The sequence below is a fragment of the Streptomyces sp. NPDC051578 genome, from assembly GCF_044454045.1.
Classification (GTDB): domain Bacteria; phylum Actinomycetota; class Actinomycetes; order Streptomycetales; family Streptomycetaceae; genus Streptomyces.
In genome coordinates this window covers 1-94,267 of sequence record NZ_JBITDH010000015.1, presented here as the reverse complement: position 1 = coordinate 94,267, position 94,267 = coordinate 1, and the positions used below count along the sequence as shown (strand labels likewise).

88 protein-coding genes and 1 pseudogene are annotated in these 94,267 nt (G+C 70.2%); 57 read left to right on the top strand and 32 right to left on the bottom strand.

The window, feature by feature from the left end; genetic code table 11:
* Positions 1 to 314 precede the first annotated feature (314 nt).
* The gene (locus ACIA6C_RS32270; protein WP_399281242.1) at positions 315 to 620 is read left to right on the top strand and encodes a hypothetical protein; all 306 of its coding nucleotides are present in this window, start codon (positions 315 to 317) and stop codon (positions 618 to 620) included.
* A gap of 868 nt (positions 621 to 1,488) precedes the next feature.
* Here the strand turns inward: ACIA6C_RS32270 and ACIA6C_RS32265 are convergent.
* From ACIA6C_RS32265 to ACIA6C_RS32255, 3 genes are read right to left on the bottom strand one after another with little or no spacing between them, the layout of a single operon-like run.
* The gene (locus ACIA6C_RS32265) at positions 1,489 to 1,743 is read right to left on the bottom strand and encodes a hypothetical protein (protein ID WP_399281241.1); all 255 of its coding nucleotides are present in this window, start codon (positions 1,741 to 1,743) and stop codon (positions 1,489 to 1,491) included.
* The gene (locus ACIA6C_RS32260; RefSeq protein WP_399281240.1) at positions 1,740 to 2,099 is read right to left on the bottom strand and encodes a hypothetical protein; all 360 of its coding nucleotides are present in this window, start codon (positions 2,097 to 2,099) and stop codon (positions 1,740 to 1,742) included. The genes ACIA6C_RS32265 and ACIA6C_RS32260 overlap by 4 nt, the downstream gene beginning before the upstream one ends.
* Positions 2,100 to 2,134: 35 nt before the next feature.
* Positions 2,135 to 2,323, bottom strand: a complete 189-nt coding sequence (locus ACIA6C_RS32255; protein ID WP_399281239.1) for a type II toxin-antitoxin system Phd/YefM family antitoxin — start codon at positions 2,321 to 2,323, stop codon at positions 2,135 to 2,137.
* A gap of 1,659 nt (positions 2,324 to 3,982) precedes the next feature.
* Between ACIA6C_RS32255 and ACIA6C_RS32250 the strand changes: the two genes are divergently transcribed.
* Positions 3,983 to 4,381 carry a hypothetical protein gene (locus ACIA6C_RS32250; protein ID WP_399281238.1) on the top strand — a complete coding sequence of 133 codons (399 nt, stop codon included), beginning with the start codon at positions 3,983 to 3,985 and terminating at the stop codon, positions 4,379 to 4,381.
* A 15-nt stretch (positions 4,382 to 4,396) separates the two neighbouring features.
* Here ACIA6C_RS32250 and istB read toward each other — a convergent pair whose 3' ends face one another.
* From istB to ACIA6C_RS32230, 4 genes and pseudogenes are all read right to left on the bottom strand, one after another.
* A complete protein-coding gene (gene istB, locus ACIA6C_RS32245) occupies positions 4,397 to 5,167 on the bottom strand; it encodes an IS21-like element helper ATPase IstB (protein WP_399281237.1) in 771 nt (256 codons plus the stop codon).
* A pseudogene (istA, locus tag ACIA6C_RS32240) lies at positions 5,164 to 6,581 on the bottom strand (IS21 family transposase). The gene istB and the pseudogene istA overlap by 4 nt, the downstream one beginning before the upstream one ends.
* A gap of 279 nt (positions 6,582 to 6,860) precedes the next feature.
* Positions 6,861 to 7,034, bottom strand: coding sequence for a hypothetical protein (locus tag ACIA6C_RS32235; RefSeq protein ID WP_399281236.1), 174 nt, complete (start codon positions 7,032 to 7,034; stop codon positions 6,861 to 6,863).
* Positions 7,035 to 7,681: 647 nt separating this feature from the next.
* Entirely contained in the window at positions 7,682 to 8,974 is a 1,293-nt protein-coding gene (locus ACIA6C_RS32230) for a penicillin-binding transpeptidase domain-containing protein (RefSeq protein ID WP_399281235.1), read from the bottom strand.
* A 628-nt stretch (positions 8,975 to 9,602) separates the two neighbouring features.
* Between ACIA6C_RS32230 and ACIA6C_RS32225 the strand changes: the two genes are divergently transcribed.
* Entirely contained in the window at positions 9,603 to 10,202 is a 600-nt protein-coding gene (locus ACIA6C_RS32225; protein ID WP_399281234.1) for a LuxR C-terminal-related transcriptional regulator, read from the top strand.
* Positions 10,203 to 10,250: 48 nt separating this feature from the next.
* On the top strand, positions 10,251 to 10,430 hold the full coding sequence (locus ACIA6C_RS32220) for a hypothetical protein (protein ID WP_399281233.1): 180 nt from the start codon (positions 10,251 to 10,253) through the stop codon (positions 10,428 to 10,430).
* Between the two features lie 76 nt (positions 10,431 to 10,506).
* Here ACIA6C_RS32220 and ACIA6C_RS32215 read toward each other — a convergent pair whose 3' ends face one another.
* The 12 genes from ACIA6C_RS32215 to ACIA6C_RS32160 form a co-directional block, all read right to left on the bottom strand.
* Positions 10,507 to 11,292, bottom strand: a complete 786-nt coding sequence (locus ACIA6C_RS32215) for an ABC transporter permease (RefSeq protein WP_399281232.1) — start codon at positions 11,290 to 11,292, stop codon at positions 10,507 to 10,509.
* Positions 11,289 to 12,059 (bottom strand): ABC transporter ATP-binding protein, encoded by a 771-nt coding sequence (locus ACIA6C_RS32210; protein WP_399281231.1) that lies wholly within the window; start codon positions 12,057 to 12,059, stop codon positions 11,289 to 11,291. Before ACIA6C_RS32210 ends, ACIA6C_RS32215 begins: the two co-directional genes overlap by 4 nt.
* Before the next feature lie 8 nt (positions 12,060 to 12,067).
* Entirely contained in the window at positions 12,068 to 14,230 is a 2,163-nt protein-coding gene (locus ACIA6C_RS32205; protein WP_399281230.1) for a peptidase domain-containing ABC transporter, read from the bottom strand.
* Positions 14,230 to 17,052, bottom strand: coding sequence for a type 2 lanthipeptide synthetase LanM (gene lanM, locus ACIA6C_RS32200; protein ID WP_399281229.1), 2,823 nt, complete (start codon positions 17,050 to 17,052; stop codon positions 14,230 to 14,232). Before lanM (ACIA6C_RS32200) ends, ACIA6C_RS32205 begins: the two co-directional genes overlap by 1 nt.
* 99 nt (positions 17,053 to 17,151) lie before the next feature.
* On the bottom strand, positions 17,152 to 17,337 hold the full coding sequence (locus ACIA6C_RS32195) for a class II lanthipeptide, LchA2/BrtA2 family (RefSeq protein ID WP_190186649.1): 186 nt from the start codon (positions 17,335 to 17,337) through the stop codon (positions 17,152 to 17,154).
* Between the two features lie 147 nt (positions 17,338 to 17,484).
* Positions 17,485 to 20,496 carry a type 2 lanthipeptide synthetase LanM gene (gene lanM, locus ACIA6C_RS32190; RefSeq protein ID WP_399281228.1) on the bottom strand — a complete coding sequence of 1,004 codons (3,012 nt, stop codon included), beginning with the start codon at positions 20,494 to 20,496 and terminating at the stop codon, positions 17,485 to 17,487.
* Between the two features lie 64 nt (positions 20,497 to 20,560).
* A complete protein-coding gene (locus ACIA6C_RS32185; protein ID WP_190186651.1) occupies positions 20,561 to 20,746 on the bottom strand; it encodes a plantaricin C family lantibiotic in 186 nt (61 codons plus the stop codon).
* A 1,264-nt stretch (positions 20,747 to 22,010) separates the two neighbouring features.
* Positions 22,011 to 22,724, bottom strand: a complete 714-nt coding sequence (locus ACIA6C_RS32180) for an alpha/beta fold hydrolase (protein ID WP_399281227.1) — start codon at positions 22,722 to 22,724, stop codon at positions 22,011 to 22,013.
* A 304-nt stretch (positions 22,725 to 23,028) separates the two neighbouring features.
* Positions 23,029 to 23,553 carry a peptidylprolyl isomerase gene (locus tag ACIA6C_RS32175; RefSeq protein ID WP_399281226.1) on the bottom strand — a complete coding sequence of 175 codons (525 nt, stop codon included), beginning with the start codon at positions 23,551 to 23,553 and terminating at the stop codon, positions 23,029 to 23,031.
* Positions 23,554 to 23,920: 367 nt separating this feature from the next.
* A complete protein-coding gene (locus ACIA6C_RS32170) occupies positions 23,921 to 24,508 on the bottom strand; it encodes a hypothetical protein (RefSeq protein ID WP_399281225.1) in 588 nt (195 codons plus the stop codon).
* Positions 24,505 to 25,767 (bottom strand): hypothetical protein, encoded by a 1,263-nt coding sequence (locus tag ACIA6C_RS32165; protein ID WP_399281224.1) that lies wholly within the window; start codon positions 25,765 to 25,767, stop codon positions 24,505 to 24,507. Before ACIA6C_RS32165 ends, ACIA6C_RS32170 begins: the two co-directional genes overlap by 4 nt.
* 3 nt (positions 25,768 to 25,770) lie before the next feature.
* Positions 25,771 to 26,514, bottom strand: a complete 744-nt coding sequence (locus tag ACIA6C_RS32160) for an ATP-binding cassette domain-containing protein (RefSeq protein ID WP_399281223.1) — start codon at positions 26,512 to 26,514, stop codon at positions 25,771 to 25,773.
* Positions 26,515 to 26,825: 311 nt separating this feature from the next.
* On the opposite strand from ACIA6C_RS32160, the gene ACIA6C_RS32155 reads away from it, so the two are divergent.
* Positions 26,826 to 27,206: a MarR family winged helix-turn-helix transcriptional regulator gene (locus ACIA6C_RS32155; protein WP_399281245.1), complete on the top strand. Its 381-nt coding sequence runs from the start codon at positions 26,826 to 26,828 to the stop codon at positions 27,204 to 27,206.
* Positions 27,207 to 27,877: 671 nt separating this feature from the next.
* Here ACIA6C_RS32155 and ACIA6C_RS32150 read toward each other — a convergent pair.
* Both ACIA6C_RS32150 and ACIA6C_RS32145 read right to left on the bottom strand, forming a co-directional pair.
* Complete coding sequence (locus ACIA6C_RS32150; RefSeq protein ID WP_399281222.1) at positions 27,878 to 28,288, bottom strand: DUF6188 family protein; 411 nt, start codon at positions 28,286 to 28,288, stop codon at positions 27,878 to 27,880.
* Positions 28,285 to 30,093: a polymorphic toxin-type HINT domain-containing protein gene (locus tag ACIA6C_RS32145; protein ID WP_399281221.1), complete on the bottom strand. Its 1,809-nt coding sequence runs from the start codon at positions 30,091 to 30,093 to the stop codon at positions 28,285 to 28,287. Before ACIA6C_RS32145 ends, ACIA6C_RS32150 begins: the two co-directional genes overlap by 4 nt.
* Positions 30,094 to 30,425: 332 nt before the next feature.
* Here ACIA6C_RS32145 and ACIA6C_RS32140 point away from each other — a divergent pair, with 332 nt between their 5' ends.
* On the top strand, positions 30,426 to 30,998 hold the full coding sequence (locus tag ACIA6C_RS32140) for an FG-GAP repeat domain-containing protein (protein WP_399281220.1): 573 nt from the start codon (positions 30,426 to 30,428) through the stop codon (positions 30,996 to 30,998).
* A gap of 63 nt (positions 30,999 to 31,061) precedes the next feature.
* Here ACIA6C_RS32140 and ACIA6C_RS32135 read toward each other — a convergent pair whose 3' ends face one another.
* Together ACIA6C_RS32135 and ACIA6C_RS32130 are read right to left on the bottom strand one after the other, a co-directional pair.
* Positions 31,062 to 31,883 carry a DUF4190 domain-containing protein gene (locus tag ACIA6C_RS32135; protein WP_399281219.1) on the bottom strand — a complete coding sequence of 274 codons (822 nt, stop codon included), beginning with the start codon at positions 31,881 to 31,883 and terminating at the stop codon, positions 31,062 to 31,064.
* A gap of 210 nt (positions 31,884 to 32,093) precedes the next feature.
* The gene (locus tag ACIA6C_RS32130; protein WP_399281218.1) at positions 32,094 to 32,762 is read right to left on the bottom strand and encodes a DUF4097 family beta strand repeat-containing protein; all 669 of its coding nucleotides are present in this window, start codon (positions 32,760 to 32,762) and stop codon (positions 32,094 to 32,096) included.
* 1,218 nt (positions 32,763 to 33,980) lie between these two features.
* Here ACIA6C_RS32130 and ACIA6C_RS32125 point away from each other — a divergent pair.
* The 3 genes from ACIA6C_RS32125 to ACIA6C_RS32115 all read left to right on the top strand — a co-directional run bounded on the left by ACIA6C_RS32125 (position 33,981) and on the right by ACIA6C_RS32115 (position 37,129).
* Positions 33,981 to 34,994 (top strand): bifunctional DNA primase/polymerase, encoded by a 1,014-nt coding sequence (locus tag ACIA6C_RS32125; protein WP_399281244.1) that lies wholly within the window; start codon positions 33,981 to 33,983, stop codon positions 34,992 to 34,994.
* A complete protein-coding gene (locus ACIA6C_RS32120) occupies positions 34,991 to 36,535 on the top strand; it encodes a phage/plasmid primase, P4 family (RefSeq protein WP_399281217.1) in 1,545 nt (514 codons plus the stop codon). The genes ACIA6C_RS32125 and ACIA6C_RS32120 overlap by 4 nt, the downstream gene beginning before the upstream one ends.
* A gap of 216 nt (positions 36,536 to 36,751) precedes the next feature.
* Complete coding sequence (locus ACIA6C_RS32115) at positions 36,752 to 37,129, top strand: DUF6009 family protein (RefSeq protein WP_190187537.1); 378 nt, start codon at positions 36,752 to 36,754, stop codon at positions 37,127 to 37,129.
* 151 nt (positions 37,130 to 37,280) lie between these two features.
* Here ACIA6C_RS32115 and tpg read toward each other — a convergent pair whose 3' ends face one another.
* From tpg to ACIA6C_RS32095, 4 genes are all read right to left on the bottom strand, one after another.
* Positions 37,281 to 37,841, bottom strand: a complete 561-nt coding sequence (tpg, locus tag ACIA6C_RS32110) for a telomere-protecting terminal protein Tpg (RefSeq protein ID WP_399281215.1) — start codon at positions 37,839 to 37,841, stop codon at positions 37,281 to 37,283.
* Between the two features lie 16 nt (positions 37,842 to 37,857).
* Entirely contained in the window at positions 37,858 to 40,056 is a 2,199-nt protein-coding gene (gene tap / locus ACIA6C_RS32105; RefSeq protein ID WP_399281213.1) for a telomere-associated protein Tap, read from the bottom strand.
* A gap of 140 nt (positions 40,057 to 40,196) precedes the next feature.
* Positions 40,197 to 41,201, bottom strand: coding sequence for a ParB/RepB/Spo0J family partition protein (locus tag ACIA6C_RS32100; RefSeq protein ID WP_399281211.1), 1,005 nt, complete (start codon positions 41,199 to 41,201; stop codon positions 40,197 to 40,199).
* Positions 41,198 to 42,472 carry a ParA family protein gene (locus ACIA6C_RS32095; protein ID WP_399281209.1) on the bottom strand — a complete coding sequence of 425 codons (1,275 nt, stop codon included), beginning with the start codon at positions 42,470 to 42,472 and terminating at the stop codon, positions 41,198 to 41,200. Before ACIA6C_RS32095 ends, ACIA6C_RS32100 begins: the two co-directional genes overlap by 4 nt.
* 1,214 nt (positions 42,473 to 43,686) lie before the next feature.
* Between ACIA6C_RS32095 and argG the strand changes: the two genes are divergently transcribed.
* The 3 genes from argG to ACIA6C_RS32080 all read left to right on the top strand — a co-directional run bounded on the left by argG (position 43,687) and on the right by ACIA6C_RS32080 (position 47,313).
* A complete protein-coding gene (gene argG / locus ACIA6C_RS32090) occupies positions 43,687 to 45,132 on the top strand; it encodes an argininosuccinate synthase (RefSeq protein WP_399281207.1) in 1,446 nt (481 codons plus the stop codon).
* A 142-nt stretch (positions 45,133 to 45,274) separates the two neighbouring features.
* Positions 45,275 to 46,003, top strand: a complete 729-nt coding sequence (locus tag ACIA6C_RS32085) for a TetR/AcrR family transcriptional regulator (RefSeq protein ID WP_399281205.1) — start codon at positions 45,275 to 45,277, stop codon at positions 46,001 to 46,003.
* Between the two features lie 92 nt (positions 46,004 to 46,095).
* On the top strand, positions 46,096 to 47,313 hold the full coding sequence (locus ACIA6C_RS32080) for a cation:proton antiporter (RefSeq protein WP_399281203.1): 1,218 nt from the start codon (positions 46,096 to 46,098) through the stop codon (positions 47,311 to 47,313).
* Positions 47,314 to 47,493: 180 nt separating this feature from the next.
* On the opposite strand, the gene ACIA6C_RS32075 is transcribed toward ACIA6C_RS32080, so the two are convergent.
* A complete protein-coding gene (locus ACIA6C_RS32075) occupies positions 47,494 to 48,264 on the bottom strand; it encodes a glucose 1-dehydrogenase (RefSeq protein WP_361138457.1) in 771 nt (256 codons plus the stop codon).
* A 285-nt stretch (positions 48,265 to 48,549) separates the two neighbouring features.
* Between ACIA6C_RS32075 and ACIA6C_RS32070 the strand changes: the two genes are divergently transcribed.
* From ACIA6C_RS32070 to ACIA6C_RS32055, 4 genes are all read left to right on the top strand, one after another.
* A complete protein-coding gene (locus ACIA6C_RS32070) occupies positions 48,550 to 49,158 on the top strand; it encodes a ScbR family autoregulator-binding transcription factor (RefSeq protein ID WP_399281200.1) in 609 nt (202 codons plus the stop codon).
* A 200-nt stretch (positions 49,159 to 49,358) separates the two neighbouring features.
* Positions 49,359 to 50,213 (top strand): AfsR/SARP family transcriptional regulator, encoded by an 855-nt coding sequence (locus tag ACIA6C_RS32065; RefSeq protein ID WP_361138451.1) that lies wholly within the window; start codon positions 49,359 to 49,361, stop codon positions 50,211 to 50,213.
* A 115-nt stretch (positions 50,214 to 50,328) separates the two neighbouring features.
* Positions 50,329 to 51,093: a ScbR family autoregulator-binding transcription factor gene (locus ACIA6C_RS32060; protein ID WP_399281198.1), complete on the top strand. Its 765-nt coding sequence runs from the start codon at positions 50,329 to 50,331 to the stop codon at positions 51,091 to 51,093.
* Between the two features lie 158 nt (positions 51,094 to 51,251).
* Positions 51,252 to 51,758 (top strand): DinB family protein, encoded by a 507-nt coding sequence (locus ACIA6C_RS32055; RefSeq protein WP_399281196.1) that lies wholly within the window; start codon positions 51,252 to 51,254, stop codon positions 51,756 to 51,758.
* A 15-nt stretch (positions 51,759 to 51,773) separates the two neighbouring features.
* On the opposite strand, the gene ACIA6C_RS32050 is transcribed toward ACIA6C_RS32055, so the two are convergent.
* On the bottom strand, positions 51,774 to 52,313 hold the full coding sequence (locus ACIA6C_RS32050) for a flavoprotein (protein WP_399281194.1): 540 nt from the start codon (positions 52,311 to 52,313) through the stop codon (positions 51,774 to 51,776).
* A gap of 59 nt (positions 52,314 to 52,372) precedes the next feature.
* Here ACIA6C_RS32050 and ACIA6C_RS32045 point away from each other — a divergent pair, with 59 nt between their 5' ends.
* From ACIA6C_RS32045 to ACIA6C_RS32030, 4 genes are all read left to right on the top strand, one after another.
* The gene (locus tag ACIA6C_RS32045; RefSeq protein ID WP_399281192.1) at positions 52,373 to 52,780 is read left to right on the top strand and encodes an SgcJ/EcaC family oxidoreductase; all 408 of its coding nucleotides are present in this window, start codon (positions 52,373 to 52,375) and stop codon (positions 52,778 to 52,780) included.
* Between the two features lie 181 nt (positions 52,781 to 52,961).
* Entirely contained in the window at positions 52,962 to 53,624 is a 663-nt protein-coding gene (locus ACIA6C_RS32040) for a DUF998 domain-containing protein (protein ID WP_399281243.1), read from the top strand.
* Positions 53,625 to 53,682: 58 nt separating this feature from the next.
* Entirely contained in the window at positions 53,683 to 54,276 is a 594-nt protein-coding gene (locus tag ACIA6C_RS32035; RefSeq protein ID WP_399281190.1) for a dihydrofolate reductase family protein, read from the top strand.
* A complete protein-coding gene (locus ACIA6C_RS32030; protein WP_399281188.1) occupies positions 54,273 to 54,497 on the top strand; it encodes a DUF4287 domain-containing protein in 225 nt (74 codons plus the stop codon). Before ACIA6C_RS32035 ends, ACIA6C_RS32030 begins: the two co-directional genes overlap by 4 nt.
* 64 nt (positions 54,498 to 54,561) lie before the next feature.
* On the opposite strand, the gene ACIA6C_RS32025 is transcribed toward ACIA6C_RS32030, so the two are convergent.
* Complete coding sequence (locus tag ACIA6C_RS32025) at positions 54,562 to 55,044, bottom strand: GNAT family N-acetyltransferase (RefSeq protein WP_399281186.1); 483 nt, start codon at positions 55,042 to 55,044, stop codon at positions 54,562 to 54,564.
* Positions 55,045 to 55,184: 140 nt separating this feature from the next.
* On the opposite strand from ACIA6C_RS32025, the gene ACIA6C_RS32020 reads away from it, so the two are divergent.
* A complete protein-coding gene (locus tag ACIA6C_RS32020; RefSeq protein WP_399281184.1) occupies positions 55,185 to 56,189 on the top strand; it encodes an NAD-dependent epimerase/dehydratase family protein in 1,005 nt (334 codons plus the stop codon).
* Here the strand turns inward: ACIA6C_RS32020 and ACIA6C_RS32015 are convergent.
* A complete protein-coding gene (locus ACIA6C_RS32015; protein WP_399281182.1) occupies positions 56,102 to 57,199 on the bottom strand; it encodes a ScbA/BarX family gamma-butyrolactone biosynthesis protein in 1,098 nt (365 codons plus the stop codon). The genes ACIA6C_RS32020 and ACIA6C_RS32015 overlap by 88 nt on opposite strands.
* Before the next feature lie 607 nt (positions 57,200 to 57,806).
* Between ACIA6C_RS32015 and ACIA6C_RS32010 the strand changes: the two genes are divergently transcribed.
* The 6 genes from ACIA6C_RS32010 to ACIA6C_RS31985 all read left to right on the top strand — a co-directional run bounded on the left by ACIA6C_RS32010 (position 57,807) and on the right by ACIA6C_RS31985 (position 63,068).
* Positions 57,807 to 58,508 (top strand): ScbR family autoregulator-binding transcription factor, encoded by a 702-nt coding sequence (locus ACIA6C_RS32010; protein WP_399281180.1) that lies wholly within the window; start codon positions 57,807 to 57,809, stop codon positions 58,506 to 58,508.
* A gap of 101 nt (positions 58,509 to 58,609) precedes the next feature.
* Entirely contained in the window at positions 58,610 to 59,272 is a 663-nt protein-coding gene (locus tag ACIA6C_RS32005; protein ID WP_399281178.1) for a ScbR family autoregulator-binding transcription factor, read from the top strand.
* A gap of 418 nt (positions 59,273 to 59,690) precedes the next feature.
* The gene (locus tag ACIA6C_RS32000; protein WP_399281176.1) at positions 59,691 to 60,527 is read left to right on the top strand and encodes a BTAD domain-containing putative transcriptional regulator; all 837 of its coding nucleotides are present in this window, start codon (positions 59,691 to 59,693) and stop codon (positions 60,525 to 60,527) included.
* A gap of 181 nt (positions 60,528 to 60,708) precedes the next feature.
* Positions 60,709 to 61,530 (top strand): AfsR/SARP family transcriptional regulator, encoded by an 822-nt coding sequence (locus tag ACIA6C_RS31995; RefSeq protein WP_361138412.1) that lies wholly within the window; start codon positions 60,709 to 60,711, stop codon positions 61,528 to 61,530.
* A gap of 201 nt (positions 61,531 to 61,731) precedes the next feature.
* Complete coding sequence (locus ACIA6C_RS31990; protein ID WP_361138409.1) at positions 61,732 to 61,995, top strand: actinorhodin polyketide synthase; 264 nt, start codon at positions 61,732 to 61,734, stop codon at positions 61,993 to 61,995.
* A gap of 74 nt (positions 61,996 to 62,069) precedes the next feature.
* On the top strand, positions 62,070 to 63,068 hold the full coding sequence (locus ACIA6C_RS31985; protein ID WP_399281174.1) for a cyclase: 999 nt from the start codon (positions 62,070 to 62,072) through the stop codon (positions 63,066 to 63,068).
* Positions 63,069 to 63,110: 42 nt separating this feature from the next.
* Here ACIA6C_RS31985 and ACIA6C_RS31980 read toward each other — a convergent pair whose 3' ends face one another.
* A complete protein-coding gene (locus ACIA6C_RS31980; protein WP_399281172.1) occupies positions 63,111 to 63,710 on the bottom strand; it encodes a ScbR family autoregulator-binding transcription factor in 600 nt (199 codons plus the stop codon).
* Positions 63,711 to 63,960: 250 nt separating this feature from the next.
* Between ACIA6C_RS31980 and ACIA6C_RS31975 the strand changes: the two genes are divergently transcribed.
* The 30 genes from ACIA6C_RS31975 to ACIA6C_RS31830 all read left to right on the top strand — a co-directional run.
* Positions 63,961 to 64,731 (top strand): response regulator transcription factor, encoded by a 771-nt coding sequence (locus tag ACIA6C_RS31975; RefSeq protein ID WP_366081306.1) that lies wholly within the window; start codon positions 63,961 to 63,963, stop codon positions 64,729 to 64,731.
* A gap of 53 nt (positions 64,732 to 64,784) precedes the next feature.
* Positions 64,785 to 65,627 (top strand): hypothetical protein, encoded by an 843-nt coding sequence (locus ACIA6C_RS31970; RefSeq protein WP_399281170.1) that lies wholly within the window; start codon positions 64,785 to 64,787, stop codon positions 65,625 to 65,627.
* A gap of 222 nt (positions 65,628 to 65,849) precedes the next feature.
* Positions 65,850 to 67,319, top strand: coding sequence for an FAD-dependent monooxygenase (locus ACIA6C_RS31965; RefSeq protein WP_399281168.1), 1,470 nt, complete (start codon positions 65,850 to 65,852; stop codon positions 67,317 to 67,319).
* 71 nt (positions 67,320 to 67,390) lie between these two features.
* Positions 67,391 to 68,056, top strand: a complete 666-nt coding sequence (locus ACIA6C_RS31960) for a TetR/AcrR family transcriptional regulator C-terminal domain-containing protein (RefSeq protein ID WP_399281166.1) — start codon at positions 67,391 to 67,393, stop codon at positions 68,054 to 68,056.
* A 32-nt stretch (positions 68,057 to 68,088) separates the two neighbouring features.
* Positions 68,089 to 68,421: a TcmI family type II polyketide cyclase gene (locus ACIA6C_RS31955; protein WP_361138391.1), complete on the top strand. Its 333-nt coding sequence runs from the start codon at positions 68,089 to 68,091 to the stop codon at positions 68,419 to 68,421.
* A gap of 37 nt (positions 68,422 to 68,458) precedes the next feature.
* The gene (locus tag ACIA6C_RS31950) at positions 68,459 to 69,727 is read left to right on the top strand and encodes a beta-ketoacyl-[acyl-carrier-protein] synthase family protein (RefSeq protein WP_399281164.1); all 1,269 of its coding nucleotides are present in this window, start codon (positions 68,459 to 68,461) and stop codon (positions 69,725 to 69,727) included.
* The gene (locus ACIA6C_RS31945; protein WP_361138385.1) at positions 69,724 to 70,941 is read left to right on the top strand and encodes a ketosynthase chain-length factor; all 1,218 of its coding nucleotides are present in this window, start codon (positions 69,724 to 69,726) and stop codon (positions 70,939 to 70,941) included. The genes ACIA6C_RS31950 and ACIA6C_RS31945 overlap by 4 nt, the downstream gene beginning before the upstream one ends.
* Before the next feature lie 119 nt (positions 70,942 to 71,060).
* On the top strand, positions 71,061 to 71,336 hold the full coding sequence (locus ACIA6C_RS31940) for an acyl carrier protein (protein ID WP_329203030.1): 276 nt from the start codon (positions 71,061 to 71,063) through the stop codon (positions 71,334 to 71,336).
* A 105-nt stretch (positions 71,337 to 71,441) separates the two neighbouring features.
* Positions 71,442 to 72,230: a 3-oxoacyl-ACP reductase FabG gene (gene fabG / locus ACIA6C_RS31935; RefSeq protein ID WP_361138382.1), complete on the top strand. Its 789-nt coding sequence runs from the start codon at positions 71,442 to 71,444 to the stop codon at positions 72,228 to 72,230.
* Between the two features lie 44 nt (positions 72,231 to 72,274).
* Complete coding sequence (locus ACIA6C_RS31930) at positions 72,275 to 73,222, top strand: aromatase/cyclase (protein WP_399281162.1); 948 nt, start codon at positions 72,275 to 72,277, stop codon at positions 73,220 to 73,222.
* Between the two features lie 2 nt (positions 73,223 to 73,224).
* Positions 73,225 to 75,582 carry an SDR family oxidoreductase gene (locus ACIA6C_RS31925; protein WP_399281160.1) on the top strand — a complete coding sequence of 786 codons (2,358 nt, stop codon included), beginning with the start codon at positions 73,225 to 73,227 and terminating at the stop codon, positions 75,580 to 75,582.
* Between the two features lie 136 nt (positions 75,583 to 75,718).
* Positions 75,719 to 77,161, top strand: coding sequence for an MFS transporter (locus ACIA6C_RS31920; RefSeq protein ID WP_399281158.1), 1,443 nt, complete (start codon positions 75,719 to 75,721; stop codon positions 77,159 to 77,161).
* Positions 77,162 to 77,172: 11 nt separating this feature from the next.
* Positions 77,173 to 77,535, top strand: a complete 363-nt coding sequence (locus ACIA6C_RS31915; RefSeq protein ID WP_399281156.1) for an acyl carrier protein — start codon at positions 77,173 to 77,175, stop codon at positions 77,533 to 77,535.
* Positions 77,532 to 78,359 carry a 4'-phosphopantetheinyl transferase family protein gene (locus tag ACIA6C_RS31910; protein WP_399281154.1) on the top strand — a complete coding sequence of 276 codons (828 nt, stop codon included), beginning with the start codon at positions 77,532 to 77,534 and terminating at the stop codon, positions 78,357 to 78,359. Before ACIA6C_RS31915 ends, ACIA6C_RS31910 begins: the two co-directional genes overlap by 4 nt.
* 23 nt (positions 78,360 to 78,382) lie before the next feature.
* Complete coding sequence (locus tag ACIA6C_RS31905) at positions 78,383 to 79,336, top strand: ACP S-malonyltransferase (RefSeq protein ID WP_399281152.1); 954 nt, start codon at positions 78,383 to 78,385, stop codon at positions 79,334 to 79,336.
* A gap of 200 nt (positions 79,337 to 79,536) precedes the next feature.
* Positions 79,537 to 79,770: an acyl-CoA carboxylase subunit epsilon gene (locus ACIA6C_RS31900; protein ID WP_361138366.1), complete on the top strand. Its 234-nt coding sequence runs from the start codon at positions 79,537 to 79,539 to the stop codon at positions 79,768 to 79,770.
* Between the two features lie 62 nt (positions 79,771 to 79,832).
* Entirely contained in the window at positions 79,833 to 81,137 is a 1,305-nt protein-coding gene (rfbH, locus tag ACIA6C_RS31895; protein WP_361138365.1) for a lipopolysaccharide biosynthesis protein RfbH, read from the top strand.
* Positions 81,138 to 81,172: 35 nt separating this feature from the next.
* A complete protein-coding gene (locus ACIA6C_RS31890) occupies positions 81,173 to 81,700 on the top strand; it encodes a nuclear transport factor 2 family protein (protein WP_399281149.1) in 528 nt (175 codons plus the stop codon).
* Positions 81,697 to 81,915 carry a hypothetical protein gene (locus ACIA6C_RS31885; protein ID WP_399281148.1) on the top strand — a complete coding sequence of 73 codons (219 nt, stop codon included), beginning with the start codon at positions 81,697 to 81,699 and terminating at the stop codon, positions 81,913 to 81,915. Before ACIA6C_RS31890 ends, ACIA6C_RS31885 begins: the two co-directional genes overlap by 4 nt.
* 256 nt (positions 81,916 to 82,171) lie before the next feature.
* Complete coding sequence (locus tag ACIA6C_RS31880) at positions 82,172 to 82,867, top strand: phosphoribosylanthranilate isomerase (RefSeq protein ID WP_399281146.1); 696 nt, start codon at positions 82,172 to 82,174, stop codon at positions 82,865 to 82,867.
* A gap of 104 nt (positions 82,868 to 82,971) precedes the next feature.
* Complete coding sequence (upp, locus tag ACIA6C_RS31875) at positions 82,972 to 83,640, top strand: uracil phosphoribosyltransferase (RefSeq protein ID WP_366081318.1); 669 nt, start codon at positions 82,972 to 82,974, stop codon at positions 83,638 to 83,640.
* Complete coding sequence (locus ACIA6C_RS31870) at positions 83,637 to 84,545, top strand: EamA family transporter (protein ID WP_361138357.1); 909 nt, start codon at positions 83,637 to 83,639, stop codon at positions 84,543 to 84,545. Before upp ends, ACIA6C_RS31870 begins: the two co-directional genes overlap by 4 nt.
* A gap of 138 nt (positions 84,546 to 84,683) precedes the next feature.
* Positions 84,684 to 84,917, top strand: a complete 234-nt coding sequence (locus tag ACIA6C_RS31865; protein WP_361138356.1) for a tautomerase family protein — start codon at positions 84,684 to 84,686, stop codon at positions 84,915 to 84,917.
* A gap of 10 nt (positions 84,918 to 84,927) precedes the next feature.
* Positions 84,928 to 85,872, top strand: coding sequence for a pseudouridine-5'-phosphate glycosidase (locus ACIA6C_RS31860; protein WP_361138355.1), 945 nt, complete (start codon positions 84,928 to 84,930; stop codon positions 85,870 to 85,872).
* An 83-nt stretch (positions 85,873 to 85,955) separates the two neighbouring features.
* A complete protein-coding gene (locus ACIA6C_RS31855; protein WP_399281143.1) occupies positions 85,956 to 87,053 on the top strand; it encodes an alkene reductase in 1,098 nt (365 codons plus the stop codon).
* 14 nt (positions 87,054 to 87,067) lie between these two features.
* A complete protein-coding gene (locus ACIA6C_RS31850) occupies positions 87,068 to 88,009 on the top strand; it encodes a ribose-phosphate diphosphokinase (protein ID WP_366081319.1) in 942 nt (313 codons plus the stop codon).
* Between the two features lie 292 nt (positions 88,010 to 88,301).
* Positions 88,302 to 92,153, top strand: a complete 3,852-nt coding sequence (locus tag ACIA6C_RS31845) for an amino acid adenylation domain-containing protein (protein WP_399281141.1) — start codon at positions 88,302 to 88,304, stop codon at positions 92,151 to 92,153.
* 114 nt (positions 92,154 to 92,267) lie between these two features.
* On the top strand, positions 92,268 to 93,101 hold the full coding sequence (locus ACIA6C_RS31840) for a BTAD domain-containing putative transcriptional regulator (protein ID WP_399281139.1): 834 nt from the start codon (positions 92,268 to 92,270) through the stop codon (positions 93,099 to 93,101).
* Complete coding sequence (locus ACIA6C_RS31835) at positions 93,101 to 93,841, top strand: SDR family NAD(P)-dependent oxidoreductase (RefSeq protein WP_399281137.1); 741 nt, start codon at positions 93,101 to 93,103, stop codon at positions 93,839 to 93,841. The genes ACIA6C_RS31840 and ACIA6C_RS31835 overlap by 1 nt, the downstream gene beginning before the upstream one ends.
* Before the next feature lie 106 nt (positions 93,842 to 93,947).
* Positions 93,948 to 94,267 (top strand): S-adenosylmethionine synthetase N-terminal domain-containing protein (locus ACIA6C_RS31830; protein WP_399281135.1); only part of this gene is annotated, 320 nt, incomplete at its 3' end.

Genomic DNA, 94,267 nt, shown 5'->3' with positions numbered 1-94,267 from the left:
CGCGGTCCTAGAGCCGGCCCTTCAGGCCGGAGCCCTGCGCTTCGCTCCGGACAGTTCGGAGATTCCGCTTCGCTCCACTCCGAACGGCCTGCTCCACAGGCCTGAGTGACCCCGTTTCACGGGGTCCGGGCCTACGGCCCGTTAAGCGGGTCCGCTCCGCTCCCCCACTCGGGCCCTTCCGGCTTCGCCTCCAGGGCAAGCCCGCTCCGCGGGCGGCTGGCAGCACCCGGCCCCCAGTCCTGCCAGCTGCCGCACTGAAGAAGAGTCCGCGATAATCGGCGGCGGCAATCGCCCCTGGCTGGCAACCTGGACTGATGCCTCCCTGGACTCCGCCGGCCTTGCTGTTCAACAACCTGCGTTACCTGCTCAACGAGTGGGATCCACTCGGCGTCGCCTACCTCTCACAAGACGAGTACGACTGCATGCTCGCCCCCCTATTCCAACGCCTCCACCATGGCACCACGCGGGCGGAGATCAGTGAGTTCCTCTGGTACGACCTCGAGGACCACTTCGGATTGGATCCAGTCGACCACCAAACCGATGCAACGGCCGACCGGCTGATCGCCTGGTGGTCCGCGGTCAGCCCAACCCCAAACACCAGCGGAACACCAACAACCTGACAGTCGCCAAGACTGCCCGGTACGCCAGACACCGGAGACCATACAAGATCCGGGAAGCGGCTGACTGCTTCATTCTCCTCGCCGGATTGAAAATGGGCTAGAGGACTCCCTGCACAGCGCCCGACCCGCCACGCTCCGGTGCCAACGATCGGTGAAACTGCGCACTGCTCAACAACCTGCCCAACCCCACGCCACAGGCATGACGACTACTCAGCCCCACTGTGCGACACCGCGTGTCCCTATCCGCTCAACTCATCCCGGTGACACCACCTACACCGCACCAGACTGTCCCTACAAACCGCGCACGACCGGTCTGACCAGCAGAAGCCAAGCAACGCCTCATCAGGACAGCCCCTGGGGCCCCATGGACAACCAAGCGCGGCGTGGCACCGCGGGGAACGTGGACGCACATCATGCCTTGCGCGACGCCGCCGCCCACTAGGATCGTGGTGCGGGGGCCGCCGTGGCGGAGCGGAGATCGGTACTCGTGACGGCCTGGACCTGCAGTTCGGTGGGCGCCACCTCCATCGGGATCCGCTCCGCCCGGGCCCGCGCCTGCGGACGGTGTCCGGTTCCGGAATGAGCGCCCCTGTCTCTGCGGCGGTGTCGATCGGATGCCGTATGCCTGGTGCGCTCGCAGGCCCTGCGCGAGGAATAGGACGCCGCGGAGCTGCCGCCCGCGTGGCTGGACGGCAATGCAGGTCCGACAGCAGGGAACGGGGGCGGCTGCCGTTCCCCGGCTTCGCTATCGAAATGTTGACTTCGGCGGCCGGTGCCCATTCGCGCTTTCTGAGGCGGCTCAGGCCCAGAAGGCTTCGGTGACGGTGATCTGCGGGTCGGCTTGGCGGCGGATGAAGGTGAAGATGATTCAGCCCCGGCCGCCAGCGAGGTCGGCGATGTGAGGCCCGGACGGGCTCGTCGAAGCCAGCGGGCGGACCGTGATCCAGTGCGGCAAGGACGCGTCCGCGTCGATCCCCCGGAAGTAGGGATCATCAACGGTGATCAATTCCGCTCGGGCCGCCATCACCAGTTGCCGCCCCTCAGGCGGCATGCTCTGGAAGTCCTCCCAGGCCTTTTTCGTCCAGTCCATCTGCCAGGGCGGACCGAGCCGGTCATCGATCACTGACCGGGCTCCAGGGCAGCCGCCTCATGCCGCAGCCGGCTGTACTCCTCAAAAAGACGCCCCGACTCACCAGGATCCTCACATTTCCCGGCGCGGGCCTCAAGATCGCGCAGGTGCTCTTCGAGTGCCGGGTCACGGGCGATCGCGTACTGGGTCCACCACAAACGCATGAACGCCGGAACAGGGGTGACACTGAACGCGTCGGCGATCACGCGCCGCCAGTGCGCCTCAAAATCAGGCAGGAGATGGGGAGCGTGTTCCTGAATAGCCAGGCGCAGCGCCTGGGGAGTGCGCTCGGGCATCGGTGGGATGCGGCCGGGCACTTGGTCGTGGAAGTGGACGGGCTCTGCGGTCATGACGAGCTGCTCTCCTGAAGTCCTGGCCCCACGGGTCAGGCGGCGTCCGGCCGGTGGGCCTGGATGTGCGCGGTCATCTGCTCGAACCACTCCGCCGGAACCAGGTAAGCGACGGTCCTGCCCTTGCGGGTGATGGCCGCGGCCTCGCCAGCGATCCGGGTGCGGTCGAGGATCTCCCCCATGCCCTTGCGGAGATCGATTGTCGTGTAGGTCCTGGTCTCCATACCCCCAACCTATAACAACTCTCATAGTTGCCATACACGACCCAGCCACCGCCAGACAGAACACCCGCCCTCGCCCGCCCTGCCGTGCCCCTTTTCCCCACCGAGACAAAGCGGGATCGGGACCGTCACCGGGCCGGAAAAAGCATCGCTACAAGGCGGAAGATCAAGGATCTCCGAAGCAGCCGTTGTCACCGTCGCCCCTATCCTGGCCGCGACCACCACCGTCGCAGCAGTCGCGCTCCTGGCCGTGCAGGCCGCACTGAGGCCGACCCGACGGGTGAGCGTCGCGGTGTCGATCACCGACATGCTGTCCGCAAGGGGTTCGTGGCATACACGCCCGTGCGGTCCGGGTCTGCCACCACCCAGACGCCGGCATTCTCGTTTTTGATCACGCCGAGGACACCACCGCCCGCAGGCACCGTCCCCGGGCCTGCTGGCCGGCAGTGGCACCACCACCGCGGCATCCGCAAGGCCATGACCACCAACGCGCGGCTGGACGCGGCAGACATCGGCTACGTCAACGACCACGGCAGCATCCACGTATCGTGCTCCTTCGTTCCCCCTTCACGCGCCTAGTTCGACGGATGATTCGAGCGCAGCAACATGCCGTGCGGGATGTCTATGCTTCGGGCTCCGGCTCGGCCCTCAGGTAGCGACGCCAGATCTGGGCCTTGCAATAGCGGCCATCCCCGCCGCTGTCGTACTGCGGCGCGTCAAAGGTGACCCAGTACAGCAACTCGCCAATGGGTGCCTGGCATGCTCGTTGGGTTCGGGTGCCCCCATGGCATCGATCGTTCCAGCAAACTCAACCTGCCAAGGACCGTCCCAGTCCTGAGCACGAACGACCCTGACCCGGGGGCCAGGTGCCAGTGCACCCGTCGGCCATGTCTGGCTCAAAGGACGACCAAGGATGCGCTCTACCGCCTGGCGGTCGTCTACGTCCGCAGGAACAGGGCCGGAACTGTCCGTCATGCCGCCTACTCTCCCCGCGCCACTCCAGGAGCGCCAGATGATAGAGAACAAGCAAGCTCAGCTAGTTCTTTGTCTTGGGCGGTCTGTGGCTCGGTCGGGCGGCCCCATGAAGGTGTCGAGCTCTTCGATGATCTTGCGGAGCTCGCGGGCCCCGCGCGGCGACATTGCTCGGATCACGCCGTCGAGTAGGGCACGACCTTCGAGAGGGTTGCCGCAGCAGTACCAGTGCATGTTGCCGAACTCGTCGTCGTGCCAGAGCTCGCGCGCGGGCCTGTGGACGTAGTCCTTCCACAGACGCAATGCCGCACTGATGTCCCCCGGTTGGAGGTAGTTCCGCGTGCGTTCAAGGCGAACGATCTCGGACAGCGCTCGCGAAGAAAGGCGGTCGATGGCCGGCCTTGAGTGCTGTGACTGCTGCGGGTCCGGGGTTCCCGCCCGGTTGCGTCCTGGCCGTCTACTCGGCATGGACCTTTCGGTTGGTCGTCATACCGCACATGGTGCCACAAGGCCGAACGGTGCCTCGAACGGGTTCGCTCGCCTGAGGATTCGCCGGACATGGAGGCGGCCTTCATCTGATCACGTGCTCCGCTGTCGGCGTACTCACCTATGTGCAGAGGTGGGTACGGATGAACGTGCAGAGCAAATAATTATCGATTCGCCGTAACTGCGGTGCGAGATGATGGGTCGGTGGATCTTCGTTACTTCAATCAGACCGGTTGGACCGCCATCTTCAATGGCACTGAGTCTGAGATCGGCCGCATGGTGCGGGTGGAGGCGTGGGACCGGGCCACCGGAACGGCCCTGGTCGTCGACCCCAAGCGAGGCGCCATGCGCCCCGTCACGGACTACGAGGACTTCTCCCACCTTGAGAAGGCCGACCAGGTCGTAGCAGCAGTGCCTGGAGGTGGGTGGCGGGCGCATTGGAAGGACGAGGGCCCCGGGAAGACCCCGCTGACTGAACAGGTACTCGCGTGGCTGATCACCTCGCAGGGCCGGGCAACAGCCATCACGATGGATGCTCACGGGCATGTTGACGATGCAGACAGCGCCGATGCCTTCATCCCGCCGGGCGAGGAACTGGGGTAGGCCTGAAACTTTGGATCAGGCGACTTCCGTCTCGCGCTCGATGGCCTTGAGGCGGTTCTTCAGCCGGTAGCTGGGGCCGTTGATCGCGACGACTTCGCAGTGGTGCAGGAGGCGGTCGAGGATCGCCGTGGCGAGGACCTCGTCGCCGAAGACCTGGCCCCACTCGCTGAAGGTCTTGTTCGAGGTGAGGATGATCGAGCCCTTCTCGTAACGCTTTGAGATCACCTGGAAGACCAGGTTCGCCTCAGCGCGTTCGAGGGGCTGGTAGCCGACCTCATCGACTACGAGGACGCTGGGCCGGAGGTAGGTGCCGAGTTTGCTGGTCAGCCGGCCAGCGGTCTCGGCTGTCTTGAGGTTGCGGACCATGTCGTCGAGGCTGGTGAAGTAGATCGAGTAGCCAGCCCGGCAGGCCGCGACCGCGAGGGCGACCGCGATGTGGGTCTTGCCGACTCCTGGCGGCCCGAGGAGGGCCGCGTTGGCCTTGGCTTCCACGAACGACAGGGTCGCGAGGTCCTTGATCTTGCGCGGGTCGAGTTCCGGCTGGAAGGAGAAGTCGTACTCGTCGAGTGTCTTGTAGTGCGGAAGCCGGGAGAGCCGCAGGCCCTGGCGGAAGCGGCGGTCGTCGCGGACAGCCAGTTCCTCGGAAAGGACCAGGTCCAGGAAGTCGAGGTAACCCATCTTCGCCTCGTCGGCCCGCCGTGAGTACTCGTTGACGGCGTCGGCCAGGTGGGGCAGGCCGAGCTTGGCGGCCGTGGTGCGGATACGGTTGCCGGTCAGCTCGCTCAAGACGATTCCTTGCTCTGGGAACGGGTGGTGAAGGGGCGGGTGCCGGTCAGTTCGTCATAGACCGACAGCGGTCGGCGGCCAACTTCAACGCGGGTGGCCGCGGCCCGGTTCAGCAGGGCCTGCAGCGATCCGGCTTCCCCGCTGCCTGGACGCTCGCGGCGGGGCTGGGCGGGGACGTCTCCGGTGGTGGTCCGGCGTCCCTTGCCGGTGGGCAGGCCGTCCCAGTGCTTCTCGTCAACGGCACGGACTCCGCGGCCAACGGCCCGCTGGTGGATGGCCAGCAGCGTCTCCCCGCCGCTTCCGGGGCTGTTGAGTGCAGCATGACCTGTGACTTCGTGGCCCGGATCTCCACCAGTTGCCGGGGACGGACCTTGTGGGCTGGCACTGAGTAGAGGTTGCCGGCGAAGGCGACCAGGCAGTCCTTGCCGACCGGCCGCAGATGCCGTTCGGCCACCAGATACGGGGTGGGCGGCAACGGGCGGAGGGCCGCGTGATCGCGGGCGGCCCTCTCACCGATGACATCCCGGTGCGTCTTGTGGATCTGGGCCCGCCGGTGCGGCACCCAGGCGGTGAACGCCGCGTCCATCTCCTCGAGGGAGGAGAAGGACCGGCCAGACAGGACGTGGTCGCGGACGATGAGGACCTGGCGTTCGACGCGGCCTTTGCCAGTGGGCCGGTAGGCGGCCAGCACATCGATGTCGAAGTCGTAGTGGCCAGCGAACCCGACTGCCTCCGGATGCAGCGGAACGGCCTCACCAGGGGCAACATGGCGGCGGACGACAGTCTTGGCGCGGTCGTAGACGATCGTCATCGGCGCCCCGCCGAAGTGCGCGAACGCCCGCCGATGGCAGTCGAAAAAGGTCTCCAGGTCCTGGCTGGTGGTGAAGCAGCAGAACGGGTCGCGGGAGTACGACAGGACCATGTGGAAGGAGTAGACCTTTTCAATGCCCATGTGAGCGAGGATCTTTCCCTCGTCGCCCCAGTCGACTTGAGCCTGGGCGCCTGGGATCACCTCGAACCGGCGGTGCAAGCCCGCCAGCTCCCGCGGCGTGATGCCCAGTTCCCCGGCGATCCTCGGGCGGGCTTCCTGGACATAGAGCTTGACCCGCTGGTAGTTGCCGGTGAATCCGTATTCCCTGGCCAGCCGCTCGTGGATCACCGCGGCCTTCATCAAGACCTCGGCCCTCAGCATCGCATCAATCAGGGGCGCCACCTCGTCGACCACCCGCTTGTGTGTCTGGCCATTCACCGATCGCCGCGGCGGCCCCGCCGGCCCCTCGGCCGACAGATATTTACTGACCGTCCGCCAGTTCAGCCCGGTCTCCCTGGCAACCTCCGACACGCTCATCGCGCCGGACTCCACCAGACCGCGAAAACGTCGGAGCTCCAGCCACCGCTGCGGGTCCAGAACCACAGCCGCCCCTATCTACCGCCTCGGACACAACAGGCACCAGCGTGCCGGTCACCGACACCGGACACAGCAAGAACTCTGTACGTTCAGCCGTACGGGACTCTGCACGTTCACTTGTAAGCCGACATCCGCCAAGACGAGGAGTGATCGCGCGGACTGCATGGGTGGGTAGGGGGACTTGGCCCCAGCAGGTGCGGGGTCAGGAGCGGCCCGCTGGTTCCGGCCGTCGCCACGCTTGACCAGCGGGTGAAGGGCTGGCTGAGCCGTGTTGGTGGATGGTTGTCAGGAGGCGAGGAATTGGCGCAGGGCAGGGTCGGGCGGCGTGTAGCGGCGGGGGCGCGGATGGGGAGTCCGGAACCGGTGCGGCCCGCGCAGAAACCGGGGGAGGCGGCTCAGGTAGGGCTGGCAGTAGGTGCTGTAGACGGGCACGACGTCGGTCTCCTCCATCATCGCCACGACATAGAAGTTGATGAAGCCGCTGACGTCCTAATACCGAGCACGCGGTTCGGCACGCCTGCGGGGGGCGTCCGGACGGTCCCGGGCAGGTCCGATCCGGTGCCGAGGTGCCTGTCGGTGCGTTGTTGCGGTAGGACGCGGGCTTCGACCCGGCCTCACCGACGGTCCGGCCCCATACCTTGCCCCACTCGGCGACCTTGCGACGCGACACCCACAGGGCCTGCGCGAAAGCGACGACGTGCCGGCGGGTGGGGACAGCGTCGCCGCGCAGGACCGCGCCGAGGCTGCTCTTGGGCAGCCGGTATCTGCCGTCGGGGGCCTGGCCGGCTCGCCGTTGCAGTTCGGCGAGGGAGGGCTGGCCATCACGCGCCCGCAAGTGGACCATCGCTCGGCGCAGCTCTCCCACGGTCTCGATGACCTCGGGATGGGAGTAGACCTGGACGACCTTGTCGGCCACGTCCTCAAACTCCCCTGCCTGTCGGCGCGGGTATGTTCGGCGGCGCGGGCGGCCTTCCACAGGCGTCGTCCCTCAGCCGGGTCGTCCTGGCAAACGCGGGCGAAGGCATCGAACACCGGTCGCGCATCACTACCAGTCATGCCTGGATCCTTGCCGAAGATATGGAAGCCTGCGTACGGCGTCTTGACGGCTAATGCTTGGCCGCCTTAACGATCCTCTCGGCAATCTGAGCGGCTTCCGCAGTAGCGTCGGCGCCACTCGAGAGAAATACGGCCACGGCCAGGTGGCTGCCGCCCCGAGCCTGGGTGTGTGCCATGGCCCAGGTGCCCGACGCTGAGGGCACCCACGCGTTCACCGAGCTGCCGACCGCGAGCCGCAATTGCTCCGCGGTGTGCTCGGAGACCGCACGCCGACTGGGCGCGGGTGTCTTGGGATCGGTCACCATGCGGGGAGAGACCCAGTTCCCGCCGTTGCCGATCGCGCCCATCACTATCGCCATCTGCAGGGGGGTGGCCGTCGTGTCGAAGAGGCCGTTCGCCGTCAGCGCGAGCTGCGCGGCGTTGCCCGGTTGCCGGGGCCACCTACTTTCGAAGGCCCTCGCTGGCGTGTCCATCTGCTCCGTGTTGAAGCCGAAGCTCTCTGCCGTGGCCGCCAACGTCTCCGCGCCCAGGTTGGTGGCCAGGCGGGCGAAGACGTTCTGGCAGGCATGCCGCAGGGCCGCGCGTAGACTCGCGTCGGTGCAGTGGGCGGGGTCGCCGGAGAACTGCACCGAGCTGTCCGGGACGGTGTGGACGGCCGGGGTGCGCGTGGGCGCGTCCACCGACGCGAGCAGCCCTTTCTCCAGGGCAGCGGCCGCCACGATGATGTGGGCGGCGGAGCCTGGGTTGTGGAGGTCGCGCAGAGACCGGTTGTAGAGGGGCTTGCCCGCGTCCGCGTTGAGCTGCTTCCATGCCTTGGCGTCGGAGGTGGCGTAGCCGCTGAAGGAGTTGGGGTCGTAGCTGGGAGTGCTGACCAGGGCAACGATTTCGCCCGTCCGCGCGTCGAGGGCGACGGCGGCACCGGTACGGCCGCGCAGCGCGTCGAATGCGGCCCGCTGCACCAGCGGATCGATGGTGGTCGCCACGTCCTTACCGGCATCGAGGTCCTCCCGCCGAATGCTCTCAAGCTGGGTGTTTCCGAACGCCAAGGAGCGGTAGCCAGTGACGGGCGCATACAACTCACCGTCCGTGTAGGTCCGCCGGAACGGGAACTTGGCGTGCCCGGAGGGAACCGTACCGGTCACAGGACGGCCGCCCACCAGGATGTCACCGGGCGCCGCCGCGGGCTTTGGCGCGGGCGGTTTCGCCTCCGCCGTCCCCGCCGCGCCGGACGGATTCACCCTGTGCACGTCGGGGTGCTCCGAGGAGCACCCCGACAGATCGGCTGACACCAGGGTGAGCAGCGTGACGAGAACAGCGACGCGGGGCCGTGACGGTACGGGCATGAGGCCATCCTAGAAACAAGATCACCCATGTCCGACTGGCTGCGTCACCGCGCTTGCCTCCACTGCTCGGAAGCCGGACACCTCTTCCATGCTGCTCCGATCTGCTCCGGGGTCCATTGCTCCTCGGCAGCTCGCCGGAGGATCGTGTCGTGGTAGGCGGCAGTCGCCTTCCGTCCGTGCCAGGTGGCGTCGCCCTCGTAGACGTCGGGGCGAGGGAGGATCATTTCGCCCGCCGGCCCGTAGGTGAACTGGTAGATGACGAGCAGGCCGGTCTCGGACTCCAGGGATACCGCGGTGGCGCCTTCAGCGTTTGCTGGTAGCTGCAGTGGTTCCTCGCCACCCAGCCTCCGTCTTTTTTCCGCCAACCTTGCCGAGGGCATGCCGATGTGACCAGGGCAGCAGTACGGGGCCGTCCCCTGGAAGATCGCGGGCAGTCATATGGCATCGCCTGGACGGCCTCGGTCCGTCGAATGGCTGGATAGTCGCCCCCGCTGCCCTTAAGGGCACAGCTGACCCCTGCCTTTTCCCTGCAAACGATAGGATCATCAGGGCGCCTGACCATCGCCTGCCGCGCAGGATCCCCGACGGGGTGACCGTGCGGGCGAACACACGGGGGAAGTGGGACTGGATGGCAAACGACTGCATAGTGGTCGGCCTCATGGTGGCCAGATTGTCATTGCGGCGGAGGATAAGGAGACTCGTCAGCAAGCGAGGGTGGGACTCCTTCGACGTGGAAGACAGGAGCATCCTCCCGCCATCCGATCTGCTGATCGTCGATGGTGACCGCCTGGACGAGATACGTGAATCCGTCCCGGTTGTGGTGCTGACGTATGGGGGCGGTATGCGTTATCACAGCCCATCGCAGGTGGATGTACGCGCCATAGTCGACCGTGATGATCTGGATGAAGCCTTTCTGGAGGCCGTCCACGAGGTCGCGACGGGACACGGGTGGATTTCGCCCACTCTCGTACGTCCTCTGCTGCGCAGGGCGCCGTCTATGGAGACGACGCCTCATCGGCCTGTCCGGACGTCAGGGCTTGCTCCGCACCTGACTGCGCGGGAGCACGAGGTCTTGTCCCTGGTGTCTCAGGGAATGAACAACAGCGAAATCTCCGGCGCTCTGTACATCGCCGAAAGCACGGTGAAATTTCACGTGTCGAACATTCTACATAAGACCGGATGCCGGGACCGCAGTCAGTTGGCAGCCCGGAGATCCGTCGCCGGATGATCTCCGGACGAGAGCCGTGAAGCCGCAGTAGGAAATGAAGGAGACCGTATGAAGAAGCAAGAAACGATCCGGTGGGCGGCGGTGGGATTTCTGCTTGTCCTTGCTTTGACCGCCCCGTTCTTTGGGGACAGTACGACTGCCGTCGTGATTCCCCTCCTCCTTGCTGTGGTGCTCGGGGGTGTCAATGTCACACTCAAAAAAAGGGGAACTCCAGGAAATGTGGAGTAGACCGGCCAGAAATTAAGGACACAGCAACCCCAGGGCGACCGACATGCGATGCGTGGCGGTCGCCCTCCTGCTGTGGTCAGGAGACCTGATAGCGGGCGAAACGAACGGCGCCCAGGGCGCAGATAGCCAGCGCGTAGAAGGTTAGAACCAGAAAGCCGAGAGTTTGTGTCCCGCCGGTCGCTTGGGTAGCGGCCGACATGATCGTTCCTCCGCCTGCGAGGTCCCCGGCGCTCCCAGGAAGGAGGTGGGCCACGGCCGAGTGGCCCAGTGAGGATGAGAGGACTCGCAGGGCAGGTTCCAAGAATTGCGTGACCACGAGGATGCCGACGATCGCGACCGCCTGGTTGCGTACGAGCGCCCCCACGCCTACCCCGATGGCTCCCCAGAGTGTCAGCACCACGACGCTGCCGGCCAAGGCGCTAAGGACGCTGGTGTGCGTGAGGAACGAGGACTGTCCATGTCCAGTCAGTAGCGCGGCTGTCACGAGTGCCCCGGAGGCGACCGAAACGACTCCGTACAACAATGCCGTGCAGAGTCCCACCGCGATCTTGGCGCCGTATACGCGTACTCTGCGAGGCTCGGCCAGCAGTGTGGCCGTTATGGTGCGGGAGTGGTGTTCCTGAGTGACGAGGACTACTCCGATGGCCAGTGGAAAGATGTAGGTCAGTGCCAGCGCGATGTTGTAAGCGGGAACGACGCCTTCCGCCGTGTTGAAGTCCAGTGGACTGCGGGGTGCGTTCAGGCCGGCGAATACGACGAGTGCGGTGATGCCCGCGCTGCCGATGGCCATGGCGAGCAGCAGGATCCACCACAGTCGGGTGGAAGTGAGTTTCCGTATTTCGGACCGCAATTGCGTGCTCATGTCTGTGTTCCCTCTCCGGCGTGCGTCAGGCGCATGAAGGCTGACTCCAGGCGCTCGCCCTGTGTCAGGAGATGGTCGAGGGGGACGCTGCTTAGTAGTTTCCCGTGATGCATGAGCAGGACATCGTCTACGGTCTGCTCCATTTCGCTGAGCAGGTGGCTGGAGAGGAGGACCGTCCTGCCTGAGGCGGCGAACCTCCGTAGAAATGTCCGGAGCCACAACATTCCCTCCGGGTCCAGGCCGTTGCTCGGCTCGTCCAAGATCAGCAGTTCCGGATCGCCCAGGAGTGCGGCTGCCAGGGAGAGGCGCTGCTTCATACCGGTTGAGTAGCCGGACACGGGACGGTCTGCCGCTTCGGCGAGCCCTGTTTCGGCGAGAAGTCGGTCCAACCGTTCGGGGCTGCATCCTGCGGCCGGCGCGTAGCAGCGCAGGTGACCGCGGCCGGTCCGGCCGCCGACGAACGCTCCGCCGTCCAGGCTGACGCCGATCCTTTGAGTAGGAGTTTGCAGCTCGCGGTAGGGGCGTCCCCATAGGAGTGCCGTTCCTTCCGTGGGCCGGATCAGTCCCAGCAGCATCTGGAGGGTTGTGGTCTTCCCCGCTCCATTGGGGCCGAGGAAACCGGTGACTCTACCTGCTGGCACATCGAAGGAAATCCCGTCGACGGCGGTCCGTCCTCGGAATTTCTTGCGCAGTCCGCGGACCTCGATTACATGGCTATTGTCTTTCACTGGCGTTGTTCGTTCCATGTATTCTTGTTGTTCTGTCATGTCTCTCCTCAGGCCGTGGTCAGGTTGACCTGGGAGCGGACCAGATCCCGGTACGGGCCGGCTTCGGATATCAGTTCCTCGTGCCGTCCGGTCTGGACGATCCTGCCGTGTTCGAGAACCACCACTAGGTCGGCGCCTACGATGGTCGACAGACGGTGAGCGATGATGATTCGGGTGCACTCCAACCGGTCTAAGGCGGCAGCGATCTTGGACTCTGTGATGGTGTCTAATGCGCTTGTGGCCTCGTCGAGGACGAGGACCCGGGGTTTCCGGGCCAGAGCTCGCGCCAAGGCGATCCGCTGGCGCTGGCCGCCGGAGAGGCTGCTGCCCATTTCACGTACAGGTGTGTGATAGCCCAGCGGCATCGCCCGAATGTCTTCGTGAATGTGTGCCTGCCGCGCGGCCTCGATCACTGCTTCCATGGTGGCGTCGGGCACGCCGAACCGGATATTGTCCGCAATGCTTCGATTGCTCAGCACGGTATCTTGGGGTACATACGCGGCTTTTTGGTAGAAGCTCTCAGCGCTGATTTCCCGAAGTGAGACTCCGTCGTAATCGATGTCGCCGGCCCGGACGGGATACAGACCCATCAGGAGCTTTCCAAGCGTGCTCTTGCCCGATCCTGAACTGCCCACCACGGCGATGCGCTGACCGGGTTTGATGTCGATCGATATGTCGGTGAGGGCAGGCTGTCTGGTGCCCGGGTAGGAGAAGGCCACCCCTTCCAGACGGACCGCACCCTGCATGGAGACCGGGCGGTCGCCAAAAGCACCTGGGGAATGTGGCTGGTGAAGGATGTCCCCGACTCGGGCCACTTGCGCGTTCGCGGTAATGAGCTGGGTGAAGGCACCGGATAGCGACATCACCATTCCGAGACTCGTCGCGGCGAGTGTCTGCGCCGCCACGGCAGAGCCGAGGTCCAGCGAACCTTGAAGGACGAGCCAGAGACCCACTGCGAGCACGAGCAAGGGGCCGAATACCTGGAATACCGAATAGCCGCTGGTCGCGATACCCTGCAGGACGATCCGGCGTCGGGTCTGTTCCATGCCGGCCTCGTATACCTTCTCCCAGTCCCTGAAGAAGGTCTTTGTCATCCCCGAGACCTTCAGGGTTTCGATCGACGACAGCGCCTCCATCTGGAGGGAAGACGACTTCGTGGTCTCAGTGATCTCTCTCTCGGTGATTCGGCGGATGGGGCGGTACGTGGTCACGGCGACAGCGAGCATGGTCAGGAAGACCACGAAAGCTGTTGCCCCCAGGGTGAACGAGCGATAGAACATGTAGCCGAAGATGGCAATTAGACTGCCCAGATCCAGCAGTACAGCCGACAACTGGCTCGAGAGCATGTCCCGTACGGACGTGATGCTGGACAGCCGGTAGAAGAGTTCGCCCTGCGAGCGGTTGGCGAAGTACTTGTAAGGAAGTTCGAGCAGCCGTTTGAAAGTTCTTCCCATCATCGCCTTGCCAAGGCTCTTGATTACTGCGGCCAGACACAGCGCACGAAGCAGCGAAATGAGGAAAAAGACTGTCATGGGGATGAGGAAGGCCGCCACGACCAGGGCAATGGGGGTCTTCTCGAGGTATCCCGCGTAGTCGTTGACCGCGTGTTGGGTGGCGATCGGCATGAAAACGGTGAAGGCGTACAGCAGAAGGGACATGACGAACGCCTGGAGCAGCGGGCGCCGGGCGCCTGTCAGCGCTTGGAGGAACTCTCGCCAGACGCTGGGTTCGCGATGCTGTTCGGGTTGATGATCTGCCGTTGGTTCGGCCTCGAGTGCCAGGCCTGAGTAGTGGAGTTCGAACTCCTCGACCGAGTACTTCCGGCGTCCGCTGCCCGGGTCGACAACGGTGACGTGGTGATCGTTGATTTCCTCGACGACCACGACGTGGCTGTCGTCCCAGTACGCGATGATGGGGAGTTTGAGTTCCCCGAGGCGCTGTGCGCCGGCCCTGAAGGCCCGAACGGTGAACCCCCGCCCGCGTAGGATTGACGCGATTTCCTTGATGGTGAGCCCGTCGCGGCCTACCTCGTGCTGTCGTCGCAGGGCAGCCACCGAATCGCGGGAGCCGTGCGCCGACAACACCATGGCGATGCAGCACAGCCCGCACTCGGACTGGGCGAACTGCTGGACCTCACGAACCCGTCGGGTCCTGCGGATGCTGCCTGCCATTAGTGGCCTCCCTGGAAGATGGGAAGACTGCGCCCGGGGTGGTTGAGCATCGACTGGGCCGCGAACCAGCCGGAAAGTCCGAGGAAGAAGGAGGGTAGGTGGGGCTCGGTACCAATACCGCAGGTCCAGCCACCCTCTGCGTACCGGTGTAGGAAGCTGGTGTGCAGCGTCGCCGCCTCGGAGCGCAACTCGGGCCAGTCGAGCCGGTCAGCCAGGTCGCACAGGACCGCGATGCGGCCGGCGACTCCGTGGCAGAGGCTGATGTCGGGGCCGATATCCGAGCCGGGGTCATGCGCGATGAGGCGTTCAATCTCGGGGGCGATGGCCTCCCGGATGCGTCCGTTCGATTCGCCGGTGGATGCCAGGAGTCCGGCCGCTGCGTACGCGACACCCGCGTAGCCCTTGCACCAACCGCTGCCCTTGGTTCGGTCACGAAGGGTCGCGTCCTGCCAGCGGTGGCGCCCGTAGGCGTGGGCGAACCGCTCCAGATGATCGCGTGCGCCGCTGCCGTCGTCCAAGCCCTTCGCGACCAGGGCGCTCACCGCGGCGATCCGGCCGAACCTGCCGTGTGCGAGGCCGAGCTCGTCGCCGGGATGTGTTGTGGGGTCGCCGTCGACGGTGACGAGGCGTTGCAGCAGCCGCTCGGGCGGGATGCCCATCAGCTCGGGCGCGCCGTGGCTCTGGTATGAGGCGAGGTAGACGAGGTAGCCGCTGTAGCCGTTCAGGTAGTCGAAATCTGCGGCGGTGAGACTTTCGATGTCAGGAAGCGCTGCTCCGTGCTGGAGGGTGAGGGTTGTAGGGAACCGCGCGGAGGGAGAGCGGAGCCGGCGGATCTCCCAGTCGGTCACGAGGTTGGAGAGAACCCCGGTGTATGGGGACATGGACAGCGGTGACCCGTCTATCACCAATTCTGCGGGCATTGCAGAGTCGCAGACTCGCGCGATGTCCACGCCGAGGGTCGAGATGCTCGTGCGAGCATCGGTGTCCGCCAGGTGTATGAGGAGTCCGCCGCCGCCGAAGAGGGTCGTGTCGACTGGTCCCAGGCTCAGCCCGTCGCCCTGTAGCTGGGGCGTGAGCCAGGTGGGTGTGGTATTCGTTCCGACCACCAGGTCGCGGAGCGTGGCATGCCAGGCCCTGGGATCGGTCAGGTCGGGAAACACTGTGCGGCGGGACCCTCTGTCGGCGTCCCGGGTCCTGCTTGGCTCCCAGGCGTCATCGGCCGAACAGGCCAGTGCGTATCGGATGTAGGTGGGGTCCCGGTCGGCGGGGCGGGCGAAGAAGGAGCGGACGGCGGCGAGCGCGGACTGGCGTGGTGTTCTGCCGGCGGCTGTGCGAATCTCACGGTCGAGGTTGCCCTGTATCAGTGTGGAGTCACAGTCCACAGTGAAGAAGGGGATGTCGAGGTCGAGGAGCGCGGCCACCTCATCCTGGTGCAGTGTCTGCGCCGATTCCGGCGCGGCGCCCTGGTAGTGGTGAGGCAGTTTGCCCAGGAGCTCTGCGCGGACTTTTTTGTTTCCCAGGTAAGCGGGGTGGGTGGATGCTTCCAGGAAGCGTGCGTACACGTAGGTCGGACGGACGACCTGGCGCACCGCCCAGTCGTCGGAGTTGGCTATAGCTGCCTCCACACGCTCCTGGTGGGCCTGGAGGAGTTCGCGGGCCTCGCGGTACCCGGCGACGATGTCGTCGGTCCAGTCCCGGGGGTCCAACGGTTCGCCGGCCACGGTGGCCATGTTGGAGCCGTGTTCGATGAGGACCTGGGTGCGTTGGAATCGGATGTCGTCCGTGCCCGCGCCCACGACCTGGTATGAGTACAGGTTTTCGGACGTCCCGGGACGTATGCAGCCGATCGCCGAGATGTCGACGTCCAGCTTTGCTCCGGTGTATCGGGTGGGAAGGAGGACGGTCTTGAGGACCGACTGTTCTATGTCGAGGTTAAGCGTGGAGATCGCCGAGGGGGACGCTCCGGGAGCAGCCCCAGGAAGTGAGACGAGGGTCTCGGTGTCTATGACGAGAGGGCCGTCGGGGCTGGCGATGACGTTCTCGTGATGCAGGTCTGTGGCGCCGATCATGCTGAGCAGGGCGGCGGCTCGGCCGAAGCGCCGGAAGTAGCGCGAGCTCTGCATCTCTGTTCCGTCGAGGTCGGTGTGCTCGACGAATTCCTGCCACACGTGGGTTGGTTGAACGAGCGAGCGCGGGCACAGCGGGCCGAAGAACGTGGCGTCCGGGTCGAGCAGGGCGCGGAGGGTGTCCAGGAGCTTTTGGCAGTTGTCTTGCTGAGGCTTGTACACGGCCCGGGTGCCGTCTTCGCGTACTGCCAGGCACACGGTCCGGCCGCCTCGGTGGGCATCGCCGAGCCCAGGGGTGAGCGCGGTGATTTTCGCCTGCCCGCCGAGCAGGGAGTCCAGCGGCCGGCCTGCAGCGACGACGGCGTGCAGAACGTCTTCAACGGTGCGTGTTGCACGGTCGACGCTGAGGTTCAGAAGCCGGTCGAGTTCGGGGAAGCGGCCGAGTATGGCGTTGCGGCCGGGCGCGTCGGCGACGTGGGCGTGGAACACCTCGTAGCTCATGTCCGCCGAGTGGAGGGAGGCGATGAGGGTCCGGATTCCGGTCGTCACGCAGGCACTCATCAAAGAACGCAGGGTGGACTCTGCCACGCCAGCGAGGTCTGCGACCTCGGCAAGGGAGGGCGTTGCACGCGCAAGCCCGGCAATGCGCCGAGCACAGTCGGACAGGTATGGCGCATAGAACGCGCCGAAGACATCTGTCCTCTCCTCGGTGATGCGCTTCACCAGTCTGTCGAGGAACACATCGCTCAATTGCACGCTTGCACTCTCTTGCCTTCGTCTTTGATGGGAGGGTGTGGAGCGGGTGCCCCGGAACTTCTCCTTCCGGGGCACCTGTCCCTCACTGGTGTGGCTGGTTCAGCAGCGCTTGGTGCAGGCACTGGTGGGGCAGCCACCCTGCATCGCGGCGCTTGCCCCTACGACGACGGTGGTGATGATGGTCGGCGTCCAGCCCGCGGCCAGGGAGTCGGGTGCCTCGGAAAGCTCGATGAGTTCCTCGGCACTGACATACCCGGTGGCGTCGTTCATGGCGATGTCGCCCATGATGGTTCCTCTCTTTAGGTGGGTTGTTCCAGAGTCCGCACTCGGGGCGGACCCAGCTTGTGATGGGCCATTGCTCGGCTCCGCAAACGGGTAGTGGTCCGGCATGCGGACGTTGCGGGTTCGCGATGGCCGGTTGCGTACGCGCTTTCAGGCGAAGCGCAGCAGGGAGGGGTGGGCTTCGGGGTCCAAGTGATGCAGGACGGACCACGCAAGACCGGACTCGCCGACCATGAGGCTGTTGCTGTAGGCGTACTTGGTGTCGGACCGCCGTCCGTACTGCTCGATGACCTCGTCGAAGAGCCTGGGATACAGGTCCGTGATGCCGTCACCGAACAGCCCGGGAACCAGCCGCTCGCCGAAGCGGGCGATCTCGACACTGGCGAGGTCGCCATGGCAGTAGGTCGGGTTGTTGCCGAAGCCGCGGGCGAGGGTGAGTGAGGACAGCTGGTCCAGGGTCTGGCGTGGAACGGCTTCAGAAGCGTGTTCCCTGCTCATCAGCGCGCCGAGGAGGAGGCCGGGCGCTCCGTGGCACCACCCGTACGAACGCTCTTCCTCTCCCCAAACTCGCGGCCAGTCACCGTCGGTTTTGTCCTGCTCGGCGAGTACGGCTTTGAGGATCCGCAGTCCGAGATGGTGGGCCTCTGGATCGGCGAATTGTGCTCCGTAGCGGAGTAGTACGGGAGCGATGCCCATCGCCCCGTGCGCGTACCCGGTGTACTGGGTGACGCGCGCATCTTGGAGAGCGACACCGCCAAGGGCGCGGACTTCCTGGGCGGCGATGGAACGGACGGCCTCAGCGACGACAGCGCGTTCGGATGGGTCCGTCGTACGGTCGTGCAGAGCCATTGCCACAGCCAAGGCGCCGGCCATTCCGCTCAGGAAGTCCGTTCCAACCTCGGTCCCGCAGGATCGGGCCAGTTCCCGGGCCAGGTCGCCATGGCGCCCTTCTTCTGGTTCGTCGAGTAGCTGTCGAGCAACGGCGAGGGCATAAGCGGTGCCTGCCAGTCCCGTCATGCCTCCGACGGACACTCCGTGTTCAGCCAGAAGGCCGCTGCGTAGCTGCTCCTCGACCGGGTCCAGGACACGCCGGGCGGCATCGGCGAAGTCCTTCCGGCCGGTCTCGCGGGCCAGGGCACTGAGGACGAGCGCGGGGCCGGGACTGCCGCCGTACAGGTCGTAGCCGAGGCTTCCCGGACTCCACTGGCTCTGCGAGTCGGTGGTGACCTGCGGGGCAATCCAAGTTGCCGGGTGGTGCGGGTCGTTGCTTGGTATGAGGGTCGCCAGGAGCCTGTCACCGATTCGCTCGGCTTCTTTGATGAACCGGTCCCGGTCTATGCGGCCCGCGGCCCGATCTCGGCTCGGCGTCGGTACGAAGCCGGTCTTCTCCCGATCGGTCGGCAGCTTGTTGACGAAGGAAAAGTCGATCAATCGGCTTTCCCGCTCGATCACTGCCTCGTCGATCCCCTGGATCCGGGCGCGTAGGGTTTCCAGAGGAGACTCAGCCAGGGCGTCGGTGTGTACGGTGCCGTCAGCGGACTGGAGCGCGCGGCTCCGTGCCGTGTACGAGAAGTACGGGACGTCCCCGCGTGACATCTGACGGACCTCGTCGTCAGCAATCTCGGGAGAGCCGGTCCGTAGGAAGACGCGGTTCAAGACGGCTGCGCGCACTAGAGAACTCGCCATTGCGTCCGGATGGGTGGCCATGCGCAGCAGCTGCGCGTAGAAGACCGTCGCCTGGTTGACGTGGCGGAACTGGACATCGCCAAGGAAAAACTCGATGGCGGCCAAGACGTCGCTCGGGTGGGCCGCCGCGTGGTCGAGAACCCGGCGGAACTCGTTCTTGATCGTGTCTCGCTGCTCTGGGACGGACAGCTGGAGGGCGCGCTGGACCGCCAAGTTGGCGTTGGAGACGGTCGTCGTCATGGTGACCATGGAGACGGACATGTCGTCGCGGCCGGGGTTCTTGATGCCGAACGACTTATACGGGGCGCGTTGGCCGGTGTCGTACCCGATCGCCCCGATGTCCATACCGTGGTCGTCGTTCCCGGCTCGTACGACGAGCGGGAGGAGCCCCGACCCGATGATCGATTCCTGGAGAGTTGATGCGGCGATGCCGGAAGCCGCGCCGGTGTCGTACGACTCGGGAACCCGTATACGGGGTGACAGCAGCGTCTCGGTGTCTATCACCACAGGGCCGGCAGCGCAGGACACCACGTTCTCGAAGTGGATGTCGGTGGCCCGGAGCAGGAAGAGGATCCCTGCGAGGGTTCCGATTTGGGCGAAGTATTCCTTCTGTTCGCCGGCGTAGACCTGGGTAGGGACGAACTCTACGAATCCGCCGCGCTTGGTCTGCAGTACGGCCACGGTCGGCAGGTCCGTGCCGAGCCGGTCATTGATCCACGCGACGAACGAGTTGTAGCCGGATTCGGCTCCAAGCGGATGCGGCTTGTAGACGACACGGCCGCCATCGGTGAACAGGATCTGCGCGACGGATCTCCCGCCGTTGTGGGTGTCGCCTTCACCGATGACCAAGCGTTTGACTCGAAGGGTCCCTCCTAGGGGCAGCAAGGCGACAAGGTCGTCGCCGGCCAGCTCGATCTCCCCGAGAAGCTCAAGTACGTACCGTGTGGATGCCTCGACCTGACGGTTCACCAGCCGAAACAGGTAGGGGTAGCGCGACAGCAGTTCAGCGTGCCCGGCATCGCTGTTCGTCCACTGCCGGAATGCGGCGTACCGATCCTGGGGGGTGTCGCCGATGAGGAGGCCGTCGGAGCGCCGCCGGTGCAGTGCCTCAAGCAGGGTGCGAAGCATCAGGCGGGAGAGGAGTGCCGTCTGATGTTCGAGGAAGTCGGCAACGATGATGTCTGGGGCGGCTATGAAGGCGCAGGACTCGGCAGCGGCACGTACAAGCTTTTCCCAGGGACGGATTAAGTGCGCAAAGTAGTCGTGGAAGAGCCCGCCTACGTCCAGCGACGGATCGTAGGTGTCGGGCAAAGCGGCGCTCAGCGTCGTGTCCTCGACCGCGATAACGCCGTCGTCTTCCTCGGCCGCCTCTCGTAGCCGCTCCTCGACGCGCGCGATCAGCTCAGGGGAAGTCAGCTCTGGCAGATACGTCCGCAGCGCCTCTGCCGGGCTGGCGGGATCGTTGTGACTCTTCATGGAACACCGGGTCCAGTGCGGGGAGGGAGGTGACGCCGGGAGCTGGGACCCCGGCGTCATGCGGTCACTTGCAGTTGGACTGGCACTCAGCAGTGGCCGTGCAGAAGTTCCCGTTGTTCCCCAGTACGTAGCTGGCGCCGAGACAGGCCAGCGAGGTCAGGGTCGTGCCCCATTTGCTGCCCGCGGCGCTGACGGAGCCGAGGTTCTGGTCGTCGATTTCTTCCAGGATGCCGACGTTCGGGTTAGTCATCGGATTGATCCCCTTCGTGGGTTGGATCGCCCGCCCAAACGGCCGGACGATCCGTTAATGATCTTTACGGCCTGAACGCTACGGACTCATGCCGCATGACGCCCCCGCCCCGCGACGGGCTCTAGGCCCCCCTCCGGGCGGGGACGAATCAGGTCCGGAGTTGCTTGGCGAGGCCTCGCTGCGGTCCGGGCCACCGACAACCCACTGATGACGGGACGGGTTGCGCTGGTCGCGGCAGGCAGATCCGGCCCAGTCGTGCCGCGTGCACACACCGATTCCACGTAAGTGGCCCTGTGTCGGACCACCCCCACAGAGCGCTCCTGTGAACGTTCTCGTTGTTTACCCACCAGATCGCCACGGACGGGAGTACCTAGGACCACCGCCAGCGGCCGACCTCGGCCAATCCCCGCCTCTTGGTCAGCCAGAAGACCGCGGTTGACCCGGACCACCCGGCAGTCCACGTCGGGCTTCTCCGTGGAGTCCTCCCCCGCGGGCTGACGCTCAACGGACTGAGCCAAGACCGCATGTAGACCAGGTCCCACGGCCCATAGCGTTCGGGCACGTCCCGCTAGGGAGCACCGGTCCGGGGGGCCGCTGTCCGCCACCGCATGCCGTCTATCAGCTGCCGCCTCGTCCGCACCTGCGGGCAGCCCGGCTTGGTACCCTGCGGCAGCAGCGGCTCAACCGTCCCACTTCCGGCGTGGTGTGGCCGGGGTGTGTGCCGGGCTGGCAGTCCATGTGCAGTGCGACTGATGTCTTGTGGGCGGTCCAGACCCGCTGGTGGGCCTGGAGCGCGCGAAACCGGGTGATGCGTCCTCCCGAACGCGGACACGGCCGCAGGGTGCTTGCCCGGTCGGCGTGTGCTGGCCATGGGCACCATGCTCGGGGTACCCGGCCGCGGTAGGGCTGGCTACACACGCCGAGGACGGTGATCTCGCGGACGGAGTCCGGCCCGAGGGGGTCTTGGTTCTTCGAGAGAAGAGCGGTCTTGATGAGGTCGGCCTGAATGAACCAGGCCCCTGATTGGGGTAGCACCCAGGTATCGCTGGTACGCGATCAAGGTTGGTCCGCCTCCGTCCCGCGCCTGCGGGTGCGAAGGACGGTCCAGAAAGTCCAGAAACCCAGCCCGGGGCGGGCGCCACGCGATACGACACGCTGGCGGTCCGCTATGAGGCGACCGTCCTCATTTGCGGCCATCGGCGAATGGCTGTGACCAGTGCACATCGAGCGCGTCCGAAATCAGCCCGCAGGCATGGAGGTGCTCTCACTCCACGGCAGCATCGAGGAGAATCTGCGCCAGCTCGCGCGGCTGGGAGAACATCGGCCAATGGCCGGTGTCCATTTTGACCAGCCGCCAGCGCTCGCTGTTCAGTAGCTCAGCCACATCGTCGTCGGGCTCGGCGTCGTCGGGCTCGGCCCCTGGCATCACGCACAGGATGTATGTCGCCGGAAGTTCACCGAGCGGCCCCGCCAGCACAGCGGGCTCGGTCAGCGTGGCACCTGGGTGAGGCGTCGAGCCACCCACGAGGCGTGCGATCTGTTCATCGGTGAGACCCTCGCCGTCGTAATGAGCAGCTGGCACCAGCGGCCAAAACCCTCCGCTCTCGGCGATCGATGCCTCCACTGCCGCCCCGCCGTCCGGCCAGGCGGAGACAAACGACTCGCCGTCAGTGGGAACGCTCGAGTCGACGAACACCACGCGGGCCAGTCGGTCACCGATCCGCTCCGCGGCCTGACCTACCGGTATGCCCGAGTAGCTGTGCCCCACCAGGACTACGTCACGCAGACCCTGGCGTTCCACCTCGGCAACGATGTCCTGGACATGAGTCGCTTGCCCCGCCGGTACACCCTGCTTGTCAGCAAGACCGGACAGCGTCAACGGATAGACGCCGTGGCCGGCGGTGCGCAGATACGGCACCACCTCGCCCCACGCCCACGCCCCGAGCCGTGCACCTGCAACCAGCACGAAATTCACCATGCCCGCACCGTAGCCGGGCAGCCTGAGGATCTCCTGGAAAATATTTTCGATGCATGCCCTGCCGCGTCCATGGATGCCCGATACGGACCATGCACACAGGCCGGCAGTTACCGGTTCTATGGCCCGGTATCTGGCTCCGCGCGGCCGCGGAGTCCGGTCCCGGCGTGGAGCCGGGACCGGACGATGGGTGCGATGTCCGTGGGCGGCACCGTACGAAGTCCGCTGGCAGGGCCTTGAGCTCTTCGCGGAGTGCGGGCACAGGCGCGAGGCACGCCCGTCGAGGACGTGGCCACGCCGCGGTGTGTCAGGGCCAATAGCACGGCCGGACGCGGAGCAGCTCGGTCCGCAGCGCGGGGGTGCCGTCGACCGGTGCCGGGTCCTGGGCGGTCGGCTCGATGCCTCCGGCGGCGACCTTGTCGAGTGTCGTCAGGCCGTCGGAGCCGACCGTGCCGAACACCGTGTAGTTCGGTCGCAGTGCGGAGTCGCCGTACACGACGAAGAACTGGGAACCGTTCGTGTCCGGGCCGGCGTTGGCCATGGCCAGCAGGCCGCGCCCATAGAGGCGGCGCGCGCCGGTCGGGTCGGTCGGTGCCGGCGGCAGGTCCACCGGCAGCTCGTCCTTGTACTTGTACCCGGGGCCGCCCTCACCGGTACCGGTCGGGTCGCCGCACTGCAGGACCTTCAGCGTCGGATACGCCGTCAGACGGTGGCACACCGTACGGTCGTAGAACCCGTGCCGTGCCAGGTGCAGGAAACTCTGGACCGTGCACGGTGCCTTGGCCCGGTCCAAGTGCAGCGGGAGCGGGCCCTGGCTGGTCGGAACAGCCACGTCAACCGTGCCACGACCGGGGGTACGACGCGGGTCGGGCGGCAGGGGAACAGAGCGCGCCGGCGGCTCATCCGGGGTCTGCGTGTACTGGCAAGGGCCGTGCGTGGTGCGTGGCGGAACGCCGTCCGAAGCGGTGGCGGCACTCCCTCCAGCCACAACTAACACCACAGCCGCGAATCCGCTGGTCAATGCCCGTTTCATCTCGCACACCCTCCCGTTGATCTCCAGGTCTCAGAGCGGTCGCAGTCTAGGACGCGGGTTCGGTCCGCGGGAATGGTCAAGTGCAGGAAGCAGAGGTGGCGGGTAGTCCCGTCTGTCCGACCCGGCTCGTCCTCCGTGCTGCAGCGGGATGGGCCGGGCGCGCCGGTCATCTCGTGCCGAGGGGCCGAATGAAGTTGAGGAGGGCTCCGGCGAGCAGCAGGGTCAGGGAGGCCACGAATGCCGGTACGGAGTTGCCGGGGTGCAGGATCAGCGCCCATGGCTCGGCGCCCACGCTGCCCGAGCGCCGGCCGGCGGCTGCGCAGAGCAGGGGGACGGCCGCGGTGAGGAGGGCGGCACTCCTGTGTCCGGTCAGTGGCTCGAGGGCGAGGGCGATGCCCATGAAGGCGACCGTGTTGCGGCCGACGGCCAGGGAGATGCCGTCGGCGCCCAGTGAGTGGCCCGCCAGCGTGACCGCTACTACGGCGGCGGCCAGGCTCACCGCGAGTGCGGTGTCCCGGCGCTTCACGGGCCGTACGGAGGTGGCTTCGGTGTGGGGTCCGACGCGGCCCGTACTCGTCAGCCACAGGATGGCGGGCACAACGGTGATCAGACCTGCCACGAGGAACGTGCCCGAGGCGCCGTTGAGGGAGGGCAGGGGAAGCGCGGTGCTGCCGAAGGCCAGACCGGCCAGGGTCGTCAGGAGCGACCAGCTGCACAGGGACAGCGCGCCTCTGGACTTGAGCCACCAGTTCATCCGGCGGCTCCGGGAAGTTCGAGCCGGGGTGGCTGGTCGCAGGTGGTCAGTGCCTTGCGGTTGCTTTCGTACCAGGCCAGCTGTCTCTCGCGGGGTTCGTGAAGGACCCGTTGTACGAGGGTGGCCTCGTTCGGCGAAAGGTGCTCGGGGCCGGGCGGCGTCTGCAGGGCGACCGAGGTGATCCAGGCCATCACGGGCGCACGTGCGGGGTAGCTCGGGAACGTGCCGGTACGGCGTGCGCACTCGGGTATGCCGGGCATGACTGCGGACGCGAGGTTCAGCGCGATCTCTGCGGCTTGCGGACGGCTCGGGACCGCGAACCGGGCTTCGCCCGGCCCCGGGTCACGGTTCTCGGTGAGGACGGCGGGAACCCGTAGGCCCGCCTGCTCAAGGCGGGCCGCATAGACGCGCGTCTGCGATACCACTCGGGAGTCGGTCGCGAGCTCGGGCCAAAGACAAACCTGTGGCCGATCCCGGGTGTCGCAGACGAGCTCCGAGGCATCGCGGGCGGTGAGCGGACTGTAGCCGAGGCCCAGAGCCGGCGGGAGGGCGGCCGCGGTGCCGGCGGCCACCAGGAGGAGGGCGACGGCGCGGCTGCGGAGCGTGGAGCGGTGGATGAGCAGGAGCGCGGCGGCGATCACGCCTGTGGCGAAGGCCACCGGTGCCCAGATGGCCCGTGGATCGATGACGGAGCCGACCGAACAGCATTCGGAGAAGGCGCCGGCGACCAAGTGGCGGGGCCATGAGGAGTTCATCGAGACGGGAAAGGCCGTGAGGCAGAATCCCGCCGTCAGCGCGATGGGGGCGGCCGCGATGCCGGGCAGGAGGCATCCGGCGAGATACCCGGTAAGGGTGGCGGCGGCCAGGAGCAGTGCCTGGGCGCCCACCATGCCCAGGTGGGACGGGGCCGGAGGAGCTCCGACTGCACTCGCCGAGATCAGCAGGGCTGCCGCGAGTCCCGTCATGCCCATGCCCCACACCGGTGCCAGGACCGGAAGCGCGATGGCCAGCGGGCCGCGGGCGGGTGCCCGTCCGAACACTTGGCCGCGCTTGAGGCGCGCCCCCTCCCAGGCCGCGCTGCCGGCACAGGCCGCGGCGGCGAAGGCCAGTACGTACGAGGCCTGCCCGACGGTGGAGGGCCCGTACCCCGCGGTTGCGTTCAGGGCCAGGGTGTCATTGAGGAGGAAGACCACGAAACCGGCCAGGAGCGGCAGCATGAGCGTGGCCGACGAGGAACGCAGGAGCGTGCGCAACCGCATGGGTCAGATCTCCTGCCCGACGAGCCGCCCGTAGGCGGCCTCCGCCCGTTCGCGTTCTCCGGTGGCCGCGGCCGGGGCGAGCGCGTGAAAGTCTGCGGGGGTGCCCCGAAACCGTACGGCGGCGCGGTCGAGCACGAGGATCTGCTGGTACAGCTCGGAGAGGTCCTCGGTCTGGTGGGTGGAGACCACGACCTGTACGGACGCGGACAGCTCCGCCAGCAGATCGCGGAAGACCTGCCGCTGCTGGGGATCGAGCCCTGCGGTGGGCTCGTCCATGAGGATCAACTCACTGTGGTGGGTGAGGGCTCCGGCTATGCCCATGCGGCGGAGCTGACCGCCGCTTACCTGGTGGCTCTTGCGACCGGCGAGAGGAGCGAGCTTCACCCGCTCGACAGCGGCCGCGGACGACTTCCAGGCGGCGGCCCGGGACATGCCCTTGAGCCATCCCGCGTAAGCGATCTGCTCGCGGACGGTGAGACCGGGCACGGGTGTGATGTGCTGCGGGATCCAGGCCACCTTCTTGCGATAGCCGGCTGATCCGCGCCGGTCGGGTCGGCTGCGGCCGAAGGCCACCGTGCCGGTGGCCGGGCGCAGGTGGGACGCCGCCAATGCCATCAGCGTGGACTTGCCCGCACCGTTGGGTCCGAGCAGCACCGTGGCCGGAGCGTCGACGGTCAGGTCGAACCCGCTGAACACCGGAGCCTGGCGGCCGTACCGGAAGCTCACATCATCGAAAACCAGAGCCATGGGGCAACGCGCAATCCGCCACTCCTCGGGGAGGAGCGACTTGTGTGGGAGACATCTGTGCGTGCGATCCGCGAATCGAACGCTAAGGCTGGAGTGGACGGCTCCGGCCGTGGAGAGGGCGAAGTGGCTGGAAGGTGGTGTCAAAGTGCGCCGTGGTGCGCCTGGGATGGCCGAGAAGTGGGAGTCACCGCGAAAATCCCCCGCCCCACGCCGCTCCGGCGGCGAAAAGTTGCCGAACGGGACGGCGACCGGCTGGGCCTCGTAGGGGATGGGTTGGCGGCCGGGGGGAGGAGGCGGGTGAGGAAGTGACGGTGGTCGGGGAGGGAGCCGTTGGCGAAGAGGAACGGGAGGCGAAGAGGGCGGTGAGGGTGTCCTTCGCCCGCATCTCTGCAGGCGGCGCCACCACGGCCGACCTGGCCGAGCACCTGGGGGTGACCAAGCAGACCGCCGCCCAGCTGGTCGAGGAGCTGGTCCGAAAGGGGTACGTAGAGCGGCACCCACACCCGCACGATGCCCGCGCCCGCCTCCTGGGACTGACTGAGACCGGCTGGGCCGCCACGCGCGCCGCCGACCAGGCAGCCCGGACTGCCGTCGCACCGTGGCGAGAAGTACTGGGCCAGGCGCGCTTCAGCGAACTCGTCGCCGACCTGACACTCCTTGCCCAGCCGGGACCGATCCGGCCTGCCTGGTGAGCCGATGGCCCACCGCCCTGAAGACCGCCGGCCGTGAACGAACCGTCCGCCAGGGCAACCGGCCAAGGGGAAAACGACACGCGAGTTGCCGTGCCGAGCCCTCCGCGGACCGGTGGACCTCCCCGGTCAGAGCACCAGCGCGTCCAGTGCGTCAGGCAGGGGCCCAATCTGCCGGACGCCGACCTGGCCACCTCAACGAAGCGCCACCGTGATCCCGCCCGATGCCGCTGCCTTCTGGAGGCCCCACCCGCCCCGGCCACAACCGACCGCCCCAGTGTCGCGTCCTCTTGGCCGAGGCATCTCCGACCGACCGGTGCGGAGCAGCGCCGAACCTAAAGAGCGTCATCACCACTTAACCCTGAACGACCCGGTCCGACCGCGCCGGCCCGTCGGACGACCGCTATCGGCAGGATGCTGCTGGGCGGTGTGTCGGGCGTCCTGCTGACCGTCACCGTCCTGACGGTCCTGTGATGGCCCCGGACCGAGATGACATACCGAAGTACAGCCCCCACAACCATCGCCTACTCCGACGAGTCGGCCCACTTCTGACCCTGGTGCATCAGCACAGCCTGTCCGGGCGTGAGTCCTACAGGATGGTGATCGGCTGCAGAAGCGACCGTGCTGGTCGCGGCCATCAACGAGTGGCTGCGACCAGCACTTCACAACAGGCCCTAGGCTTCCCGGCCCTCCCAGCCCTCCGTCCCGGGGGTCAGCATGACGCCGGCCCCCGCACGGCAGGACCAGCGGAACGCGCCGGGCCGGTGCAGGGACGCCCGCGTTCCCGGCTCCGCGCCCCGGACGTTCAGGTGGTAGCCCGTACTGAACACCAGCCGCAGCGCCCCCGTCCTGAAGGCCACCGCCGACAGGACGGTGGCGCCGACGAGCCGGTCCCAGCAGTCATCGGCGACCGTCACGGCCCCTGGGGCAGTCGCCGGCCCCTCGGTCAGGAGCACGGGGCCGGACACCGTGAGGGCCGTCCCGTCGGCGAACGTCACCGACAGCGCCTGCTCGGTACGACTGACGGCCAGCACCGGGGTGCCCCGCAGCCCGATGCGCCAGCGGTCGCCGAGGTCCTCGATCACGGCAGGTCCGGCAGGTGGTCGAAGATGTTGCCGATGCTGTCGCCCGGCGAGCCGTCCGGCATCTGGGGGTGCACCTCTCCGGTCTTGGGGTCGACGAGCATGTCCGGGTTCTTGTTGCCGCCGATCCCGCGCCACGCGCCCTGGGCCTTCACCTTGTGGATCGCGTCCTTGATCTGCTTCACCGAGTAGCCGGTCGCCTTCGCGATGGCGGCCGGCCTGCTGCACAGTCCACCCGCATTGTGGACCAAAACCGGGGTCGAACCCGCGAGGACGTAGTAGGTGTGCAGGTCGTTGACCGTCAGGTTGTACGCGCCCTGGAGTTCCTTCCAGTGCGTGACCCGGTCGACCGCGACGGTCGTGCCGTCTGGGGTGCGCAGGGTGTCGCCGGAGTTGAGCTCGGCGGCGTCCGTCCACTGCCCGCGGTCCTCGACCCAGAACGGGTGGTGGTCGGTGGCCGTGAGAGCGGCCGCCCCTTGGCCGACGGTGATGCCGGTGAAGTCGACGTCGTCCGGGGTGCGGATCGTGGCGTCGACCCGGCGGGGGCCGTCGGCACCCGTCTCGGGGTCGGTGGCGAAGACGGTGTCGCCGACGCCGATCCGCTCGATGGGACGGGTCGTCTTCCCATCACCCATCAGCACCTGCGTACCGGCCGGGAAGCTGTTGAAGCATCCGGCGACCTTCTCGGTCTTCCGGGCGGCGCGGATGGCCTCGGCGGTGAGCGTGCCGCCGGTCTTGAGCCAGCGCAGGACGACGAGCCCGCCTACGACCCGGTCGGTGGTGCTCAGTTCCTCACCGGTGGCCAGGTTGTGCCCGGTGAGGGCCTCGACGACGCCCTTGCCGTCGCCGATGCCGGGGAGCAGGTCGAGCAGCATGCCCATCTTGCGGTCCTGCTCGGCGAGCACCTCGCGCGGCACGGTGTTCGCACCGACCCGGTCGGCGACGTGGGAGAAGTCGAACGCGAAGTCCGGGACGGGGAGGATCTTCTCTGCTGCCTTCTTGAACCCGGCGACGGCCGTGTTCATCTGGCCCACGCCCGTGTTCATCTGACCGACGCCCTCGTTGAGCTGGGCCATCCCCCGGTTGGCCTGGTTCACGCCCTCGTTCATGCCGTCGATGCTCGTGTTGACATCGACCATGACGCCGTTCATCTCGTCCAAGGCCTCGTTCATCTGGTCGAGGCCGTTGTTGATCTGGGTCAGGGCGCCGAGCACGTCGTCGATCCACCGGCGGAACGACCCGTCGTCCACCGATGGCGGCAGGTTCTCACCCGGCGGGAAGAACTGGGCGGCGGTCAGAAAGGCGAGCATCTCGACCGAGTCGTTCGCCGTCCCACTGGCGCGCGCCGCCAGCTCCAGCTTGCCGCGCAGCGACTCCATCGCCGGCTTGGCCGCCTTGAGCGTCTTGGCGAACTGCTGCAACACCTCCAGCCGCTTCTTCGGGTCCGTGTCCGGCTTCGGGTGCAGAAGGATCTCCGGCTGGAGCTTGACGAGCGCCTCCACCTCCTTCGAGATCTCGGCGAAGGCGGGCTGCTCGTCGTCCTCCATGGCGCCTTGGAGCGTGTAGAGGACCACCCCCAAGGCGAGTCCGACCTTCAACGACTTGAGCGCGAACTCCTTGCCGCACTTGGGCCGCTCCAGCAGCGGCAACTGCTTGCACTTCGAGTACTGCGATACCCGGGCGGCGATCTCCAACAAGGTGGGCGGCCGGTCAAGCGCATCCGCTGCCGTAGCCGTACCGGCCGCCCCCACCGTCAGGCACATGACGGTGAGGAGGATGACTATCTTTTGTCTGACGTGCTGAAACATGCGTTCCCTATGACGCGGCCCCAAGGACCGCGCTCCCCTCGGCGGCACTGGCCGCCGTTGTTACTCGCGCGTAGCGCGCTTGGTCGCGGCTCACATTAAGGCGTTACCCGAGGTCATGATCATCTCGGAGTTGCCGCGGGGGACGCGCCTCACGCGGCGCGGTAGTTCAGCCCACACAGGCTTTTTCCGCACGACCTGCTGTACATGAAGAATGCGAAGAACACCGGCCGGTCGCTTACCGGGAACCACAACCCCGGGTCGATCGGCGAGCGCGACGAGGGGACAAGGCAGCAGCAAAGGGGGAGGCGAGCGCCTATGGGACCCGTTCGAAGGTGACGACGGGCGACTTCAAGGGCGACGGCAAGTCGGACATCGGGGTCCTCTACAACAACGGACAAGACGCGGACGGCACCATCATCACGGCGCTGTGGACCCTCACCAGCACCGGGAACGGATTCAACGCCCCGGTCAAGAAGTGGGACAACGACGACACCACCACCGGCTCCTGGAACTGGGACCGCTCCAAGGTCACGGTCGGCGACTACAACGGCGACGGCAAGGCCGACGTCGGCGTCCTGTACGACAACGGGCAGGACGCGGGCGGCACCAACCACACCGCCCTGTGGACGATGACCAGCACAGGCTCCGGCTTCGGCGGACCGGTCCGGAAGTGGGACTCGGGCAGCAACAGCTGGAACGCGGACGCCAGCAAGGTCACCGCGGGCGACTTCGACGGCGACGGCAAGACCGACGTCGGGGTGCTCTACAACTACGGCCAGCAGGCCGACGGCACGAGCCGGACCGGCCTGTGGAAGTTCTCCAGCAACGGAAGCGGCTTCAACAACCCGGTCAAGAAGTGGGAGAGCACCAGCTCCTGGAACTGGTTCCGAAGCGACCTCGCCTAGTCCACGGGGAAGTGGGCGAAGTGGGCGCCGGATGTCTGCGGCGCCGGTCGCACGGGCGGCGGCTCAGGAACCGGTGGCGCGGACCGAGCCGGTGCTCGTGCCGGTGCTGTCGCCCACGAAGCAGGTGACCTTACGGTCACCGAGGATCCAGGTGGCGGACTGCGGGAAGTAGTAGAACACCTCCAGCTTGTCCGACACCTTGGCGTCCTTGCCGACGTAGTCGGTGAGGTCCGTGCCGCCGCACTTCTCCTCGGCCAGCGAGACGATCTTCTCCTTACCCGGGTACGGGCCTGCGTCCAGGTTGAAGACGGCATAGGCCTCGCCCTCGTGAGGCTGGGCGCAGGGAACGACGCGCACCGAGAAGGCGGCTTGGCCTTCGGCCTTGTCCTGGTACTCCGCCAGATCGCCGTCCGTGGTGAAGCAGTCCCCGGTGCGGAGGTCGTTGACCTTGCTGGAGCCCGAGCCGGTGACCTGGCCGCCCGTGTCGCGCTTCGGCGCGGGGCCGTCGTCCAGTGCTCCGGAGAGTCCGAGGGCGAGGAAGGTCGCGTAGAACGCGATGGTCACGGCGTGGATGACGATCGCCGCGACGGCGAATCCCTTGCCCTTCTCCGCGCGGGTGCGGATCTGGGAAAGGGCGACGATGCCCAGGACCAGCGGGACCAGCGGCAGCGCACAGACGATCGACATCACGAACGCGACGACGGCCAGCACGTTGGTCTTCTGCGGCGGCGGCGCGTACCAGCCCTGCGGGCCGCCATATGGCCCGGGCTGCCCCGGCTGGTAGGGCGCCGGCCGGCCGTACGGTCCCGGCTGGCCCGGCTGGTCGTACGGTCCCGGCTGTGCGTACGGCTCAGGGTGCGACGGTGGCTGCGGCGGTATGGACATGCGGTGGAGCTCCTTGCTCGGCGGGTGAGCGCAACCAACAGCCAGGCGGGGACACCGCGACCGCCGGATGGCGTCTGATCGTCGCATGGTGTTCGAAGCAGCCGACGACCGGGCGTGGCGCGTGGTCCGCCGCTGCATCACGGTCCTGGTGCGCGCGGTTGCCGGACCACCGCAAGCAGTGGTTTCGCCCCCACTCCCCCATTTCCCCCGTCAGAGGCTGCGGGCGGTGATGTCGCCGTAGGCGGTGGTCGCGTGGATGGTCAGACTGGGCGTGCCGTCGGTGTTCTTGAGCGCGTTGTGGATGCGGCCGTGGGAGGTGCCTGCGTCCAGGGAGGCACAGGCTCCGCGGGCGGCGCCGACGGACAGGTCGCCGTGCTCGGTGCGGAGCCTGACCGTGCCGCGTACGGCCTCGGTGATGAGGATGTCGCCCTTCTGGGTGCTGAGCTCGGCCGGGCCGCCCAGGCGGCCGACGGTGATGTCACCGGCGAGGAGCGTGAGGCGGGCACCCTCGGTTTCGTCGAGCTGCGCCGAGCCGTGCGCGGCCTCGAAGACGACGTCGCCGAGCCGCCCGGTACCCCGGAGCTCCGCGCCGGCCGCCTTCGCCTCGACACGGGATCCGGCGGGAAGGTGCACGGTCACCTCGACCGAACCGGAGTTGCCCAGGAGCCGGTTCTTCGCCGGGGCTGCCTCGATCCGCAGGACTCCGTCGCCGTACGCGGTCGTGATCTGCTCCGCCGCCTTCACGTCGCGGCTCTTGGTGGCGTCCGCGGGCGCCACCTCGACCGTGGTGTCCGTGCGGTCGGCAGCAATGAACCGAATGCGTCCGGCGGGGATGTCTACGTGGGCGGAGACGGGGGTGGGGGTGTCGAACTTCTGCATGGTGAGCTCCTGCGACGTGTTGGGCCGTTTGTTTCTGACACGTCAAAAGCTACGTTGCCTTTACGAGTCTCGCAACGAACTGCTTGCCTTGTACTGGTGTTCTTGCAGGTCAAAGCGATAAATCATTGCAATGGATCTGAATGTATTGCAACGACAGCTGCTCCTCCGTTGCAATGGAATGGATGTGAACGCTCCGCCCCCGGTGCCGCCTGCGCTTGCGCAGGGGTGCCTGGACGAGGCGGCCGCCGCTCACGGGGCGTCAGCGGCGCGTGGCTGAGGGGCCCATGAGGGCTTCGGCGGTGGATGGGGGGCTCCGGGTGGCCCCGGGGCAGGGTCTGGGGCCCCAGGGGCTGTCCAGGGGCCGCACGGACCGGCAGAGGGCCGGCGGCTCGAAGGTAGGGGCTCGTGGGGGTGGCCCCCCTCCCTCGGTACCCGCTCCCCCCGGGACAAGGTACTGAACGCCGGTGGACTGGCTTCGGTCCCTGTCCGTTCAGTCACTGCATAAACCTGCAGGTCAGGGGCCCTCCCCCCGGCGGACAGGGACCGAAGGGACTCAAATCTCTAGTTATGAGCCGCATAAGCATCTAGGTACCTCTACTCACGCCCGCGCATACACACGCACACGTGAGAAGTGGAAGAGCTGATTCTCAGTCCCTTTAGTCCCTGTCACTCGTTCTTCACCCCTCTGACCTGCGGTTTCTTCCAGGGACTGAACAGGGAGGGACTGAACCGGAGTCGGGGTGCTTTCAGACCCTGAGGCGCGTCGGACCCGGGCGGACCGCCGGGGCGGAGGCGATGGTCCGGACCATGACAGGGGCGGAGCAGGGTCCCGGTCGAGCCGGCCTCAAGGGCGGGAGGACCCATGGTCAGTTCTCGGCCAGAAACTGCGACACGCCCGGGTGTCGGCCGGTTGAAGAAGAGGAACCTTCCCGGATGAACCGGGCCATACCTTCACGTAGTGAGGGACCGAAGGGACTGAACTGGCGATACAGCAGCTATTTGAACCTGAGCCGCCGCGCCCTCTGAGGTAACCTCCGCAATAGTGAATCTTCAGTCCCTCTGGTCCCTGAGCTGCAGGTGGAAGGCCACTCAAGGGAGCAGCAAGGGGTTGGGAGCAGCCGCCCCTCACACCGCGTCAAGGAAGAGCCAGTGCCCGTGCGTTACGAAAGCCCGCCACACGAGGTGAATGGCGGGACCGCACTGGACGTGGCCACCTGGATGGCGCTGCGCGGCTACCCTGTCCACCCCCTCGCGCCAGGGACCAAGACGCCCGCTCCGAACTGTTCCGAATGCCGGGAAGGCCGGCATGCGCCGCACGCCTGCCCGTGCCACGCGCGCGGCCGTTGGTGCCACGGCTTCCACGCGGCCACCACGGACCCCGAAACGGTGCGGCAATGGTGGGGGGCCAACCCCGACTTCGGGATCGGTGTCGCCTGCGGCCCTGCGGGACTGGTGGTCATCGATGTCGACGCCCACGCCGCACCGCTGCCGGACCGGCAGAAGCTGCTGCCCGGGATCCCCATCGACGAACGCGTCGACCTCACGGGACTCAGCAGCGGCTTCGACACCTTGGCCCTGCTGGCGGCGTACAGGGGTGCGTCCGACCCTTGCGGGGACGCGTCGACCCTGCGCGTCCGCACGCCCTCGGGGGGCATGCACATCTGGTACCGGACGCCCCAGGACGGGCCGCGCCTGCGGTGCTCCAGTGGTTCGAGCTCCAAGGTCGCGCTCGCCTGGCAGGTCGACGTACGGGCCGTCGGCGGCTACATCGTGGCGCCGACGACGCGTACGTCCGCGGGTGTCTACGAGGCGTTGGACGGGGCTCGTGTGCCCGCGGCCTTGCCGATGTGGCTCACCGCCGAACTCGTGCGCACCGGCCACGGCGTGGAGCAGCCCGCCCCGGCGGGGCCCGCCGTGCCGCGACCCAAGACCCGGGGATCCCGGGGCCCCCGGCAGGCCGGTGGACGGGTGCTGGCCTCGCTCCTGGACGAAGTCCGTGCCTGCGGCGCCAGTCCCTCGGGAACGGCGTTCAGCGAGAAACTCAACCGGGCCGCCTTCACCGCCGGAGGACTGGCGGCCTCCGGCCACCTCACCGGGTCCGAGGCCCGGGAGCTGCTCCTCGACGCCGCGAACCAGGCGCGACCCCACCAGCCACGCCGAAACGTCCTCATCGTCGACACAGGGTTGCGCGCCGGCAGTGATCGGCCGATCCACCCCAAGGAGCGCCCATGAGCAGCGCCGGAAGCACGGGGTTCAACGCCCAGGCGGCGGCGGAACAGCTCGCCGCGTTCACGACGGACACCGCACCGCAGGGCCGGCGCCTGCCCGCTCAGCAGAGCGCGACGCCCGCGGGCATCGGGGGCGCCGACTTCATCCAGGCCGGGTTGCTGAACAACCTGACCGACCGCGGCAACGCGAAGCTGTTCGCGCACCTTCACCACGACCGGTTCCGTCATGTGGAGGGACTGGGCTGGTACGTCTGGGACGAGTACCGGTGGAAGCGCACCGGCGGGGAGAAGGCGGCGATCTGGGCCGCCGGTGACATGGCGGAGGATCTGCCCGCCCACGACCCGCGCGGTGTGTTCACGGACCGGGAGCTGGCCCAGCACCGCAAGCGCACCATGTCGACTTCGGGCGTCAAGGCCATGCTGACGCAAGCGAAGGCGTCACCCGAACTGGCGTTGGACCCGGACACCCTGGACGGGGACAAGTACGCGCTCTGCACGCCCGCCGGTGTGGTGGATCTGCGTACCGGCGATCTGCACAAGCCCAATCCCACGCGCGACCTGCACTCCCGTGCCACGCACCTGGCGCCCGAGGCCATGCCCACCCCGAGGTTCCACACCTTCCTCAAGCAGACGTTCGGCGATGACGACAAGGGCAAGGAGATGATCAATTTTCTTCATCTCCTGCTCGGCTACTCGATCACCGGTGACGTCGGCGGTCAGGTTCTGCCGTTTCTTTATGGTGTCGGCGCGAACGGCAAGTCCGCCCTGCTCGACGTCGTGATCAAGATCCTCGGTGATTACGCGGACGTGGCACCGCCCGGCTTCCTTATGGAGCGCGGCAAGTTCAACGAGCACTCCACCGAGCTGACCGAACTGCACGGCCGGCGCTTGTTCGTCTGCAGCGAGCTCAAGCCGCACGACAAGTTCGACGAGGCCCGCGTGAAGCTCCTCACGGGCGGCGACCGGCTCAAGGCGCGCCGGATGCGGCAGGACTTCTTCAGCTTCGAGCCGACCCACAAGCTGTGGCTCCTGGGCAACCACCGCCCGGAGGTGGGCACCGGTGGGCACGCGTTCTGGCGCCGGATCCGCCTCATTCCCTTCGAAAAGGTCGTCCCCGACCACCGGAAGATCGACAACTTGGCGGAGGCGCTCGTACAGGAAGAGGGTCCGGGCATCCTGCATTGGATGATCCAGGGAGCCAAGGCCTACCTCGCCGACAAACCACCCCTGACGGGGCCCAGCGTCGTGCGCACCGCCACCCAGGCCTACGCGACGACCGAGGACCACATCGGGCGCTTCCTCGCGGAATGCTGCACCACCGGCGCGGAGCTGCCCGATCCGCGCGATCTCAAGGTCGAACAGGGAGCCCTCTACCGCGCCTACAGTGCCTGGTGCCTTGATGGGGAGGGTCTGAGGCCCGCCACGACGCGTGCGTTCGCCACGCGCATTCGTGCCGAGGTGGGCGTCGCCTCGCCCAATGAGATGCTCCGTTCGAACGGGCAGAAGTTCTACCCGGGGCTGGCCCTTCTGGCCGATGAAGAGTAGGTCCCACGTGACGCGAACAGGGCAACTACGGCGTGACTGGTCGATGCGTGCTGCAGTCCCGGGGCGGGCACACCTACGATGGACAAGGATGATGAACGGATCCACCAGCCGGCGGGAGCCCACGGGGCTCCGTCGCATACCGGCAACGGCGTCGTTCGCGGCGCGGAGAAACCAGGGGCCCCGCGGGGCCGACGTGCACGAGGAAGGGTCCAGGCCATGAGCTCGCTACTGACAGCAAGCGATCTCGCCCACGAGGTCAAAGTGGTGTGGCTGGAGGATCCCGAAGAACTCGACTACGTACGGCAGGCCCTGGACAAGACTCCGCGCCGGCGCGGGAAGCCGCGCTACCACCGTGACGGGCGGATGATCGGGTTCACCGAGCTCGGCGACACGGCGGAAGCGGACCCGGACAGCGGGCTGCAGAAGCGGCGCGTCTTCTACCTCCTGCCGCACGACCGGGACGCCCAGCCCGAGGGCCTGTACCGGGAAGGCGCGCCGGGTGAGGCCGTCGACCCGCGAACCATCCAGCCCAGGCAGGTCGGCAGGAAGACCGAGCGCTCGCAGCGGGGGCTTTCCGCCCCCACCGTGGCCTGACTGGCCTGACTGGCCTGACTGGCCTGACTGGCCTGACTGGCCTGACTGGCCTGATGGGCGCGTGGTGTGACTGAAACTCGTCGTACTTTGATGGCGAATTTCAGTCCCTTCGGTCCCTGGCAGTCCCTTCGGTCCCTCAGCCGGTGCTCCCTCAGAAGGCCAGGTCGACGTAGTCGATGTCGGTGAACTCGACCAGGAGGCCGGTGGCGCGGGCTCCGTTGTCCTTGAAGTAGATCTCCTGCAGGGCCTCGGCGGTGATCTGGCGGAGCTGGGCTTCGGTGGCGCCGGCCTCCTGGGCGGCGAAGAGCCGGCTCGCGTACTCCGGCGGGAGGTGCTGGGTGATGCGCCGCATCCGGCCGTCGTCGGTGGTGCCCGGGGCCGCGGTGAAGCCGAAGCGGGCGCGGGTCTCGATGACGAGACCGGTGGTGCGGGCGGCCCGGTCGCGGGCGCGCCTGCGTACCAGGGGCTGCCAGCGGCGGCGTACCTCGTTTTCCAGGCGGGTCGCCAGGGCCGGTTTCGGGGCCTTGATCTGGTTCTTCACGTAGCGCTCGACCGTGCGCTGGGAGATGCCGAGCAGGCGGGCCGTCTCCCGGGTCGACTTGAGCTGCTTGACGAGGAAGCGCATCTGGGCGCCCGCGGACCGGGGGATGGGACGGGTGAAGTTCTGCTCGTCGGCGCGGGTGAGGCTGTCGTCGATGTCGGAGGGGGGCATGGCTTCTTACTCTCGCTTACTCTCCGTCGGCCGCTGCGTCGTGGCCCTTGATGTGGCGTGCGGGATTGAGCTGTGAGTCGAGCATCTCCACGGCCCACAGGAGGGGCTGGGTGCCCTCGTGCTTGACCATGCCCGGGCTGACGCCGAGACGGAAGCCGCCGGGGAGGGGCTTGCCCTCGGGGGTGCGGGGGAGGAAGTCGAGGGGGCTGGGGCCGGGGGAAAGGTACACAGCGCAGTCGGAGAGGACCGCGATGGGGTACTGGCCGGCGGCGGTGGCGAGCTTGAGCATCTTGCGGTGCATGTTGACGCGGGCCGTGGCGATGACGGCGGCGCGGATGTCGGGGCGCCAGGTGGGGCGTTCGAGGGCCGGCCAGGGTTCGCCGTGGCGGTAGCCGGCGCCCTGGGGGCGTTCGCGGAGCTTGCCGATGCCGCCCTTGACGGTGGACTTGATGGCTGACAGGACCGGCTTGAGGGCGGGGTGCCGGGGCGCCGTGGCCATCTCCGCCATGGCCTTGAGGAACTCGGCCTCCGTGAGGGCCGGGGTGATGCCGAGGTCGGCCATGGTGGCCATGTAGGCGTCGCGGAGGCGGGTGTACCAGGCGTCGAGGTAGGGGCCGCTGTCGGGGCGGAGCCAGGCTTCGGTGGGGTGGACGGGGTGGCCGAGTTCCTGGGCGTAGGCGAGGGTCGGGGTCGCGTACCAGGCGGGGCCGGTCGGGGGCCGGCCGTGGGGGGTGAAGGGGCTGGGCAGGCGCGGGTCCTGGGGGAGGGAGGACAGGTCCGCCAGCCAGCAGCCGGGGGTCTTGGGGTCGAAGTGGGGCGAGGTGGTGTGGCTCGCGGGGCCCAGGCCGACGGTGAGGCGGTTCGCGGCCGCGGCGAAGGCCATGTTCACGTCGATGCCGACGGCGTGGGTGCGGGTGCACTCGTCGTCGGTGAGCAGTTGGGGGTCGCGGATCCAGTCGTACGCCTCTTCGTCCAGGACCTGGTCCGGGGTCCGCTGGTGGGCGCGGGGGTAGAGGGCGGCGACCACGGGGTGCTCGTCGGGGGCCTCCGGGGGCGCCGGATCGACGGGGCGGGTGAGGGAGCCGGGGACGGGTGCGGACTCCCAGGTATGGGTGACGGGGTTGCGGGCGGCGCGGGTGGGCGGGCGCAGGGCCGTCATGAGTTCGAGGCCGGTGACTGCCGTGGAGCCGCGGGGGGTGAGGACGCGGGTGGCGAAGGCGGTGAGCAGGTCGGCGAGTTCGGGGGCCGGCAGGTCGGCGGTGTCCTCGCCCCAGGCGCGGGGGTCGAGGGCGCCCCAGGGGAGGACCGCGAGCTGGACGCACTGGCGGCCGGTGGTGGGGGTGGCGGGGCGGTAGACGCGGGGCCAGGGTCCGAAGCCGCGGCGGGTGAGCTGCCACTTGTGCTGGGCGAGGAGCTTGAGGACGGGGTGGTTGTCGGGGAGGCGCAGGCCGCGGCGGTCTTCGAGGGTGAGGGGGAGGCCGAGGGCTTCGGTGGCGGCGGCGGTGAGGACGAGGAGGGGGTCGCCGTCCTTGCCGTTGCGGTGGAGGCGGGGGGAGCGGAGGTTGGCGTCGGGCGAGAGGGCCCAGGCGATGAGGGTGGGGAGGTCGGTGGCGGCCTTGGGGGGGAGGTCCAGGAGGAGGCCGCCGGCGGCGTGGGCCTGGGGGGTGCCGGTGAGGACGGCGAGGGGGAGGGGGTGGGGGGTGCGGGAGGTGGGGGGTGTGGTTTTGGGGGTGGGGGAGGAGGGCGGGGTGGGGGGTGCGGCGTTAACGGCTTCAACGGTGCTGGAGGGGGGCGGGACGTTAACGGCGTTAATGGTCGGGGCCGGGGGGAGGGGGGCGTTAACGGCGTTAACGCCGTTAACGGTGTCGCGGGGGGCGGGCTCCTGGCTCGAACCCGGCTCCGCCGTGGGGGCGGGCACTGGTCCGGACGTCGCGGGGGGCGGGGGAGCGGGGGTGTGGAGGGTGGAGAGGCCCTGGAGCAGGCGGGCGTAGGCCGCGCGCTTCGGCGGGCGGGGGGCGGTGCGGCCGGTCTCCCAGGAGGTGACCGTTTCGCGACGGACGGAGAGGGCCTTGGCGATCTGGTCCTGGCTCAGCCCGGCGGCCTCGCGCAGGCGCTTTCGCTCGTCGGGGTGCGGCAGGGTGTCCTGCGCCGCCGCCTCTTCGAGCAGGGCGTCGACGGCTGCGAAGAGCGTCGTCTGTTCCGGGTCGTTGCTCATGGCTCTCGTCGGGTCTCTCGGTGGGGGTCGCGTCCGCGTCGGATGGGTCTCCGCGCCAAGGCTATGTGAAGCGCACCTTCAAACGCACATGAAACGCACGTGGGGCGTTAACGGCGTTAACGCCCCATCGGGGTGCTGCCTCAGATGCGGGAGAGCAGGAGCTCGGTGACGGCCTTGAGGTCGTCGGGGGTGAGGTGGGCGGTGAGTGCGTCCGCGATGGTTTCCGGGGAGTGCGTGGAGATGGTGATGCGGGGCGCGGGGGAGGGGTGCGGGGGAGGGGCGGGTGTGGATGTGGTGGTTGGTGAGAGGGGCGGGGGTGCGGTCTTCGGGGTGGGTGTGGTGGATGGGGCGTTAACGGCGTTAACGGTCGGGGCCGGGGGGAGGGGGGCGTTAACGGCGTTAACGCCGTTAACGGGGGTGCGTTGGCGAGGGGGGTTGACGGCGTTGATGGTCTCGTCGGCTGCTGCCGCCTGTGCCTCTTGGGGAAGCCGGCCGATGCGGCGGGCCGGTTCCACCTTGAGTTCGCCCGTGTCGACCTTCTCCTGGAGGGTGGGCGTCAGGTTGAGGAGGGCCAGGCGCTGGGAGACCCAGGCCGCCGTCTTGCCGAGCCGCTTGGCGACCTGGGCCTGCGAGCCGTGGACGTCGACGAGTTCCTGGAGGGCGCGGGCCTGGTCCATGGGCGCGACGTCGACGCGGTGGACGTTCGCGATCAGGGCCGATTCGAGGATGTCGGCGGCGGACGCGGACAGCGCGTCGTTGACGTGGATGTGCATGGTCTTGAGGCCGGCCAGTTGGGCGGCCGCGAGGCGCCGGTTGCCGTCGATGACGACGTACGGGGCGCGTCCCAGGCCGTCGGTCTGGCCCGGGTGCGCCTCCATGAAGGCCATGCGGGTGGCGACCGCGAGGGGCTGGAGCTGACCCCGGGAGAGCAGGGACTGGGCCAGCTCGTCGAGTTCGGTGAGGTCCTCGCGGAGGTTGAAGGGGTTGTGGGCGAGGGCCTCGATGGGCACCTCGGAAGGCGGGACGATGCCGGAGGTGGGGGCCCCCGTGGCTTCGGCGATCGCCGCGCGCCGGGAGCTGACGCCGACGGGCTGGGCCCGGGCGAAGGAGGCGGAGACTCCCAGTTTGTCGGCCTTGCTGCTCATGAGATCTCCCGGGCGAGGGCGCGGAGGGCTACGGCCTGGTCGCCCTTGGGCGAGTAGACGAAGAGGGGCTGCTTCACGCGGACGGCTTCGCGCTGTTCCTTGAGGTCGGGGACGATCGCCACGACCCGCGGATCCTTTATGTCCATCCAGGCCTGGAGGGAGGAGGTGGCGATGTAGCCGCGGCGGCCGTCGTAGAGGTTCACGACGAGGCCGAGGTAGTCGATGTCGAGGCTGAGGTCGTCGCGCAGGTCGTTGATCTGGGAGGTGAGCAGGTCGTAGGCGTCGGCGGAGGAGTCCTCGGCCTGTACGACGATCAGCGCACCGGAGGCGCCGGGCTGTTCGGTGTCGCGGCGGCGGCCGTAGTAGATGGCCGCGTCCATGCTGAGCCCGAGGCTCGGGGGGCAGTCGATGAGGATGACGTCGTAGTCGGATTCCACGGGGGCGAGGGCGCGTTCGAGGGCGGCTTCGCGGGCGCGGACGGTGGAGAGGCGGACGTCGAGGAGGAAGGCGTCCGTGCAGGCGGGGAGGAGGTGCAGGCGGTCGCCGAAGCGGTCGTCGGGGATGGGGACGATCAGGTCGGTGAGAGGGCCCTTGGCTTCGCCGGCCATGTGGCAGGTGAGGCTGTCACCGCCGATGGGGAGGGGCTGCTGGCCGAGCTGCTTGGTGAGGTGGCCCTGGGGGTCGAAGTCGACCAGGAGGACGCGCATGCCGAGGCCGGGGAGGTCTTCCAGGTCGACGGGCGTCGTCTCCGGGTAGGCGGCTCCCCGTCCGCCGTTCGGTTCGTCGGAAGCGGGGGCGAGGCGGGCCAGTTGGCGGGCGACGCGGACGGGGTGGAGGGTCGAGGGGTCCTCGGCGAGGGCCTCGGCGGTCCCGGCGGTGATGGCGGTCTTGCCGACGCCGCCCTTCTGGTTGCACACGACGATGCGGCGGACGACGGAGGGCCGCTTGACGGTGGGGGCGGGGTTCATCTCCAGCCAGAGGTGCACGGCTTGAGCGAGACCCTGGATGAGGGAGACACCGCGGTCCTTGGAGGCGGCGCGGAAGGATTCCCACTGGCCGAGGGGCAGCCAGGTGGAGAAGGACTCGGCGCCGGAGGTGTCGACGGGGGAGGGGGCGGAGGCGAGGGCGCTCCAGTGGGCGATGCCCTGGTGGACGGCGTCCTGGATGTCGACGCGGAGTTGGGCGGTGCGGATCTTCAACTCCTGGCGGAGCCATGGGGGGAGCTTGGAGACGACCTTTTCTCGGTCGCTCTGGGAGGAGGGGGAAGTCATGGGAGGGACTTTACTAACGTTCTGGGGTGGGTGTGGGCGCCACGCTTGGGTTTTGCTAACGAAGTTGGTGAGGGCGGGGGCGCGGGGCGCGGGGCGCAGGCGCGGGGCGGGCATGCCGTGGTGTTCCGTCAGCCGGGTGGGTCGGCGGGGGAGTCGGCGGGCCGGGCGGCCGGCGGGCCGAGGGCGGCCGGGGCGGGGGGCTGGCGGCCGCCCGGCCGGCGGGCATGGGGGGTGGCCGAGGCGGCGTTACGGTCCAGGCCGCCGGGTGGGGTGGGGGGTCGGCGGCCCGGGGGTTTGGTGGGGCGCCGTGAGGTGGGGGGCGCCGGCGTGTGCGTGGGGATCGCCGGGTTGATGAAGGTGGCGTCCTGGACGGGTGAGGGGCAGGCGTTAACGCCGTTAATGCTCTGGGAGGGCCTGTGCCCGGGGCGGCCGGGCCGGGGCGTTAACGCCGTTAATGGTGCGGTGGGAGGGCGAGCCGTGGGCGAGGGCTGGGGTCTCGGCTGCGGGTTGCAGGTCGGGGGATGGTGAGCGGCGTTGTGGGACTGCTTCGTGCGAGCAGGGGGTGGGGTGCCGAGCCGTCGGGTTGGGGCGGAGTGCGGGCGAAGAGCCCCATCGCGAGGTGACTGGTCGGGGTGGCGAATGGCGTGGGGGCACGGGGCGGGGCGTTAACGCCGTTAATGGTGCGGTGGGGGTGGGGTGCCGATCGTCGGGGTTGCGGGGTCTCGGTGCGCCAAGGGTGGAGTTGGCAGGTGAGCCCCGGCCTGGGGGAGGGTGCCAACCCGTCGGGGGGTCGGAGGCGGCGGGTGGCGAATGGCGTGGGGGCACGGGGCGGGGCGTTAACGCCGTTAATGGTGCGGTGGGGGTGGGGTGCCGATCGTTGGGGTTGCGGGGGTCTCGGTCTGCGCCCTGGGTGGAGTTGGCAGGTGAGCCCCGGCCTGGGGGAGGGTGCCAACCCGTCGGGGGGTCGGAGGCGGCGGGTGGCGAATGGCGTGGGGGCACGGGGCGGGGCGTTAACGCCGTTAATGCTCTGGGAGGGCCTGTGCCCGGGGCGGCTGGGTCTGGGCGTTAACGCCGTTAAGGGGGAGGGGGCGGAAGGGGCGAGCGTTAACGCCGTTAAGGGGAGCAGCGGAGCCGGGGGGCGTTAACGGCGTTAAGGGTGCGGAGTGGCGGGGTGGGGTTTTGCATGATCATGCGGGGGAGTGCATACTCTTCCTATGTCTAAGGTCCTCACCTCCCTTCCGGCCGGCGAGCGCGTCGGCATTGCCTTCTCAGGCGGTCTCGACACGTCGGTCGCCGTCGCGTGGATGCGCGACAAGGGTGCGATCCCCTGCACCTACACCGCCGACATCGGCCAGTACGACGAGCCCGACATCGGGTCCGTGCCCGGTCGGGCGAAGGCGTACGGTGCCGAGATCGCGCGGCTGGTCGACTGCCGCGCCGCGCTGGTGGAGGAGGGGCTGGCCGCGCTCACGTGCGGTGCGTTCCACATCCGCTCCGGCGGCCGGGCGTACTTCAACACCACGCCCCTCGGCCGCGCCGTCACGGGCACGCTCCTGGTGCGGGCGATGCTTGAGGACGACGTACAGATCTGGGGCGACGGCTCGACCTTCAAGGGCAACGACATCGAGCGGTTCTACCGGTACGGCCTGCTCGCCAACCCGCACCTGCGGATCTACAAGCCCTGGCTGGACGCGGACTTCGTGACCGAGCTGGGCGGCCGCAAGGAGATGTCGGAGTGGCTCCTGGCCCACGACCTGCCCTACCGGGACAGCACCGAGAAGGCGTACTCCACCGACGCCAACATCTGGGGCGCCACCCACGAGGCCAAGACGCTGGAGCACCTGGACACCGGTGTGGAGACCGTCGAGCCGATCATGGGCGTGCGGTTCTGGGACCCCTCCGTCGAGATCGCCACCGAGGACGTCACGATCGGCTTCGACCAGGGCCGTCCGGTGACCATCAACGGAGAGAAGTTCGCCTCGGCCGTCGCGCTGGTGACGGAGGCGAACGCCATCGGCGGGCGTCACGGCATGGGCATGTCGGACCAGATCGAGAACCGGATCATCGAGGCCAAGAGCCGCGGCATCTACGAGGCGCCCGGCATGGCGCTGCTGCACGCCGCGTACGAGCGCCTGGTGAACGCGATCCACAACGAGGACACCGTCGCCCAGTACCACAACGAGGGACGGCGCCTCGGCCGCCTGATGTACGAGGGCCGCTGGCTGGACCCGCAGGCGCTGATGGTGCGGGAGTCGCTGCAGCGCTGGGTCGGCGCGGCCGTCACCGGTGAGGTGACGCTGCGGCTGCGGCGCGGTGAGGACTACTCGATCCTCGACACCTCCGGCCCCGCGTTCAGCTACCACCCGGACAAGCTGTCCATGGAGCGCACCGAGGACTCGGCCTTCGGCCCGGTGGACCGGATCGGTCAGCTCACGATGCGCAACCTGGACATCGCCGACTCGCGCTCCAAGCTGGAGCAGTACGCGGCGCTGGGGCTGATCGGCACCGCCAATCCCGCGATCGGCGCGGCGCAGGCGGCTGCGACCGGGCTGATCGGCAGCATGCCGGAGGGCGGGGCCGAGGCCATCGCCTCGCGGGGTGAGGTCTCCGAGGACGAGGAGATGCTGGACCGCGCGGCCATGGAGTTCGGTACCGACTAGTCGCTGCCGACTGTCTCGGGCGGGGAAAGAAGGTCGGCTCAGTGCCTCTGGCGCTGGGCCGGCCTTTTGCCGTTCGGGGGACCGAGGCGTTAACGCCGTTAACGTGTATGGTGGACGCAATTTTCTGAGGTGAGGGGATCCCGTGGCGGACGAGGACTGGGGCGCGGTGGTGAGGCTGCTGTGGGGGCCTGCGGTGGAGCCGGCGAGGGGGCCGAAACGCGGGCTGACGCTCGGGGGCATCGCGGAGGCCGCGGTGGCCATCGCCGACGCGCAGGGGCTCGGCGGTGTGTCGATGCAGCTCGTCGCCGGGGAACTCGGGGTCACGAAGATGGCGCTGTACCGGTACGTGCCGGGGAAGGCCGAGCTGGTCGCGCTGATGGTGGAGGCCGCGCTGCCGGATCCGGCCGGGCTGGATACGGAGACGGCCGCCCGGGACGGGTGGCGTGAGCGGCTCGGGGTGTGGGCGCGGGCGCTGTTCGCGGGCTTCCGGGCGCACCCGTGGCTGCTGGAGGCGACGGTGGGGGCGCGGGTGATGGGTCCCCGGGAGGTGGGGTGGATGGAGCGGGCGCTCGCGGCGATGGACGGGTGTGCGCTGAGCGGAGCCGAGGCGATGGACGCGGTGGTGCTGGTGTCGGGCCACGTACGGGGGATCGCCGAGCAGGAGCGGGCGAGGGGCGGCGGCTCCGCCGGGCCGGACGCGGGTCTCGCGAAGGCCCTGGACGAGGTGATGCGGGAGCACGGGGAGGGCTACCCGGCGCTGACGGCCGCGCTGGCGTCGGTCGCGGCGCACGGTGGGCAGGACCAGGCGTTGGAGTTCGGGCTGGAGCGGATCTTCGACGGGATCGGGCTGCTCGTGGAAGGGCGGCGGTGACCTTCGGAAGTCCGGGCGTTGCGGCGTAGGTCCGTTTCCCGCGTGCGGGGGCCGGGGGAGGGGGCCGGGGACGCCGTCTTCGGGAGGGGCCTGTGGCGGGTGATCCGCTGCCTGGAGTGCTGATCGCGGTTCCTGCGGTCCTGCTGCTGTGCGGGGCGGGCGCAGTGGTGATGCGCAGGTGCGGGCAGCCGGCGGTGGTCGGGGAGATCGCCGTGGGGATCCTGCTCGGGCCCTCGCTGCTGGGGTGGGTGTGGCCGCAGGCGCAGGGGTGGTTGCTGCCGGCGGGGGTGCTCCCGTACCTGGGGGTGCTGGGGAATCTGGGCCTCGTCGTCTTCATGTTCCTCGTGGGGCTTGAGCTGGACCTCGGCCTGTTGCGGGGGCGCGGGCGGACCGTGGCGGTGGTGAGCCAGGCGAGCGTGGTCGTACCGCTGGCGTTCGGCGGGCTGCTGGCGGCGGGGATGTACGGGGCCTTCGCGCCGGACGGGGTGGGCCGGGCCGAGTTCGTGCTGTTCGTGGCCGTGGCGATGAGCGTGACGGCGTTCCCGGTGCTGGCGCGGATCCTGACGGAGCAGGGGCTGTACGGCACGCCGGTCGGGGCTGTGGCGATGGCCAGCGCGGCGGTCGCGGACGTGGTGGCGTGGTGCCTGCTGACGGTGGTGGTGGCGGTGGCGGGCGGGAACGGTCTCGCCGGGGCGGCGCTCACCGGGGTACTGGCCGGGGTGTTCCTCGCCGGGATGTGGTGGGGCGTTCGGCCGGTGCTGGCCCGGTGTGCGAAGCGGTGGGCCGACGGCGGCGGTGGGGTGGTCGGGCTGTTCGCCGGGCTGTGCGTGGCGGCGTACGCGACGGACGTCATAGGGGTGCACCCCCTGTTCGGTGCCTTCGTGTTCGGCGCGGTCGTGCCGCGGGGCCGGCCGCCGGTGGAGGGGGCGGCCCGGCGGATGCGGGAGGTGATGGTGCCGGTGCTGCTGCCGTTGTTCTTCGTCGGAAGCGGGCTGCGGACGGACGTCGGGCTGCTGGGCGGCGACGCGGGGGCGTGGCTGTGGGCGGGGGCGGTGCTGGTGGTGGCGGTCGCGGCGAAGTGGGGCGGGGGCGCGGGGGCCGCTTGGGCGGCGGGGCGGCCGGTGCGGGACGCGATGGTGCTGGGGGCGCTGCTGAACTGCCGGGGGGTGACGGAGCTGGTGGTGCTGAACGTGGGGCTCGGGCTGGGGGTGATCGGGCCCGAGCTGTTCACGGTGCTGGTGCTGATGGCCGTGGTGACCACGGCGGTGACGGGGCCGGTGGTCCGGCGGCTGGTGGGGGGCGACCGTTAACGGCGTTAACGCCGTTAACGGTTGGGGGTGGGGGGAGGCGGGGCGGCCGGGCGTTAACGCCGTTAATGGTGGCCGGTAGGTGGGCGGCCGCTGGGCGTTAACGCCGTTAATGCTCCCCCGCCCGTCAGGCCGGCGGACCGTCGGGCGTTAACGGCGTTAACGCCGTTAACGCCGGGGACGTCAGCGGGTGGTCCAGCCGCCGTCCACGGAGAGGGTGGTGCCGACCACGAAGGAGGCGCGGTCGCTGCACAGCCACATGGCCGCTTCGGCGATCTCGGCGGGGTCGGCGATGCGGGGGAGGGGGGCCGCTTGCAGGAGGACGTCCTCCATCTCCGGATTGTTCTTGAGCCAACCGTCGATCATCTCGCTGCGCGTGGAACCGGGGGCGATGGCGTTCACGCGGATGCCGTGGGGCGCGTACTCGGTGGCGGCGGCCTTGGTCATGCCGATGACGGCGTGCTTGGAGGCGATGTACGGGGCCGACACCGGGGTGGCCACCAGGCCGGCGGTGCTGCTGTTGTTCACGATCGCGCCGCCACCGGTGAGCAGCATCGCGCGGATCTCGTGGCGCATGCAGTTCCAGACGCCGCGGACGTTCGTGTCCATGGTGGTGTCGTAGGCGTCCTCGTCGAGGAGGTGCAGGGGCTTCGGCTCGACGCCGTACCCCGCGTTGTTGAAAGCGGCGTCCAGCCTGCCGTACGTGTCCACGGCCGCGGCGACGGCGCGGGCCACCTCTTCGCTCTTGGCGACGTCGGCGACGACGTACTGGGCCCGGTGTCCGGCGGCGCGCAGTTCCTCGGTGAGCGCGGCCAGTTGCGGCTCACGGCGGGCAACCAGCGTGACGGCTGCGCCTTCACGGCAGAACACCCGGGCGGCGGCAGCTCCTATGCCCGCACTGGCACCCGTGATCAGGGCCGACTTGCCTATGAGAACACCGATGTCACCGCTCATGAGGGCTGACAGTAGCAGCGGGTAGGCGGGTTGGAACCAGGCCGTCACATGATCAGGTCCGCCGGTCGGACCGGGCGTGAGCCGGGCATCGGAAAGGGCATCGGGGAAGGGGGCGGAGGGCGGGTTGTGTGGAGGGTGCGCGGAGTGGCCGACGGGGACTCGGAAGCTGTGGCTCCAGTGGGAGTCCGGCCGGGCTCGGCTGCCGGCACCGACTGTGGCCGCCCGAACTCGTCACACCTTCTTCGGTGTACCGCGCATGCGGCGCATGCGGTTTGTGGAGCCCCCATGGATAAGCAGGAGCGTGCGACGCGCACGCGGGAGTCACTCGTGCGCGCCGCGGCGGAGGTGTTCGCCGAGGAGGGGTTCGCCGCCGCGTCCGTCGCGACGATCAGCCGCCGGGCCGGGGTGACCACCGGGGGGTTCCACTTCCACTTCGCCGGGAAGGCCGCGCTGGCCCGGGCCGTCGAGGACCGGTCCGTCGAGGCGGTGCGGCGGATCATCGATGCGGCCAGGGCGGCGGGGGAGGTGGCGGCGGACCCGCTGCGGGTGCTGCTGGACTCCACGTCCGCGCTGATGACGCTGCTGGCCGAGGACGTCGTGGTGCGGGCCGGCTTCGGGCTGTCCGCCGACGTCTCGCGCGAGGGCCGGATCGACGTGTGGGGGAGGTGGCGGCTGTGGGTGGACGAGTTACTGGAGGCCGCCGAGCGCGGAGGGACCCTGGCCGAGGGCGTTTCCCCGCGGGACGCGGCGCGGGCGGTGGTGGCCTCGACGGTCGGGCTGGAGGTGATGGGCGCGGCCGAGCCCGGGTGGGTGGGGCCGGAGACGGTGGCGCGGATCTGGACGCTGATGCTGGGTGGGCGGGCGCCGAGCCGAGGTGACAAGATAACGGAATGAGACCAAACGGTTTGGTAATAAGGTCGAGGGAGTGGGGCTGGGCGAGCGGCTGAGAGGTGAACAGCGCAGGTGGGGCGACTGGGAGGGGGTGGTGAGGGGGCGGGTCGGCGTGAAAAGAGAAGCGGTGAAGCAGGTTGACAAACCGTCTGTCCCGTTTTTTACTAGCTCCTGCGACTCATCCAAGGACAGGGGAGTACGACGTGGACATCGATGTACTGGGCGCACTGGCCGTACGGGAGAACGGGACCTCCATAACGCCGACAGCTCCCAAGCCCCGGCAGGTCCTGGCGCTTCTGGCCCTCCATGCCGATCAGGTGGTACCCGTATCGGCGCTGATCGAGGAGCTGTGGGGCGAACTGCCGCCGCGCAGCGCCCGTACCACGTTGCAGACGTACGTACTCCAGTTGCGCTCGCTCATCGCGGTCGCCCTGGAGGGGGGTGACGGCTCGCGGACGGCGAAGGACGTCCTGGTGACGCTGCCGGGCGGGTACCTGCTCAACAGCGGGGGCGGGACCAGCGACGTGCGGGAGTTCGACCGGCTCTCGGGCATGGGCTACCGGGCCATGGACGCCGGTGACCACCCGGGGGCGGCGCGGCTGCTGCGGGAGGCGCTGGCGCTGTGGTCGGGGCCGGCGTTCGCCGACGTGCACGGCGGTGTGCAGCTGGACATGGAGGCGCGACGGCTGGAGGAGACCCGGCTGTGTGCGCTCGACCAGCGGATCGAGGCGGACCTGCGGCTGGGCCGGCACCGCGAGCTGCTCGCGGAGCTGACGGTGCTGGTGAGCCGGTACCGGACGCACGAGAACCTGCACGGACAGTTCATGCTCGCGCTGCACCGGTCGGGGCGGCGCGGCGAGGCGCTGGACGTGTACCAGCGGCTGCGGACGACGCTGGTGCGGGACTTGGGTCTGGAGCCGTCGGCCGCGCTGCGGCGCTTGCAGCGGTCGATCCTGATGGCGGGGCCGGACGGGGTGGCCGCGGGCCGGGTCGTCGGTGCGGGTGTGGCGGCCGGTGCGGGTGTGGCGGACGTGCGGGAGCGGCTCGTACGGGCTTGATGTGCGGGACCGGGGTAGGGGGCCGATGTGCGGCCCCGGGTGACGGGCCACGACGTGCGGGTCGGGGCGGTGTGTGCGGTGCGTGCGTGGCGGCGCGGACGAGAGGAGACGAGCGGTGCAGGAGAGGTCGGAGCGGACACGTAGGCGGTTGGTCTTCGCCGGGGCCGAGTTGTTCCACCGCCATGGCTACGCCAACGCGACGCTGGGGGACATCGCGCGCGCGGCGGGGGTCACCAAGGGAGCGCTATACTTCCACTTCGCGTCGAAGGACGACCTGGCCGACGCCGTGCAGCGGCAGGGGTGCCGGCTGCTGCACGAGGCGGTACGAGGGCTGCGGGAGGGCGGCGCCTCGCCGTTGCAGGTGCTGATCGACACGACGCACTGGCTGGCGCGGACGCTGCACGAGGATGCGGCGATCCCGGCGAGCTTCCGGATCACCAAGGAGTGCGCGGGGCAGCAGCCGGCGGTGATGGACTTCCACGGGGCGTGGCTGGCGTCGGTGTGCGGGCTGCTGCGGATGGCGCGGGACGCGGGCGAGTTGGCGGGTGCGGGGTTCGTCGGGGCCGGGGAGTTCGGCGACGACGCGGGGTTCGTCGGGGACGCCGGGTTCGGCGGGGACGGGGAGTTCGGCGCGGGACGATGGGAGGAGGCGGAGGCGTTGGTCGCCGCCGCCCTGTCGGGCATCGAGGTGCTGTCCGGGACCGGGTTGTCGTACGGGGAGTTGCGGCGCAAGGTCGCGGCGTTGTGGGGGCTGCTGCTGCCGAGCCTGGTGGGCGTCGCGCGGGTGGGGGATTACCGGACGGGTGGCGGCGCGGACGTGGACGCCGCCGAGGCGGCCGGTGCGGGTGCGGGTGCCGGGGCGGTGGGCGGCGTCGTGTGAGGCGGCGCGCAGGCGCCCAGGGTGGCGGGTTGCCCGGCGGCGGCCGGGTCGCCGCGCGGGCGGCGGCAGGGTCGCCGCCGGGGTCGCGGTCGCCGGGACCCGCGGTCGCCGGTGAGAACGCAGGTGCCTGCTTCCCCGAATGCTGTGATCATGGGCCGGTGAATGACGAGAAGAGGACGCCGCCCGTGCTGGACGGCGACGAGCGGGCCACGCTGACCAGCGTGCTGCAGTGGCAGCGCGACACCCTGATGATGAAGTGCGCGGGCCTGACGGACGAGCAGCTGCGGCGCAGGGCCGTCGCCCCGTCGGGGCTGAGCCTGCTGGGGCTGGTGCGCCACCTCGCCGAGGTCGAGCGGAGCTGGTTCCGCAACGTCCTGAACGGCGAGGACGTACGGGGCTACTTCCCGAAGAACGCGGCCGGGGAACGGACGGAGTTCCACGTCGAGGACGCGGACCCGGCCGAGTCGTTCCGGATCTGGGAGGAGACCTGCGCGCGGTCGCGGGCCATCGTGGAGGCGGCCGGGTCGCTGGACGCGCAGGGGCACTTCGGGGAGGAGACGTACTCGCTGCGCTACGTCCTGGCCCACATGATCGAGGAGTACGCCCGGCACAACGGGCACGCGGACCTGTTGCGCGAGGTGATCGACGGGGTCACCGGGGAGTAGCCGCCCGGTGGCCGGTCACGCGGTCGGGCGGGCCGTGGCCCGGTCCACCGCGTCGAGGGCCGGGGTCCAGGGGAAGGCGGGGGCGCCCTCGGCGGGCGGGGTGGGGGCGCTCTCGCCGTACAGGAGCTCGACGCCCGCGCCCCGCAGCACGCTCAGGGACAGCTCGAAGCGGGGGTGCGCCGCCAGGGCGGGGCTCAGGCAGGGCACGGCCACCGTCGGGGTGTTCCGGCCGATGGCTTCGGCGGCGACCCCGGCGACGAACCGGTCGGTGAGCCCGAGGGCCCAGGCGCTCAGCGAGTTGAGGGTGGCGGGGGCGAACAGCACGGCGTCGGCGGCCGGCCACGGGTCGGGTTCGCCGGGCAGCGGGTACTGCCACCGCACGGGGTTCCCGGTGAGCGCGGCGAGTCCGTCGAGGCTTCCGGACACCCAGTGCGCGGCGGTCGGGGTCAAGCCGAGGCAGACGTCCCAGCCGCGCGACTGGGCGTCCTCGATGACATGCGCCACGTCGAAGACGGGTGGGGCGGCCGAGCAGAGCAGGTACAGAGTCCTCGTCATACCGTCATGTGATCATATTCCTTGACCTCAACCATGCTTGAGGGCCCAGGCTGCCCGTCATGGACATCGACAACGAAGAGCGGAACGCCGCCGTCAAGGCCATCGCGGAGGTCGTCGCCACCGTCGAACGCACCCAGCGGGCGAAGGACGCCGAAGGGTTCCTCGCGCTCTTCCACCCCGACGCGATATGGACCACCGCCCACGGCAAGGTGCTGATCGGTTTCGAGGAGATCGCCGCGTTCACGCGTGCCGTGCTCCCGGCCGCGAGCTGGGACGGCCGCGTGACATACGGGGTGACGCACACCGTGTTTCTGCGGCCGGACGTGGCCGCGGTGAAGGTCCGTCAGGTGTACGCGCCGGCGGAGGGCGCCGGCAGCGAGGGGGCGCCGCTGTACGTGATGACCCGGCAGGGCGACGGGCGCTGGCTGCTGACCGCCTGCCAGAACACCCAAGTGCGGGCCGCGTAGACCTGTTCGCGGCGGACCGATGAGTTTTCGGCGCGGGTCCGGTCCATCCCTGTGAGCAGCGGGACATTCAATGTGGACAGCGTGCACATTCCTTTGTAGGCTTCCTGCCGGCCGGATGTGGACGGCGTCCACATTTACAGGAGGGGATTGAGGGTGATCGGGACACTCGACGACGCGCGCCCTGCGGTCACCACGCGGCCGTACGCAGCTGCGGCGACCGGGGAGCGCGGGACGCGCGCGCCCTGCTGGCCTGCGGAGCCGTCGGCGGACCGCTGTTCGTCACCGCGGGCCTCGCCCAGGGCTGGCCCGCCCGGACTTCGACTTCCGGCGCAACGCCATCAGCCAGCTCAGCCTCGGCGACCTCGGCTGGATCCAGGTGACGGGCTTCCTGCTGACCGGGGTGCTCGTCCTCGCCGGCGCGGTGGGTGTCCGCAGGGCGCTGGTCGGGGGACCCGGGCAGCGCTGGGTGTCCGCGCTGGTCGGGGTGTTCGGCGCCTCGTTCCTCGCCGCGGCGGCGTTCGACGCCGACCCCGGCGCCGGATTCTGCGCCGGGACCCCCGAGGCGGCCACCGCCACGCTCAGCGGACACGGAGCGGTGCACATGCTCGGCGGCATGGTGGGCTGCCTCGCGCTCTGCGCCGCGTTCGTCGTCCTGGGCCGTACCTTCGCCGCCCGCGGCCGGCGCGGCTGGGCCGTGGCCTCACGCCTCGTACCGGTGGTGGTGGCGGCCGGCTTCATGGCCTCCGCCGTCACCGTCCTGGCCTTCACCTCCGGCGCCGTGCTCGGACTGGTGTGGCTGACCGCCGTGTGCGTCCGGCTCGCCGGGGACGGCGTGACCCGGTAGCGCCCCCACCGTCCGTGATGCTCCTCCGAACCCCGAGACAACAGGAAGTACTGCCCTCATGCGCATCGTGATCAGTGAGTTCATCAGCCTGGACGGGGTCGTCCAGGCCCCGGGAGGCCCCGACGAGGACCGGGACGGCGGCTTCGGCCACGGCGGCTGGTCGCACCCGTTCTTCGACCCCGAAGTGGTCGGCGGCGCCTTCGCCGGCGCCCTGGCCGACGCCGAAGCCCTGCTGTTCGGGCGCCGGACGTGGCAGACGATGGCCGCGGCGTGGCCCGAGCGGGCCGGTGACCCCTTCGCGGACCGGATGAACTCCCTGCCCAAGTACGTGGTGTCCGGCACGCTCGGCGAAGCCGACCTGACCTGGCGGCACACCCGGCTCGTCCCGGCCGCCGAGGCCGTCGCCCGGATCGGCACGCTGCGCGCGGGCGTCGGGGGCGACCTGCTCGTCATGGGCAGCCCGACGCTCGTCCGCAGCCTGCTGAGCGAGGGCCTGGTCGACGAACTGCGGCTCGTCGTCATGCCGGTGCTGCTCGGCGGCGGGAAGTCGATCTTCCCGGAGGACGGAGGCCTGCGCACCCTGGAGCTGGTCTCCGTGGTCACCGCCTCCACGGGCGCGAACGTCTGCACCTACCGGGCGGTGGCGGCATGAGCGCCCCGGTGAAGGGACCTGCGAGCTACTTCCCGTCCATCGAGCGCACGTACGGGCGCCCGATCGCGCAGTGGCAGGAGCTCCTGCGGAACTCCCCGCTGACGAAGCACATGGGACTGGTCTCCTGGTTGAAGACCGAACACGGGCTGGGACACGGCCACGCCAACGCCCTCGTGGCCCACCACCTGACCGGCGACGGCGCCGGCCGGGGCAAGGCCTAGGCGTGGCACGGGGCAAGGCCTAGGCGTGGCCCGGGCCCGGACAACGCCTAGGTCTGGGCCATGCCTAGGCCTGGGCCGACGGCGGGAGGTCGAGGACGCCCACGCGTTGGGCGCCGCTGAGTTCGCCCGTGGTGCGGAACCCGAGGCCGAGGTAGAAGGGCTCGGGGCCGCGCTCACCGGGGTGCCAGGTGACGTAGAGGCGCGAGCCCCCCGCGCGGCGGACCTCCTCGGCGACGGCCCCGACCGCGAAACGGCCGTAGCCCTTGCCCTGGTGGTCGGCGGAGATGTTCAGGCGCCACAGGCCCGAGCGCCGGTCGGCGGGGTTCCCGTCCCAGGGGAAGTCCAGGAACGCCATGACGAACCCCACCACTTCGTCCCCGTCGATGATGGCCCGGGGCCAGGCGAGCGGCCCGTAGACGTACGCCTCGGCAAGCGATTTCAGGACAGGCGATACGAAGCCCTCCTGATGCGGGTGGAGCCGGATCGCACACACGGCGTCGAAGTTATCGGGGGTCACCGGCGCCAGACGGGGAGTTGAGCTGGTCATATTCTCAGCCTACTTTCCTACGGCGACGTGATCAGCGGGCGCGGCATGGGGTATGACAGGACGAGGGCACATCCCGGACCCCGGTTCACGCCCACCACTTCCCCGGCGAAAGGCTGTCGTTGATACCCGAACGGATCCTCGTGACGGGCGGCACCGGCTTCGTCGGCTCCCACGTGACACAGAGGCTGCGCACCGCAGGCCCGGACGCCCCGGTGCTGCGGCTGTTCACCCACCGCCGCCCCAGCCCGGACGACGGCGACGGCGCCGGGGCCGTCGAGACGGTGACCGGGGATCTCACCGACCCGGCCTCGCTGCACGGGATCTGCGACGGCGTCACCACCGTCGTCCACCTCGCGGCCCGCATCGGAGGCACGCAGGAGCAGTGCCGGGCGGTCAACACCGAAGGCACCCGGGCCCTGCTGGCCGAGGCAGCGCGGGCGGGCGTACGTCGCTTCGTGCACCTCGGCACCGCCGCCGTGTACCGTGATGAACCGCACCGGGGGGCGGCCGAGGGCGTGTTGGCCGAGGAGCCGTCCTCGCCGACCAGCGTCACGCGGCTGGCCGGCGAACGGCTGGTCCTCGCGGCAGGCGGCACCGTGCTGCGGCCGCACCTGGTCTACGGCCGCGGAGACACGTGGGTGATCCCCGCGGTCGCGGACCTGATGGTGCGGCTCCCGCACTGGGTGGACGGCGGCAGCGCGCGGATGTCGATGATCTCGGTGGACGCGCTGGCGGGGGCGGTGGCGGACCTGGCACGGCTGCCCGGACTACCCGCCGGACAGGTGCTGCACGCCTCCCATCCGGAGCCGGTGACCTGCCGTGAGCTGATCACCGCCGTGGCCCGGGCGCTGGACGTGCCGCTCCCGCAGGGCGAGGTCACCGTGGGAGAGGCGCTGGAGCTGCTGGGCGGTGCGGACGATCCCGTCGTACGTCGCAGGCTGTCCCTGCTCACGGTCGACCACTGGTACGACAGCGGGCGTCTGTGGAAGCTGGTGGGGACAGGACCGGGCCCGCGACTGGGGGAGGCATTCGAGCGGTACGCCTCCTGGTACCGGGATCAGAGGGCGGCGAGCGCCGGGACGGCGACGGGTGCCACGGCGAGGGGCGCCGCTGCGACGGGCACCGTGGTGACCTCGGCCGGGTAGGTGACCGGGGACAGGGTGACGGGGCCCGATCCGGCGGCGGCGGGCACCGTACCGCTGACCAGCGCCTCGAAGACCTTCACGTCGCCCTGACGGCCGATCACCTGCACGCTGCGGACGCAGGGGTCCGACGCAGGGACCACCTCGGCCTCGATCCAGCACGGGGCGTCGAGCTCGGCGTAGTTGAGGAAGGACGACTCGATCCCCGTGACGGTGAACGAGTCGCCCGCGAAGGTGCTGTACGCGGCCTGCCGGGCCGCCTCGACCAGGACCATCGCCGGGTGGTGGTCATTGGCGTGCTCGAAGAGGATCGGGTGGCTCAGGTGCGGGCTGAGCAGCCAGCGGTCCGGTTCCCCGGAAGGGGCGAGCACGACGTCGATCGGCAGGAGCCGGCCGGCCTCGACCGCAGGGACCGGCGTCGCCCGGACCACCGGCGCGGTGGCGCTGCTGGTGCACTCACCGCGCAACCGTCTGTAGACCGCGGGCGGGACGAAGCTGAAGAACGCCGTGCCGGTGGCCGCCACCCGGCCGTCGCGGCGGATGCTCACTTCGAGGAAGCCGGAGAACCGGTTGCCCTTCCAGGCGAAGTCACGGCACGAGGCGATGAGTTCCAGGTCGGTGGGGCGGGTTCCTATGAACAGCTGCTCGGGGTCCGCCTTGAAACCGAGGTTCCAGAGCAGAGCGTTGTGCCCGAGCGGTACGCCGTACTCGGCGTGGCACAGCAGGAGCCCGGCCTGGCGGATGGTCTCGCCGGCCTGGACGGGGTCGTGGCTGGTGCCGTCGGCGGTGGTGAAGAAGGTGTGGGCGCGGGGCCACTGGCCGTTGAGCAGGAAGAGGTCGTCCCCGATGCGCCGGTAACCGGTCAGGAACACCTCCGCGACGGAACTCCGGTGCACGTATTCCCTCGGTACCGTGCTCGTGAGCTCTGGAAGGTCGTTGCAGCGCGCCCACGGTGCTCCTGTTCCAGACAGGGGCTGCACCTGGGCGTCGGTCTGGAACGTCAGCAGGGTCATTGACCTCTCCACAGAGTCGTAACGACGGTTGGGGTGCTCCTGGTCACGCAAGATACGTACTCTCCGGTTTTGTTTGCAAGGTACTTCGGACGCCCAGTTGTTACATGAGTCATGTCGCGGGGGTGCTCCTACCGAGGGTTCGGAGCACCCCAACCCGACCCCTACCAGGCACGTTACGAACTGATCGCACTGCGTGGCACCGTGAGGTCCCGTCCCAAGTGGGAGGCGGTATTCCGCTCCCTGCGGCGCCTCCGCGCGATGTGGTCACGCCCAAAGTCCGTACCCCCTGCCGCCTGCGGAGAGTGGCTGCGGCGGGTATGCCGGAGGGTGTGACCGCCGTGTCCCGTGGACGCCTAACAAACCGATCAAGCGGTTTAGTATGGTCTTCAACGGTTGGGAAGGGGTCCCCGCCGGGAGAGCGTGTCCGGTTCCCGTGTGAGGCGCGGCGATGCGAGGTGGCGCGTCGGTGAAAGTGCCTCGAAACTCCAGGTTGTTACCTTGTCGGGGTTGATAAAATACGGACCTTCTGGTTCTTTTTATGGTGGGGGGGCGGGGCATCTCCATAGAGGGCCCCTTGGTCGGTTTCCCACACATCACCGGAGGCATCGTGGCACGGCAAGAGCGTGCGGTCCGCACGCGGCGCGCAATCTTGGAGGCGGCCGCCGCCGTCTTCGACGAGCGGGGCTACGAGGCGGCGACGATCGCGGACATCCTCGCCCGGGCGGGCGTCACCAAGGGCGCCCTGTACTTCCACTTCTCCTCGAAGCAGGAGCTGGCCCAGGGCGTCCTCGACGAGCAGATGGCCGAAGGCGGCGTCCCCCCGCGCGAGAGCAAGCTCCAGGAGCTGTTCGACGTCGGTATGGTGCTCGGCCACCGGATGCGGCGCCACCCGATGCTCAGCGCCGGCGCCCGGCTGTCCCTGGGGCCCGACATGAGGGAGATCTTCGGCGGCGGATCGGTACCCGCCTGGATCGAGGTCACCGAGGAGCGGCTGACGCAGGCGAAGGCCCAGGGCGAACTGCTGCCCCACGTGGAACCCGCCGAAGCCGCCTGGATCATCTCCGCCGGCTGGGCCGGCGTACAGCTCTACTCCCAGACGCTGACCGGCCGGGCGGACCTGGAATACCGGGTGGCCTCGTTCTACCAGCACCTCTACCCCAGCATCGCGACACCGGCCGTGCTCGCCCGCCTGGACATGGCGGCCGACCGCGGGGACCGGGTCGTGGCGGAGATCCGGGCATTGGAACTGGCCCTCGGGGAAGAGGCGGAGGCGGACCAGGCCCCGGTCAGGGAACCGTTGGCCTCCTGAGCCGGTCGAGCGGGACTCCGGGCCGGCTCGTCCGGTCCGGCCGACCATCATGATCCACACGTTCCCTGGGGCAAACCGCTGGTACGGTTTGTGGAGATGTCATGGTGAAGCAGGAGCGCGCGGCCCGTACGCGCGAAAGTCTGGTCCGCGCGGCAGCGGAGGTGTTCGCGGAGGAGGGGTACGAAACCGCCTCCATCGCCACCATCAGCAAGCGGGCCGGAGTCAGTACGGGCGGGCTGCACTTCCATTTCGGCAGCAAGACCGCCCTTGCCGACGCCGTGGTCGAACGGGCGGCGGAGAACCTGCGGACCATCACCGTGTCCCGGCCCGCCGGGCCCAACTGCCTCCAGCTGCTGATCGACTCGACCCACGACCTCGTGGCGCTGCTGGCCCGGGACGCCGTCGTCAGCGCGGCGTTCGGGCTGGTCGCGGGCAACGGCGCCCGGTCGGCGGTGGGCCGCGAGCGCGGCTGGGCCGTGCGCCGGCAGTGGCAGCGGTGGGTCGAGGCCATGTTCCGGGAGGCGGCGGCCGAAGGGCTGCTGGCGGACAGGGTGTCGCCGCAGGACGCGGCCGCGGCCGTCGTGGCGGCGATCGTCGGCTTCGAGGTGCTCGGGGCCGACCGCCGCGAGTGGTCCTCCCGTTCCTCGCTCACCCGGTACTGGAACCTGATGCTGCCCCAGCTGGTGGCCCCCCACCGGCTCGGCGACGTACGGGCCGCCGGGTCGGGCACCGCTGCGGACGCCCGGTCCGCCAAGGCCTCTTGACGCGCGTACGGACCCCACGGGTCTGACGGCCCGCGCGGCGTCCCACGGCCGCCGCGCGGCCCCGCGGGCCTCGTGGGGATCCGTTCCGCCGCGCGGCGCACGGGTTGTCCCCTGATCCGGGCCCCCTGACCCAGGCCCCTTGATCCAGGCTTCACGACCGGACCGCGCGGTCGGGTTCCGGCCCGCTTCGCCCTCCCTTCGGGATTCTCCCCGAAGGGATTTTTCATGGGCAGCCGGAGTGCCCGGAGGGTCCTGGCGGCACGAAAGTGCAGTTCAGAGGCCTGGTGGCGGGATTTCGGACACTGTCCGGATCGAAACAGTACGAACGGTCTGGTATTGACAAACCGGCGATGCTGTTTTTTCCTCATTCCAGCGAGACTCAAGGACGCATCCAGGACCGAAGCAGGGGGAGCACGTCGTGGACATCGAAGTACTGGGCGCACTGGTGGTACGGGAGAACGGCATCTCCATCACCCCGACCGCCGCCAAGCCCCGGCAGGTCCTGGCGCTCCTGGCCCTGCACGCCGACCGGGTGGTCCCGGTGACCGCGCTGATCGAGGAGCTGTGGGGCGGTGAACCGCCGCGCAGCGCCCGCACCACCTTGCAGACGTACGTGCTCCAGCTGCGCTCGCTGATCACGGCGGCACTGGAGCGCGGCGGCGACGACACGCGCACGGCCAAGGACGTCCTCGTCACCCTGCCCGGCGGCTACCAGCTGAACAGCAACGGCGGCACCAGCGACGTCCGCGAGTTCGACCGGCTCGCGGGCCTCGGCTACCGCGCCATGGACGCCGGCGACCACCGCACCGCGGCGCGGCTGCTGCGCGAGGCGTTGGCCCTGTGGTCGGGACCCGCGTTCGCCGACGTGGCGGGCGGCGTGCAGCTGGACATGGAGACATGGCGGCTGGAGGAGACCCGGCTGTGCGCCCTGGACCGGCGCATCGAGGCGGACCTGCGGCTCGGCCGGCACCGGGAGCTGCTCGCCGAACTGACCGTCCTGGTCAGCCGCTACCGCACCCATGAGAACCTGCACGGCCAGTTCATGCTGGCCCTGCACCGCTCCGGCCGCCGTGGCGAAGCGCTCACCGCCTACCAGCGGCTGCGCACCAACCTCGTCGAGGAGCTGGGCATCGAACCCTCGGGCGCCCTGCGGGCGCTCCAGCGCTCGATCCTGCTGGCCGACCCCGAGAACGCCGCCGACGCGCAGGAGGAGACGGCACGGCCCGCGCGCAAGCGGCTGGTCCCCGCGGGCTGACGGCCGCGCCGGGCCGCCGCGCCGGGCCGCCGCGCCGACGGTCCGCCCCAGCGTCCTCGGAGCGCCGCTCGACAGCGGCTGGAGATTTCGGGGACATCGCACACCGCGCCGCTACCGTGCTCGCGTCGAATGCTGACAGCCGTGAGCATCTCGACCCATTCCGGAGGGGAGACGGGAGACCGTGAAGATTCAGGTTCTGGGACCGTTGAACGCAGAAGTCAACGGGGGATCGATCGTTCCTACGGCGGGCAAGCCGCGCCAGATCCTGGCGCTCCTCGCGCTCCACCCCGGCCGGGTGGCGCCGATCCCCACCCTCATGGAAGAGATCTGGGGCACCGAACCGCCGCAGAGCGCGCTCACCACCTTGCAGACGTACATCCTCCAGCTGCGCCGGCGCCTCGGGACGGCCATGGGCCCCGGCGCCCCCGGCTCCGCCAAGGACGTGCTCACCACCCGGCACGGCGGCTACCTGCTCCAGATCCCGCCGGAGAGCGTCGACGTGCACGAGTACGAGCGCCTCGTGGCCGAGGGCCAGGGCGCCTTCGAAGCCGGGGACGACGAGCGCGCCGCCGGCCTGCTGCGCAAGGCGCTCGCGCTGTGGGAAGGGCCGGCGCTGGTCGACGTACGGGTCGGACCGGTCCTGGAGATCGAGGTGCTGCGGCTCGCGGAGAGCCGGCTGGTGACCACCGAGCGGCGCATCGACGTGGACCTCAGACTGGGGCGGCACACCGAACTGCTCGCCGAACTCGCCGAGCTGATGGCCCGCCATCCGCAGCACGAGGGCCTGCACTCCCAGGCCATGGTGGCGCTGTACCGCTCGGGCCGGCAGGCCACCGCACTGGACGTCTACCGCAGGCTGCGCACCCGGCTGATCGACGACCTCGGGGTGGAGCCCTCGCACCAGCTCCAGCGCCTGCACCAGGCGATGCTGCGGGTGGACCCCGCACTCGACGTGGCGGCGGGCCCGCGCCGCAGCTCGACCTTCGACCTGTACGCGGCGTAAGCCGTACCGCGGCCGCCACACGGGCGGTGGCCGCCTGGACGGCGGCCGTACGGACGGCGGCCGTTCGCACGGAAGTGCTCGACCGGCGCCGCACGGGGGCTCAAGGAGGGCTCGACCGTGCGCCGCCAGACTCTGCTCGGCCCGGCGCGCCGCGTCGGGCCGAGGGGGCGGACCGCCCCCGCAGGAGGAGGAAGGTAGGCCATGGACCGGCTGGAACTCACCGACCTGACCCGCATCCTGCGGTTCTGGGGAGGCGAGGAGGAAGGCGTCGAACTGAACGGCGACGCCCTGGACCTCTACTGGGTGGAACTCGGCTACGACTGTCTCTCCGTCCTGCAGACCACCGGCTACATCGAGCGGAAGTTCGACATCCTCCTCGACGGCGAGCAGCTCGAACTCGCCGACACCCCGAGGCGGTACCTCGCCCTCGTCAACAGCGTGCTGGGCTCACGCGCCGCCGTCTGACCCTCCAGCGGGGCTCATGCGGAGCTCCAGCGGCTTCGGACAAGGTCTGCGTCAAGCGTTGGAGGAGGTGCCCGATGTCTTTGAAGCCAGTACGGCCTTCCGGGCCGGCGCAGCACCGGACGTCGTGTGCGGTCGACGCCGCCGCCCCGGCCGGCGTCCTGTACGCGCTGGTCGCCGACACCACCCACTGGCCGCTGTTCCTGCCCCACGCCCTGCACGTGGAGCCGCTGGACGCGGACGGCGACCGGGACAGGTTCTGCCTGTGGTCCGCCGCCCCGGGCGAGGGGGGCGCCGTGACGTCCTCGCGCTGGCGCCGGAGCCTCGACGCGGGCGCGCTGCGGGTCGGCTTCCACCAGGAGGACCCGCAGGCCCCCTTCACCTCCGTCTCCGGTCGGCTGGGCGTGAGCGAACTGGCGCCGGGCTGGTCGCGACTGACGCTGGAGCAGGAGAGCACCCTCTCCGGGGCCCGGACGGCGGCCACGGAACGGGCGCTCGCGGCCGCCGGGCGGGCCGCCCGCGCCGCACTGGACGGACTCAGGGCGGCGGCCGAGCGCTGGACGGCCCTCGACGGACTGCTGATGACCTTCCAGGACCGCGTACGGGTGCCCGGATCGGGCGAACAGCTCCTGGAGTTCCTGTACGGCGTGAACTCCTGGCCCGGCCGGGTCCCGCACGTCGTGCGCGCCGACGTGACCGAGGAGCGGCCCGGAGTGCAGCGCGCCGCCCTGGTCCGGCTGAACGGCGACGGCTGCGCGTACACCACGCAGTCGCTGCGGTTGTGCTTCCCGGCGGCAGGACGCATCGTCCACAAGCAGATCCGGCCTCACCCCCTGCTGGCCGCGCACACCGGCGAGTGGTCGGTGCTGCCCGACCCGGGGGCCGGGTGCACGGTGGTCTCCCGGCACTCCGTCCTGCTGGACGGCAGGGCGGTGGAGCGGGTGCTGGGACCGGGCGCGGACCCGGGGTCGGCGCGCCGCCACGTGCGCGAGCTCCTCGGGCGCGAGAGCGCGGCGGTCCTCGGTCCCGCGCGGCAGGCCGCGGGCGAGGCGGCCCGCACCCTGCGCTCGGTGTGAGACCGGGCTTCGAGCGGTCCTGTACCGGTACTTCGAGGCGCTCTAGAGGTCCAGCTCGCGCAGTGCCTCCGGGTCCGCCAGGCAGGGCAGCACCACCTGCCAGAAGCCGGTCAGCGTGCGCCGGGAGAGCCACCGGGGGTCGTCCCGGCCCAGTACCTCGAAGCCGATGGTCGCCGCCACCACCATCGCCGCGGCGTGCCGCCGGCACAGGCCGGGCAGGAGCGAGTCCTCGGCGTCCGCTTCCTTGAGCAGCCGGTGCACGTAGGCGTGCCATTCCTCGCGCAGGTCGAACACCGTCGGGTACAGGACCTCGTGGCCGAGCTGGAAGCCCGCCCGGGCCACCACGTCGGACAGGAGCGCGTGGGCGAGCGCCAGCGAGCTGTCGGCCAGGGCCTGGAGGGCCGACGTCCGGCGCGCGTACACCTCGTGGGCCACCGTGCGCAGGGATCCGGCCGCCGCGGCCTCGACGGCCGCCGCGACCGCGGCCTTGTTCTCGAAGTGGAAGTGCAAGGCGCCCGGGGTCACTCCCGCTCCCGCGCTGATCATGTTCAGCGTCGCCTCCGCGTATCCGCGCCGTCCGAACACCGTGGCCGCTGACGTGATCAGGGCCTGGCGGGTCCGGAGGGCGCGCTCCTGTTTCATCACGCTTGCTCCTATGACAGTTACTCCCTTATTAAACCGTCTCGTTGGTATTGTCCAGCGCCTCGCGCTCCGGCAAGGTGGGTGGGTTGGCCGAGGGAAGCGTGGAAGTCGGCGTGCGTCGTCACCCCCTATCACCCCTTTTTTGCTTATCTCGACAGGGTTTGAGGGGTAATCAGATCTTTGACAAACCGACGAAGCGGTTTGTATGTTCGTTGACGTTGACTCAACTGAGCTTGAGGACGGGGGGCAGATGAACCAGCGTTCCATGGCTGTGCTGGAACCTCACACGGTCGCTGCAGGAGTGAACGGAGGGCTCTCCCTCGCGGAGGGTCTCAGGACGCAAGCGGGCGGCCCCGCCCAGTCGGCGCTGTGGCGCATTCTCATCGTCGAGAGCAACGCGGTCGAGGCCGAGACCCTGGCGCGCGGACTGCGCCGCCACGGGCACGAGGTCGACATCGTCGCCACGGGCAGCGAGGCGCTGCGCAGTTACGCCGACGCCGACCTCGTCCTGCTCGACCTGGAACTTCCGGACCTGGACGGGCTGGAGGTCTGCCGGGGCATCCGTTCCGCCCACGAGATCGCCGTGATCGCGGTGACCGCGCGGGGCAGCGAACTGGACCGCGTACTCGGTCTCCAGGCCGGCGCGGACGACTACCTGGTCAAGCCCTACGGGTTCCGCGAGCTGATGGCCCGGATGGAAGCGGTCATGCGCCGGGCCCGCCCGCCGCGTCCCGTGGCCGCGGCCATCACCGCCGGACCGCTGCGGATCGACGCGGGGACCCGGGAGGTCACCTTGGACGGGGAGCCCGTCGAGACCACCCGCAAGGAGTTCGACATGCTCTACCTCCTGGCCTCCCACCCCGGCACCGTCATTCCGCGCAAGCTCCTCATGGAGCAGGTCTGGGGCGACTCCTGGTCGCGCCGGACCGTCGACACGCACGTCAGCACGTTGCGCAACAAGATCGGCGCCGGCTGGATCATCACGGTCCGCGGCGTCGGCTTCCGGTTCGGCCACGGCTGAACCAGGTCCGCGACAGCACCCGGACCCGGCGCGCCAGCAGAAGGGGGAACGACATGACGGTGACGACTCTCTGCCACGGCGAGGGCTGCCGCGGCGGGCACACCCGGCGGCGCACGTCCGCGGGCACCCGGCTGTGCCGCCAGTGCCGCGCCCACCTCGCCGCGGGACTCGCCGAACTGGCGCACCTCTACGAGGAGTGCGGCCGGATGCTCGGTGGCGGCGCCCCCGGCAGCCTGCGCGAACGCACCACCGGCGGTGACCTGCCCGGCCTTCCGTTCAACGGCGCCGCCGCCGACGTACGGGCGCGCATCGTCTCCGTCCTCGGCTCGTGGAGCGGCCTGGTCGCCCAGCAGCGGGGGCTGGCCGCGCCGCCCCGTACCGCCCCCGCCCTCACCTCGTTCCTTCTTCGCCACGCGGACTGGCTCGCGGCGCACCCCGCGGCGGCCGAGGCCAGCGAGGAGGTGGCCCGCCTGGTACGGGCCGGGCGCCGTGCGGCCTTCCCCGACCCCGCCCGCCGCATCCGGCTGGGCGCCTGCCCGCAGCCCGACTGCGCCGGAGCCCTCGCCCTCGCCGCCCGTGAGGGCGAGCGGGACGCCGGCCGCGCGATCGTGTGCGACGCCGATCCGGCCCACCGCTGGACCAGCGACCGGTGGAGCGAGCTGAGCGACTCCATGGACGGCGCCGACTCCGGGCGCCCGGCGGGCGGCGCCGCCGCACCGCCCGCCGAACGCTGGCTGGCCGGCGCCGACATCGCGCAGCTGTGGCAGGTGCCGATGGGCACCGTCTACCGGCTGGCGAGCGAGGAGCGGTGGCGCCGCCGCAACCGCGCGGGGCGCACGTACTACAACGAGAGCGACGTCCGTTCCTGCTTCAGCCGCCGCGCCGCCCGCCGCTGACCGGCGGGCACACCCGGCGGAGCCGTTGCCCGCGCAGGGTCAGGGGCCGCGCCCCTGACCTGTCCTTGACATGCTCTTGGCCGTCCTCCGAGGCTGCGGACCGGCTCTTGTGGAACCTGACCGAGTCCTGAAACCAGGCCCATTGAATGCCCGTTCGCATCCGAAGAACCTTGTAGTCAAGATCCGGTGCACTGTCTCCGGAGGCGAATTCAAGGAGACGTGATGGACGCACCGGTCATCGTCGTCGGCGCGGGACCCACGGGAATGATGCTCGCCGGCGAACTGCGGCTCGCGGGGGTCGACGTCGTCGTCCTGGAGCGGCTGGAACGGCGCACGGGGGAATCGCGCGGCCTCGGCTTCACCGCCCGCACCCTGGAGACCTTCGACCAGCGCGGCCTCCTCGCCCGGTTCGGCGAGATAGAGACCAGCACGCTGGGCCACTTCGGCGGCCTGCCCCTGGACTTCGGTGTGCTCGGCGAAACGACGTGCCGCGCCGCCAAGGCGGTGCCGCAGTCGGTCACCGAGACCCGCCTGGAGGAATGGGCCACCGGCCTGGGGGCCGACGTACGGCGCGGCCACGAGGTGCTCGCCGTGCGCGACGACGGCGACGGCGCCGAGGTGGAGGTGCGCGGCCCCGGCGGGACGCACACCCTGCGCGCCGCCTACCTGGTGGGCTGCGACGGCGGGCGCAGCACCGTACGCAAGGCGGCCGGGTTCGACTTCCCCGGCACGGCGGCGACGATGGAGATGTACCTCGCCGACATCAAGGGTGTCGACCTCAAGCCCCGCATGATCGGCGAGACCCTGCCCGGCGGCATGGTGATGGTGGGGCCGCTGCCCGGCGGCGTCACCCGGATCATCGTCTGCGAACGCGGTACGCCGCCGCGCCGGCGCGAGGGCCCGCCGCCCTTCGCGGAGGTCGCCGCCGCCTGGCAGCGGCTCACCGGCGACGACATCTCCGCGGCCGAGCCGGTGTGGGTGAGCGCCTTCGGCGACGCGGCCCGGCAGGCGAGCGAGTACCGGCGCTGCCGCGTACTGCTGGCCGGGGACGCGGCGCACATCCACCTCCCCGCCGGCGGCCAGGGCATGAACACCGGCATCCAGGACGCCGTGAACCTGGGCTGGAAGCTCGCCGCCGTGGTCAGCGGCCGGGCCCCGGCCGCCCTGCTCGACACCTACCACGGCGAGCGGCACCCCGTCGGCCGCCGGCTGCTGATGAACACCCGCGCCCAGGGACTGCTGTTCCTCAGCGGCGCCGAGGTACAGCCGCTGCGCGACACGCTCGGGGAACTCATGGCGTACGAGGACGTGGCGCGCCACCTCGCGGCCATGGTCAGCGGCCTGGAGATCGCCTACGACGTGGGCAGGGGAACCCACCCGCTGCTGGGCCGGCGCATGCCGCACCTGGAGCTGGCCGGCCCGGGCGGCGCCACCTCCAGCACGGAGCTGCTGCACCCCGCCCGCGGCGTGCTCCTCGACCTCGCGGACAACCCGCGGCTGCGGCAGCGCGCCGCGGCCTGGGCCGACCGGGTCGACATCGTCACCGCCAGGCCGCGCGGCAACCCGCAGGACGGGGACCTGCGCGACACCACCGCCCTGCTGATCCGCCCCGACGGGTACGTGGCCTGGGCGGCGCCCGGCAGCCACCACGACCTGCCCATGGCGCTGGAACGCTGGTTCGGCACTCCCTGACGACGCCCGCACCACTTGCCGGCCGGCGCACCCGCCGGCCGGACGAGCACGTCACGAGGAGGAACCCGGACATGGCAATGCCGCGAGCGACGTCGGCCACCCTTGAACGCACCACCCGGCCGTCGGACGAAGCGGCCGACGAACGCCGCGCCATCGTCAGGGCGGCCCGCACCGTGCTGGCCCGCGAGGGCTGGAGACGCTGCACCGCCGAGGCCACGGCCGCCGAGGCGGGCGTACCGCTGGGCACCGTACGGCGGTGCTTCCCCGACCACGAACAGCTGCTGGTGGGCGTGCTGCTGGACAGCTCCGTCTCCGTCGCGGCCGCCCTCGCGGCGGTCGCCGAGAGCTGCCTGGCGCAGATCACCGACCTGGAGCAGGACCTCATCGCGCTGGGCCGGGCCTGGCTCGCGCCGCTGGAGGCGTTCCGCGAGCACTTCGCGATCGTGCGCCACGTCAGCGCCGAGGTGACCCGGCTGCCGGTCGAAGCCGTCGAGAAGTGGCAGGCGGCCGGCCCCCGCCGGGCACGGAGCGAGCTGGCCCGCAGGCTGCGGGGCGTCGCGGCCCGCGGACTGCTCGACATCCCCGACGCCGACCAGGCGGCGGAACGTTTCATCGTGCTGGTCCCCTCCGGTGTCGTCCAGCGCTCCTTCCTCGGCGCCCTGCCCGTGCCGCGTGCCGAGGCCGACGCGCTGATCGCCGACGGCGTCGCGGACTTCATCCGCCTGTACCGCCCCTGAACCGCCCCCGACGCACGGAAGAGAGAGACCAGATGACGCACAGCAACCTGATCGTGGCCCGGATGGACAGCATGTCCAGCGATCAAGTGGCCCGCCTCTTCACCGAGTTCGACCAGACCGACATGCCTCAGCGGATGGGTACCCTGCGCCGCAGGCTGTTCATGTACAAGGGCCTCTACTTCCACCTCCAGGACTTCGCGGAGGACGACGGCGGCCGCCGCATCCAGGAGTCCCGCAACGACCCCCGCTTCATGAAGATCAGCCACGACCTGATGCCGTTCATCCAGCCGTACGACCCGGCGACCTGGCGCACCCCCGCCGACGCCATGGCCACGCGCTTCTACGACTGGACGGCGTCCGAGTGAGCAGCCGCCACGCCTACGCGAGGGGAGGGCCGTACCGGTGGCTCGCCGGGTAGTGATCACGGGGGTCGGAGTGCTGGCGCCGGGAGGCACCGGCACCGGGGCCTTCTGGCGCCTGCTGAGCGAAGGGCGCACCGCGACGAGGGAGATCACCCTCTTCGACGCCTCGGGGTTCCGCTCCCGGGTGGCCGCCGAGGCCGACTTCGGCCCGCGGGCGCACGGGCTGACCCCGCGGGAGATCTGCCGCATGGACCGCGCCGCGCAGTTCGCCGTGGTGGCGGCGCGCGAGGCGTTCGCCGACAGCGGGCTGGCCCTCACCGGGCTCGACCCCCACCGCACCGGTGTCGGCCTCGGCACCGGCGTCGGCGCCCCGGGCGCGCTCGACCGCGAGTACCGCGCCGTCAGCCACGACGGCCGGCTCGACGTGGTCGACCACACCTACGCCTCGCCGGACCTGTACGACCACTTCGTGCCGAGCTCCTTCGCCGCCGAGGTGGCCTGGGTCGTCGGCGCGGAGGGCCCCGTCACCACCGTCTCCACCGGCTGCACCTCGGGGATCGACTCGGTGGCGTACGCCGCGGACCTGATCCGCGAGGGCAGCGCCGACGTCATGGTCACCGGCGCCACGGACGCGCCGATCACCCCGATTACCCTCGCCTGCTTCGACGCCATCAAGGCGACGACCCCGTACAACGACCAGCCGGGCACCGCCTCCCGCCCCTTCGACGCCTCCCGCAAGGGCTTCGTCCTGGGCGAGGGCGCCGCCGTGTTCGTCCTGGAGGAGCTGACGGCCGCCCGCCGGCGCGGCGCGCACGTGTACGCGGAGATCGCCGGACACGCCGCCCGCTCCAGCGCCTTCCACATGACCGGCCTGCGCCCCGACGGGCGCGAGCTGGCCGAGGCGGTCACGGCCGCCCTGGGCGCGGCGCGCCTGCACCCCGCGGACATCGACTACGTCAGCGCGCACGGCTCGGGCACCCGGCAGAACGACCTCCACGAGACGGCCGCGTACAAGCTGGCCCTCGGGGAGCACGCCCGCCGGATCCCGATGAGCTCCATCAAGTCGATGATCGGGCACTCGCTCGGGTCGGTCGGATCGATGGAGATCGCCGCCTCCGTCCTCGCGATGAGGCACCACGTGGTGCCGCCCACCGCGAACCTGCGCACTCCCGACCCCGAGTGCGACCTCGACTACGTCCCGCTCCACGCGCGGGAGCACCGCACCGACGCCGTCCTCACCGTGGGCAGCGGATTCGGCGGGTTCCACAGCGCGATGGTGCTGACCCGCCCCGACAGGAGGACCGCATGAGTGCCAGGACCCTGGTCACCGGCATCGGGGTGGCCGCCCCGAGCGGACTCGGCGTGGAGGACTTCTGGGCGGCGACCCGGGTCGGGAAGAACGCGATCGGCCCCGTCACCCGCTTCGACGCCTCCTCCTACCCCTCCCGCCTGGCGGGCGAGATCCACGGCTTCGACGCCAAGGAGCACCTGCCCGGACGGCTCGTACCGCAGACCGACCGGGTCACCCAGCTGGCGCTGACCGCCGCCGACCACGCCTTCGCGGACGCGGGAGTGGCGCCGGGGGACATCGACCCGTACGGCATGGGCGTGGTCACCGCGGCGGGCTCCGGCGGCGTCGAGTTCGGCGGCAACGAGCTGCGCAAGCTCTGGGGCCAGGGCGCGAAGCACGTCAGCGCCTACCAGTCCTTCGCCTGGTTCCACGCCGCCAACAGCGGGCAGATCTCCATCCGCCACGGTCTGTCCGGGCCCTCGGGAGTGGTCGTCAGCGACCACGCCGGCGGCCTCGACGCCCTCGCGCACGCCAGGCGCCAGATCCGCGCCGGCGGCAGGTTGACCGCCACCGGCGGCTTCGACGCCCCCGTCTGCCCCTGGGGCTGGGCGGCCCAGCTCGCCGGCGGCCTGATGTCGACCGGCGCCGAACCCGAGCACGCCTACCTGCCCTTCGACGAGGACGCGGCCGGCTACGTACCGGGAGAGGGCGGCGCCCTGCTCGTCCTGGAGGACGAGGACAGCGCCCGCGCCCGCGGCGCGCGCACCGTCTACGGCGAACTCGCCGGATACGGGGCGACCTTCGACCCGCGGCCCGGCAGCGGACGCGAGCCGGGCCTGCGCCGCGCCATCGACACGGCGCTCACCGACGCCGGCTGCCACCCCGCCGAGGTCGACGTGGTCTTCGCCGACGCCGCCGGCACCAAGCGGCTCGACCGCGAGGAAGCCGAGGCCATCACCAGCGTGTTCGGCCCGCGCGGCGTCCCGGTCACCGCACCCAAGACGACGACCGGACGGCTGGGCGCGGGCGCGGCTCCCGTGGACGTCGTCTCGGCGGTGCTCTCCATGCGGGAGGGCCTGATCCCGCCGACCACCAACGTGGAGCTGTCGCCCGCATACGACCTCGACCTGGTCGCCGTACGCCCGAGGACCGCCTCGGTGCGCACCGCCGTGGTCCTCGCCCGCGGCCGCGGCGGCTTCAACTCCGCGGTCATCGTCCGCGCCGTGGACTGACGGCCCCCGAGCCGGCGCCCGCCGCCGTCATCCCCCCGACGGCCGCGGGCGCTTCCCCGCCACCCGGCCACAGCGCCGGATCCGTTGCGTACCACCAGCCACCCACGAAGGGACCCACCTTGTCCAAGACCGAATTCACCTTCGACGACCTCAAGCGCATCCTCCTGGACGGCGCCGGCGCCGACGAGGAGATCGACCTCGACGGCGACATCCTCGACACCGACTTCGAGTCCCTGGGCTACGAGTCGCTGGCGCTGCTGGAGACCGGCGGCCGGATCGAGCGCGAGTTCGCGATCACCCTCGACGACGACGTCTTCAGCGACAACAGCACGCCCCGCGCGCTGATCGCGGCCGTCAACGAGACCCTGCGGGCCGCCGCCCTCGTGGACGCGTAGGACGCGTCGGCGCGCAGGACCAGTGCAGGCACGGCGGCCGGCCGCGTCCGTCCCGCGGCGGCCGCCGCCCCACCCCGATCCACCCAGCTCATTTTGGAGAACCACATGTCGGATCAGGACCGCAAGAAGGTCGCCGTCGTCACCGGGGCCACCAGCGGGATAGGCCTGGCCGTCGCCCGGCTGCTGGGCGCCCAGGACCACCGGGTGTTCATCGGTGCCCGCAGCGCCGACAACGTCGCCGCGACCGTCAAGCTGCTCCAGGACGAGGGCCTCGACGTCTCCGGGGCCGTGGTCGACGTCCGCTCCACCGACGAGGTCCGCGCCTGGATCCAGGCCGCCGTCGACCGCTTCGGCCCCATCGACGTCGTCGTCAACAACGCGGGCCGCTCCGGAGGCGGGGTCACCGCCGACATCGACGACGAACTGTGGCACGACGTCATCGACACCAACCTCAACAGCGTCTTCCGCGTCACCCGCGAGGCGCTGACCACGGGCGGCCTGCGCGAGAAGAACCGCGGCCGCATCATCAACATCGCCTCCACCGCCGGCAAGCAGGGCGTCGTGCTCGGCGCCCCCTACTCCGCCTCCAAGCACGGCGTGGTCGGCTTCACCAAGGCGCTCGGCAACGAACTCGCCCCCACCGGCATCACGGTCAACGCCGTCTGCCCGGGGTACGTGGAGACGCCGATGGCACAGCGGGTGCGGCAGGGGTACGCCGCCGCCTACGGCTCCACCGAGGACGCCATCCTCGAGAAGTTCCAGGCCAAGATCCCCCTCGGCCGGTACTCCACCCCCGAGGAGGTCGCCGGCCTCGTCGGCTACCTGGCCTCCGACAGCGCCGCCTCCATCACCTCGCAGGCCCTCAACGTCTGCGGCGGCCTCGGCAACTTCTGATCCCGAACCGCCCCAACCGTCCCGAGCCTCAAGGAGCCGTCCACATGTCGCAGCCCGGCCTGCGCGAAGTCGAGCACGAGATCACGGTCTCGGCCCCGGCCACCGCCGTCTACCGGTTGATCGCCGAGGTCCGGAACTGGCCCCGGATCTTCCCTCCGACCATCTACGTCGACCACATCGCCGAGGGCGCCGGCGAGGAGCACATCCGCATCTGGGCCACCGCCAACGGCGAGGCCAAGAACTGGACCTCCCGCCGCACCCTGGACCCGGACGCCCTGCACATCACCTTCCGCCAGGAACTGCCGGCCCCGCCGGTCGCCGCGATGGGCGGCGCCTGGGTCATCGAGGAGCTCTCCGCCGGCGAGTCGCGGGTCAGGCTGCTGCACGACTACCGGGCCGTGGACGACGACCCCGCGCACCTCGCGTGGATCGACGAGGCCGTCGACCGCAACTCCCGCTCCGAACTCGCGGCGCTCAAGACCAACCTGGAGCTGGCCCACGCCGCCGAGGACCTCACGTTCTCCTTCGAGGACACGGTCCAGGTCGACGGCTGTGCGAAGGACGTCTACGACTTCGTCAACGAGGCCGGCCTGTGGCCCGAGCGGCTGCCGCACGTGGCGAGCGTACGGCTGACCGAGGACACCCCGGGACTGCAGGAACTGGAGATGGACACCCGCGCCAAGGACGGGTCGCTCCACACCACCAAGTCCTACCGGGTCACCTTCCCGCACACCCGGATCGCCTACAAGCAGACCACCCTGCCGGCGCTGATGACCCTGCACACCGGTTACTGGACCTTCACCGAGAACGACGGGGGCGTGGCCGCCTCCTCGCAGCACACGGTGACCCTGAACACCGCGAACATCACCGCGGTGCTCGGCGAGCGGGCGACGGTCGAGGACGCCCGGCAGTACGTGCGCACCGCACTGAGCACCAACAGCCTCGCCACGCTGGGGCACGCCAAGGCATACGCCGAGAAGAACAGGGACTGATCATGGCTGGGGACTACACCGACACCCAGGTGATCGTGGTGGGCGCGGGACCGGTGGGGCTGCTGCTCGCCGGGGAACTGCGGCTGGCGGGCGCGGACGTGGTGGTCCTCGAAAAGCTCACCGCGCCGACCACCGAATCGCGTGCCTCCACCCTGCACGCCCGCACCATGGAGATCCTCGACACCCGCGGCCTGCTGGAACGGCTGGCCGACGTCCCGAACGACCCCGCCGGCCACTTCGGCGGGATCCCCCTCGACCTGCGCCTGCCCACGCCCTACCCGGGCCAGTGGAAGGTCCCGCAGACCCGCCTGGAGGAAGTGCTCGGGCAGTGGGCCGCCGACCTCGGCGCCGACATCTGGCGGGGCCACGAACTGACCGGGCTGACCGCCACCGCGGACGGGGTCGTCGCCGACGTGCGCACCGACGACGGCACCCGGCTGAGCGTACGGGGCGCCTACGCCGTCGGCTGCGACGGCGAGAACAGCGCCGTACGCGGCCTGGGCGGCTTCGAGTTCCCCGGCACCGACGCGGGCCGGGAACTGCTGCGCGCCGACGTCGAGGGCATCGACATCCCGGCCCGCCGCTTCGAACGCCTGGAGCAGGGCCTCGTCATCGCCGCCCGGCGCCCCGACGGCGTCACCCGCGTCATGGTCCACGAGTACGGGAGCGCACCCCGCGCCGGAGCACCCTCCTTCCAGGAGCTCGCCGACACCTGGAAGCGCATCACCGGCGAGGACATCGGCTCCGGCACCCCGCTGTGGGTCAACTCCTTCGGCGACGCCTCCCGCCAGGCCGCGCACTACCGCCGCGGCCGGCTCCTGCTCGCCGGGGACGCCGCCCACCAGCAGATGCCCATCGGCGGCCAGGCCCTCAACCTCGGCCTCCAGGACGCCTTCAACCTGGGCTGGAAACTGGCCGCGCTGCTCAGCGGACACGGCTGCGAGGAACTGCTCGACAGCTACCACGAGGAGCGGCACGCCGTCGGACAGGCGGTCCAGAGCAACGTCCGGACCCAGGCGCTGCTGCTGCTCGGCGGCCCCGAGGTCGACGCCGTCCGGGAGGTCTTCGCGGAACTCACCGCGCACGAGGACGTACGCACCCACCTCGCCGCGGCCGTCTCGGGCCTCGACGTGCGCTACGAGGCGGGCCCGGGCGACGGCCCGCTGCTGGGCCTGCGCGCCCCGCGGGTCGCTGCGGTCACCGGCGACGGCACGACCACCACCTTCGCCCTGCTGCGCTCGGGGCAGGGGCTGCTGCTCCTCCCGCCGGGCGACGAGGCGCGACGGGAGGAACTGCGGGCCCTGGCGAAGCCCTGGACGGACCGGGTGCGCCTCGCGACGGCCCTGCCCGCCGACGGAACAACCGGCGCGGACGGCGCGGCAGGCGCCCTGCTGATCCGGCCCGACGGCCACGTCGTCTGGTCGGACGGCGCCGGGGAGGCGGATCTCACCGCCGCCCTGGAACGGTGGTTCGGGCCCGCGTCACCCCGTACCGCACGCCCGGCCGCCCTGCCCGAGCCCGCGTCGGCCTCGGCGCGGCAGCCGGGGGAGCGGCAGGCGTCGGCCGCGGCCTCGCCCGGCGCCAGGAGGAGGAACGGCACGGAACGGCTCAGCGGCCGTACCGCGCTGGTCACCGGCTCCAGCCGGGGCATGGGCCGCGCCGTCGCGGGGCGGCTCGCGCAGGAGGGCGCGCTCGTCGCCGTCCACTACGCCACCGACGAGGCGGCCGCCCACGAGGTCGTCGCCTCCGTCGAGCGGGACGGCGGCCGCGCCTTCGCCATCCGCGCCGAACTCGGCGTCGACGGCGACGTCGAGGCCCTCTTCGCGGACCTGGAGGAGGGGCTGCTGGACCGGACGGGCAGCACCGACCTGCACGTCCTGGTCAACAACGCGGGGGTGATGGGCGGCACCGGCGCCGCCGAGATCACCCCCGAGCACTTCGACCGGATCTTCGCGGTCAACGCCAAGGCGCCGTTCTTCCTGATCCGGCGGGCTCTGCGGAACATGCCCGACGGCGGAAGGATCATCAACATCTCCTCCGGCCTCACCCGCTTCGCGAACCCGGACGAGATCGCGTACGCGATGAGCAAGGGCGCACTCGAACAGCTCGCCCTGCACTTCGCGAAGGCCCTGGGCCCGCGGAACATCACCATCAACTCCGTGGCGCCGGGCATCACCCGCAACGGAAACCCGGTCTTCGACATCCCCGAGGCCGTCGAACAGATGGCGGCGCTGTCCGCCTTCAACCGGGTCGGAGAGCCGGAGGACATCGCCGATGTGGTGGCTTTCCTCGCGACCGACGAAGCCCGCTGGATCACCGGCTCGTTCGTCGACGCCACCGGCGGCACGCTGCTCGGCTGACCGCCGCCGCGTACCGCCCCCCGAAGCCGCCGGCGTGACACACCCACGCCCCGCCGGCGACGGGCGGCCCGGCCGGGGAACCCTCCCCGGCCGGGCCGCCCTCCACGTTCCCCCCACCCCACGTCGAAGCGGGAGCATGCACTCCTCGAACACCTCCCCGGCCCGGGCCGGGCGGAGCGGGACCCGCTGGGCCCTGGTCTCCGTGCTCTCCGCGAACATGCTGGTCGACGCCCTGGAGGTGTCCGCGACCGTCGTGGCGCTGCCGCGGATCGGCGACGGCCTCGGGCTGCAGGTGCCCGGGCTCCAGTGGGTCGTCAGCGCCTTCGCCGCCGGGTTCGGCGCGCTGGTGCTCCTCGGCGGCCGGCTCGTCGAACGCCTGGGCCGACGCCGGGTCTACCTCGCCGCCCTCCTGCTCTTCGCGGCGGCCTCGCTGGCCGGCGCCCTCACCGACAGCGCGGCGGTGCTCATCGCCACCCGGGCCGTCAAGGGCGGCTGCGTCGCGCTGACCGCTCCCACCGGGCTCGCCATCCTCGTCTCCGCCGTCCCCGACGGCCCCGCCCGCCGCCGGGCGGTCTCCCTCTACTCCTTCTTCGGCGCCGCCGGGTTCTGCGCCGGCCTGCTGCTCTCGGGCCTGCTCACCGGCGTCGACTGGCGCTGGACCCTGGCCTTCCCGGCCCCCGTCGCACTGCTGCTGCTCGCCGCGGGCCTGCGGCTCGTGCCGCGCGACGGACCCGCCCCGCGGCCCGCGGCGCGAGCCACCCGCCTCGCGCTGGTGGCGGGCCCCGCCCTCGCCGCCGCGGTGGCGCTGCTGCTGTACGGGCTCTCCTGCGCCGTGGGCGCCGGACGCGAACCCGCCCGCGCGGGCGCCGCCTTCGCCGGGGCGCTGCTGAGCGGGACCGTCTTCGTGGCGGCCGAACGGGCCTCCCCGCGCCCGCTGGTCGCCGCCGGCCTGCTGCGGCACGCACCGCTGGTGCGCTCCGCGATCGGGGCGGCCACGCTCAACGGCTCGTACGTGGCCTTCCTGCTCGTGGCCTCGCTGGACCTGCACCGGGCCGGCTCGACCCCCTGGCAGACCGCGCTCGCCTTCCTGCCGGCCGGCGCCCCGCTCGCGGTGAGCGCCCTGTACTCGGCCCGGATCGCGCTGTGGCTGGGACCCGCCCGGGCGGTCGCGGCGGGGGCCGTCGCGGCGCCGCTCGGCTACGCGCTCTACCCGCGGGCCGGTCCCGGCGGCGCGGGCTTCGCCGACCTGCTGCCCGCGACGGGCTGCGTCGGCGCCGCCTTCGTCCTCGCCTTCACCGCGCTGCACCTCCAGGCGACCGGCGGGCTGCCGCCCGAGCAGCGGCAACCGGCCGGCGCCCTCTACCAGACCTGCGTCCAGCTGGGCGCCGCCCTGACGGCCGTCCCCGTGGCCGCGCTGTACCCGGCCGACCGGGGCGCGGCGCTCGCCCTGGTCACGGCCGTCGGCCTGACCGGAGCGGGCGTCGCGATCGGCGCCCTGACCGGCCGGAACCGACTTCCCCACCTCCCCGCCCCCGGGCGTACGGGGACACCCGTACGCCCTGAACGGAAAACATCATGACCACACTTCACATGTCGCACACATATGAGACGGACAGCGGGCTGGTCCACATCAGTCCGCCCGACGTCACCCTGCTGCACACCGTCGGCAGGCGAGAGCGCACCAGGATGCTGGAGCAGTACGTGCGCGAGGAGCTCGGCCGCATCCTCGGCATCGAGCCGCACCGCGTCGACACCACGGGCCGTCCGATGGGCTGCCTGGGCATCGGCTCGATCTCCGGAATCGAACTGCAGTACCGGATGGAGGCGGTGCTGGGCGTCGACCTGAACCTCCAGCGGCTGCTGACGGCGAACAGCGCGCAGGAGCTCATCGAATGCCTCGTCGGCCAGTTCGGCCCGGAGTCCCACCTGCACGGGGCAGCGGTGCCGGCATGACGACGACCACCCTGCGGCCGGCCACCCGCCCGACCGTCAACCACCTCGGCCTGCCCGACGCCGACTTCACCCTCTCCCCGGACCGGGTCGACCTGTGGCTGGTGCGCCGCCCCACCGGGGCCGACGCCGAAGCGCTGGCCGTCGCGGAACTGGACGCGGAGGAACGCAAGCGTACGGACGCCTTCATCAGGCGCTCCGACGGCATGCTCTACGCCGCCGCCCACGTCGCCGTGCGCCGGCTGCTCGGCCGGTACACGGCGACCCTGCCGCAGGACGTGCGCTTCATGCGCGAGCCCTGCCCGGGCTGCGGCGAACCGCACGGCCGCCCCGCGATGTCCCCGCCGCCGCCACCGCTGCACTACTCCCTCTCGCACAGCGGGGGAGTCGCGCTGGTCGGCGTGGGCACGGTGCCGCTCGGCGTCGACGTGGAGAAGCTGCCCGGAGTGGAGACCGTCGACATCTGCTCGAAGGCGCTGCACCCGGACGAGCAGCTGGAGATCGCCCAGGCCGCCGCCGGTGAGGCCCGCCGGCAGCTCTTCGGCCAGATCTGGACTCGAAAAGAAGCGTTTCTCAAGGGACTCGGGACAGGGTTGAGCCGCTCACCCGCCGAGGACTACCTCGGCACCGACCACGACCGGCACCCGGACGACTGGACCATGGTCGGCATCCCCGCCGACACCTCCCACGCCGCCGCCGTGGCGGTGGCCGGGACCGCCCCCGCGGTGGTCGACGTCCGCTGGGTTCCCGACAGCTGGCTGGCCGCCGGAGGTTCCGTGTGCGGTGCGTCCGCCCCTTGGCCGGACCGCACGCCGCTCGCCAGTTGACCGCAGATTAAGGACGTGACCGGATGACCCGTACCGCCTTCGTCTTTCCCGGGCAGGGCTCCGAATGCGCCGGCATGGGCAGGGAGCTGCTCGCCCGGCGTCCGCAGCTCGCCGACACCTACTTCCGCGCCGCCGACGACCTCCTCGGGATCCCGCTGGCCAGGATCTGCCGGGACGGCTCCGACCGGGACCTGGAGGACCCGGTCGTCGCCCAGCCGGCCGTGTTCCTGACGAGCCTGGCGGCGCTGGAAGTGCTGCGCGGCGAGGGCCTGGAGCCGGACGCGGTCGCCGGGCACAGCCTCGGCGAGTACATGGCGCTGGTCGCCGCCGGGGTCCTGGAGTGGACCGACGCGCTGTGGCTGGTCCGGCTGCGCAGCGAACTCGTCGCCACCGTCGGCGACCGCGTCGGCAGCGCCACCGCGGCCGTCATCGGCCTCAGCCGCCGGGACCTGGCGAGGCTGTGCGCCGAGTCCCGTGCGGCGACGGACCAGGTGGTCGAGGTGGCCGGGGACAACGAACCCCGCCAGACGGTGGTCTCGGGGGAGGCCGAGGCGGTGTCCCACCTCATCGGGGCGGCCCGCGCGGCCGGGGCGCGGGTGCGGCCGCTGCGGGCCGGCGGCCCCTTCCACTCCAGCCTGCTGCGCGAGGCGGAGGCGGAGTTCACCGAGACCCTGATCGCCACCGCCTTCCGTGACCCGGAGCTGCCGCTGGTCTCCAGCGTCACCGGGGGGCGCATCGAGACCGCCGCCGAGGCCGTCGTCGCGCTGCGCGGCCAGCTGACCAGACCCGTGCGGTGGACCGAGGCCGTCGCGACGCTCGCCGACTCGGGCGCCGACCGGTTCGTGGAGGTGGGACCGGGCCGGGTGCTCGGCGGCCTGGTCCGGCGCATCCTGCCGGACGCCCGCGTCCACACGACGCGGACCGCCGCCCTGTCGGTGGACTCGGTGCTGGACGCGCCGAGCGACACCGCGGTCTGACCAGCGGCCCCGCCGGGCCGTCTCGTGCTGTGGCCGGGAAGGTCCACCGGGTCGCGGCGCCCGGCACGGCACCTCTCCGCGTTGTCGGACCACGGCGGTACGTCCAGTACGAGCCGCGGCCCTCCGCCTTGCGATGTACCGCACCGAACACCGCGACCCGGCAAACCTTCCCGGCCACAGCACTAGACGAGGAGCACCCTGTGAGAAGGCATGATCCCGGCCGGTTCGTCCGCGTGGTGGAGGGACGGCCCGACACCGACGAACTCGCGGCCCTGACCGCCGTCGTCCTCGCCCGGGCAGCGGGTTACGAGGGCCAGTACGGAGGCACGGCGGGCGCCGGGCCGGCCTGCGCGAGCCGGCACCTCCCCCGGCGCAACCGCACCTTCGGCGGCGCGCGCACCTGGCGGGCCGACCCCGCCGCCCCGAGGACCTAGGGGGCCCTCGGCCGAGGTTTCGTACGACCGGCGACAGGAAAGCGCCGGGAAGGGATCACGTCATGAACATCCACAAGGGCCTCGTACTCGACGAGACCGTGAAGTTCCATCAGGACACTCAGGTCGACCGGCCCTTCGTCCCCGGCACCACCGAGATCTGGCCCGCCGGCGCGGTACTGGACGAACGCGACCGCACGGCGCTGGTCGAGGCGGCCCTGGAGATGCGGATCGCCGCCGGACCCAGCTCGCGCCGGTTCGAGTCGCGCTTCGCCCGCAAGCTGGGGCACCGCAAGGCACACCTGACCAACTCGGGTTCCTCCGCCAACCTGCTGGCCATGACGGCCTTCACCTCGCACCTGCTGGAGGAGCGGCGCCTCAAGCGGGGCGACGAGGTCATCACGGTCGCCGCCGGCTTCCCCACCACCGTCAACCCGATCATCCAGAACGGGCTCGTCCCGGTCTTCGTGGACATCGAGCTGGGCACCTACAACACGACGGCGGACCGGGTCGCGCAGGCGATCGGCCCGAAGACCCGCGCCATCATGATCGCGCACGCCCTCGGCAACCCCTTCGAGGTCGCGGAGATCGCCCGGCTCGCCGCCGACCACGACCTGTTCCTCATCGAGGACAACTGCGACGCGGTGGGCTCCACGTACGACGGGCAGCTCACCGGAACGTTCGGCGACATGACGACGGTCAGCTTCTACCCGGCCCACCACCTGACGATGGGCGAGGGCGGCTGCGTGCTGACCTCGAACCTGGCGCTCGCGCGGATCGTGGAATCGCTGCGCGACTGGGGCCGGGACTGCTGGTGCGAGCCGGGCGAGACCAACAAGTGCCTCAAGCGCTTCAAGTACCAGATGGGCACCCTCCCCGAGGGCTACGACCACAAGTACATCTTCTCCCACGTCGGCTACAACTTGAAGGCCACCGACATCCAGGCGGCACTCGGCCTCACCCAGCTCGACAAGCTCGACGACTTCTGCGAGGCCCGCCGCCGCAACTGGCGCCGGCTGCGCGAGGGCCTGGACGGGGTGCCCCACCTGATCCTGCCCGAGGCCACCCCGCGCAGCGACCCGAGCTGGTTCGGCTTCGCCCTCACCGTGGACCCCGGGGCGCCCTACACGCGGGCGGCCCTCGTGGACTTCCTGGAGGACCGCAAGATCGGCACGCGGCGCCTGTTCGCCGGGAACCTGACCCGGCACCCGGCCTACATCGGCGAACCGCACCGGGTGGTCGGCGACCTCACGAACAGCGACATCGTCACCGACCAGACCTTCTGGGTCGGGGTCTACCCGGCGCTGACCGACGAGATGCTCGACTACGTCGTCGCCTCCGTCAAGGAGTTCGTGCAGTCCCGGACATGACCGAATCGACCACCGATTCCCGAACAGGAGCGGCCATGCCATCGATCCACGACGAGATCGCCGATCTGTCGGCGCAAGTACGGGTCCTGCGCGACCGGGCCGAGCTGCGCGACCTCTTCGACCGCTACGTCGCCGCCCTCGACACCGGGGACCACGCCGGCCCCGACGGCACGGCGTTCGACGAGCTGTTCACCGAGGACGCCGTGTTCTCCTTCCCCGTCGGCACCTGCACGGGCGTCGAGGGCTTCGCCGTACTGCGCCGGGAGGCCGGGGCGCGCTGGTCGCGCACCCACCACATCAGCGCCAACCACGACATCCGGCTCGACGGCGACCGGGCCACGTTGCGGGTCCAGCAGCTCACCCGGCACCTCCACGGGCCCGGCGGAGGGCGGCCCGGCGAAGGGCGGCCCGGCGAAGGGCCCCCCGCGCCCTTCGAGGTGGGCGGGTACTGCCGGGCCCGCGCCGTGCGCACGGAGGCCGGCTGGCGGCTGAGCCACGTCTCCTTCCACGTCGTGTGGGACGCCGGGGACCGCCTGCCCGAGCTGACCGGGGTGCAGTGGTGAGCACCGGGATCACCGGCTACCTCGTCCCCGCGCGCCGTGAGCCGGTACGGGAACCCGTACGCGATCACGCGCGGCAGCGGGCCGCGCTCTGGTTCCCCGAGCTGATGTACCCCGCGCCGTGCCACCCCGGGCCGCCCCTGTCCACGTTGATGCGCCGCCGGGCCGCCTGGGGGATCGCCCTCGTCCGGGGGCGCGCCGCCCGCCGCGGCCGCTGACCGTTCACTCGCCCAGCTTCGCCCAACAGCCTTGTGCATGAGGCGTGTTGCGCTGCCCCTGACCGTCTCTGACACAGACGTGAGGAAGGTTGACACGGATCTGACATAGACCCCGTTGACCCACGGATCGGTACCAACGAGGCTTTTGGAGAGCATCCCGCGACGTGTACCGAAAACCGTCATACCGGGGCACGTCCTCCGTATCACTGCCCGTCAATGTTCTGTTCATTCGGTTTCACCCTGAAAAGGAATACACATGAGTGACGTGAAGGATCTGGTGCAGGTCGCCGGGATCATCGACGCCGAAGAGGCCGCTCTGCTGGCCGAGGAGGGCGTCGACTGGTTCGGGTTCCCGCTCCGCCTCCCGTCGGGCAAGGACGACATCTCCGAGGCGTCGGCGACGGAGATCATCGGTAGCCTGACGGCCCCCCAGGAGGGCGTCCTCATCAGCTACATGACGGACGCCGACGAGATCAGCGCCTTCACCACCCAGCTCGGCGTCAAGGCCGTCCAGCTGCACGGCGACGTGGAGCCGGAGCAGCTGCGCAAGCTCAAGGCCAACCGCCCCGACCTGTACGTGCTCAAGAGCCTGGTCGTGAAGGAGGACAACGCCGAGGAGCTGCTCCAGCTCGTCGACGACGTCGCCGACTCGGTGGACATGTTCATCACCGACACCTTCAACCCGGCCACCGGCGCCAAGGGCGCCACCGGCCTCACCCACGACTGGAACGTCAGCGCCGAGCTCGTGCGCCGCTCCCCCAAGCCGCTGATGATGGCCGGCGGCCTGAACGCGGAGAACGTCGCCGACGCGATCCGCTTCGTCAAGCCCGCCGCCGTCGACGCCCACACGGGCCTCGAAGGCGCCGACGGCCGCAAGGACCGTGCCAAGGTCGCCAAGTTCGTGGCCGAGTCGCGCAAGGCGTTCGCCGAGATCGCGGCCGAGAGCGCCTGACGGCGACGGCACCGCCCGACCCCGTGGTTGCGGCCGCCCCGGGGCACCCCCCACCGGGCCCGGCCGCAGCCCGTCTCCACCGACCGACGAGATAGCAGGTTCTCATGGCGACCGGCCACCACAACGTCCATCCGCTGCCGCAGACCAACCAGCTGCGGGCGATGCACACCATCATCCGAGACCGTGACGCCTCGCGCGCGGACTTCGTCTTCTACTCCCGGCGCATCATCCGCCTCCTGCTCGAATCGGCGCTGGATCTGCTCCCGTTCGACAAGCAGAAGGTGACCACGCCGGTCGGCGAGACCTTCGAGGGGTTGAAGTTCACGCCGGACCTGTGCGCCGTGCCCGTGATCCGGGCCGGGGACTCGATGGTGGACGAGCTGCGCTCCGTCGTGCCCAACATCCGCGTCGGCAAGATCCTCATCCAGCGCGACAAGACCACCAAGCTGCCGCACTACCTCTACCACAACCTCCCGGACGACATCGCGCGCCGGCAGGTACTGCTCCTGGAGCCGATGCTCGCCACCGGCGGCAGCGCCAACGCCGCCATCGACCTGCTGCTCGACGCGGGGGTGCGCGAGGAGAACATCGTGTTCGTCAACTTCCTCGCCGCGCCCGAGGGGATCGAGGCGGTCCACGCCAAGCACCCCGCCGTCAAGATTGTCACCTCCTCGGTCGAGGAGCGCCTCAACGAGAACGCGTTCATGATCCCCGGCATCGGTGACTTCGGCGACCGCTTCTTCGGCACGACCGACTCGGCCGTGGTCCGATGAAGAGCCGCGCACTGACCGACTCGGCACTGACCGCGCTCGCCCCCGCCATCTGGGGTTCGACGTACCTGGTCACCACCGAGCTGCTCCCGGAGGGCCGCCCGCTGCTGGCGGCCATGCTGCGGGCCCTGCCCGCCGGCCTGATCCTCGTACTCATCGGCCGGACGCTGCCCCGCGGCATCTGGTGGTGGCGTGCGCTGGTCCTCGGCGTCCTGAACATCGGCGCCTTCTTCTACCTCCTGTTCGTCGCGGCGTACCACCTGCCGGGCGGGGTCGCGGCACTGGTGATGTCCATCCAGCCGATGATCGTGCTGCTCCTGGGGGCCCTGCTGCTCAAGGAGAAGATCAAGCAGATCCACCTGGTCGCCTGTGCGCTCGGCGCCGCCGGTGTGGCCCTGCTGGTCCTCCAGCCGAACGCCGGCCTGAACGCCACCGGAGTCATCGCCGGTCTGCTGGGCGCGCTCAGCATGGCCTCCGGCATCGTGCTGACCAAGCGCTGGGGCCGTCCCGAAGGGGTGGGCCTGCTGACCTTCACGGGCTGGCAGCTGACCGTCGGCGGCCTGGTGCTCCTGCCGGTCGCGCTGATCGGAGAGGGCCTGCCCGACACGATCACCGGCAAGAACCTCGCCGGTTTCGCCTACCTCGGCATCATCGGCGCCCTGTTCGCCTACGCGATCTGGTTCCGCGGCATGGAGCGGCTGCCCGCGCTCGCCGTGTCGTTCCTGAGCTTCGCCTCGCCGCTCGCGGCCACCCTGCTCGGCTACTTCGTCCTCGACCAGGCACTGTCGCCGCTCCAGCTCGTCGGCGCCCTCACCGTGGTCGCCGCCGTGATCCTGGCCCAGCCGCGTCCGGGCCGGGCCAGGAGGCAGGCGGCCAGGGCCAGTGCTCGGGAGCCCGTCGACGCCTGACGCGCCGGAGCTCCTCCCGAACTGCCGGCCCCGCCGAAACCCCCCTGGTGGGGGCCGGGAGAGGCGGTGGCACACCGAGGTCTCCCCCGTCCTCGGTGTGCCACCCGTCCGCCACCGATCAGGAGAGGAACCGAGTCCGTGCCCCACATCCATGTCCGGCACTACCCGAGAGACTTCACGGCCGAACAGATCCGGGCGATCGACGACGCGGTCACCTCCGCGGTGATGCGGACCTTCGCCACCGGCGAAGAGACCGTCTCGATCTCGCTGGAGCCGGTCGAACCCGAGGACTGGGACGCCCACGTCCTCACCGAGATAGCGGCCCGCCGGGACCTGCTGGTCAAGCCGCCCGGCTACTGGAACGAGAAGTGAGAGACCTTCGATGAGCGCAAGCAGCGGCATCCCCGTCGTCTACACCGAGGAAGTCCGTGAGGCCCTCCACGACGGCGCGGCCGTCGTCGCCCTGGAGAGCAACGTCATCACGCACGGCCTGCCCTACCCCGACAACGCGGCCACCGCCCGCAAGGTGGAGGACGCCGTCCGGGCCGGCGGCGCCGTACCCGCGACGATCTGCATCGAGGCGGGGGAGATCCGCGTCGGCATGTCGGACTCGGACATCGAGCGCTTCGCCTCGCTTCCGGACATCCCCAAGGTCTCCAGCCGCGACATGCCCCTCGTGCTGGCCAAGGGCGGGCTGGGCGCCACCACCGTGGCGTCCTCCGTCGTGGCGGCCGAGCTCGCGGGCATCCCCTTCTTCTCCTCCGCGGGCATCGGCGGCGTGCACCGCGGCGCGCAGGAGACCTGGGACGTGTCCTCCGACCTCATCCAGTTCACCCGCTCCAAGGTCGCGGTGGTCTGCGCCGGCGCGAAGATGATCCTCGACCTCGGGCTGACGCTGGAGTACCTGGAGACGCAGTGCGTCCCGGTCGTCGCCTACCGCTCGGACGACTTCCCCGCCTTCTACTGCCGCACCAGCGGTCACCGGGCACCCCACCGCCTGGACGACGAGCAGGTCATCGCCCGCGCCATCGAGGCGCACTGGGCGCTGGGCAACAACAGTTCCTTCCTGATCACCACCCCGGTCAGGGAGGAGGACGCCATCGACTCCACCGAGGTCGACACGGCCATCCGCGCCGCCGTCGCCCAGGCCACCGCCGACGGGGTCTCCGGCCAGGGCATCACCAAGTACCTGATGCGGGCCGTGGACGCGGCCACCGACGGGCGTTCGGCGCGCGCCAACATGGCCGTCCTCGCCTCCTGCGCCGAGGCCGCGGGCCGGCTGGCCGTGGCCCACGCCGCGCACCTCGCCGAACGCGCGGGCCGCTAGACCCCGTCCGGGCTCCGCCCCGTCCACCCCGCCACGCCGCAGTACGTCCGCACCACGATATGACCTCAATGAGGAGACACACGATGTCCGAGAAGCTGTTCGAGCCGGTCACCCTGGGCAAGCTGGCCCTGGGCAACCGCCTGGTCATGGCGCCCATGAGCCGCAACCGCGCCACCCCCGACGGCCTCGCCACGGAACTGATGGCCACCTACTACGCCCAGCGGGCGGGCGCCGGCCTCATCATCACCGAGGGCATCCAGCCCAACGTCGTCGGCCAGGGGTTCATGAACAGCCCCGGCCTCTACTCGCAGGAGCAGACCGAGTCCTGGAAGCAGGTCACCTCCGCCGTGCACCGCGCCGGCGGGCTGATCGCCGCCCAGCTCATGCACTGCGGCCGCATCGGCCACCCGTCCCTGTACCCGAGCGCGCACCAGTCCGTCGCGCCGTCGGCCGTCACCGCGGCCGGCCAGTGCTTCGGCCCCGAGGGCCCGCTGGAGTACCAGGAGCCGCACGAGCTGACGGTCGAGGAGATCGCGGACACCGTCAAGGAGTTCGCGGACGCCGCGCAGAACGCCATCGAGGCCGGCTTCGACGGCGTCGAGGTCCACGCGGGCAACGGCTTCCTCCTCCACCAGTTCCTCGCGGAGAACACCAACCGGCGCACCGACCGGTACGGCGGCTCCATCGAGAACCGCATCCGCTTCGCCGTCGAGGTGGTCGAGGCGGTGTCCGAGCGGATCGGCGCCGACCGCGTCGGCGTGCGCATCTCGCCCGCCAACCCGTACAACGACATCGTCGAGGGCGACACCGCCGCCCTGTACGAGGCGCTCGTCGCGGCCCTGCCGCCGGTGGCGTTCCTGCACGTCCTGGAGGGCGGCAACCGCGGCCAGACCGAGGCGCTGCGCGCCCAGTGGACCGGCACCATCATCCTGTGCCCGCACCCGGAGAACCTGGGCGTCCCGGTCACCGCCGAGATCGCCACCGAGGCACTCGAGGCCGGTGTCGCCTGCGCCGTCGCGTTCGGCGCGGCGTTCCTCGCCAACCCGGACCTGCCGGAGCGCGTGCGCGCCGGCGGCCCGTTCAACGCACTGGACACCACCACCTTCTACGGTGGCGACCACCGGGGCTACACCGACTACCCGACGCTGGCCGAGGCCGAGGCCGAGGCCGGTTCCGCGTGAGCGGCCCCGGCCAGATGCTGCTGTTCTCGGGGCGCGCGCACCCCGAGCTGGCGCAGGCCGTGGCGGCCGAACTGGGCACGACGCTGGTCCCGACGAAGGCGATCGACTTCGCCAACGGCGAGATCTACATCCGTTACCAGGCCTCCGTGCGCGGCGCGGACTGCTTCGTCATCCAGAGCCACACCGCGCCGATCAACAAGGCGATCATGGAACAGCTCATCATGATCGACGCGTTGAAGCGGGCCTCCGCCCGCAGCATCACGGTGATCCTGCCGTTCTACGGGTACGCCCGCCAGGACCGCAAGCACAGCGGCCGCGAGCCCATCTCGGCCCGTCTGGTGGCGGACCTGCTGAGGACGGCCGGCGCGGACCGGATCCTGACGGTCGATCTGCACGCCGACCAGATCCAGGGCTTCTTCGACGGGCCGGTGGACCACCTGTTCGCGATGCCGGTCCTCGCGGACCACATCGGGGCCAAGGCCGACCGCGACAACCTCACGGTCGTCTCGCCCGACGCCGGCCGCGTCCGGGTCGCGGACGGGTGGTGCGACCGGTTGGGCGCGCCGCTGGCCATCGTCCACAAGCGGCGCGACAAGGACGTGGCCCACCAGGTCACCGCCCACGAGGTGGTCGGTGACGTAGAGGGCCGGGACTGCGTCCTCGTCGACGACATGATCGACACCGGCGGCACGATCTGCGCCGCCGCCGACGCCCTCTTCGCCCAGGGCGCGCGGGACGTCATCGTGGCGGCCACGCACGGGGTGCTGTCCGGCCCCGCCGCGGACCGCCTCAAGAACTCGCGGGTCAGCGAGTTCGTCTTCACGGACACCCTGCCGGTGCCCGGGGCGCTCGGACTGGACAAGGTCACCGTCCTGTCGATCGCCCCGCTCATCGCGGGCGCCGCCCGTGAGGTGTTCGAGAACGGATCGGTGACCCGGTTGCTCCAGGACCGGTAGGGCCGGGACGGGCGGGCCGAGGGGGCCCGTCCGTACCCCGGGGCGGTGCGCGCGGCGCACCGCCCCGGCAGCCCCACCGGGGGAGCGGTCCTGGTCCCCTGTCCGTCGGTTTCTTTCACTCCGGGCCGCCGCCCGGCTCTTCCGGCTCACCCCCCGCAGTGTCCGCCGGCCTGCGGGTGGCGTCCGCACCGCGGTGAGCCGCTGCAGACCGGGTCTGCCGCAAGGAGCGCGGCCCGGTCGCGCGGGCGTCGAGCACGCCCGCTGTTCCACGAAGGAAGTAAGGAAGCGAGAAATGACCTTTCAGGAGACCAGCGTGCTCGATCCCACCCTTCTGGGAACCAAGGCGTTGCCGGACCTGCTCGCAGAGCGGGTCGCGGAGCACCCGGAGGCGACCGCGGTCGTCTACCGTGACCAGAGCCTCACGTACCGCGAACTGGCCGCCAGAAGCTCGGCCCTGGCCGAGTACCTCAGACATCTCGGTGTCTCGGCGGACGACTGCGTCGGCCTCTTCGTCGAGCCGTCGCTCGACCTGATGATCGGCGCCTGGGGCATCCTGTCGGCCGGCGGTGCCTACCTGCCGCTGTCCCCGGAGTACCCCGAGGACCGGCTCCGGTACATGATCGAGAACAGCCAGGCGAAGATCATCCTGGCCCAGCAGCGCCTGGTGTCCCGGCTGCGCGAACTCGCGCCGAAGGACGTCACCGTCGTCACCCTGCGCGACTCCGACGCGTTCGTACTGCCCGAGGTGGGCACGCCTGCGGCCGCCGCCGAGGGCGCCCACCCCGACAGCCTCGCCTACGTCATCTACACCTCGGGCAGCACCGGCAAGCCCAAGGGCGTGATGATCGAGCACCGCAGCGTCGTCAACCAGCTCGGCTGGCTGCGCGAGACGCACGGCATCGACCGCAGCAAGGTCGTCCTGCAGAAGACCCCGATGAGCTTCGACGCCGCCCAGTGGGAGATCCTCTCCCCGGCCAACGGCGCCACCGTCGTCATGGGCGCCCCCGGCGTCTACGCCGACCCCGAGGGCCTCATCGAGACCATCCACAAGCACGGCGTCACCACCCTGCAGTGCGTCCCGACGCTGCTCCAGGCGCTCATCGACACCGAGAAGTTCGACGCCTGCTCCTCGCTGCAGCAGATATTCAGCGGCGGCGAGGCGCTCTCGCGCAACCTCGCGATCCAGGTCACCCGCGAGATGCCGGGCCGCTCCCTGATCAACCTGTACGGGCCGACGGAGTGCACCATCAACTCCTCCTCGTACACCGTCGACCCGGAGGCTCTGGACGAGGGACCCCAGTCGATCTCGATCGGCAGCCCCGTCCACCGCACCGAGTACCACATCCTCGACAAGGACCTGCGGCCCGTCGGCGTCGGCGAGATCGGCGAGCTCTACATCGGCGGCGTCCAGCTGGCCCGCGGCTACCTGCACCGCCCCGACCTGACCGCCGACCGCTTCCTGGAGATCCCCCTCGGCGACGGCGCCGCCCCCACCCGCCTCTACAAGACGGGCGACCTGGGCCAGTGGAACCCGGACGGCACCGTGCAGTTCGCCGGCCGCGCCGACAACCAGGTCAAGCTGCGCGGCTACCGCGTCGAACTCGACGAGATCTCCCTCGCGATCGAGAACCACGAGTGGGTCCGCAACGCGGCCGTCATCGTCAAGAACGACAGCCGTACCGGCTTCCAGAACCTGATCGCCTGCGTCGAGCTGAGCGAGAAGGAAGCCGCCCTGATGGACCAGGGCAACCACGGCTCCCACCACGCCTCGAAGAAGAGCAAGCTCCAGGTCAAGGCGCAGCTGTCCAACCCGGGCCTGCGCGACGACGCCGAGCTCGCCGCCCGCCCCGCCTACGACCTGCCGGGCGCCGAGGCCACCCCCGAGCAGCGCGCCCGCGTCTTCGCCCGCAAGACCTACCGCTTCTACGAGGGCGGCGAGGTCACCCGGGCCGACCTGCTCGACCTCCTCGGCGCCAAGGTCACCGCGGGCTACTCGCGCAAGGCGGCCGACCTGGCCCCCGCCGAACTGGGCCAGATCCTGCGCTGGTTCGGCCAGTTCGTCAGCGAGGAGCGGCTGCTGCCGAAGTACGGCTACGCCTCCCCGGGCGCGCTGTACGCGACGCAGATGTACTTCGAGCTGGAGGGCGTCGGCGGGCTCCGGCCGGGCTACTACTACTACCAGCCGGTCCGCCACCAGCTCGTGCTGATCAGCGAGCGCGAGGCCACCGGCAAGCCCACCGCGCAGATCCACTTCATCGGCAAGAAGAGCGGCATCGAGCCGGTCTACAAGAACAACATCCTCGAAGTCCTGGAGATCGAGACCGGCCACATGGTCGGCCTGTTCGAGCAGATCCTGCCGTCCTACGGCCTCGACATCCACGACCGCGCCTACGAGCCGGCCGTCCGGGAGCTGCTGGACGTCGCCGACGAGGACTACTACCTGGGCACCTTCGAGCTCGTCCCGCACGCGGGCCCGCGCGAGGACCACGCCGAGGTCTACGTCCAGACGCACGGCAGCAAGATCGCGGACCTGCCCGAGGCCCTGTACCGATACGCGGACGGCGAGCTGACGCACTTCTCGGACGACATCGTCCTCAAGAAGCACGTCATCGCGATCAACCAGTCGGTGTACCAGGCCGCGAGCTTCGGCATCAGCGTGTACAGCCGCGCCCCCGAGGAGTGGATGCACTACATCGCCCTCGGCAAGAAGCTCCAGCACCTGATGATGAACGGGCTGAACCTGGGCTTCATGTCCTCCGGCTACAGCTCCAAGACCGGCAACCCGCTGCCCGCCTCGCGCCGCATGGACTCCGTCCTCGCCGCGAACGGCGTCGAGGGCGGCCCGATGTACTTCTTCGTCGGCGGCCGCATCAGCGACGAGCAGGTCGGCCACGAGGGCATGCGCGAGGACAGCGTCCACATGCGCGGTCCGGCCGAGCTCATCCGCGACGACCTCGTCAGCTTCCTGCCCGACTACATGATCCCGAACCGCGTCGTGGTCTTCGAGCGGATGCCGCTGTCCGCCAACGGCAAGGTCGACGTCAAGGCACTGGCCGCCTCCGAGCAGGTCAACGCCGAACTCGTCGAACGGCCCTTCGTGGCCCCGCGCACGGAGACCGAGAAGGAGATCAGCGCGATCTGGGCGAAGTCCCTGCGGCGCGAGAACGTCTCCGTGCAGGACGACTTCTTCGAGTCCGGCGGCAACTCGCTGATCGCCGTCGGCCTGATCCGCGAGCTCAACTCCCGGCTCGGCGTCTCCCTGCCGCTGCAGAGCGTCCTGGAGTCCCCGACCGTCGAGAAGCTCGCCCGGCGCCTGGAGCGGGAGGTCGCCCAGGAGTCCTCGCGCCTGGTGCGCCTGCACGCGGAGACCGGCAAGGCCAAGCCCGTGATCTGCTGGCCCGGCCTCGGCGGCTACCCGATGAACCTGCGCACCCTGGCCGGCGAGATCGGCCTCGGCCGCTCGTTCTACGGTGTCCAGTCGCACGGCATCAACGAGGGCGAGAGCCCGTACGAGACCATCGTCGAGATGGCCAAGGCGGACATCGAGGCCATCAAGGAGCTCCAGCCGACCGGCCCCTACACCCTGTGGGGCTACTCCTTCGGCGCCCGCGTGGCCTTCGAGACCGCCTACCAGCTGGAGCAGGCCGGCGAGAAGGTCGACAACCTGTTCCTGATCGCGCCCGGCTCCCCGAAGGTGCGCGCCGAGAACGGCAAGGTGTGGGGCCGTGAGGCGTCCTTCGCCAACCGCGGCTACACCACGATCCTCTTCTCCGTCTTCACCGGCACCATTTCCGGTCCGGACCTGGAGAAGTGCCTGGAGACCGTGACGGACGAGGCGTCCTTCGCCGAGTTCATCAGCGAGCTCAAGGGCATCGACGTCGAACTCGCCCGGCGGATCATCTCGGTCGTAGGCCAGACGTACGAGTTCGAGTACTCCTTCCACGAGCTGGCCGAGCGCACCCTCCAGGCGCCGATCAGCATCTTCAAGGCCGTGGGCGACGACTACTCGTTCCTGGAGAACAGCAGCGGTTACTCGGCCGAGCCGCCGACGGTCATCGACCTCGACGCCGACCACTACAGCCTGCTGCGCGAGGACATCGGCGAGCTGGTCAAGCACATCCGCTACCTGCTCGGCGAGGAGTGACGGCGCGGAACCCGCGGTGACGGCCGCCCCGCCGGAGCGATCCGGCGGGGCGGCCCCGTCCGTCGGCGGCCGTCCGGCCGCCGCCGCCGTCTTGTTGACGAGGAGCCACCTCCCATGCGTTTCCATCTCATCGGCCCGTTCGAGATCGTCTCCGACGACGGACGGGTGTACCGGCCGGGGACCCCCAAGGTCTGCCAGACACTGGCGCTGCTGCTCACCCGGCCCCATGAGATCGTCACGGCGGAAGCGCTCATCCACGAGCTGTGGGGCGACACACCGCCCCGCAGCGCCGTCACCACCCTCCAGACGTACGTGTACCACGCCCGCCGGATGCTGGTGAGCCAGGACCTGGTGCCGGCCGGGCGCTCCCTGATCGTCACCAGCCCGCCCGGCTACCGGATCCTCGCCGACGACGCCGAGATCGACATCCGCGTCTTCGAACGGCTCGTCGCCCAGGCCCGCACGGAACTCGGCCGCGCGGACCCGGGCGCGGCGCTGCGCAGCGTCCGGCAGGCGCTCGACCTGTGGCGCGGGCCGGCCCTGTCGAACCATCCCGTCGGCGATGTGCTCGCCGGCCACCTCGTGCACCTGGAGGAGCTGCGCGTACGGGCCTTCGAGATCCGGATCGAGGCGCAGGAGCAGCTGGGCCTGAACCGCGAATCCATCCCCGAGCTGCGCAAGCTCACCAACGACTACCCGCTCAACGAGTGGTTCCACAGCCGGCTCATCGCGGCCCTGGTGGCCGCCGGCCGGCGCGCGGAGGCCATGCGGGCCTACCAGAACGTCCGCCGGATCCTCGCCGACGAACTGGGCATGGAACCCTCGCCGGAACTCCGGCAGCTCCAGGCCCGGCTGCTGAGCCCCGCCCCCCGGCGCGTCCCCGGGCCGCCGGCCGCCGCGGCCCCCCGGGCCGGCGGCGAGCGGTTCGCGGTGCGGACCGGTACCTGATGGGGGCACTGGAGGGCAGGGTCGCCGTGGTCACCGGCGGGACGAGGGGCCTCGGGCTCAAGATCACCGAGGCGTTCGTCGCGGAGGGCGCGCGGGTCGTCGTCGCCGCGCGCGGCGAGGCCGGGGCGGACGCGGCCCTGGCGCACCTGGACGGCCGCGCCGTCTTCCGGCAGACCGACGTACGCGACCCGGAATCGGTGCGCGCCCTGATGGAGGCGGCGGCGGACCGGTTCGCGGGGGTGGACGTCCTGATGGCCAACGCCGGTCTGAGCCGGCCGGGGCCCGCGGCGGGGCTGGCCGGCGCCGACTGGGCGGAGGTCGTCGACACGAACGTGAACGGCCTCTTCCACTGCGTGCAGGCGGCCGTGCCGTACCTGGAGCGGAGCGGGAGCGGACGCATCATCACGATGTCCTCGGCGCTGGGCAGCCGGCCCGCCCCGGGCGCGTCCGCGTACTGCGCGAGCAAGGCGGCGGTGGAGATGTTCAGCAAGGTCATCGCGCTGGAGCTCGCGCCGAAGGGCATCGTCGTCAACTGCCTGGCGCCCGGCTTCATCGACGAGGGCATGGGGCGGCTGCTCAAGCAGAACCAGGCGGTGTGGAGCACGTACGCGCCGAAGGTGGCGCTGGGCCGCATGGGCACCGGCCGGGAGGTCGCCGAGGCCGCCGTCTACCTCGCGGGCGACGCCGGTGCCTACGTCAACGGGCACGTTCTGGAGGTCAACGGGGGCCTGGCCTGGTGAGGCGGAACACCCCGCTCCTGGGCAGGGCCGCTTCCGTTTTTCGAGTGGATCTCCAGAGGGGTCGGAGACTGTCGCCTCCCGCCCACACCACAGAAGGAATCCGCCCGTGTCCCGTCGCCTGTTCACCTCGGAGTCCGTGACCGAGGGCCACCCCGACAAGATCGCTGACCAGATCAGCGACACGATCCTCGACGCGCTCCTCACCGAGGACCCGACCTCGCGCGTGGCGGTCGAGACGCTGATCACGACCGGTCTCGTGCACATCGCGGGAGAGGTGACGACGAAGGCGTACGCGCCGATCGCGCAGCTCGTCCGCGCGAAGATCCTGGAGATCGGCTACGACTCCTCGAAGAAGGGCTTCGACGGCGCCTCCTGCGGCGTGTCGGTGTCCATCGGCGCGCAGTCCCCGGACATCGCCCAGGGTGT

Excerpts from the sequence above, each read along its gene's own strand:
- ACIA6C_RS32270 (WP_399281242.1), top strand. The coding sequence starts at position 315 with ATGCCTCCCTGGACTCCGCCGGCCTTGCTGTTCAACAACCTGCGTTAC.
- ACIA6C_RS32260 (WP_399281240.1), bottom strand. The coding sequence starts at position 2,099 with ATGACCGCAGAGCCCGTCCACTTCCACGACCAAGTGCCCGGCCGCATC.
- ACIA6C_RS32255 (WP_399281239.1), bottom strand. The coding sequence starts at position 2,323 with ATGGAGACCAGGACCTACACGACAATCGATCTCCGCAAGGGCATGGGG.
- ACIA6C_RS32230 (WP_399281235.1), bottom strand. The coding sequence starts at position 8,974 with ATGCCCGTACCGTCACGGCCCCGCGTCGCTGTTCTCGTCACGCTGCTC.
- ACIA6C_RS32225 (WP_399281234.1), top strand. The coding sequence starts at position 9,603 with ATGGCAAACGACTGCATAGTGGTCGGCCTCATGGTGGCCAGATTGTCA.
- ACIA6C_RS32220 (WP_399281233.1), top strand. The coding sequence starts at position 10,251 with ATGAAGAAGCAAGAAACGATCCGGTGGGCGGCGGTGGGATTTCTGCTT.
- ACIA6C_RS32215 (WP_399281232.1), bottom strand. The coding sequence starts at position 11,292 with ATGAGCACGCAATTGCGGTCCGAAATACGGAAACTCACTTCCACCCGA.
- ACIA6C_RS32210 (WP_399281231.1), bottom strand. The coding sequence starts at position 12,059 with ATGACAGAACAACAAGAATACATGGAACGAACAACGCCAGTGAAAGAC.
- ACIA6C_RS32205 (WP_399281230.1), bottom strand. The coding sequence starts at position 14,230 with ATGGCAGGCAGCATCCGCAGGACCCGACGGGTTCGTGAGGTCCAGCAG.
- ACIA6C_RS32195 (WP_190186649.1), bottom strand. The coding sequence starts at position 17,337 with ATGGGCGACATCGCCATGAACGACGCCACCGGGTATGTCAGTGCCGAG.
- lanM (WP_399281228.1), bottom strand. The coding sequence starts at position 20,496 with ATGAAGAGTCACAACGATCCCGCCAGCCCGGCAGAGGCGCTGCGGACG.
- ACIA6C_RS32185 (WP_190186651.1), bottom strand. The coding sequence starts at position 20,746 with ATGACTAACCCGAACGTCGGCATCCTGGAAGAAATCGACGACCAGAAC.
- ACIA6C_RS32180 (WP_399281227.1), bottom strand. The coding sequence starts at position 22,724 with ATGGTGAATTTCGTGCTGGTTGCAGGTGCACGGCTCGGGGCGTGGGCG.
- ACIA6C_RS32170 (WP_399281225.1), bottom strand. The coding sequence starts at position 24,508 with ATGAACTGGTGGCTCAAGTCCAGAGGCGCGCTGTCCCTGTGCAGCTGG.
- ACIA6C_RS32165 (WP_399281224.1), bottom strand. The coding sequence starts at position 25,767 with ATGCGGTTGCGCACGCTCCTGCGTTCCTCGTCGGCCACGCTCATGCTG.
- ACIA6C_RS32160 (WP_399281223.1), bottom strand. The coding sequence starts at position 26,514 with ATGGCTCTGGTTTTCGATGATGTGAGCTTCCGGTACGGCCGCCAGGCT.
- ACIA6C_RS32145 (WP_399281221.1), bottom strand. The coding sequence starts at position 30,093 with ATGTTTCAGCACGTCAGACAAAAGATAGTCATCCTCCTCACCGTCATG.
- ACIA6C_RS32135 (WP_399281219.1), bottom strand. The coding sequence starts at position 31,883 with ATGTCCATACCGCCGCAGCCACCGTCGCACCCTGAGCCGTACGCACAG.
- ACIA6C_RS32130 (WP_399281218.1), bottom strand. The coding sequence starts at position 32,762 with ATGCAGAAGTTCGACACCCCCACCCCCGTCTCCGCCCACGTAGACATC.
- ACIA6C_RS32125 (WP_399281244.1), top strand. The coding sequence starts at position 33,981 with ATGGCGCTGCGCGGCTACCCTGTCCACCCCCTCGCGCCAGGGACCAAG.
- ACIA6C_RS32120 (WP_399281217.1), top strand. The coding sequence starts at position 34,991 with ATGAGCAGCGCCGGAAGCACGGGGTTCAACGCCCAGGCGGCGGCGGAA.
- ACIA6C_RS32115 (WP_190187537.1), top strand. The coding sequence starts at position 36,752 with ATGAGCTCGCTACTGACAGCAAGCGATCTCGCCCACGAGGTCAAAGTG.
- tpg (WP_399281215.1), bottom strand. The coding sequence starts at position 37,841 with ATGCCCCCCTCCGACATCGACGACAGCCTCACCCGCGCCGACGAGCAG.
- tap (WP_399281213.1), bottom strand. The coding sequence starts at position 40,056 with ATGAGCAACGACCCGGAACAGACGACGCTCTTCGCAGCCGTCGACGCC.
- ACIA6C_RS32100 (WP_399281211.1), bottom strand. The coding sequence starts at position 41,201 with ATGAGCAGCAAGGCCGACAAACTGGGAGTCTCCGCCTCCTTCGCCCGG.
- ACIA6C_RS32095 (WP_399281209.1), bottom strand. The coding sequence starts at position 42,472 with ATGACTTCCCCCTCCTCCCAGAGCGACCGAGAAAAGGTCGTCTCCAAG.
- argG (WP_399281207.1), top strand. The coding sequence starts at position 43,687 with ATGTCTAAGGTCCTCACCTCCCTTCCGGCCGGCGAGCGCGTCGGCATT.
- ACIA6C_RS32075 (WP_361138457.1), bottom strand. The coding sequence starts at position 48,264 with ATGAGCGGTGACATCGGTGTTCTCATAGGCAAGTCGGCCCTGATCACG.
- ACIA6C_RS32070 (WP_399281200.1), top strand. The coding sequence starts at position 48,550 with ATGGATAAGCAGGAGCGTGCGACGCGCACGCGGGAGTCACTCGTGCGC.
- ACIA6C_RS32050 (WP_399281194.1), bottom strand. The coding sequence starts at position 52,313 with ATGACGAGGACTCTGTACCTGCTCTGCTCGGCCGCCCCACCCGTCTTC.
- ACIA6C_RS32045 (WP_399281192.1), top strand. The coding sequence starts at position 52,373 with ATGGACATCGACAACGAAGAGCGGAACGCCGCCGTCAAGGCCATCGCG.
- ACIA6C_RS32035 (WP_399281190.1), top strand. The coding sequence starts at position 53,683 with ATGCGCATCGTGATCAGTGAGTTCATCAGCCTGGACGGGGTCGTCCAG.
- ACIA6C_RS32030 (WP_399281188.1), top strand. The coding sequence starts at position 54,273 with ATGAGCGCCCCGGTGAAGGGACCTGCGAGCTACTTCCCGTCCATCGAG.
- ACIA6C_RS32025 (WP_399281186.1), bottom strand. The coding sequence starts at position 55,044 with ATGACCAGCTCAACTCCCCGTCTGGCGCCGGTGACCCCCGATAACTTC.
- ACIA6C_RS32015 (WP_399281182.1), bottom strand. The coding sequence starts at position 57,199 with ATGACCCTGCTGACGTTCCAGACCGACGCCCAGGTGCAGCCCCTGTCT.
- ACIA6C_RS32005 (WP_399281178.1), top strand. The coding sequence starts at position 58,610 with ATGGTGAAGCAGGAGCGCGCGGCCCGTACGCGCGAAAGTCTGGTCCGC.
- ACIA6C_RS31990 (WP_361138409.1), top strand. The coding sequence starts at position 61,732 with ATGGACCGGCTGGAACTCACCGACCTGACCCGCATCCTGCGGTTCTGG.
- ACIA6C_RS31985 (WP_399281174.1), top strand. The coding sequence starts at position 62,070 with ATGTCTTTGAAGCCAGTACGGCCTTCCGGGCCGGCGCAGCACCGGACG.
- ACIA6C_RS31980 (WP_399281172.1), bottom strand. The coding sequence starts at position 63,710 with ATGAAACAGGAGCGCGCCCTCCGGACCCGCCAGGCCCTGATCACGTCA.
- ACIA6C_RS31975 (WP_366081306.1), top strand. The coding sequence starts at position 63,961 with ATGAACCAGCGTTCCATGGCTGTGCTGGAACCTCACACGGTCGCTGCA.
- ACIA6C_RS31970 (WP_399281170.1), top strand. The coding sequence starts at position 64,785 with ATGACGGTGACGACTCTCTGCCACGGCGAGGGCTGCCGCGGCGGGCAC.
- ACIA6C_RS31965 (WP_399281168.1), top strand. The coding sequence starts at position 65,850 with ATGGACGCACCGGTCATCGTCGTCGGCGCGGGACCCACGGGAATGATG.
- ACIA6C_RS31960 (WP_399281166.1), top strand. The coding sequence starts at position 67,391 with ATGGCAATGCCGCGAGCGACGTCGGCCACCCTTGAACGCACCACCCGG.
- ACIA6C_RS31955 (WP_361138391.1), top strand. The coding sequence starts at position 68,089 with ATGACGCACAGCAACCTGATCGTGGCCCGGATGGACAGCATGTCCAGC.
- ACIA6C_RS31945 (WP_361138385.1), top strand. The coding sequence starts at position 69,724 with ATGAGTGCCAGGACCCTGGTCACCGGCATCGGGGTGGCCGCCCCGAGC.
- fabG (WP_361138382.1), top strand. The coding sequence starts at position 71,442 with ATGTCGGATCAGGACCGCAAGAAGGTCGCCGTCGTCACCGGGGCCACC.
- ACIA6C_RS31930 (WP_399281162.1), top strand. The coding sequence starts at position 72,275 with ATGTCGCAGCCCGGCCTGCGCGAAGTCGAGCACGAGATCACGGTCTCG.
- ACIA6C_RS31925 (WP_399281160.1), top strand. The coding sequence starts at position 73,225 with ATGGCTGGGGACTACACCGACACCCAGGTGATCGTGGTGGGCGCGGGA.
- ACIA6C_RS31920 (WP_399281158.1), top strand. The coding sequence starts at position 75,719 with ATGCACTCCTCGAACACCTCCCCGGCCCGGGCCGGGCGGAGCGGGACC.
- ACIA6C_RS31915 (WP_399281156.1), top strand. The coding sequence starts at position 77,173 with ATGTCGCACACATATGAGACGGACAGCGGGCTGGTCCACATCAGTCCG.
- ACIA6C_RS31910 (WP_399281154.1), top strand. The coding sequence starts at position 77,532 with ATGACGACGACCACCCTGCGGCCGGCCACCCGCCCGACCGTCAACCAC.
- ACIA6C_RS31905 (WP_399281152.1), top strand. The coding sequence starts at position 78,383 with ATGACCCGTACCGCCTTCGTCTTTCCCGGGCAGGGCTCCGAATGCGCC.
- rfbH (WP_361138365.1), top strand. The coding sequence starts at position 79,833 with ATGAACATCCACAAGGGCCTCGTACTCGACGAGACCGTGAAGTTCCAT.
- ACIA6C_RS31890 (WP_399281149.1), top strand. The coding sequence starts at position 81,173 with ATGCCATCGATCCACGACGAGATCGCCGATCTGTCGGCGCAAGTACGG.
- ACIA6C_RS31880 (WP_399281146.1), top strand. The coding sequence starts at position 82,172 with ATGAGTGACGTGAAGGATCTGGTGCAGGTCGCCGGGATCATCGACGCC.
- upp (WP_366081318.1), top strand. The coding sequence starts at position 82,972 with ATGGCGACCGGCCACCACAACGTCCATCCGCTGCCGCAGACCAACCAG.
- ACIA6C_RS31870 (WP_361138357.1), top strand. The coding sequence starts at position 83,637 with ATGAAGAGCCGCGCACTGACCGACTCGGCACTGACCGCGCTCGCCCCC.
- ACIA6C_RS31860 (WP_361138355.1), top strand. The coding sequence starts at position 84,928 with ATGAGCGCAAGCAGCGGCATCCCCGTCGTCTACACCGAGGAAGTCCGT.
- ACIA6C_RS31855 (WP_399281143.1), top strand. The coding sequence starts at position 85,956 with ATGTCCGAGAAGCTGTTCGAGCCGGTCACCCTGGGCAAGCTGGCCCTG.
- ACIA6C_RS31850 (WP_366081319.1), top strand. The coding sequence starts at position 87,068 with ATGCTGCTGTTCTCGGGGCGCGCGCACCCCGAGCTGGCGCAGGCCGTG.
- ACIA6C_RS31845 (WP_399281141.1), top strand. The coding sequence starts at position 88,302 with ATGACCTTTCAGGAGACCAGCGTGCTCGATCCCACCCTTCTGGGAACC.
- ACIA6C_RS31840 (WP_399281139.1), top strand. The coding sequence starts at position 92,268 with ATGCGTTTCCATCTCATCGGCCCGTTCGAGATCGTCTCCGACGACGGA.
- ACIA6C_RS31835 (WP_399281137.1), top strand. The coding sequence starts at position 93,101 with ATGGGGGCACTGGAGGGCAGGGTCGCCGTGGTCACCGGCGGGACGAGG.